General features: G+C 41.6%; 102 protein-coding genes, 3 pseudogenes and 1 riboswitch. Of the genes and pseudogenes, 21 read left to right on the top strand and 84 right to left on the bottom strand.

All coding sequences use genetic code 11. From position 1 onward, the window contains the following. Positions 1 to 77 precede the first annotated feature (77 nt). Positions 78 to 1,064: pseudogene (locus U2P91_RS11990) on the bottom strand (O-acetylhomoserine aminocarboxypropyltransferase/cysteine synthase family protein); the annotation flags it as partial. A 715-nt stretch (positions 1,065 to 1,779) separates the two neighbouring features. Here U2P91_RS11990 and U2P91_RS11985 point away from each other — a divergent pair. The 5 genes and pseudogenes from U2P91_RS11985 to U2P91_RS11965 all read left to right on the top strand — a co-directional run bounded on the left by U2P91_RS11985 (position 1,780) and on the right by U2P91_RS11965 (position 5,922). Next, a pseudogene (locus U2P91_RS11985) lies at positions 1,780 to 2,473 on the top strand (AAA family ATPase). 475 nt (positions 2,474 to 2,948) lie between these two features. Beyond that, the gene (locus U2P91_RS11980; protein ID WP_322519718.1) at positions 2,949 to 3,614 is read left to right on the top strand and encodes an amino acid ABC transporter permease; all 666 of its coding nucleotides are present in this window, start codon (positions 2,949 to 2,951) and stop codon (positions 3,612 to 3,614) included. After that, positions 3,595 to 4,272, top strand: coding sequence for an amino acid ABC transporter permease (locus U2P91_RS11975; RefSeq protein WP_322519717.1), 678 nt, complete (start codon positions 3,595 to 3,597; stop codon positions 4,270 to 4,272). Before U2P91_RS11980 ends, U2P91_RS11975 begins: the two co-directional genes overlap by 20 nt. Before the next feature lie 9 nt (positions 4,273 to 4,281). Continuing rightward, positions 4,282 to 5,031, top strand: a complete 750-nt coding sequence (locus U2P91_RS11970; RefSeq protein WP_322519716.1) for an amino acid ABC transporter ATP-binding protein — start codon at positions 4,282 to 4,284, stop codon at positions 5,029 to 5,031. Between the two features lie 24 nt (positions 5,032 to 5,055). After that, a complete protein-coding gene (locus tag U2P91_RS11965) occupies positions 5,056 to 5,922 on the top strand; it encodes a cysteine ABC transporter substrate-binding protein (RefSeq protein ID WP_322519715.1) in 867 nt (288 codons plus the stop codon). A gap of 185 nt (positions 5,923 to 6,107) precedes the next feature. On the opposite strand, the gene U2P91_RS11960 is transcribed toward U2P91_RS11965, so the two are convergent. The 8 genes from U2P91_RS11960 to cysK form a co-directional block, all read right to left on the bottom strand. Next, the gene (locus tag U2P91_RS11960) at positions 6,108 to 7,799 is read right to left on the bottom strand and encodes an ASKHA domain-containing protein (protein WP_322519714.1); all 1,692 of its coding nucleotides are present in this window, start codon (positions 7,797 to 7,799) and stop codon (positions 6,108 to 6,110) included. 5 nt (positions 7,800 to 7,804) lie between these two features. Continuing rightward, positions 7,805 to 8,827 (bottom strand): uroporphyrinogen decarboxylase family protein, encoded by a 1,023-nt coding sequence (locus U2P91_RS11955; RefSeq protein WP_322519713.1) that lies wholly within the window; start codon positions 8,825 to 8,827, stop codon positions 7,805 to 7,807. A 52-nt stretch (positions 8,828 to 8,879) separates the two neighbouring features. Next, on the bottom strand, positions 8,880 to 9,539 hold the full coding sequence (locus U2P91_RS11950) for a DUF1638 domain-containing protein (protein ID WP_322519712.1): 660 nt from the start codon (positions 9,537 to 9,539) through the stop codon (positions 8,880 to 8,882). 13 nt (positions 9,540 to 9,552) lie between these two features. Continuing rightward, entirely contained in the window at positions 9,553 to 10,503 is a 951-nt protein-coding gene (locus U2P91_RS11945) for a CobW family GTP-binding protein (protein WP_322519711.1), read from the bottom strand. 108 nt (positions 10,504 to 10,611) lie between these two features. After that, a complete protein-coding gene (locus tag U2P91_RS11940) occupies positions 10,612 to 11,691 on the bottom strand; it encodes a uroporphyrinogen decarboxylase family protein (protein ID WP_322519710.1) in 1,080 nt (359 codons plus the stop codon). A gap of 51 nt (positions 11,692 to 11,742) precedes the next feature. After that, entirely contained in the window at positions 11,743 to 12,408 is a 666-nt protein-coding gene (locus U2P91_RS11935; RefSeq protein WP_322519709.1) for a corrinoid protein, read from the bottom strand. A 243-nt stretch (positions 12,409 to 12,651) separates the two neighbouring features. Continuing rightward, entirely contained in the window at positions 12,652 to 13,086 is a 435-nt protein-coding gene (locus U2P91_RS11930; RefSeq protein WP_322519708.1) for an Rrf2 family transcriptional regulator, read from the bottom strand. Continuing rightward, positions 13,086 to 14,015 (bottom strand): cysteine synthase A, encoded by a 930-nt coding sequence (cysK, locus tag U2P91_RS11925; RefSeq protein ID WP_322519719.1) that lies wholly within the window; start codon positions 14,013 to 14,015, stop codon positions 13,086 to 13,088. Before cysK ends, U2P91_RS11930 begins: the two co-directional genes overlap by 1 nt. A 282-nt stretch (positions 14,016 to 14,297) precedes the next feature. Here cysK and U2P91_RS11920 point away from each other — a divergent pair, with 282 nt between their 5' ends. Together U2P91_RS11920 and U2P91_RS11915 are read left to right on the top strand one after the other, a co-directional pair. Continuing rightward, positions 14,298 to 15,422 carry a cysteine desulfurase family protein gene (locus U2P91_RS11920; protein ID WP_322519707.1) on the top strand — a complete coding sequence of 375 codons (1,125 nt, stop codon included), beginning with the start codon at positions 14,298 to 14,300 and terminating at the stop codon, positions 15,420 to 15,422. Positions 15,423 to 15,442: 20 nt separating this feature from the next. Then, positions 15,443 to 16,261: pseudogene (locus U2P91_RS11915) on the top strand (tRNA 2-thiocytidine biosynthesis TtcA family protein); the annotation flags it as partial. 76 nt (positions 16,262 to 16,337) lie between these two features. Here U2P91_RS11915 and U2P91_RS11910 read toward each other — a convergent pair. The 28 genes from U2P91_RS11910 to U2P91_RS11775 all read right to left on the bottom strand — a co-directional run bounded on the left by U2P91_RS11910 (position 16,338) and on the right by U2P91_RS11775 (position 45,124). Further along, positions 16,338 to 17,402, bottom strand: a complete 1,065-nt coding sequence (locus U2P91_RS11910) for an XdhC/CoxI family protein (protein WP_322519706.1) — start codon at positions 17,400 to 17,402, stop codon at positions 16,338 to 16,340. Then, positions 17,395 to 19,389 carry a sigma-54-dependent Fis family transcriptional regulator gene (locus U2P91_RS11905; RefSeq protein WP_322519705.1) on the bottom strand — a complete coding sequence of 665 codons (1,995 nt, stop codon included), beginning with the start codon at positions 19,387 to 19,389 and terminating at the stop codon, positions 17,395 to 17,397. The genes U2P91_RS11910 and U2P91_RS11905 overlap by 8 nt, the downstream gene beginning before the upstream one ends. A 10-nt stretch (positions 19,390 to 19,399) precedes the next feature. Next, positions 19,400 to 19,987 (bottom strand): histidine phosphatase family protein, encoded by a 588-nt coding sequence (locus tag U2P91_RS11900; RefSeq protein ID WP_322519704.1) that lies wholly within the window; start codon positions 19,985 to 19,987, stop codon positions 19,400 to 19,402. A gap of 92 nt (positions 19,988 to 20,079) precedes the next feature. Next, the gene (locus U2P91_RS11895) at positions 20,080 to 21,195 is read right to left on the bottom strand and encodes a DVU_1551 family NTP transferase (protein WP_322519703.1); all 1,116 of its coding nucleotides are present in this window, start codon (positions 21,193 to 21,195) and stop codon (positions 20,080 to 20,082) included. Continuing rightward, positions 21,192 to 22,238 (bottom strand): XdhC family aldehyde oxidoreductase maturation factor, encoded by a 1,047-nt coding sequence (locus U2P91_RS11890; protein ID WP_322519702.1) that lies wholly within the window; start codon positions 22,236 to 22,238, stop codon positions 21,192 to 21,194. The genes U2P91_RS11895 and U2P91_RS11890 overlap by 4 nt, the downstream gene beginning before the upstream one ends. After that, complete coding sequence (locus U2P91_RS11885; protein ID WP_322519701.1) at positions 22,231 to 23,553, bottom strand: DVU_1553 family AMP-dependent CoA ligase; 1,323 nt, start codon at positions 23,551 to 23,553, stop codon at positions 22,231 to 22,233. The genes U2P91_RS11890 and U2P91_RS11885 overlap by 8 nt, the downstream gene beginning before the upstream one ends. Positions 23,554 to 23,559: 6 nt before the next feature. Next, positions 23,560 to 24,927, bottom strand: coding sequence for a radical SAM (seleno)protein TrsS (trsS, locus tag U2P91_RS11880; RefSeq protein ID WP_111886493.1), 1,368 nt, complete (start codon positions 24,925 to 24,927; stop codon positions 23,560 to 23,562). Next, positions 24,927 to 25,376, bottom strand: a complete 450-nt coding sequence (locus tag U2P91_RS11875) for a DVU_1555 family C-GCAxxG-C-C protein (RefSeq protein WP_322519700.1) — start codon at positions 25,374 to 25,376, stop codon at positions 24,927 to 24,929. The genes trsS and U2P91_RS11875 overlap by 1 nt, the downstream gene beginning before the upstream one ends. 12 nt (positions 25,377 to 25,388) lie before the next feature. Further along, positions 25,389 to 26,105, bottom strand: a complete 717-nt coding sequence (gene trsM / locus U2P91_RS11870) for a DVU_1556 family methyltransferase (RefSeq protein ID WP_111886492.1) — start codon at positions 26,103 to 26,105, stop codon at positions 25,389 to 25,391. Between the two features lies 1 nt (position 26,106). After that, a complete protein-coding gene (locus U2P91_RS11865) occupies positions 26,107 to 26,313 on the bottom strand; it encodes a DVU_1557 family redox protein (RefSeq protein WP_111886491.1) in 207 nt (68 codons plus the stop codon). Further along, a complete protein-coding gene (locus tag U2P91_RS11860) occupies positions 26,310 to 28,682 on the bottom strand; it encodes a pyridine nucleotide-disulfide oxidoreductase/dicluster-binding protein (protein WP_322519699.1) in 2,373 nt (790 codons plus the stop codon). The genes U2P91_RS11865 and U2P91_RS11860 overlap by 4 nt, the downstream gene beginning before the upstream one ends. A 267-nt stretch (positions 28,683 to 28,949) precedes the next feature. Then, positions 28,950 to 31,676, bottom strand: coding sequence for a molybdopterin-dependent aldehyde oxidoreductase (locus U2P91_RS11855; RefSeq protein WP_111886489.1), 2,727 nt, complete (start codon positions 31,674 to 31,676; stop codon positions 28,950 to 28,952). A gap of 47 nt (positions 31,677 to 31,723) precedes the next feature. After that, positions 31,724 to 32,746: a molybdopterin-binding protein gene (locus U2P91_RS11850; protein ID WP_111886488.1), complete on the bottom strand. Its 1,023-nt coding sequence runs from the start codon at positions 32,744 to 32,746 to the stop codon at positions 31,724 to 31,726. 287 nt (positions 32,747 to 33,033) lie between these two features. Beyond that, complete coding sequence (locus tag U2P91_RS11845) at positions 33,034 to 34,497, bottom strand: alkaline phosphatase family protein (RefSeq protein ID WP_322519698.1); 1,464 nt, start codon at positions 34,495 to 34,497, stop codon at positions 33,034 to 33,036. 8 nt (positions 34,498 to 34,505) lie between these two features. Further along, entirely contained in the window at positions 34,506 to 35,855 is a 1,350-nt protein-coding gene (locus U2P91_RS11840; protein WP_111886486.1) for an FMN-binding protein, read from the bottom strand. A gap of 38 nt (positions 35,856 to 35,893) precedes the next feature. Further along, the gene (locus tag U2P91_RS11835; protein ID WP_111886485.1) at positions 35,894 to 36,403 is read right to left on the bottom strand and encodes a hypothetical protein; all 510 of its coding nucleotides are present in this window, start codon (positions 36,401 to 36,403) and stop codon (positions 35,894 to 35,896) included. Between the two features lie 53 nt (positions 36,404 to 36,456). Beyond that, positions 36,457 to 37,194: an energy-coupling factor transporter transmembrane component T family protein gene (locus U2P91_RS11830; RefSeq protein WP_162624365.1), complete on the bottom strand. Its 738-nt coding sequence runs from the start codon at positions 37,192 to 37,194 to the stop codon at positions 36,457 to 36,459. After that, complete coding sequence (locus U2P91_RS11825; protein WP_322519697.1) at positions 37,181 to 37,846, bottom strand: ABC transporter ATP-binding protein; 666 nt, start codon at positions 37,844 to 37,846, stop codon at positions 37,181 to 37,183. Before U2P91_RS11825 ends, U2P91_RS11830 begins: the two co-directional genes overlap by 14 nt. Positions 37,847 to 37,902: 56 nt before the next feature. After that, on the bottom strand, positions 37,903 to 38,586 hold the full coding sequence (locus U2P91_RS11820; RefSeq protein WP_111889641.1) for an energy-coupling factor ABC transporter ATP-binding protein: 684 nt from the start codon (positions 38,584 to 38,586) through the stop codon (positions 37,903 to 37,905). A 70-nt stretch (positions 38,587 to 38,656) separates the two neighbouring features. Next, positions 38,657 to 39,289, bottom strand: a complete 633-nt coding sequence (locus tag U2P91_RS11815) for an ECF transporter S component (protein WP_322519696.1) — start codon at positions 39,287 to 39,289, stop codon at positions 38,657 to 38,659. Next, the gene (locus U2P91_RS11810) at positions 39,282 to 39,962 is read right to left on the bottom strand and encodes a hypothetical protein (RefSeq protein WP_322519695.1); all 681 of its coding nucleotides are present in this window, start codon (positions 39,960 to 39,962) and stop codon (positions 39,282 to 39,284) included. The genes U2P91_RS11815 and U2P91_RS11810 overlap by 8 nt, the downstream gene beginning before the upstream one ends. Continuing rightward, entirely contained in the window at positions 39,959 to 40,723 is a 765-nt protein-coding gene (locus U2P91_RS11805) for a molybdopterin-guanine dinucleotide biosynthesis protein MobB (protein ID WP_322519694.1), read from the bottom strand. The genes U2P91_RS11810 and U2P91_RS11805 overlap by 4 nt, the downstream gene beginning before the upstream one ends. Positions 40,724 to 40,746: 23 nt before the next feature. Then, on the bottom strand, positions 40,747 to 41,328 hold the full coding sequence (locus U2P91_RS11800) for a hypothetical protein (protein ID WP_111886479.1): 582 nt from the start codon (positions 41,326 to 41,328) through the stop codon (positions 40,747 to 40,749). Between the two features lie 89 nt (positions 41,329 to 41,417). Further along, positions 41,418 to 41,915, bottom strand: a complete 498-nt coding sequence (locus tag U2P91_RS11795; protein ID WP_162624363.1) for a hypothetical protein — start codon at positions 41,913 to 41,915, stop codon at positions 41,418 to 41,420. Positions 41,916 to 42,041: 126 nt separating this feature from the next. Next, positions 42,042 to 42,164: riboswitch (molybdenum cofactor riboswitch) on the bottom strand. Positions 42,165 to 42,342: 178 nt separating this feature from the next. Next, positions 42,343 to 42,750, bottom strand: coding sequence for a zinc ribbon domain-containing protein (locus tag U2P91_RS11790; protein ID WP_322519693.1), 408 nt, complete (start codon positions 42,748 to 42,750; stop codon positions 42,343 to 42,345). A 12-nt stretch (positions 42,751 to 42,762) separates the two neighbouring features. Continuing rightward, the gene (locus U2P91_RS11785; RefSeq protein ID WP_322519692.1) at positions 42,763 to 43,800 is read right to left on the bottom strand and encodes a DUF4349 domain-containing protein; all 1,038 of its coding nucleotides are present in this window, start codon (positions 43,798 to 43,800) and stop codon (positions 42,763 to 42,765) included. Positions 43,801 to 43,946: 146 nt separating this feature from the next. Next, positions 43,947 to 44,600: a hypothetical protein gene (locus U2P91_RS11780; RefSeq protein WP_322519691.1), complete on the bottom strand. Its 654-nt coding sequence runs from the start codon at positions 44,598 to 44,600 to the stop codon at positions 43,947 to 43,949. Then, positions 44,597 to 45,124 (bottom strand): flavodoxin family protein, encoded by a 528-nt coding sequence (locus U2P91_RS11775; RefSeq protein ID WP_111886474.1) that lies wholly within the window; start codon positions 45,122 to 45,124, stop codon positions 44,597 to 44,599. The genes U2P91_RS11780 and U2P91_RS11775 overlap by 4 nt, the downstream gene beginning before the upstream one ends. A 251-nt stretch (positions 45,125 to 45,375) precedes the next feature. On the opposite strand from U2P91_RS11775, the gene U2P91_RS11770 reads away from it, so the two are divergent. Beyond that, complete coding sequence (locus tag U2P91_RS11770) at positions 45,376 to 46,026, top strand: TetR/AcrR family transcriptional regulator (RefSeq protein WP_111886473.1); 651 nt, start codon at positions 45,376 to 45,378, stop codon at positions 46,024 to 46,026. Between the two features lie 62 nt (positions 46,027 to 46,088). Here the strand turns inward: U2P91_RS11770 and U2P91_RS11765 are convergent, their stop codons facing one another. Then, entirely contained in the window at positions 46,089 to 47,069 is a 981-nt protein-coding gene (locus tag U2P91_RS11765; RefSeq protein WP_322519690.1) for a uroporphyrinogen decarboxylase family protein, read from the bottom strand. Between the two features lie 32 nt (positions 47,070 to 47,101). Further along, on the bottom strand, positions 47,102 to 47,731 hold the full coding sequence (locus U2P91_RS11760; protein ID WP_111886471.1) for a corrinoid protein: 630 nt from the start codon (positions 47,729 to 47,731) through the stop codon (positions 47,102 to 47,104). Positions 47,732 to 48,352: 621 nt separating this feature from the next. Between U2P91_RS11760 and U2P91_RS11755 the strand changes: the two genes are divergently transcribed. Next, positions 48,353 to 48,625 (top strand): zinc ribbon domain-containing protein, encoded by a 273-nt coding sequence (locus U2P91_RS11755; RefSeq protein ID WP_111886470.1) that lies wholly within the window; start codon positions 48,353 to 48,355, stop codon positions 48,623 to 48,625. A gap of 213 nt (positions 48,626 to 48,838) precedes the next feature. Next, entirely contained in the window at positions 48,839 to 50,992 is a 2,154-nt protein-coding gene (locus tag U2P91_RS11750; protein WP_322519689.1) for an HD domain-containing phosphohydrolase, read from the top strand. A 42-nt stretch (positions 50,993 to 51,034) separates the two neighbouring features. Here U2P91_RS11750 and U2P91_RS11745 read toward each other — a convergent pair whose 3' ends face one another. The 7 genes from U2P91_RS11745 to lpdA form a co-directional block, all read right to left on the bottom strand. Next, the gene (locus U2P91_RS11745) at positions 51,035 to 51,556 is read right to left on the bottom strand and encodes a PadR family transcriptional regulator (protein WP_322519688.1); all 522 of its coding nucleotides are present in this window, start codon (positions 51,554 to 51,556) and stop codon (positions 51,035 to 51,037) included. A 305-nt stretch (positions 51,557 to 51,861) separates the two neighbouring features. Beyond that, on the bottom strand, positions 51,862 to 52,878 hold the full coding sequence (locus tag U2P91_RS11740; RefSeq protein ID WP_111886467.1) for a radical SAM protein: 1,017 nt from the start codon (positions 52,876 to 52,878) through the stop codon (positions 51,862 to 51,864). Between the two features lie 103 nt (positions 52,879 to 52,981). After that, a complete protein-coding gene (locus tag U2P91_RS11735) occupies positions 52,982 to 53,341 on the bottom strand; it encodes an ArsR/SmtB family transcription factor (protein ID WP_111886466.1) in 360 nt (119 codons plus the stop codon). A gap of 204 nt (positions 53,342 to 53,545) precedes the next feature. Beyond that, positions 53,546 to 53,911, bottom strand: coding sequence for an arsenite efflux transporter metallochaperone ArsD (gene arsD, locus U2P91_RS11730; RefSeq protein ID WP_111886465.1), 366 nt, complete (start codon positions 53,909 to 53,911; stop codon positions 53,546 to 53,548). Between the two features lie 57 nt (positions 53,912 to 53,968). Then, positions 53,969 to 54,247, bottom strand: coding sequence for a hypothetical protein (locus tag U2P91_RS11725; protein WP_111886464.1), 279 nt, complete (start codon positions 54,245 to 54,247; stop codon positions 53,969 to 53,971). A gap of 69 nt (positions 54,248 to 54,316) precedes the next feature. Continuing rightward, complete coding sequence (arsA, locus tag U2P91_RS11720) at positions 54,317 to 56,032, bottom strand: arsenical pump-driving ATPase (protein WP_322519687.1); 1,716 nt, start codon at positions 56,030 to 56,032, stop codon at positions 54,317 to 54,319. Between the two features lie 108 nt (positions 56,033 to 56,140). Continuing rightward, the gene (gene lpdA / locus U2P91_RS11715; RefSeq protein ID WP_322519686.1) at positions 56,141 to 57,526 is read right to left on the bottom strand and encodes a dihydrolipoyl dehydrogenase; all 1,386 of its coding nucleotides are present in this window, start codon (positions 57,524 to 57,526) and stop codon (positions 56,141 to 56,143) included. 267 nt (positions 57,527 to 57,793) lie between these two features. On the opposite strand from lpdA, the gene U2P91_RS11710 reads away from it, so the two are divergent. Both U2P91_RS11710 and U2P91_RS11705 read left to right on the top strand, forming a co-directional pair. Continuing rightward, positions 57,794 to 58,945 (top strand): aminotransferase class V-fold PLP-dependent enzyme, encoded by a 1,152-nt coding sequence (locus U2P91_RS11710; RefSeq protein WP_322519685.1) that lies wholly within the window; start codon positions 57,794 to 57,796, stop codon positions 58,943 to 58,945. Further along, on the top strand, positions 58,945 to 59,484 hold the full coding sequence (locus tag U2P91_RS11705) for a (Fe-S)-binding protein (protein ID WP_322519684.1): 540 nt from the start codon (positions 58,945 to 58,947) through the stop codon (positions 59,482 to 59,484). The genes U2P91_RS11710 and U2P91_RS11705 overlap by 1 nt, the downstream gene beginning before the upstream one ends. A 202-nt stretch (positions 59,485 to 59,686) precedes the next feature. Here the strand turns inward: U2P91_RS11705 and U2P91_RS11700 are convergent, their stop codons facing one another. The 5 genes from U2P91_RS11700 to U2P91_RS11680 are packed head-to-tail and all read right to left on the bottom strand — an operon-like array spanning position 59,687 to position 62,007. After that, on the bottom strand, positions 59,687 to 60,094 hold the full coding sequence (locus tag U2P91_RS11700; RefSeq protein WP_322519683.1) for a putative zinc-binding protein: 408 nt from the start codon (positions 60,092 to 60,094) through the stop codon (positions 59,687 to 59,689). Between the two features lies 1 nt (position 60,095). After that, positions 60,096 to 60,497, bottom strand: coding sequence for a putative zinc-binding protein (locus tag U2P91_RS11695; RefSeq protein ID WP_111886458.1), 402 nt, complete (start codon positions 60,495 to 60,497; stop codon positions 60,096 to 60,098). After that, entirely contained in the window at positions 60,490 to 61,338 is an 849-nt protein-coding gene (gene gcvH / locus U2P91_RS11690) for a glycine cleavage system protein GcvH (protein WP_322519682.1), read from the bottom strand. Before gcvH ends, U2P91_RS11695 begins: the two co-directional genes overlap by 8 nt. Next, positions 61,331 to 61,633, bottom strand: a complete 303-nt coding sequence (locus U2P91_RS11685; RefSeq protein WP_111886456.1) for a 4Fe-4S dicluster domain-containing protein — start codon at positions 61,631 to 61,633, stop codon at positions 61,331 to 61,333. The genes gcvH and U2P91_RS11685 overlap by 8 nt, the downstream gene beginning before the upstream one ends. Positions 61,634 to 61,635: 2 nt before the next feature. After that, entirely contained in the window at positions 61,636 to 62,007 is a 372-nt protein-coding gene (locus tag U2P91_RS11680) for a hypothetical protein (protein WP_111886455.1), read from the bottom strand. A gap of 184 nt (positions 62,008 to 62,191) precedes the next feature. On the opposite strand from U2P91_RS11680, the gene U2P91_RS11675 reads away from it, so the two are divergent. From U2P91_RS11675 to U2P91_RS11660, 4 genes are all read left to right on the top strand, one after another. Beyond that, on the top strand, positions 62,192 to 62,497 hold the full coding sequence (locus U2P91_RS11675) for an ArsR/SmtB family transcription factor (RefSeq protein WP_111886454.1): 306 nt from the start codon (positions 62,192 to 62,194) through the stop codon (positions 62,495 to 62,497). Positions 62,498 to 62,513: 16 nt separating this feature from the next. Next, the gene (locus U2P91_RS11670; protein WP_322519681.1) at positions 62,514 to 62,879 is read left to right on the top strand and encodes a putative zinc-binding protein; all 366 of its coding nucleotides are present in this window, start codon (positions 62,514 to 62,516) and stop codon (positions 62,877 to 62,879) included. Positions 62,880 to 63,009: 130 nt separating this feature from the next. Then, positions 63,010 to 63,441: an arsenate reductase ArsC gene (locus U2P91_RS11665; protein ID WP_304888902.1), complete on the top strand. Its 432-nt coding sequence runs from the start codon at positions 63,010 to 63,012 to the stop codon at positions 63,439 to 63,441. A 24-nt stretch (positions 63,442 to 63,465) separates the two neighbouring features. Continuing rightward, positions 63,466 to 63,885: an arsenate reductase ArsC gene (locus U2P91_RS11660; RefSeq protein WP_322519680.1), complete on the top strand. Its 420-nt coding sequence runs from the start codon at positions 63,466 to 63,468 to the stop codon at positions 63,883 to 63,885. A gap of 271 nt (positions 63,886 to 64,156) precedes the next feature. Here the strand turns inward: U2P91_RS11660 and U2P91_RS11655 are convergent, their stop codons facing one another. The 16 genes from U2P91_RS11655 to U2P91_RS11580 all read right to left on the bottom strand — a co-directional run bounded on the left by U2P91_RS11655 (position 64,157) and on the right by U2P91_RS11580 (position 80,153). Then, on the bottom strand, positions 64,157 to 64,807 hold the full coding sequence (locus U2P91_RS11655; RefSeq protein ID WP_322519679.1) for a class I SAM-dependent methyltransferase: 651 nt from the start codon (positions 64,805 to 64,807) through the stop codon (positions 64,157 to 64,159). A gap of 289 nt (positions 64,808 to 65,096) precedes the next feature. After that, positions 65,097 to 65,330, bottom strand: a complete 234-nt coding sequence (locus U2P91_RS11650) for a thioredoxin family protein (RefSeq protein ID WP_322519678.1) — start codon at positions 65,328 to 65,330, stop codon at positions 65,097 to 65,099. Positions 65,331 to 65,357: 27 nt separating this feature from the next. Further along, positions 65,358 to 66,230 carry a universal stress protein gene (locus tag U2P91_RS11645; protein ID WP_322519677.1) on the bottom strand — a complete coding sequence of 291 codons (873 nt, stop codon included), beginning with the start codon at positions 66,228 to 66,230 and terminating at the stop codon, positions 65,358 to 65,360. A gap of 91 nt (positions 66,231 to 66,321) precedes the next feature. Next, positions 66,322 to 66,861, bottom strand: coding sequence for a permease (locus U2P91_RS11640; RefSeq protein ID WP_111886447.1), 540 nt, complete (start codon positions 66,859 to 66,861; stop codon positions 66,322 to 66,324). Further along, the gene (locus U2P91_RS11635; RefSeq protein ID WP_242988731.1) at positions 66,858 to 67,340 is read right to left on the bottom strand and encodes a permease; all 483 of its coding nucleotides are present in this window, start codon (positions 67,338 to 67,340) and stop codon (positions 66,858 to 66,860) included. Before U2P91_RS11635 ends, U2P91_RS11640 begins: the two co-directional genes overlap by 4 nt. Before the next feature lie 25 nt (positions 67,341 to 67,365). After that, positions 67,366 to 68,292 (bottom strand): cation diffusion facilitator family transporter, encoded by a 927-nt coding sequence (locus U2P91_RS11630; protein ID WP_322519676.1) that lies wholly within the window; start codon positions 68,290 to 68,292, stop codon positions 67,366 to 67,368. A gap of 57 nt (positions 68,293 to 68,349) precedes the next feature. Beyond that, the gene (locus U2P91_RS11625) at positions 68,350 to 69,354 is read right to left on the bottom strand and encodes a permease (protein ID WP_322519675.1); all 1,005 of its coding nucleotides are present in this window, start codon (positions 69,352 to 69,354) and stop codon (positions 68,350 to 68,352) included. Positions 69,355 to 69,385: 31 nt separating this feature from the next. Further along, on the bottom strand, positions 69,386 to 69,745 hold the full coding sequence (locus tag U2P91_RS11620; RefSeq protein ID WP_111886445.1) for an ArsR/SmtB family transcription factor: 360 nt from the start codon (positions 69,743 to 69,745) through the stop codon (positions 69,386 to 69,388). Positions 69,746 to 70,041: 296 nt separating this feature from the next. Beyond that, positions 70,042 to 70,446 (bottom strand): response regulator, encoded by a 405-nt coding sequence (locus U2P91_RS11615; RefSeq protein ID WP_322519674.1) that lies wholly within the window; start codon positions 70,444 to 70,446, stop codon positions 70,042 to 70,044. A 64-nt stretch (positions 70,447 to 70,510) separates the two neighbouring features. Next, positions 70,511 to 73,567: a PAS domain S-box protein gene (locus U2P91_RS11610; RefSeq protein WP_322519673.1), complete on the bottom strand. Its 3,057-nt coding sequence runs from the start codon at positions 73,565 to 73,567 to the stop codon at positions 70,511 to 70,513. Between the two features lie 59 nt (positions 73,568 to 73,626). Next, positions 73,627 to 74,097, bottom strand: coding sequence for a chemotaxis protein CheD (locus tag U2P91_RS11605; RefSeq protein WP_322519672.1), 471 nt, complete (start codon positions 74,095 to 74,097; stop codon positions 73,627 to 73,629). A gap of 8 nt (positions 74,098 to 74,105) precedes the next feature. After that, positions 74,106 to 75,155, bottom strand: coding sequence for a chemotaxis-specific protein-glutamate methyltransferase CheB (cheB, locus tag U2P91_RS11600; protein WP_322519671.1), 1,050 nt, complete (start codon positions 75,153 to 75,155; stop codon positions 74,106 to 74,108). A gap of 59 nt (positions 75,156 to 75,214) precedes the next feature. Then, entirely contained in the window at positions 75,215 to 76,894 is a 1,680-nt protein-coding gene (locus U2P91_RS11595) for a methyl-accepting chemotaxis protein (RefSeq protein WP_322519670.1), read from the bottom strand. A gap of 48 nt (positions 76,895 to 76,942) precedes the next feature. Then, entirely contained in the window at positions 76,943 to 77,449 is a 507-nt protein-coding gene (locus U2P91_RS11590; RefSeq protein ID WP_322519669.1) for a chemotaxis protein CheW, read from the bottom strand. Between the two features lie 17 nt (positions 77,450 to 77,466). After that, a complete protein-coding gene (locus tag U2P91_RS11585; protein WP_322519668.1) occupies positions 77,467 to 79,545 on the bottom strand; it encodes a chemotaxis protein CheA in 2,079 nt (692 codons plus the stop codon). Between the two features lie 17 nt (positions 79,546 to 79,562). Continuing rightward, positions 79,563 to 80,153, bottom strand: coding sequence for a TetR/AcrR family transcriptional regulator (locus tag U2P91_RS11580; protein ID WP_322519667.1), 591 nt, complete (start codon positions 80,151 to 80,153; stop codon positions 79,563 to 79,565). A 257-nt stretch (positions 80,154 to 80,410) separates the two neighbouring features. Between U2P91_RS11580 and U2P91_RS11575 the strand changes: the two genes are divergently transcribed. Further along, a complete protein-coding gene (locus U2P91_RS11575; protein WP_322519666.1) occupies positions 80,411 to 82,033 on the top strand; it encodes an NAD(P)/FAD-dependent oxidoreductase in 1,623 nt (540 codons plus the stop codon). A 120-nt stretch (positions 82,034 to 82,153) separates the two neighbouring features. Here the strand turns inward: U2P91_RS11575 and U2P91_RS11570 are convergent, their stop codons facing one another. From U2P91_RS11570 to U2P91_RS11540, 7 genes are all read right to left on the bottom strand, one after another. After that, a complete protein-coding gene (locus tag U2P91_RS11570) occupies positions 82,154 to 82,693 on the bottom strand; it encodes a flavodoxin family protein (protein ID WP_322519665.1) in 540 nt (179 codons plus the stop codon). A 323-nt stretch (positions 82,694 to 83,016) separates the two neighbouring features. Further along, on the bottom strand, positions 83,017 to 84,687 hold the full coding sequence (locus U2P91_RS11565) for a formate--tetrahydrofolate ligase (RefSeq protein WP_322519664.1): 1,671 nt from the start codon (positions 84,685 to 84,687) through the stop codon (positions 83,017 to 83,019). Between the two features lie 692 nt (positions 84,688 to 85,379). Beyond that, positions 85,380 to 86,774 (bottom strand): SLC13 family permease, encoded by a 1,395-nt coding sequence (locus U2P91_RS11560; RefSeq protein WP_322519663.1) that lies wholly within the window; start codon positions 86,772 to 86,774, stop codon positions 85,380 to 85,382. Positions 86,775 to 86,913: 139 nt separating this feature from the next. After that, positions 86,914 to 87,894, bottom strand: coding sequence for a uroporphyrinogen decarboxylase family protein (locus U2P91_RS11555; protein ID WP_111889638.1), 981 nt, complete (start codon positions 87,892 to 87,894; stop codon positions 86,914 to 86,916). A gap of 85 nt (positions 87,895 to 87,979) precedes the next feature. Beyond that, positions 87,980 to 89,350 (bottom strand): MFS transporter, encoded by a 1,371-nt coding sequence (locus U2P91_RS11550; protein WP_111886432.1) that lies wholly within the window; start codon positions 89,348 to 89,350, stop codon positions 87,980 to 87,982. A 702-nt stretch (positions 89,351 to 90,052) separates the two neighbouring features. Next, on the bottom strand, positions 90,053 to 90,562 hold the full coding sequence (locus U2P91_RS11545; RefSeq protein WP_242988550.1) for a GNAT family N-acetyltransferase: 510 nt from the start codon (positions 90,560 to 90,562) through the stop codon (positions 90,053 to 90,055). A gap of 903 nt (positions 90,563 to 91,465) precedes the next feature. Beyond that, complete coding sequence (locus U2P91_RS11540; protein WP_111886431.1) at positions 91,466 to 91,858, bottom strand: pyridoxamine 5'-phosphate oxidase family protein; 393 nt, start codon at positions 91,856 to 91,858, stop codon at positions 91,466 to 91,468. 134 nt (positions 91,859 to 91,992) lie between these two features. On the opposite strand from U2P91_RS11540, the gene U2P91_RS11535 reads away from it, so the two are divergent. Together U2P91_RS11535 and U2P91_RS11530 are read left to right on the top strand one after the other, a co-directional pair. Continuing rightward, entirely contained in the window at positions 91,993 to 92,379 is a 387-nt protein-coding gene (locus tag U2P91_RS11535; protein ID WP_322519662.1) for a helix-turn-helix domain-containing protein, read from the top strand. A 58-nt stretch (positions 92,380 to 92,437) separates the two neighbouring features. Next, positions 92,438 to 94,810 carry an ATP-dependent DNA helicase gene (locus tag U2P91_RS11530; protein ID WP_322519661.1) on the top strand — a complete coding sequence of 791 codons (2,373 nt, stop codon included), beginning with the start codon at positions 92,438 to 92,440 and terminating at the stop codon, positions 94,808 to 94,810. 23 nt (positions 94,811 to 94,833) lie between these two features. On the opposite strand, the gene U2P91_RS11525 is transcribed toward U2P91_RS11530, so the two are convergent. From U2P91_RS11525 to U2P91_RS11490, 8 genes are all read right to left on the bottom strand, one after another. Next, the gene (locus tag U2P91_RS11525) at positions 94,834 to 95,127 is read right to left on the bottom strand and encodes a nitrous oxide-stimulated promoter family protein (protein ID WP_322519660.1); all 294 of its coding nucleotides are present in this window, start codon (positions 95,125 to 95,127) and stop codon (positions 94,834 to 94,836) included. A 10-nt stretch (positions 95,128 to 95,137) separates the two neighbouring features. Further along, positions 95,138 to 95,380 (bottom strand): hypothetical protein, encoded by a 243-nt coding sequence (locus tag U2P91_RS11520; protein WP_204355440.1) that lies wholly within the window; start codon positions 95,378 to 95,380, stop codon positions 95,138 to 95,140. A gap of 18 nt (positions 95,381 to 95,398) precedes the next feature. Beyond that, positions 95,399 to 96,652, bottom strand: a complete 1,254-nt coding sequence (gene dinB / locus U2P91_RS11515; RefSeq protein WP_322519659.1) for a DNA polymerase IV — start codon at positions 96,650 to 96,652, stop codon at positions 95,399 to 95,401. A 305-nt stretch (positions 96,653 to 96,957) separates the two neighbouring features. Continuing rightward, a complete protein-coding gene (locus U2P91_RS11510; protein ID WP_322519658.1) occupies positions 96,958 to 97,572 on the bottom strand; it encodes a carboxymuconolactone decarboxylase family protein in 615 nt (204 codons plus the stop codon). A gap of 175 nt (positions 97,573 to 97,747) precedes the next feature. Next, positions 97,748 to 98,755: a uroporphyrinogen decarboxylase family protein gene (locus U2P91_RS11505; RefSeq protein ID WP_111886426.1), complete on the bottom strand. Its 1,008-nt coding sequence runs from the start codon at positions 98,753 to 98,755 to the stop codon at positions 97,748 to 97,750. A 300-nt stretch (positions 98,756 to 99,055) separates the two neighbouring features. Next, positions 99,056 to 101,041: an HD domain-containing phosphohydrolase gene (locus tag U2P91_RS11500; protein WP_322519657.1), complete on the bottom strand. Its 1,986-nt coding sequence runs from the start codon at positions 101,039 to 101,041 to the stop codon at positions 99,056 to 99,058. A gap of 275 nt (positions 101,042 to 101,316) precedes the next feature. Then, positions 101,317 to 101,709: an MmcQ/YjbR family DNA-binding protein gene (locus tag U2P91_RS11495; protein WP_111886424.1), complete on the bottom strand. Its 393-nt coding sequence runs from the start codon at positions 101,707 to 101,709 to the stop codon at positions 101,317 to 101,319. A 46-nt stretch (positions 101,710 to 101,755) separates the two neighbouring features. After that, complete coding sequence (locus U2P91_RS11490) at positions 101,756 to 102,562, bottom strand: MBL fold metallo-hydrolase (protein ID WP_111886423.1); 807 nt, start codon at positions 102,560 to 102,562, stop codon at positions 101,756 to 101,758. A 244-nt stretch (positions 102,563 to 102,806) separates the two neighbouring features. Between U2P91_RS11490 and U2P91_RS11485 the strand changes: the two genes are divergently transcribed. Beyond that, complete coding sequence (locus U2P91_RS11485) at positions 102,807 to 103,169, top strand: BlaI/MecI/CopY family transcriptional regulator (protein WP_111886422.1); 363 nt, start codon at positions 102,807 to 102,809, stop codon at positions 103,167 to 103,169. A 2-nt stretch (positions 103,170 to 103,171) separates the two neighbouring features. After that, a complete protein-coding gene (locus U2P91_RS11480; protein ID WP_111886421.1) occupies positions 103,172 to 104,845 on the top strand; it encodes a M56 family metallopeptidase in 1,674 nt (557 codons plus the stop codon). 194 nt (positions 104,846 to 105,039) lie between these two features. On the opposite strand, the gene U2P91_RS11475 is transcribed toward U2P91_RS11480, so the two are convergent. Together U2P91_RS11475 and U2P91_RS11470 are read right to left on the bottom strand one after the other, a co-directional pair. After that, positions 105,040 to 106,290 (bottom strand): diguanylate cyclase, encoded by a 1,251-nt coding sequence (locus tag U2P91_RS11475; RefSeq protein WP_322519656.1) that lies wholly within the window; start codon positions 106,288 to 106,290, stop codon positions 105,040 to 105,042. Further along, a partial coding sequence (locus U2P91_RS11470; protein WP_322519655.1) for a hypothetical protein occupies positions 106,247 to 106,449 on the bottom strand: 203 nt, incomplete at its 5' end. The genes U2P91_RS11470 and U2P91_RS11475, both read right to left, overlap by 44 nt.

Genomic DNA, 106,449 nt, shown 5'->3' with positions numbered 1-106,449 from the left:
GGTTCGTCGTTTTTTACTCATGTGTATAGTTTATCTTATTTTCTGGATTTTGTGTCCAACTATTTGTGAACATTATACAGCTCATAATACTTATTGGACTTGAGTCCCGGATAATTTACTTTTTTGACTTTGGAATGATTTTCAAGGAATTCTACAATTTTTTTGGTATTGTCAACGTGCTTTTGCACTCTTAATGATAAAGACTCCAGCCCCTGCAAAAACAGGAAGGAATTAAATGGCGATAATGAGGCTCCGGTATCTCTTAATAATTGGGCTCGTATCTTTACCGCATAAGCAATCGGTCCTAAATCAGAAAATTTTATACCATTATAACTTTTGTCCGGGGTGGTGAAATCCGGAAATTTTCCGCTGGTCCAGTCAAAGTTACCGCCATCAACAATAATCCCGCCGATGGATGTTCCGTGACCGCCGATGAACTTGGTGGCAGAATGCACGACGACGTTAGCACCATGCTCCAGTGGCTTGAATAAGTATGGGGTTGCAAAGGTATTATCAACGATTAACGGAATTTTATTTTCAGCCGCGATTTTTCCGACTGCATCAAAATCGATGACGTTGATGCCGGGATTTCCGAGAGTTTCAATAAACAGTGCTTTAGTTTTATCGGTGATAGCTTTTCTGAAATTTTCCGGATCATCAGGATCGACAAAGATTGTATTGATGCCAAACTTAGGCAGAGTTTCGGCAAAAAGATGATAGGTTCCGCCATAAAGGGTACTGGCTGATACAATCTCATCCCCAGCTCGGGCAATGTTTTGAATGGCATAGGTAATGGCAGCGGCGCCGGATGCTGTCGCCAGACCGGCTGAACCACCTTCTAGTGCCGCTACCCGCTGCTCAAATGCATCGGTGGTGGGGTTTGTCAACCGACTGTAGATATTACCAGCATCCGTTAATGCAAATCGACCTTCGGCCTGGGTAGTGTCTTTAAATACATAGGAAGTTGTCTGATAAATAGGAACAGCTCTTGCTCCAGTTACTGGGTCTGGGGTCTGTCCGGCGTGGACCTGTAAAGTATCGAATCCTAATTTTCTTTCACTCACGTTTGTCAACCTCTCATTTCTTTCTGATGTTTTTTGATCTCGATTATTTAATTCTCTTGTTTATTCACTTTTTTCTTCTTTATTTTTGTCGAATATTCTTTTGAAAAAATTCTTCTTTGAAGTACTCAATGATGCAACCCCTTTCTCAAGAAATATTCAATTGTCACTTAGCAAGAATGACAAATGCAATATCTCATCATGCCTAACAATAGTTACGATAGTCCGTTCTACTGCAACACATGCAAAAGTGTCTCTCATCTAAAGTGCATAATTCATTGTTCATCATATTGCTTGCCTCCTAAAAATAAACATTACACATATTTCCTATATGTATGATATGTTTTATATCATAACTGATCACTATTTGTTTGTCAAAACTTTTTTTTTGCATTTTTTTATTATATTCGTTTTTTCTGATTACGTTCTCAGTTTTTCTATATTAAAATTTGCAACTTATTAAAAATAAATGTTGACAAACGGGCAAAACTAGTATGGATTAATAGAATATATTTCATGTATGAATTATGTGTTTAAACTAAACAAACTTTATGTTTCTGACTGGAAAACCAAAGGACACTTCTTAATGAACGATTTTTTTGTTCGTTAGAAAGTGTTCTTTTTTTGTTTAGTACAACTAAACTCAATGGTAAAACAATTCTAGTTTCTTCGCATATGAAGAAGATAAAGTTAACATTACTAAAGGAGATACTCGAGTATGGCAAAAAAAGAACTACGTCAAATTGCAATCTATGGAAAAGGTGGTATTGGAAAATCAACAACCCTCAAAATTTACCGGCCGGTTTAGCACAGCATGGTAAACAAGTCATGGCTGTAGGCTGTGACCCGAAAGCCTATTCTACTCGTCTTTTATTAGGTGGTCTGGTACAAAAAACAATTTTTGATACCCTCCGGGAAAAGGGCCAGGGCGTCCAACTGGACTCAATTATGAAAGAAGGTTATGGTGGCATCCGATGTGTCGAGTCTGACGGTCCAGACTTGGTGTCGATTGTGCGATGCCTATTCGTGAAGGCAAAGCAAAGGAGATTTATATCGTTGCAAGCGGTGAAATGATAGCTTTATATGCAGCTAACAACATCGCAAAGGGAATCGAAAAATATGCCAAGAAAGGCGTAGTTCGTCTCGGTGGAATCATCTGCAACAGTCGAAATGTCGACCGTGAGCTGGAATTACTCAGAGTATTAGCTGAAGAACTGGGAACAAATCTAATTCATTTTATTCCCCGCGATAACGTTGTCCAGCGTGCCGAAATTCGCAAACGAACTGTTCTTGAATACAACCCCGATATCCCCCAAGCCCAAGAATATTGTCAACTGGCTAATAATATTGTAACTAATCAATCTTATTTAATACCAAAGCCTATGACTCAGGATTATCTTGAAGAAATTTAAACGGATTTTGGTTTGATGGATACCTTAAGTGATGATTATCGTATCTAGTCCTACTTCTACACTATAATATATGTTAGGTATTTTTGTGCTAAGCGAAAAAGAAGCTTCTTTTCGTTTAGCACTTTTTTATTTTTTTACTCTTTTTATTTTTTTAGCTCTATGGATGGTTTTAAATTGAGTAATTTAGCTTGAACTCTTTTTTATACGTTTTCTATCGTTCTACTCGCCAAGTTACCTGGTAATCTCCTTGGCATGAGACATCAGCTATTATCTAATACTTAAATTATTTAACCCATATCTGCATTTTACTATAATATTTTGATTTGTTCGAGATTAATCACCATATTATTTGACAAACCCCAAAAATATAGATATAATACTTTTCACATATGTTTTATATGTTATGAGCATCGCTATTCAAACAGCGATGCCTATTGTTTTTATCAACGATTTTAAAATGTAAAGGTAGTAAGAAATGAATATTGACTGGGATTTTATCATACGCAGCCTGCCCTTGTACGCAGACGCTGTCTGGATCACGTTGCATCTTGCTTTTTGGGGGATTCTTATATCTCTGGCGATCGGATTAGTTGGCAGCGCTATTTTGTATTTTAAAGTAAAAGGTTTGTCAAAAGTTGTTAAAGTGTATGTTGAAATCTCAAGAAACACACCGCTGCTTATCCAAATCTTCTTTCTTTACTTTGGCTTTCCGAAGCTGGGAATAACCCTGAGTGCATCAGCCTGTGCGATTATTGGACTTTCTTTTTTAGGCGGTAGTTATATGTGCGAAGCATTTAGAAGTGGTATTGAATCGGTTAGCAAAAGCCAAATTGAATCAGGGCTCAGTATCGGTCTATCAAACACTCAACTGGCACGTTATGTTGTTATCCCCCAGGCATTTTCTGTCAGTCTTCCCTCTTTGGGGGCAAATTGTATCTTCTTGCTAAAGGAAACTTCAATTCTCGGTGCGATTTCAATCCTGGACGTTATGAATGTTACCAAAGATTTAATTGGGATGTACTATAAAACATTCGAGTCGCTGCTGATGCTCGTGGTTGTTTATATCATCATGCTGCTGCCACTTTCGATTTTATTAACCTGGCTGGAAAAGAGGGTCCGTTATGCAGAATTTGGGAATTAATGTTATCTTTCAAGGGCGAAACCTTCAACGCCTTTTTGAAGGTTTATTGATTACAATGGAAATTTCATTCATTTCCATCGTAATCGCCACATTTTTAGGCGTTTTGATCGGTCTCAGCCGCACCACAAAATACAAACCCCTGCTGCTGATTAACCGACTCTATCTCGAGTTTTTCCGAATCATCCCGACACTCGTTTGGCTGTTCATCTTTTATTTCGGCGTAACGACAGCTTTAAATGTCGATCTTAGTGGTTTATCCGTAGCCATAATTGTTTTCAGTCTCTGGGGTGCAGCTGAAATGGGTGATATTGTTCGCGGGGCATTGCAGTCTTTGCCAAAGCACCAAACCGAATCTGGAATGGCTTTAGGTTTAAGCCATTGGCAGCTCTACCTTTATGTTCTTATTCCCCAGGCGGTCAGAAGAACCTTACCCGGGACCATCAACCTGGCCACGAGAATGATCAAGACAACGTCGCTGGTTGTTTTAATTGGCGTAATCGACGTTGTAAAAATAGGACAACAAATTATTGAGAGTTCGCGTTTCGAATTCCCCACCGCTTCATTCTGGGTTTACGGATTTATTTTTGTGCTGTATTTTATAGTCTGCTATCCGTTGTCGGTCCTGTCAAATAAATTAGAAATGAAATGGAATAATTAGGTTAACATGATGAAAACTAAAAGCGAGATTACCTTACTTAAAATTAATGATATCCATAAGGAATTTGATAACAAAGAAATCTTAACGGGTGTCAGTTTCGAACTCCATCGCGGCGAAGTGCTGGTGATTCTAGGACCTTCGGGGTGTGGCAAAAGCACGCTGCTGAGATGCATTAACGGACTAGAAAAAATCCAGTCTGGAGATATTATTTTTGATGAAACCAGCCTTATCCAAGATAATACCAACTGGCCAGTCATTCGGGAAAAAATTGGAATGGTATTTCAAAATTATGATTTATTCCCTCACATGACTGTTATTGATAACATCCTACTCGGACCTTTAAAGGTTCAAAAAAGAGATAAAAAAGAAGCTTTAGAACAAGCTGAAGATCTACTAGCACGGGTGGGATTACTGGATCGAAAAGACGCGTTTCCCCGACAACTTTCTGGTGGTCAAAAGCAGCGAATCGCGATTGTGCGGGCTTTATGTATGAATCCGGAAATCATTCTGTTTGATGAGGTAACGGCCTCGCTAGATCCAGAAGTAGTTAGAGAAGTTCTGGATGTGATTCTCGGTTTAGCAAAACAAGGTATGACGATGGTCATTGTCACCCACGAAATGGGCTTTGCCCGGTCTGTTGCTGATCGGATTATTTTTATGGATGAAGGTAATATCTGCGAAATTGCCGAACCTGATGTGTTTTTTACCAATCCACAGACAGAACGTGCTCAGCACTTTCTAAATATATTCCAATATTAATTTTCAACGAAAGGAAAAAGTATTATGGGAAAGTATAAAAAATTTATTGCTGTTTTAATGGTTACCGCTGTTGTGGTTGGAGGACTTGCCGGTTGCAGCAGCTCGTCTTCTGAGAAAAAAGATTCGACTGCTTCAACGACAGGTACGATTGATGCAATCAAGGAACGAGGAACAATCCGAATTGGCGTATTTAGTGATAAATCACCATTTGGTTATGTCGATTCAAACGGAGAAAACCAAGGTTTTGATGTTTACATTGCCAAACGATTTGCCAAAGATCTTTTGGGTGACGAGTCAAAGGTAGAATTTGTCTTAGTTGATGCCGCCAGCCGGGTCGCTTATTTAGAATCAAATAAGGTCGACATCATCATGGCAAACTTCACGGTTACCGATGAACGAAAACAAAAGGTTGATTTTGCAAATCCTTATATGAAGGTATCTCTGGGAATTGTCTCACCTGATAGTGCCCTCATTACCTCTGTTGATCAATTAAAAGGAAAAAAAGCCATCGTTGCAAAAGGAACTACAGCCCAGACCTATCTTACCGAGAATTACCCAGATATCGAATTAGTGAAATATGAGCAATATTCAGAAATATTCCAGGCCCTAAAAGATGGTCGTGGTGATGCAATTGTCAATGACAATACTGAAGTTATTGCATGGGCAAAAGAAAACCCCGGGTTCACCGTTGGTGTTGCTTCACTTGGCGGTCAGGATACCATCGCCCCAGCTGTTGCCAAAGGAAATACCGAGCTGCTTACGTGGATCAATGAAGAACTAACAACACTAGGAAAAGAAAACTTCATCCACAAAGCATATGAAGAAACCTTATTATCGGTATACGGTGCTGATTATGAAGAAAGTCTTGTTATTGAAGGCGGCGTTGTTTAAGTAAGTGAAAACCTGATCCAAATAAATTCGGGCATGCCTTACACTGTAATTCTAAAAAATTAAAACCTCATCAAAATCCTAAATGATTTCGATGAGGTTTTTTATTATGTTTTACTTTTTAAGTGATTCAAAGTATTTATATCAGATCATTGTCTATTTGAAGTTTTGTAATGGCGTAAACTTCGCTACGCCGTTTTCTTATGTTTATCAAAAGACAGACAATCCACAAAAATCCGATCAAAATTCTCACCATTGGACAATTCAATGACATCAATCTCGGTAACCAGGCTTTCCATCTCATCGCGATATTTCTGATTGAGTAAAAATGCCAGTCCGCCGGATTTTGACGTATTGCCGACAAAGTCAATTTTGCCTTCAAATTCTTTTGGTAGCAGCCCGATATTTATCAGGCTCTTGGCCCGCAGATGAAAGCCAAATGAGCCAGCAATTTGAATCTCGTCAACATCCTCAGGCCGCAGTTCTTTGGCATCCATTAAAAACTCAATGCCTGCCCGTACCGCTCCCTTTGCCAACTGTACCTGCCGGATATCTTTTTGCGAGAGGTATACCCCACTGGCAACCTCAAAGGCTATTTTCCCATCGATTTTCACCAGTCTGTTTCTGAGGCTCTGTTTCAAGTCTGCGTTATCCGGAGCTGCCAGTCGGCCCCGTTTGTCGATAACCTTATGGACCACCAATTCCCCCACAATGTCCAACAGACCGCTACCACAGATCCCAATGGCTTCACCATCTTCGATAGTCCGGATGTCAATCTCGCCATGATCATCAATTTCGAAATACTCGATCGCTCCTTTTTCGGCCCGCATTCCATAAGAAATATTCATCCCCTCAAATGCCGGTCCGGCGGCGGTGGAAGTCGCCGTTAATGCGCCATGATCAGACAAGACCATTTCACCATTGGTTCCGATATCGACAAATAAAGTAACCTGTTCTTTATCCTGAAGCCGGGTTGCCAAAACACCGGATGTGATATCTGGCCCCACAAAGGAAGAAATAATCGGCGGCAGATAAATTGATCCCAGTGTGGAAATATCCAGAAGATGTTCTTTGTAACTTAAGCTACTTCCCCCGGTAATGGCTGGCGTATAGGGGTATTTACCCAGTGAATAAGGATTCACGTTGGCAGCCAGATGAATCATGCAGGTATTACCGCTAAAAATCACTTCATAGATATGCTTTTGTAAAACACCGGTATGGCTGGCCGCTTTTTCAATCAATTTATTCAGTTCTTTAATAATCATTGAATACATCGTGTCCAGCCCTTTGTCATCAGAGGCAAATTTAATCCGCGATAAAACATCCTGGGCATGCAGGCTTTGGGGGTTTAGTGCTGAGACGGAGTGCAGTTCTTCGCCGGAGTTGATATTGACTAGCGTAGCCACCAGCGTGGTGGTTCCGATGTCGACGACAACACCATAGTTCTGGGCGGCAGTATCCCCTTCTTCTTCGCCTAAAATCTGGCCGCCGGCTATTACAATGGTTTTTCCATTGCCAGTATATTCTTTTTTAATAAAGCTATTCACATCAATATCAAAACTCTGGCCATGGTTTAATATTTGTAGTGTTTTGTTTTGGTTTTTAGCAACGGCCTTAACATCGACATGACCGGTCACCTTAGTCTGACATGAAAGCACAAATCCCTGTTCTTTTTCCTCTTCAGGTAGTTGGTGTTTTCCGTATTCTTCGACATTTTTCAGACTTGCTGCGGAAATCTTAACCTTGCATTTACCGCAAACCCCTTCAGAATTACAGGGTGATTCAATAACAATCCCCAACTCTTGGGCCGCTGCTAAAATCGTCGTGCCTTTTTTCACCAGAATGGCTTTGTTTTCGCCGATAAAATTTACTTTTACCATAATCGTTACGCCCCCTTTACCCGATTCGTCATTGCGGTAATGTTTACCAGCGGTGTGGAGGTACTCAAGCCACAAGCTGGTGCAATAATATCAATGCCATCCAATTTAAGTTTTTCGGTTTGTTTCGCAACTTTTTCGGCTTCACCAAATTCCAACAGATAGGTACTCAGGTTCCCCATGGTGGTTAATTCAGGATAGTCTTCTTTTAATTTTCGCAAGCTAATCGAAGAATCGGTACTGATCGCATCGGACTTAATTGCTGGCACAAATTTTCTAACGGCATTCATTTTTCCGCAAATGTGAACAATAACCGGGGTATTGGTTTCATGAATCGCATCGATGATTTTGTTGAGATAACGCACCGCATATTCATCAAACATCGCAGGTCCCAAGATTTCTCCGGTGGCAGTGGGATCAGCAATGGTAATCACACTGGCGCCGCTTTCCACCATCAGCTTAGCCAATTCAATGATATGATTGGTGGCATAATCAACCACCCGATGGGCTTCGGCAGGATTCTTCCGGAGTTCTTTTAAAAATGGAATCGGGTCAACCAGTGATGCGGCGGTACTGAGCGGCCCGGTGATACTGCCAAACACCGGTATGTCTGAATATTCTTTTGACAACTGATAAGTTGCTTCAATAATCGCATTAACCCGCTTATTTTTTGCCATCGCGCCTAAGTCCTGATAAATGACTTCTTTAACCGATGGAAACACTTCTTTTTGTATTTTTGGTTCACAGGCCAGGGTGCCATAATTAATTTCACTACCCAGTACCTCTGCTTCTACGGTCATGCAAAAGGGAATACCGAAGTTTTCAAAGCCGGTGTTCTCCTGAACATCATTGGCAATCTCTGCCATTAATTGACTATCGTGATGGCCATCCGGTAAGGTGTGGCCAGTTTTATTCATTACATCAACGATGGCTGAATTCATCATCCCACCGGGACAGATAACCGGTGCCCGATCAACGGATTCTTTATTTAAGGAACGGAGGATCCGTTCTTTTGGGGTTAAATCATTCATCTAAAATTCCTCATTTCTTTTTATTTGCAGGCTTCTATAATCTTTTGAAATGTCATGCTCTTCTAGCATTTTTTGAAAAATACGCTTCGCTAATTTCCTGCCTTGGGAGTAGGGTTATAAAGTTGTCTTCATCCCAGGGCCCGGTTATAATTTTTTCAATAAAGCCGATTTCACCTTTAACCGTCTGATATTCGGCTTCAAATAGCTTTGCAATTTCTCGGGATTGCTCAATTACCTCATCCTTGGGTTCTGCCGAGGTTTCAATAAATAAAACTTTCTTATAACCATCATACATTTTTTCCAGCATCCGCTTGGCTTTTTTTTCGCCCAAACGATCATAGATTCGGCGATAGTCTGCGAGAATGCTTTTTTTGGTAATCATCCAACCGTTACTGAGATAAAAGGTTCCGATTTCGCTCTGAAAGTCGCAGGCTCTACAGGTGTCTGAGCACATAAAGATCGAAATACAGTCATGTACTCTGGGAATAATCAGTTCACTGGCTTTAGAAATCAAACCATTAGATGCCCCACCGCACAAACCAAAAGCCAGGATGATTTTCTGATAATTCTGGGAAGCATCAATAAGCCGTTGGAGCTCGACCTTAAGTTTTTGCGGGTATAAATGAAAGTCCATCGATACAAATTCAAAATCCCGCTCCGGAATGGGCATCAGTTTCTCAATTTCTTCCTGCATGACCTCACAAGCAATCACTTTGACGTTCATATCAGAAAACGGTGTTCAGAATGGTTTGATTCAGATCATGGCCAATTACGGTAATACGCCCGATTTCATCAGGTTCAGATGCCCTTATTTCCAGGGCATTGGGGACAAAATCAAACTCCACCCAATTGACCCCATCAATCTGTACCTTGCCCTTTGACCGCACTACTTTTCCAAAAACCGCCTCATCCTTCAAACTTTCAAAGATACTTTTTAACTTAATTATCGGAAATATCTTTGGCGTTTCGATGCCCCAGCTTGTAAACATATCATGATTATGATCGTCATCATCGTGATCGTGGTCATCAAACTCCAGATCAAACGCACTTAAATCCTCGTCCCGGGAAATTTGCTGCCCATCCGCTTCAGAAAGCCCAATCAGTTCAATGCCACTCAAATCATCCCAGGGCGTGGTCACAATCGATGCCGTTTCATTGATTTCACGTATTTTTGCCACGACCTTGCCTAACTCCTCATCATCGACGTTCTGGGTACGACTTAAGAGAATGGTACTGGCGTGAATGATCTGGTCACCATAAAATTCACTGAACAGCTCGGTGAATTCCTCATACATGGTCACATCGACGGCGGCAATCACCAGATTGAGATGTATGTCATTATCTTCCTCAAGTTTCTTGACAATCTTGACGATTTCTGACAGTTTTCCGACTCCCGACGGTTCAATGATGATTCTTTCTGTTTCTTTCGATTTAATGATTTCTCGCAAAGTATTGGTAAAATCAATCACGGTAGAACAGCATATACACCCGGCCTTGATTTCCTTTATTTCAATGTTGTATTTTTTTAGAAATGCCCCATCGATTGGAATTTCGCCAAACTCATTTTCAATCAGCGTTATTTTTTTTGAATACACCTTTTCATCGATCAGCTTCTTTATTAATGTGGTTTTACCGGCACCAAAAAAACCAGAAAAAATATCAATTTGTATTGTCATACGATCACTTTCCTATCTGTTAATCATTGAACTAGTCATTGATCATCTGGACTTATTTTATTTTTGTTGTTCTTTGAACTTATTTTACTTCGACCTATTGTTTGGAAATTACTTTATCGACCAACGCCCGTATCGTCTGGAAGCTTCCACCATTGCTGCTGCATTTAGTAAATTACCATTGGGCGGGAACTCACAGCCCGAAGAAAGGATAAAACCGGCCTTGTGTTTATTAAACAAATCCAGTTGTCTTTTGACATCTTCGAGCACCTCATCTGCTGTAAAAACGAGACCTGTCTCGGCAGGATCGGAATATCCGATGGTAATAATTTTATCACCCCAGGTTTTGGCATGTTCTTCCCAATCTTTAGCACCATGAGCCGGATAGGCAACTGAGATCGCCACCGGATCAGACCACTTGATAACTTCTTCAAAATAAACACCGCCACCGCAATTGTGGATGGCCACCGCTGAACCGGCCGCCCGGATTGCATCGGCAAGACGTTTTAGATATGGGCCTTCAAATTTCTCCCAGGTTGTATTTCTCAAAACAGTTCCCGAAGAATAGAGGGGATCAATAACAATGGAATGGGCTCCCGCTTCAATCTGAGCAACTGCGTACTCAATAAGAACATCGGTGATGACATCAACTGCTCCCAGAACTTCTTCCGGGTGCTTGATCAGATCCACAAATAACTCTTTGTGACCTCTAATCTGCGACAAAACCCCCAGTGGACCATAGACAAATCCGAAGATGGCAACTTCATTCCCTTTTGCTTCTGATAAACCTCTGACCGTATCGACAACCTGCTTCATACGCTTGGTCTCTCTCGGATTTATCTTTTTTATCTTATCATATTCGCCAGCAGTTTTTATATACTGGTTGTTGAAATCAGGATAAGCGGTACTGAACTTTGGAAAAATTAGTTCCTGGCCGAAGTCAGCCGCTTCAATTGAAAGGTCAACCAACAGTAAAAAAGCATCCTGACCAATTAATTCCTGGGCTGCCAGGAGACTTTGGGTCGCAATTTCGGCATCCTGAGACCATTTATCATAACGGGAACCGGTTACCCGATAGGAAGCACCGCAGACCAGGGGAATCGCCGGGATCCGGTCGACTTCTTTTCGTTGCAAGGTTAAAACAACGCGTTCCAGGGATGTTATTTCTTCATTTCTTTGTATCAATGACATCGATGATTTCCTCCAATTTAATCGTCTTTGCGTATTTTTGCGAATTTTTTCTTAGAGCTCATTTCCATATGCGGCAACAATGTTGTTCGCCAATTTTACCGCTTCGGCAGCATTTTCCGCGTAGCCATCGGCACCAATCTTGTCGGCATAAGATTGGGAAACCGGACCACCACCGATTAAGACCTTATAGTCTTCTCTTATTTTTTCTTCGACTAAAATTTCGACGACTTCGTTCATACCTTCCATTGTCGTTGTCATTAGTGTTGAAATGAAAATAAATTCAGCGTTTTCTGCTTTGGCTCGTTCCACAAAAGTAGCTGGAGAAACATCACGTCCTAAGTCGACAATATCATAGCCGCCAGTTTCTAACATAATCTTCACCAGGTTTTTCCCAATATCGTGGGTATCCCCTTCAATTACACCAATGACGGCTTTTCGTTTGGTTTCGTGAGAGTTAATCTTTATATGGGGTTTTAGGATATTGAGACCCGAATACATGGCGTCCGAGCACATTAATAATTCGGGCACAAAATATTCCTCTTCATCAAATAATTTCCCTGCCTGATTCATCCCAACGGTCAGTCCATTGACGATAGCTTCATAGGCATCAATTCCTTCAGCGATCACCTGATTACTGAGTTCAATGGTTAAATCCTCATCCATGTCTACAATTGACGCTGCCAGTTTGTCGAATAATTCCTGTTTGTTTAAAGACATTTAATAATTTCCTCCTTGATTAACATACATCTCCTATATGTTTGGTATGATTATTATATTAGATGACTTTTCATTTGTCAATATTTTTTTACACTAAACTGATATGACTTCTTCTTTATACAAAAAGACATGATTTGAAGCCGCGGCTTCAAATCATGTCTTTATTAAAATTTATTCCTGATTATTAAACACTATAGCGCACCGCTCTTGAATTTACAAAATAACAAACCAAAATAAGCCGAATCAGATAAAATACTCGCAATTACCCTTATCGTGATAACGTCTTACCAGTTCGGCCAGGGTAATATTATCCACCACCTGATCAATGGCATCTTTGATTTCCTGCCAGACATCTGCGGTGACGTGACGGTCTGCTTGTTCGTATACGCCCGCTTCATCGCTCAAAATAACTGGTGATAACTCACCTTCCAACAACCGCACAATCATCCCCACGGTATACTCTTCTGGGGGACTGGCCAGTTGATAACCGCCCTGAGACCCACGAACGCTACGAACAAAACCAGCTCGTGAAATCTGGGTAATGATTTGTTCCAAATATTTTTCTGAAATCTCCTGGCGCTCAGCAATCCGTTTAATGGGAATGTACTCCCCGGTGTTGTTAATCGCCAGGTCTAGCATTAAACGCAAGGCATACCTGCCCTTAGTGGAACTTTTCATTACTGAAACAGGCCTGTTGATAGGTAACGTTCACCGGTATCCGGCAACAAAACCACAATGGTTTTGCCCTTATTCTCAGGCCGTTTTGCTAATTCGGTAGCGGCGTAGATAGCTGCCCCGGAAGAAATTCCCACCAGCAGTCCTTCTTGTCGTCCAATGTCTTTGGCTGTCTGAAAAGCATTTTCATTGCTGACCTGAAGAACTTCATCATAGATCTCAGTATTAAGTATCTTCGGAACGAACCCAGCACCAATTCCCTGAATTTTATGCGGACCGGGATTTCCTCCTGATAATACTGGCGAGGCTTCCGGCTCCACCGCGACAATTTTTACCCCAGGTTTCTTTTCCTTTAAAACTTCACCAACCCCGGTAATTGTTCCGCCGGTCCCGATTCCTGAGACAAAGATGTCCACCTCGCCGTCGGTATCATTCCAGATTTCCACCGCCGTAGTTGTTCGATGAATCTCCGGATTGGCGGGATTCTCAAATTGTTGGGGTACAAAGGCATTGGGTGTGCTCTCAGCCAATTCCTGAGCCTTAGCAATGGCACCCTTCATTCCCAATGAGCCAGGTGTAAGAACCAGTTCAGCCCCGAGTGCTGAAACCAGGTTACGGCGCTCAACACTCATGGTTTCGGGCATGGTAAGGATTAAGCGGTATCCTTTTGCAGCGGCGACAAAAGCCAGGCCTACCCCTGTATTACCACTGGTGGGTTCAATGATCACTGAATCTTTATTGATTAGTCCAGCTTTTTCTGCTGCATCAATCATAGCAAAGCCTATTCGATCTTTAACAGAGGATAGGGGATTAAAATATTCAAGTTTTGCGATTACTTTCGCTTCCAGTTTCAAACTTTCTTCGTAGTTCGTCAGTTCCAGAAGGGGTGTGTTTCCGATTAAATCGGTTAAGTTTCTAGCAATTTTTGACATCATGATACCTCATTTCTTATAACATTTCATATTATTTCTATATGATTTATTATATTGCCCTTTCTTTTTCTTGTCAACTCTTTTTTAATCTTTTTCAACGCATTGACTACTTGTCTAATACCCGAATTAATCCTTAAAACTCAAAATCTTCGTTTGATTACAAGTAATTCTATAGTATAATTAGGATATTAACCTGGCGACTTCGATATGATCTCCTGGGTATTTTTTATGAACAGCTGCAGACATTACCAACACTATTTCAGTTTAGAACGGAGTTTACACGTGATATATTTGGATTACGCCGCCGATACCCCAGTGGATGCCCAGGTCCTGGATCTGTTTTGCCGAATCAGCCAGGATGCTTTCGGCAATGCCAACGGTGCACATCGTTTGGGCCGAAAGGCAAAACAGCTCATTGATAATGCCACCATTAACATAAAGAATCAGTTAAGCTGTCTAAATATGGAGATTATCTATACCTCTGGAGCTACTGAAGCCAATAATCTCGCCATCAAGGGTGTTGCCAGAAATTATCGTGAAAATGGCCGACACCTCATTTCCACCTGTCTGGAGCATGCTTCAGTCAGCGGTAGCCTAAAATACCTCCAGTCAATTGGTTATGAAATCGATCTGGTGTCCATCAAAAAAGACGGAACCGTCGACCTTGACCATTTAAGAGAGTTAATCCGGGAAGATACGATTCTGGTTTCGATCAACTATGTAGATAGCGAATTGGGGGTCTGTCAGCCGATTAAGTCAATTGCTTCGCTCATTGCCGCTTATCCCAATTGCTTTTTTCATGTCGATGCCACCCAAGCATTGGGGAAAATACCCGTCTGTTTTGAGCAGATCGATTTGGTGACCTTTTCGCCTCACAAATTTTTTGGACTTAACGGCATGGGCGTTTTGCAAAAAAATGACAACCTGATCCTTGAACCACAGATCCATGGCGGCACCAGCACCAGTTATTATCGCAGCGGCACCCCTTTTACGGCTGGCGCCGCGGCAACAGCACTGGCACTTGAGCTGTGCTTAGATCAACTAGAAGAACGCCTGACCCAGGTCGCCTTGAAAAGCGACTGGCTCAAAAAGCAGTTGTCAAATTATCCGCTAGTTTCTTTTAACAGTACTGAGCATTCTGTTGCGCATATTCTAAACCTTAGTATTAAAGGTGTTAGGGCACAAGCCTTTCAGGCCGCACTGAGTGATCAAGGAGTCTGCGTTTCAACCAAATCAGCCTGCTCCACCGACAACACCCCCTCCCGATCGGTTCTCACGGTCACCGGAAGCCGGGAGCTGGCCAGATCTTCCTGGCGGATCAGTCTTTGTCATTTAACCACTGATCGCGAATTGCAGGAGTTTATGGAAGTATTTGATTATTGTTATAAAAGTTTAACTAAAAAGTAGGAGTTATCATGGAACGTTATGAAGAAATAGAAAAAAGTTTAAAAAAGAAGTATCGCAGTAGTATCTGGTGCCGCTTTACCAGCGGTATCAATGAATATAAACTGGTTAATGAAGGGGATAAGATTGCGGTGTGTATCTCTGGAGGGAAAGACTCCATGCTGATGGCGAAGCTATTCCAGGAACTGAAGAAACATAATAAATTCGAATTTGAATTGGTTTTTCTGGTAATGGATCCGGGCTATAACCCGATGAACCGGGAAATGATCAAAAAAAATCTGAAGCTACTAAATGTTGAAGCCACAATTTTCGAGTCTCAGATTTTTGATTCGGTGGCCGATATTGAAAAATCACCCTGCTATCTCTGCGCCCGGATGCGTCGGGGCCATTTGTATCATCATGCCAAAGAATTGGGATGCAATAAAATCGCGCTGGGGCATCATTATGACGATGTCATCGAGACCATCCTGATGGGGATGCTTTACGGCGGACAGATTCAGACGATGATGCCCAAGCTTAAAAGCAGCAATTTTGAGAATATGGAGTTGATCCGGCCGATGTACTTGATCCGGGAAGAAGCGATCATCAGCTGGAAGCTACACAACGACCTGCAGTTTATTCAATGCGCCTGCCGCTTTACCGAAAATTGTATGATCTCAGACAATGAAGGCGGAGCCTCCAAGCGCCAGGAAATGAAAACGCTGCTAAAAAAATTCCGTCAAACCAGCCCTTACATCGAAAGCAATATTTTCAAAAGCGTGGAGAACGTCAATCTGAATACCATAATTTCATATAAGCAAGATGGGGTTAAACATCATTTTTTAGATGAATATGATAACTAAGTAGCCTACACTTGCAAAATATTCTAAATAATAAGGGCACCTGGTGGATCCATCAGGTACCCTTACTAATTGATCACTAAAATATTTCAATAACCACATCCATAATCCCACCACAGGCCATGCCCTCATCTTCGGCGACGGAACCGGTCATATCGACTTTCATCATCAAAAATCCGCCATCTTCACGGATTAGATCCCGAGCCGCTACAATTACTTCCCCTTCACTACATCCGCCACCAATACTCCCCAGACTGCGTCCATCAGCCCAGATGATCATCTTGGCACCTGGTCCGCGGGGAACTGAACCTTTTTTCGAAATCACTGTTACAATGGCCCGTTTTTCAGACTCGTTTTTTGCCAGATTTTTAATCACATCAAAATCAAAATCAGAATGATTGGTTTTATTTTTCAGATCAGCTTTTTCATGCTGATGACTTACACGCTTGACGCTGATAATTTCAGCGATGATCGAAATAGCAATTTCTTCTGGCGTCACGGCCCCAATTCGCAAGCCGATGGGCGAATACACCCCACTTAGTTGTTCCTGACGAAACCCGTCTTCAAGAAACTGTGCCATCAAACCTTTAACCCGGCGCCGGGAACCGATCATCCCTAAGTACTCCGGATTGACTGATAGTGCCTGCCGCAGGCAAAGGGCATCATGTCGATGACCCCGGGTAACAATCACCACGAAATCCGACCGCTTAACCTTTAGTTTTTCAAAACAGGTATCAAAACTTTCGCAGAGTACCTGATTGGCTTGGGGAAATCGCTGGGTGTTGGCAAAGGATGGCCGGTCATCAACCACCGTCACCTTAAAGCCAATGTCGGCACCATATTGGGCCAGAGGTTTAGCAATGTGCCCGCCGCCGAGAATAATCAAACGACCTTCAGAATAAAAAGGTTCATAAAGCTCCTCAATACCGTCTTCTGAGGCTAAAAATTCTGGCAGTCCTCTATTAATAACCACTTCCAGAATCTCATCCGTTTTCTCCTTACCGTTACCCCGGTCTTCTTTGCTGAGGAGTTTTTTTTCAATCACTTTTTTCCCCGTTTCTCCCAGGGTTTTAAATTGGGTGACCATAACTACCTGATCTTTTTGATCGAGCTCTGTAATTAGCTTCTCGTATTGATTAACCATGTTTATGTCCCTTTCCATATCGATCTTCAAACCAGAATTCTCGTGGTTTATTACCGATTTCAAGTTTAATTTCATATTTACTGATTTTACTGTACAACGTATTTCTCTGAATCCCCAGGGCTTGCGCCGCTTGACTAATGTTTCCCTTGTAAATCTTCAAAACCCGTTTAATATGTTCCTTTTCAATATAGTTCATATCGAGTAGCGCGGGATCCAGATCTTCCAGGCGCTCTTCCCGCAATTCTAGCGGTGTTATATCAACATACCCGGTGAACTTTTTCGATAAGTCTGTTTGTTCCGAATTTTTTAAAAAATAGTAATCCGGAAAAGATTCGGTATTGATCATTAGTTCAACAACATTTTCCACTTCTCTTACATTTCCCGGCCAATTATAGGTTTCTAGCATCCGCATATTTTTTTCAGTAATCTGAACTTCTTTTTTCTCATATTTCGATGACAGGTTTTTCATAAAATAATGAAAAAGGATGGCGATGTCACTTCTTCGTTCCCGTAGTGGCGGCAGATAGAGGGGCAGAACATTAAGCCGGTAAAAGAGATCTTTTCTGAAACGTCCCAGCTCCACTTCCTTTTTTAGATCTTTGTTGGTAGCAGCGATAATCCGTACATCGATGGGAATGGATTGTTGACTACCAATTTTCGTGATGACGTTTTCCTGAAGTACCCGCAACAATCGGGTTTGCATATCCAGGGGCATTTCACCGATTTCGTCCAACATAATAGTGCCATTATTGGCCTGCTCAAATTTTCCAATGTTTCCCCCTTTTTTTGCACCCGTATAGGCACCGTCTTCATAGCCAAAGAGCTCTGATTCAATCAACTGGTTGGGAATCGCTCCGCAATTAAGGGCCACAAAGGGTTCATCCATTCGTTTACTATGATTATGAATGGACTGGGCAAAAACTTCCTTACCACAGCCGCTCTCACCCAAAATAAGAATCGTTGAACGGTTATTAGAGATTTTCTTGGCATATTCAATCGTACTGACAAACTGAGGGTCCTGCCCCATGATTTTATCAAAGGTGTAATAGGGTTGCTCACACTTCTGGATTTTCCGGGACTGATCTTCTTTTAATACAAAGACAATTTCAATGCTGTCGTCCTGGGGATTATAAATGGGGCTGGCCGTCATTTGACAATGAAAATGATTGCGCAGCGCCTTGATATTAATAATCCGATTGACATGCTTTTCAGAGTGGATCGCGTCCTTAATGTTTTCCCAATCTTCAATGATTTCAGAAACATTGGTCGCCGACAATTGTTTATATTTATTACCAAAAAGATCCATGGCTTTTTGATTATAGATTTTAATCATCCCATCCAAATTGGAGGTAAGAATCGCTACCGGCATCGAATTAAAGATCGTTTTAATATGTTTGTTGGTCATATTCTGAAGTCTGTTATATTCTTTGGCCTTAAGCATCTCCTCAATCGCATTCGATGCTGCAATCACCATTCCCAGGGTATGGGGATGTACCGAATCAGAATAACCAGTAAGATCCAGCGCTGCAATCAAATTGCCATTAGGATCCCGAATGGGTGCACCCGAACAGGTCCAGCGATGATAAGCTTTTACCAGATGGTCTGTTCCTGACATTTGAATTGGCTGCCCCGATTTGATTACCAATGACATGGCGTTCGTTCCAATGTATTCTTCACTCATATAGGCACCAGCCACCATTTTTAGTTCAAAGGCTTCTGTTAGAATTTTCTCATCACCAATAGCGTTGAGAATACAGCCATCCCTATCGGTTAACAAAACGAAAAAATTGTTACCCCGGACAATGCTCATCAGATGCTCCATGTAGGGAGCCGCTGTCAGGATTAGATCACGATTCTCTGAAAACTTAGTCTGCAGCTCACCGTGGTCAATCATTTTTTTACTGAAAACCTGATCCTCAGTAATCCCATATCCGATACAGCGCTGCTTTGATTCTTTGATGATTGCTCCATAGATATTCTTATTCATGTTTCCCCTTTCATCGATTAACAACGACCCATTTATCGTTTCTGTCATCATAGTCCAGTTCAAAGACTGTCCCATAGAGAAGCTTCCATTTAAACAGTTCGTTAATGGATAGTCCCATAACCTCACCAAGTATGACCCGTATGACACCAGCATGGGTTGAAATTAGAATAGCACCTTGGTAATTTTCTTTTATCATTTTATTAAACTCGGGCATCACCCGCTTCGTCAATGCTTCAAAACTCTCCCCTCCCGGGGGAACAAAGGTATTAATCAGCCGACCTCTTTTTTGATAGTCTTCAGGGTGATTTATTTTTATCTCATCAATGGTCCTACCATCCCAGTCACCCATATTAATCTCTTTAAGCGCATCCACTAAAACCGTTGGCACATTTCGTTTAGCAAGGAGAATGTCCAGAGTCTGCACACAACGTTTAAGAGGGCTGGTATACACCTTAGTAAGTGAAATTTCTGCAAAGGCCTCCCGTAATTCTTGAGACTGGATTATTCCCTCCTGCGATAGCGGGAGATCAATCTGCCCGATATAGGCCTTTCCCTTAAGCCACTTTATTTTACCATGTCTGACCAAATAAATCTTCATTACCTACCTTGAATCTTTCAAAAACTTTTTTTATTTAATTAAAATGATCTTCTGATTATTAACTGCTGCCATCGTACCTTTTTAAGTTTCTACTAATCTTTATTTTTATCTTTGTTCTCTAAATTCTCTATTTTATTAATAATTGTTTCAGCGTTTATAAAACGCTGTTCAATTTTTTCCTGAACTTCGGGATTGTCTTTATGCCGCTCCAGCATTTTCTTTTTTCGGTGGCTTAAGTCAATCTGGTGATCATTTTCTACCAGCTTATCGGCCAGATATAGAATTTCATTCTCACGAATGGCCACCTCCGGTTCTACTTCAATATCCATATGAGTAGCGATCAAACTTCCCACCTGATCATACCCCATTTGTTTTAATAGCGTTCCCGCCGCCTGAGCATGATCTTTTTGCGTTTTCAGAAGATCGTGAAGGAGCGCAGCCGCCCGAAGCACGCCGCTATTAAGCTTTATGCCCTTGTCAGCCAATCGGTTTTCTAGGTTCCTAACAACGCGGTAAACCATTTCACAATGCTTTCTGATTTCTAGCGGCAGATGATAAAGATCCATTAAGGCATAACACTCGCAGAGATTTGGAGCCATTAAGCCATCATAGTCAAGTAATCTCTGATAATCAGCTTGGGTATCCATATCCATAAGGATGGCTTCATCGGCCAATGCAAAACTTGTCGCATCTGTTTCATGACATTCAAGAAAACGTCTTAGTCCCCCATCCTGTTTATTTCTCAAAATGGCCTCGCGATATTTTTCATGAATAAGCGGTGGATGTCCCCGTTCTCCCATAAAACAAGGATAAAGGATTCCTTGACTAAGTGGCCGAAAAGCCATCATTAATGCTTTAATGGTTGCGACTCCGATCAAGGGAATATCCACTGGATGGACAAAAAAAGCCACCACGTCATCATCCAATTGATCAATTCCTTTTTGAATCGATGTGTACATCCCTTCATCATAACGTTCATTGATGACGCCATTAATGGCCTGTTCCTTAAAATAAGGTTTGATTTCAGCAGCCCGATGACCCGCAACCAGAATGATCTGATCCACCCCTGCCTTTTGATGTGTCATCAACACGCGTTCAACCGCCGTTTGGTCGCCAAATTTCAGTAACGGTTTGAACGCCTGCATCCGCGATGAGTACCCCGCTGCAATCACAATGGTTGCGATCTTCATCTTTTTTATCTCATTCATTCTTGACTCCGTCTAATCTCAATCATCTCAGCAACGATACTAACGGCAATTTCTTCTGGGGTATCCGCCGAAATATTAATGCCAATAGGACAATGCACCCGTTCCCAATCATTAATGTTAAACCCCTGGTTTAAAAGACTCTGGTAAATATAATTGCATTTATTATGGCTCCCGATCATGCCAATGTATTTTGCATCCGTTTCAAGCATCTGGGCCAACACCTCTTTATCATCAGAATGACCCCTGGTGACAATCACGACAAAGGAGTATTGATTAATAATTACGTTGTTTTCAATGTTTTTTAATCCCGGAACAACCAAAACATCATCTACTTTTTTGAAGCGGCTCCAATTTGCAAACTCCTCCCGATCATCCACCATTGTCACATAAAATCCGACTAGCTTAGATAACTCGGCCAGAATCCCACCAATTTTCCCACATCCGATAATGACGACATTTTCATTACAGAAAAAAGGTTCCACATAGAATCCGGATGGCTCCAGAAACGCGGCACGATACTTATACTGCTCAAAATTAGTACAGACCTCTTCAACCAGGTTTTGACTCGCCTCGCTTTCAGGACCATAAAAGCCCGTTTCCGTACAAACCCATTTCTCCGGCAAGCTTATGTTATTTAAGTGATGATTAATTCTTGTTATTGTAATAAAATCTTGCTTAGCTTCCTGTAGTCGGAAGATTTCCTCATAGAAGCTTTGATTTTGATTTTTCCACCAATCAATATATTCAAAAATAATTTTTAAAGTCCCCCCACATATCAAGCCCTGGGATTTTTTATCCTTACTTTTTAAATCAAATGATTCAATGTGATCTGCGTGATTTCTATAGACCCTGGCTGCCGTCTGAATGACCATGGCCTCGATAAGTCCTCCGCCAATAGTGCCAAAGGTGGTGAGATCTGGTCGAATCAGCATTTTTGTTCCACCACTGCAAGGCGCTGAACCGGATTTTTCCAGGATGGTTGCCAGAACCAGATTCTCTTTTTGGGCATAGGACTCAGCAATCATTTTAAAAAAATCAACCATTACACTCTTCCTTTCGCAGGTCAAGAATTTTACGCTTGACCATGCTATTGACCATCTGGTCTGGTTTACACAAGTTTCCCTGCTCAACTTCAATTCTCACATTATCTTTTTTATTTACCGATAGATGAGCGACCAGTATTTCTTTGACTCGACTGATTTTCTGATCCAGCCGGTTTTGATTGTAGAAATTCACCATGATGCTCAAAACGCTATTATTTTTTATCAAAACCTGATAATCTAAAATATTTTCATCACCCAGCAGGCTTTCTTCAAACGTACTAAGATCAATATAGTTATCATGATCCAGACGAATCCGATTTGCATACCGTCCCGCTACCTTTTTAAGGGTTCTTAAAAAGGTGCCACAGGGGCAGAGATCAGTGGAAAAAGCGCCAATATCGCCGGTTCGATAACGAATCAAGGGCATCGCAATTCGATTAAGACTGGTAAAGACAATCTCCCCATATTTTCCATCTTCTATGGGCGAGCCGGAATCAGGATCGATGATTTCAAAATAGAGATCCCCTTCCCTTAAGTGATAGCCATTTAAAGCCTCACATTCAACACCGCCACCATAGCCCATTTCAGTCATGCCATAATGATTAAACACCCGACACCTAAATTTATGACTTAGTTCCGCAACCATGGATTTAGGAACATAGTCGGTACTTAAGAGTACTTTCTCAATTTGCTTAAAGCACTCTGCCTTGCTGCGACTTAAATATAACACCTGAATCGGAATTCCCACAATACAGTTAATCTGATTCCTTAAAATTACTTGCGCCACAGCATCTAAATCTGTCAGCAGACCAAACACGATACAGGTTGTGTTGGACCGGGCCAGGGCTTTCTTTAAAAGATCGCCAATCGTCCCATAAGCCTGCCCCGGTAACAAAACCAAAACCCGGTCGGACGAATCAGTTAGGGATCGCATCCCATAATCGAAAAAATCTACCGTTTTTAGTAAATCCTCCTCGGTAAAAAACAGCCGTTTTTTCTTGCCACTGGTACCCGATGTATTCAGGGTTACAATTCGATCCACCTGCTGTTGAGGAATACATAAAAAAGAAAAGGGATTTTTTTTTATATCGGCGCCAGTCGTAAACGGCAGCAGTTTAAAATCATCCCAGGATTTAATCTCCCGCAAATCCTGATCAACGAATTGTTTTTGATAGAAGGCACCATTGGCTTTAGCGTATTCAAATACTTCCACCAGTTTTTTAAATTGATAGGTGCTAAGCGATCTCTGATTGGCTGATGTCAAACCGGTTCTTTTTACTATCCAGTCTTCCATTGGTGTTTTGTTTTTTTTCATTTTCCCTCACTGGTTTCGATAAATGGATTGACCGCTTATACTGGTCAAATTATATAGACAAAAGGGAATCAACTGCCCCTTTTTATTGACAACGTGGATACAGCAATCCTTCACCCGATTGAGATCCACATTCCAGACATCCTGAAAGGCCATCGCCGATAGGCTGAAAGTTTTCGTGTTGATGGCATCAAGTATTTCATCCCAACTGTCTTTAGCCTGATTCGTTTGATCGTCACCAGGCTGTTTATTTAGCAATCGATCCCGATTATTTCCAGACCATTTCCTGGCGACCTGGGCCTTGGTTTTATTTGCTCCCGCCTCTGCCGTTTCAACGCCACAGCAAGAGGACGGCTTATTTAATGCCCGAATCACTCCATCCGTTTCCACCATAAAATTGCCGTGAAACGAACACTTGGCGTTTTCACATCCTGGTGGACTAAAGCTACTTGCTAAAATACGCCGGTTCGTCTGAAATTCAATTTTATCCATGAGATCTCCCAGTGTCAATCGTTTTTCTTCCACCGGCAGATTGGGGATCCGCCCAAAATAGCTGGCTGGCTGCAGGTGAATACCCTTGACGGTAGGTAACCATGAAAGGGCAAAGTCGATGATGTTCCCAAGATCATTTTCATTAACCCCATCAACCAGGGTAGGCACCAACACCACCCCAATATGGTATTTCTGACAGTTCTCAAGAGCCTTTGTTTTGATGTCCAACAGTTTTTTGCCCCGCATTTTTTTATAAATATCGTCATTGGTTCCATCAAACTGCAAAAATACAGAGTTTAGTCCAGCGTCTTTTAAGGCTTTTACATAAGCCTCGTCTTCACCCAATCGAATACCGTTGGTATTGATCTGAATAAACGAAAAACCCATTTCATGACCAACCCTGACAATCTCAGGCAGATCATCCCGGAGGGTGGGCTCGCCGCCGGAAAGCTGGATGTTACAATTTCCGGATGCCTTCATAACACATTGGTACATCCATCTGATGGTTTCCATCGACAGGTCTTCCTGGCTTTTATTGGCGTCAGCAAAGCAGAAAGAACAGCTAAGATTGCAGCGGCTTGTTACTTCGATCAAGGCGGTGCAGGTGTGCTGACGATGGTCTGAGCAAAGACCGCAATCAAAGGGGCAACCTTTTTCCACCAGGGTACTCGGATTCTTAATATGAGCTGGTATTTTATTGCGCACCCACTTTTCCATGGGTATACGCCCGCGCCAGATCAGTGACTTAAAACGACCATGTTCCTGGCAGGATTTTTCCAGATAGGTTTTATCTCGCGCTGTCCAGATTATCGCCTTCACTTTTCTGAGACAAACTGGACACAGGCTTTCAGTTGTTGAAATAATTCGTTTACTCCCGCTTCCCATTACTCCCGGTCACCAAAGAGATAACCATTTTCCTGCAAGATCTCGACAACTTTTCCAAAACTCTCTGACAAGGTATCACCGCACTTGACGGGATAAGGTTGATTGTTATCATCTAAAAACTGATAAACCCCAATCAGATCAAGGCATTCGGTGCTCTCAAATCGTTCTTCAAACCAGTCCATGTAAGTTCTGACCATGGTACCAAAATTATCTTTTGTCCATTCTTCAGCATTCCCTTTCCCGGCATACAAGCCAATGATCCCGATGCCGCCAGTTAACACCCCACACGTTTTTTGATTCCCGCCAATGCCATTACAAAGACCATTCATAACCCGGATCAGATCGGGATTGTTTTTTTCTTCTATATCCAAAGCCAATTTGAGCATAATCTGGCTGCAACAATATCCTTCCGCTGCCAGCTTAAACAGTTCAAATTTTAATTCTTCCATTTTAAAACTCACCTATTTCACCTTTCTGGCAACCATTAAATAGTAACCCGGTTTACAAGCTCTCAGTTGATCCTGAAATCCTGCCGCACAACGCCCAGCTGCTTTTTTCCAGAAGACATTCATCGAACCGTATTCAAATACCGTCTTGACCAGCAGCGTTTTTAAGAAGTGGCTATGATCTTCCATCCGTTCGATCATAAAACCCGTCTCTAGGATTTGATTCTCAAGCTGATTTAACGCATATAAACCGCGCATACAGCTGTCAAAGTCACCGCTAATGAGTCCTTTTAAAGCATCTGGATTTCTGGCATATACATCTGTGATAAATAAATGACCACCCTTTTTTAGCACCCGGTGTAGTTCTTTTAGTGCCGCTTCCCGGTTTGTCATAAGTGAAAGGGTACATTCTGAAAGGGCACCTTCAAAACTATCATTTTCAAAAGGAATTTGCTCGCCTCTTCCCTGATAGAATAATCCATTGGGATTATTTTTCTTAGCGATGGCCAGCAGCTTTTGAGAGGGGTCCAACCCAACGGCTCTGATATTGTATACCCTTTTTAGATAATCTACGGTAGCACCCCGCCCGCAGCCCAAATCCAACAATCGATCCGTTTCTTTCCACTGACAAAACGCAACACCCTTGTCAGTGAGAAGCGTTCCGCCGGGTCGCAACGTTTCTCCCAAGAGGGCTTTCATCTCTGGCGTTTCATAAGCACATTTAGCCACCATGTTATTTATCCTCCAGACCTTCTTCCACTTCCTTCATCTTTCCCAGGGCCAAAGCTTCATCAATAAATACCTGATTACACGTCGGACATTTCATCAGATCCACTTCAAAATTACCTTCCAGATAGCGTACCTTAACCTTAGACAGCACCAGTTCTCGTTGGCATTTATCACATAACCATTTGACTTTATCATCACTTACATGTTTCATTTTTGCTCTCCACTATTTCCATCCTCCTCCACTATTTCCATACGATGGCTGTAAATACTTTTAATCAGATAGTTTTTTTCATCCTTTTGATATTTCACCCAAAAGGTGACACTATCCCGTCTTAACTTAGCCAAATATTCATGGGTTTCCGGGTTGCAAAAACGTTCATTTTTCGCCTCGGCATTCTTAAGCACTGCCTGGATATCTTCCATCAAGATATACCGATCCTCAATGTTCTTTTTTACCTCTTCGGGGATGATTAGGGTAAGATTATCTTCCATTATGTCTTCTATAGGTTCCTCTCTCCAGATTTCTTTTAAAAGAATTTGTTTGACCCGACTTCTGTTCTGATGACGCTCCGACAAGGTTGGCATTTTGCGGGTAGCAGCGTTGCCATCGTCTTTAGGATAAATCAAATCCAGCAAATGATAAGTTCGTTTGCCACCAGAAACAAAAAGATCCTTGCACATGGCACAATAAACCAGCAGGTCATTCTCGCTTTCGCCGATGCGCTCATGAACAAAAGCGTCGGACTGCTCCCGGTTGGCGTAATAAACTAGTCCGCCATACCCGCAGCATTTTGTTTTTTCTTTGGTGTATTCCAATTCTTTTATCCCGTATCCCAGTTTAGAAGCAATTTTTCGGACACTCTCGTGAAGATCACTGTTTTCGCGGGTACCACAGGCATCGTGAACGCTCAAGGTCTGCGGAATTTTAATGTGATCTTTGTTAGGTAAACCCTCGCGGACATAAATATCCCAGAGTGACGCAACTTTAATTTCCGGTAAATACTTTTTAAAAATACGCATACAACTGGAACAGGCCAAAATAAAGGTTGGTCGTTCCATATCTACCCAGACTTTTTTAATCGCTTCAATATTTTCGCTCATCAAACCCTGTTGTCCAGCCCAATCAGCCGGGGCACCGCAACAGCCCAGATAAATACCGACATCGCCGTTGACATGGCCGACCAGGTACTCATAGATACTTTTAATATCATCCGGATAGGATGCCGGCAACTGACAACCGGGATAAAAGAGATACTCCGTTTTTCCGGTGCCCTTATATAATCCTTTAACATAATCAGAAAAGGAAATCAGCGGATAGTAAAACAGATCTTTGGACTCTTCTTTGCTCGGTTGTTTGCGCACCAGAGAAAAACGAGAGCTATTTGAAAAGGCCATGTCTTTTAAGGCAAAGTCATGGGCCGTGATTGGCATCTTTCCCCGTTCCACCATACTTTCCCGGGTTTCGTGAATCACATCGTTCATGCTAATGTCCAGAAAACACGCTTCTTTGCAGAGACCGCATTCGGCACAGGAATTAATCATTTTATTGGCATAATGCGTTCCTAAAATAATCCGTTCATTGTGATTGATCTGCCGGATATAGGCATCTGGCGAAATGTCAAATTTTCGTAGATGAACACAGCCTTCAATACATTTTCGACACTGACATTTAACACAGCGTTTAGCCTCCTCCATGGCTTCTTCCTGGCTGTAAATTGCAGTAGATTTTGCAATCGGGGAAAGTGGCTCTTTCGAGCTGATATCAAATTGAAGCGGTGTTTCAAAGACGCCTTCCCGGTCTCTGGAATCGGTGAGAGACACCTTTGACAAGTAACGCTCAATGGAAATGGCCGCCCGTCTCCCGGAACTGGCTGAAAAGATCACTGAATCTGTTTGACTCACCAGCTGCCCGCCGACAAAGAGGGAGAAATCGCCGACCTGAAAGGTAATTGGATGATATTTAATTGGTTCTTCCCATTTAGAAGTTCCCAGATAAACTGCGTCATATTCAGTTAGTAGCTGTGTTAGTTTGTTTTGATCGACATTGTTTTCTAAATGGATAGCGATTTTTTTATCAACAACTGCTTTTAATTCTTGGTTTAGTAATGCTTCAGTCAATGAATTGCCCACAAAATCCCACAGCCGTCCACCCAGTCGATTGGTTTTTTCAAAGATTGTGACGATGTAACCTTTTTTGTCCAGATCAACCGCAGCAGTTAAGCCACTTAAACCGCCCCCGACAATGGCAACCTTTCCTTTGTTTTTGGGAAGTGGCCAGACTTTTTTAGGTTTATAGCCACCATATTCCAGCACCGCTTTTTCAAGATCTGATATCCGAATGGAACCGCCAGCCTTGCTTCTTTCACAGGGCGCTTCGCAGGGATGATCGCAGATTCTTCCGATAATTTTGTGAAAAGGCATTTTTTTTTCCATCAACTTATAGGCATTCTGAAAGTTCCCTTTTTCTATTTCCGATAAAAAATCAATGACTTCCAGATGAATCGGACACTGGGCTGTACAGGGTGGGGGTTCTTTATGAATACAGCGATCTCCAGTTTCCAATAATTTATCTAAATTCATAGTTGGTCTCCTCTTTTCATTATTCAAGCGATACATTAATAATTAAACATCATCACCATAACGCGTTCTGATGTCTGTTTCTATATACAATTCACAAAACGCCATAATAATGAACGTTTGACACTTTCGTTAAAGCTAAGCTCGTAATTTAACCCAATTGCATCATAGAAACAAACACCAAAGTTTGGTGTTACTAACCGATTAATTTGAAATAGGAATTGAAAGCTTAGAAGCTTTCAATTCCTTTGGTAATGAGACTTGGACTACTTATTTTAAGGCTTCTAAACCTTCTAGTACTTTTTCTGGATAAGCTGGTAAATGTTTGATGCGAACGCCACAGGCATTAAAAATCGCATTACATATGGATGCATGTGGTGCAGATAATGGCATTTCACCAGCACCAGCAGCTCCGTATGGTCCCAATGGACGATGCGTTTCCTGATGAATCAGAACGATTTCATCTGGAACATCCTTCACTTGAGGAATACCGCAACCGGTCAGGGTAGTATGTTTTTTTAGATCTTCAAAGTCTTCGCTTAAGGCTAAGCCAATCCCCTGAGTTAAACCGCCCCACAACTGACCTTCAAGTACGGTTTTATTGGTAATGGTTCCGCAGTCAGATACAAGGGTCAATTTGTCGACATGCGTTTTTCCGGTTGTGGTATCAACAGAAACTTCTGATAATAATACCCCATACATATAAACTGGGAATGGATTTCCCTGGCTGGTTTCAACCGATGGCGCCGTACAAGGTGCCGTCCAAACGCCTTCATAACGTAATGGCAAACCTTCTGCTACCATTTCATCGTAGGTTCTAAAGCTGCCATCTGCTTTTTTCATGGCTGCCAGTAAGTTTTCACAGCCTACTTTGATAGCATTACCAACCATAACATTTGAACGGCTTCCACCGGCTGGTCCACTGTTTGGTGTCAGTTTCATGTTATTCATGATCAATTTGATTTGTTCTGGTTTGATCCCCAATGGTTTTAACGTTTCGTGAGCAAATGTCAATGTCCCCATGTCAGCACCCTGGCCATGATCTTCCCATGAATCTCCTACTGTTACGCCATTTGGTGTTAACTCTATCCACATTTCAGCAGAGTCAGGACCATCGAGACCACAACCATAGATATTAAGTGAAATTCCCACGCCGTGTTTAGTATCTCCGCCTTTTGCGTTCAGGTCCTCGGCTTTTGCTTTAGCAGCCTGATAAATCGGTCGAATCGTATCAATCGCCTGTGGTAAAGCAATAACGTCTGGTGGACAACCTTGTGGGGTAGTATCACCTTCACGATAAACATTTTTATATCGCAGTTCCAATGGGTCTTCGCCCATTTGATCAGCCAGCATGTCAATTAAGGTTTCAGAAGCGAACAAACTCTGTGGTGAGCCATAGCCTCGGAATGCTGAACCCCATGCATGGTTAGTGGCAACTGTTCGTCCTTCGCCGCGAATATTGGGAATGTTGTAGCCGGCACCGATAAATTGTGAACCACGGGTCGTTACCAGATCTCCAAATTCGCAATATGGACCATGATCACAAGACCAATCGGTTTCCATCGCTTTAAGAATTCCTTTTTCATCAGCCGCCATTTTTACATTCATAAAGAATGGTGAACGTTTTCCGGTATAAGTAATTTGTTGGTACATGTTGAATTCCAGGTAAACCGGTCTTTTAGTAACCAGTGCCGCTACACCCAGCAAGCCTTCAATGGTTGGGCTGAATTTATAACCAAAGGTTCCCCCGGTTGGGTTCTGAACGATGAAATATTTGGTCGGATCAACACCAATCGCTTCGGCAGTCATTAATTGGTGGAAATGAAGGGCAATGCTCTTAGAATGTACCATCAGATTATCTTCTTCATCAAAATAGGCAAACCCAACATCTGGCTCTAATGGTAAATGGGGTTGACGGCCAACATAAAAGTCGTCTTCAATGATATTTGGTAATTTATCCATTAATGGCGCCGTTTCATCACCTTTAACGATATTGGTTTTAAAATAAATGTTTGGTGTGCCCGGATGAATTTCAATGGCATCATCGGCCATCGCTGCCGGCGCACTCATGTATGGTAATAATTCTTCAACTTCAACAACGACTTTTGCTGCTGCTGCTTCTGCCTGTTCCGGGGTATCGGCCAGAACCATCGCGATGGCATCTCCAAACTGGAAGATTTTCTTATCATTTAAAATCGGACGTTCCAGACCATCGCCTAAGTTCGTTGGGAATGCCAGACCGTTAATACGATTGGTTCCAGGAACATCTTTTGCGGTGATGACTTTAAAGACACCTTCCATTTTTTCAGCTTCTGAGGTATCGACAGAAATCAGATTGGCATGAGAAACCTGAGCTTGAACCAATTTTATATGTAAGGTGTTTTCAGGCATTTTTAATCCTAAATCGGCACCAAAGTCCCAGGTTCCGGTAACTTTTGCCAGAGCAGATGGTCGAACCATATTCGACCCCATAATGGATGCACCTTCTTTTAATTGGAACCACAGGTCTTCTTTATTAATTTCGCCACGCATCAGTTTGGCTGCGTCCATAACCGCATCAATAATGGGGATATAACCGGTACAACGGCAAACATTTCGATGTTTTTGGAACCATGCCCGCACTTCTTCACGGGTAGGACTGGCATTTTCTTCCAGCAATGCTTTTGCCGAAACAATAAATCCAGGTGAACAGAAACCACATTGGGCTGCTCCATTTACCATCCATGATAATTGTAGCGGATGCAGATTATCGTGCGTTCCAACGCCCTCAATGGTGATGATTTTAGACTCATCGTCAACCCGCTTCATCTTTGTTACACAAGACCGTACCACTTTGCCATTTAAAATAACTGAGCAGGCGCCGCATTCAGCTTTTCCGCATCCTACCTTTGTTCCGGTTAACCCCTGCTGTTTTCTGATTAAATTTGCCAATGTTGTTTCCGGATCGACAATTACCGTCCTTTGAATCCCGTTAATAAATAATGTCTTTTTTTCCACGTGAAATCCTCCTTAAAATATTAAAAGTTACTATATGGATGCAAAGATCAACCTTTTCCAAATCCACAATTGGGATAATGACAGTCCGGACAGGTGGAACATAGTCCGCCGTGTCCCAACTTTGAGATGTCTTTGGGAGTTAATCTTTCGCCGACCATCAATTTAGGTACCACCAGATCAAACACCGTCCGGCGGCTGTACATAATACATCCGGGTAATCCCAAAACGGGAATATCCCCCAGATATGAAAGCAAAAACATGGCTCCGGGCAAGGTTGGTGCACCATAGGAGACAAACTTGGCTCCTGTTTTCCTAATCCCCTCTGGTGTTACATCATCCGGATCCACTGACATTCCACCGGTTACGGTAACAATGTCTGCCCCTTCTTCGATTAAATCAAGGATACATTGGGCAATCATATCCGAGTCATCCCGGGAAAACACTTGTTTAAATACGTAGGAATCAAGTTCCGCGAACTTTTCTCTGATTACATCTCCAAACTTGTCTTCAATCCGACCATAAAAAATCTCATTACCGGTGGTCACAACGCCCACTTTAAATCTTTTCAGTGGCAGCACTTCTACAATCGGTTTACTACTTGCACATAACTTTTCCATCGTAATCAGTTTTTCATTTTCAATAGAAAGCGGAATGATCCGGGTCGATCCGACCAGGGTTCCCTTTGCCACCATCGTATCGGTATGGAGCGTGGCCATCATCATTTCACCCAGTTCGTTTATTTCCTGAAGTACCGAAACATTGATCTTAAGCAATCCATTTCGAGTTGCTGTCATCGTCACCTTACCTTCAGAAGCACCTACATATTCCACACCGCTACCCGCTGCTGCCTGTCCCAATCGTAGTGCCGCATCATCTTCATGGATTGTTCCATCACCATACTCAATAATGGCAATATGTTCTTTTCCCATGTTCATTAATCGGGGAATGTCTTCTTCTTTGACAATGTGCCCTTTTTTAAATGCTGCGCCTTTAAACTCCCCGGGGATGATCTGGGTCATATCATGAGCCAAAAACATTCCCACTGATTCCCGAACAGGTACTACCTTCATTGTATTTCCTCCATTTGTTTGATATCTGTCTTCGTTGTCAGTCTGACACCAATTAATAACGCAATAATCGTGCCAAATTAAAAAAAGCCCAATTTATGGGCTTTTTAAAAATCATGGATTTGTATTTGTGCTTATTTTGAGCGTTTACTTTTTAACTAACGTTCGTTATTTGATCATTTGTTCGTTTTTAGAGCGATTAAAAGTTGGCTTGTTTGCTCATTCTAACAACACCGAAATCTCTTTTTTCTTATTGCTCAATTATTGATTAGCCTGCTAACCAATCTCTTTTATGATACCGGTTCGGTTTTAATCACGATATAGGGCACTTGCATATCTTCATAACAGATCCTGCCATGGCTTCCCCCTGAACTGGTAGGATGGAGCCCGTGGTCAGCGGTAATAATAACCGTTCCCTTAAATTCTCGGGTCAGTTCCAAAACCATCCTATCCACCTGGAAAATCTGCTCGATTGCCTCCTGAGAATATGGGCCATAGGTGGTCGCATCATCATCAATGCTGTGGAAATGCGTGAAGATCAGTTGGTTTTTCTCTGTAATCGCCTTTTGAGAATTTTTAAAAACCTGGCTATCCTGATCGCCCTCGTTAACCGAAAGGACCGGCTCGATGGAAGTATTGAGCATTTTGATGTCGCCTTCAATGTAGGCCACCGTTTTACCCAGAGTCAGGGCTCTCTCAAAAATATCCATTCCGTTAAAATCCATGACTTCCCGGTCTTTAATCCCATTGCTGCTTGGAAGCGTTCCGGTAATCATCGCCGCCAGTCCGACCGGAGAAATCGGCGGATAGACAGATAAGGCCTGCTGGGCGGTCAAACTGGACAAGTAGGGTGCTTTTCCCTGCTCACCTGCTGTTTTTAGCATCGTCCAGCTCAGACCGTCGAGTTCAATAACCATCACATTATTTCCTTTGTCAAGCTGATGGATGGTATCCGAAGCCACATCTGTAATTGAAACCCGAGGCGGATCAGCTAAAACACCAGCAACATCATCGATGGTTGTAAGATCCGAAGCGGTAAAGCTGATCGTGGTTTCGCTGATTTCAAAATAGTTCTTATCGCTTTTTTTATCAAATTTGATGCTACCATCCCGTCCAAACACTGCAAATTCGGTCTGGTAATTAAGAAGTTGCTCGGGTAAAATCTGCTTGTGGGTCGTATACACGGTAACGGTTCTGCCCTTTAATTCAGACTGACCTTCAAAAATTCGTTTTTCGGTAAAGCCCTCAAGAAAAAGATTCCCGGCACTTGTTTGTCGATATCCCTGCTGGTCATCAATTCCGATCGCCTGTTTATCATCTGCTAAATCAGTGGAAATAACAATAATGGTGCTCAGATTTTTAATCTGACTGGAAATGGGATGGAGGGTATTGATCAGTTCCCAGTCATAACGACTTGAATAACTCAAATGACAACCACTAAGATCAGCGCCACTTATTTTGGAGGACAAACCATCTTCGCCAATTAACAGCAGATCATAGCTCTTTGACCTGGGGACTGCTTCGTCAATCACCTGTTTTAAGGCAATGGCAGTATAATTATTTTCATCTCGGGTAACTCGCATGATGGGATATCCCATCATCGTATTGACAGTCAGCGGGGTCTCCACATCCCCGCTGATTCTAAAGCTTTCAGGGTACTCACCGCCCAATCCCTGATAATCACATCCCGAAAGAATAACCATGAGCAGAATCAAAAAAACGATGATCTGAATTTTTCTTACATGGGTTTTCATCCCGTCACCTACTGAAGTGCTTTAATAAACAGTAGACCTTTTACCGATGCTGCTTCCGGTGTTTCGAAAACGGTGTCAACACCACTCTCAGAAAGGGTGAGCATTCCTGACTTTAAATCTTGCAGAGAAATCTCTGCTTCATAGCCATCCGAACCGATCAGCTTGTACCTGGCTGCTTCTGCTATTTTTAGCTCCTGAAAGATTTTTTCAATGGCGACTCCGGTCCGACCATTGATAGTAATAGTCCCATATTTTTGCTCGGCGTTGGTAACACTTAAAATCAAATCTTCACCCAGTTTATTATAGAGCACGTCCTTCATCCGCATCCCTTCAGGAAGATCCGGGCCGATAAACATCGGTGCATCCTCTCCGGTCGTTTTAAGATACTGATTATTATAGAGATCATAGGTCTCCGTTCTGGCCCATCCATCTATTCCGGCTACCTCCACTGTATCGGTCTTAAGACCGCCAGTTTTTTCAAGCAGTTGACTCGTGGGAACAGCCTGATCGATGGCATCATAATACTTATATTCTTCTGGTGTGCACAAAAGCAGAGCCGTTTCCATCATCGCCAGGTTTTTAGTTTCTATTTGGGTTACCAAACCTTTAAGCTCAATTTTATTGAGGAATTTCACCCAATACATGGCCCGTTCATCTGGCACCACGGTTCGTAGATCAGTGGCGGTACCATTAATTTCATAAGCAATAATCACATCCCGAATGGCCAAAACATCACGGGGGATTTCAATAGCGTAACCATCCGTGGCATTTAATACAATGGCATCAAAGTTCTTTTGCGATGCCCCATATTGGGCCAGAATGTCCTCTAATCTGACGCCTATCCCGGTGGTGGGGGTTTCGGTCCCGCTGGCATCCACAGCCACCGCATCGAAGGACACAGGGGTCATGGCCTTGATCTCATCGCCAGTAATAATCTGTTCTTGTGCCAGACCGGTAATCACTACTTCCTGGCCGTCGGTTTTCTTATCCACGGATGCATAGCCCAACTTTAGCGGGTCAGCTCCGGCGTCGGTCACACATTGAGCCACTGCACCAATAATACCACGGCTGGTCAGAGTCGCCCCTGAAACAGCATCCACATCCAGACGTTGTTTGTTGATAATGATTTCCGGCATCCCGTCTACCGCACTGGTTGCATACTCCGGATCGTCCTTGTGAGAAACGACCTTAATTGCTTCTATCTTGTTTTCTAAAAAGGTTACTTCTACCTTGATGGGACCATCTTTCCCTTGAGCCGACCCCACATAACTACCTGCTTCATAATGAACACCACTGGTACAGCCCGCTAACATAACCACAATCAGACAAGCAAGCACCCCGATATAACCCTTTTTCATTTTTCCCTCTCTTTCTCTTATCAAGCACTCTTCTTATATTAGTTAATTTTTATTTCTTTTAAGAACTTTGTCCAGTTTTGTTTGAAACTTTCATTCCTGGCAACGATAAAAAAACAATCCTGATTCTCAAAGGTCAAATTTTCACCATCCATTGCAAAGGTCAAGAACAGTTTTTCCGGATCTTCCAAATCGGTTTTACTGTAGACCTTTGAAAAACCGTCCAGTGAGGTACAGGTGATCTGATTAACCGAACTTATATCCACACCGGCTTCTGTTAGAATATCCTTTAAAAGGATTCCTACATGGTCATTGGTTGTTGACTCTTCACCACTTTTCCCCTGGGTCGTTTCAAATGCCACCAGTGGCACACTCGACATCAATTGGTCATCAATCAACCATTGCTCACCCGCAGCGGTAAAAACCCGCACCTGGGCAGTTCCCGAAAATGTCGTCTCATCCTGGGATGATTTCTCTCCCGTTCCACTGCATCCCACTGCCAGAAATAGTACCATCATCATAGCGAAAAGCAGACTTATACTCTTTTTCATTGCTTTCTCCTTTATTCTTTTTTATTATTTATTCGTCAATTTCCTTCTTTGCTTTATATAATTAAAGCTACCCATACATAAATGATGCTTAACAGAAAAGCCGCAATCATCACCCCATAATCATAGCCTTTTAGTTTAAGAACCAGATATTCCACCCGATTGGGATAAGCCCCAAAGGCCCTGCTTTCCATGGCAATGGCAATCTCTTCGGCATGTTTTAAGGACGAAAGAATGATGGGAGTAATCAGATAGACATAAATCTGAGTTTTTTTACCAAAGGGAACCTTTGTAAAATCAACGCCCTTTAACTGAAGTGCGACCATCGAATCCTGAAATTCTTCTGTAAAAATGGGGATAAACCGCAATGACAAAGCGGTCATAAAAGCAATCTTATAGGGCACCTTCCACTGAATCAGACCCTGAATGGTCTCCCGATAGTTTGATGTCGACATAATAATCCCTGAAGTCAGAATCACCAGCATCCGGACAAATGTCTTAACCCCCATAGCAATTCCTTTTGCTGTGAGCAGCGGGATTCCCAATATCTCAAACAATACCTCCGTGTCCGGTGTAAATACACTCTGGACAATGGAGAGCGTCAAAATCAGAATCAGAATCCGCCGATACCGTTTGATCAGCATTAATACCTCCACCCCCAGAAGCAGGGCGCAGACAATTGAAATGATACCAATTCCCACAACAAAGGCCAGATTTTCGACAACCAGCACCATCGAGGTCAGACAGAGGACCAGGACTATTTTTGTCCGGGGATCGATTCTAGCAGCCATCATCCACAACCTCTCCATTTTCCAGTTTGATAATGCGATTGGCATGATCCTTGATAAATTGCAGATCATGGGAAATCACAGCCAGACCAATGCCTTCCCCGGCGAATTCTTCCATTAATTGATACAGTGCTTTTTTGCGGTCCCGATCCAGCCCCGTTGCGGGTTCATCTAAAATCAGAAACCCGGGTTCCTGGGCCAGGGTTGCCGCCAGCACCAGACGCTGTTTTTCACCGCGGCTGAGTCGCATCGGCACCCGATCTTTGAGATGATTAAGCTCAAACCGTTTTAGCAGCACAGCGGCCTTTTCTTGGGCGATTTTTTTATCGAGTCCCTTAATTTCAAGGGGAAACGTGATTTCGTCCTGGACACTGGCCGCAAAAAGCTGACGATCCGGATTTTGAAAGGCATAACCAATCTTTCCGCCCCGCTCACACAACTTTAATGCCTTACCGTCCACCCCATCAATCTCAATGCTTCCGGAATCAGGTTTTAGAATGCCCATGATAATTTTCCCCAGGGTCGTTTTACCTGATCCGTTTTCGCCGGTGATCCCCGTAATTTCACCCCGATTCAGCGACAAATCGATGTTTTTTAATGCAAACCGACTGCGGGGATAAGCATAGGTTATTCCCGCAAGTTTGATGTAACTCTCCATACTGGCTCCGTTCATTGTTTATGCTTTACTTATATGTTTTACTTTTATCGATCGATTTACAAGCTGCCCTCGTAAGGAATCAACCGACCATGCTTCAGCACCAGGATGCGATCGGCAATGTCCATATTGTCAAAGTCATGCTCGACCATGATAATCGATTTCCCCGCTTCTCGTAAGCGTAACATCACCGCTTTGATCATCTCCCGGCCGCGGGTATCGATCTGCGACAAGGCCTCATCAAAAAGCAGTACCGACGGCTCCATACTAAGAACTGAAGCCAGAGCAATCAGTTGTTTTTGCCCGCCGGAAAGATTGTTGGGCGTTTCAAACCGGAACTCTTCCATACCGACCAACTGAAGCATCGCCGCGATCCGTTCTCCAATAATCTCCCGTTTGACACAGAGATTTTCGGGTCCAAAGGCAACCTCCGCCTCAATGGTGGGAGAAAATAATTGATTATCCGGTTCCTGAAACACAATTCCCACCTTTTCGGCTAGTCGGGGTGTTTGCATATCAAAAATCGATTCGCCAAACAAGGTCACCTCACCCTGAATTCTTCCCCGGATGGTTTTGGGGATGATCCCAGCTAAGATATGACACAGGGTGCTTTTACCACAGCCGGAATAACCAGCGACTGCTAAAATTTCATTTGTTTTCAGACTCAAATCCAGTCCATGGAGAATATTGGTATCACAGCCAGGATAACGAAAATAAAGATCGTGGACCTCAATCGGATTCATCGCTGCCTCCCATTTTCTTTCTATCTCGTCTCCAACTTTGATCGATTTGATCTTTTTTTGTACCTTCCCCTTATTCACAGTTGGTCTTCTCCTCTTTATCGATTCGTCCCGGATCACCGCTAAGACGAATATCAAGCGATTCCTCCGCCTCGTGCACCTTGAACGAACCGAGACGATTGACTTGATTCGCAATAGCGTAGGCCAGCAGTCCGCCCAGTCCCCCGGACAAGGCTGATAAACTCAGGGTCAAAAGTAACGGAATCAACGGCAGTCGGAAGAAGACAAAATTAACCCCAAAGCTACCGAGCACATTGGCAACCACCCCGGCACTAAAACAGCCACCTTTGGTATATTTATATTTTCCGATAACGAAGTAAAGAATTTCCACCCCCATCCCCGGCATTAAATAGGTCATCATACTCATGATGCCATGAGAACCCATCGTGCCAGTAACGGTTACCAAAATGGCCTGTACCAGACAAACCAAAAAGGCCGCTCCGGTTTTTTTTACCAGCATGGCACCTAAAACAATAAAAAGCATATAGATTCCCCCGGAAATTGAACCCCCCGGGATAAAAAAAGGACCGGTAATAATGTGTACCAGGGGTACCAGAACAACCTTAACCGCGATACCCAGAGCTGACATCATGGCAATGGTGACCAGATCAAAAAGGGTCATCTTTTCAAATTTTTTCTCAAACAAGTTTAGCCCTCCTTTTCTTGATACGCACAAGTTCTTTCTCTTTTTCCAGCCGAATTTCATCTAGATCCGCTTTGATCTGATTCTTTAGATATTCTTCCAGTTCACTGATTAGCGCTTTTTTCCACTGGGTAAAGCTGGGCCTGTAGGTTAGGGTAAAGGCCAGCAGTCTTCCATAATCAACTGCCGCTGTTAATGCCTGGAAATCTTCATAATCAATGGCATAAACTGTGCCATCACGGATAATGAAATTTCTGAGATTAATGTCGTAAAAAGCCAGGCCAGTTTTTTGATGCAGTCGATTAAGCCAATCAATGGTCTTTTTAAAAAGATCAATTATTTCCTTGCCAGGCATAACTGTATCACCACTACGACTTGTTTCTTGCGCTTCTGCAACTTCTAGTTTTTCACAAAGGGTGACACCTTCAAGATATTCATAAAGAAGCACCCGATCAAACCGGCCCCGACACGGCGCTACGCTAAAATCCATATCACTCAGCCGTTTTAGCATCGCCAACTCATTTTCAAGGGATTCTGTTTTTGCAAATTTCTTTTCGATCAGTTCGAGTACCTGTTCACCATCTGAAATCTTAATCAGTCGAACCCGGTTTTTCTTACTTTTAAATTGCCTGATCACCTCATAGGTGCCAGCTTCATAGTTTTTTATTAGTCTCATTCATCCACTTGCGGCCTGCCGATATGTATTTTTATATCGGCTCCTTTTTCATAACCTTCCAATTCTGAAACCACACTGAGCACGACGTTTTGAATGAGTTTTTGAACAAAGGGCACCATTACAATCGCTTGTCCATTAATTTTTAGAGTTACCCCATCATCTTTAAGGGGACAATCCGATCTTTTTACCTCACCTGTAATAATCTGGCGACAAAAACCGGCACAATCTGTGCCACATAAACCACAGCACTTTTCTGTAAAGCCAGGTAACAACTCAAACGCATAGTGCTGAACCAGATCAACCAGACGGTCCGGTTCCTTCAGGCAGTGAACCACTTCTTTTCCTCGATATTCTTTACGTTTGTCGGCAATAACTCCCGAAAATGCAAAAACCGTGTCATCTAAGCGCTCCTCAAGACCTTCGCAATCATGTCCGGTGATAATTTTAGGGATTGTTGGATCGTCAACACCCTCTAATATCACATAATCATAGTCGTAGTGAGCCAGCAGCTTTCGGATCGGCAATTTTTCCTGATAGAGAATATCCGTTTCATACATCCCCAGAGCCGTCACCAGTTGCGCACCGGCTTCTTTATGACGATCGGTGTTGGTGCCCGGTTGATCCATCATAAAGGCTTCGTAGTGGATTTCCTTAACCGATCCCACCGAATAGCCTCTTCTTCTCAGGCCTCTGATAATGGTTTCGATCACTGTTGTTTTTCCCGAATGGGTCAATCCCCTTACCGACATTACTTTCATCATGCACCTCATTTATGGTAATTATTTTACTCGAAATATATTTCACTTAAATACTTGCAATTTCGCAAACTAAAGGTCTCACCGGTAATAACAATTTCCATGGGACCCGTTCCACCCTGAGTTTTATCGGTATTTTGAATCCCGTTTCGTTCATAGACTAGATAGACCCCACCCGCGTCCAATTCAGCCACCGTCCCGGGGGACGCATAACCATCAATGGCTTTATAGGTTACGGTATTATACTGATGGTAGTCAAAGTTAGTGGTGTCGAGCACATCTTTTAACAGCAAACCGCCAAAGACCACCTCTTCTCTGCCGTTACTGGTATTTAGCCCCTCATCAATCAAAACCTTTGGCAGTACTTTGACCTCGTCAAGATTAAACTGGGCAACCATTTCATCACCGACTATTATTTTAACAGTTTCCTGCCCCAGAGCACCCAACCGCTGCTCCGTCTGACTTTTGTTAATCGCAATCAGAAAAACAGAAGAAAGGGTTAAAGAGAGAATCACCAGTGGCAGGATCCATCGTTTGAGCCGCTCTTTGCGTTTAGAATTTTTGTTACTCAAATTAACCAAGGTGTCATCATCACGCGTTTCTCTGCTCATCTTTTTAACCCTCCTTTAATTCTAAAATCCGCACCGCTCCCCAAACAAAACAAAGCAGGCAAAGGTGACTTTGCCCACTTAATCTCTTATTATTTCACAACACTCATTTTACTGATGTTTTGAACCCAGGCGCTGGAACCTAAACTGCCTGCCACTACGCTGACGAGTTCTTCACCGTCAAGTGAGATGGTCAGTAGTGAATCCTCTGCTTCCACCGTCGCCTGATCATAGGGCTTGGAATAACCATCTGATGCTTCCATCGTGATGCTGGTAAAATCGGTGACTCCTAATTTTTCGGCTACGTCTTTTAAGGCATACCCTTTAAAAATCCCACCTGTTTCTGAGCCATCTTTTTTAGTCATTTTTATGGTTTTTTCAACCAAAGGAAGAGCCGCAAGATCTGCCTGGGTCAACTGGGTTTTTCCATCAACCCCTTCCAGGGTAATGCTAAACTCGGCCACCTGCTCCTGGCTTTCCGTTTTGGAAGCGTTTTCTTCTTTTTTTGAATCTGCCGCAGGTGAACTGCAACCAAGCAGACCAACCCCTAAAACCATCACCAATGCCAGTGTTAACAACTTCTTTTTCATTTTTTCCTCCTGAACTTTCTTTTTTACGGAAGCATGCTGAGTCAGAAATCCCAACAGAAAAAACAAAAAAACAATTTTTGCAAAAAAAGAAGGCTCAGCAAAGCTAAACCCACAAAAAATTCGATGCAAACATGAATTCTCTTACTTTTCCAATGTGGGAGGCCCTGTCGTTTCCAACAAAACCCTAACGTCTTAACCTCCATAATATTCTAATATTTTAGGAAGTTAAGATCAGTAAGCAATTTCATTCCGTATTTAATTATTTTTATTATATTTTTTTTGCCTTTAATTGTCAATGTCTATTTGTTAATGGCCCTGATAAATTTACAGTCGCTTCTCACCCATCCTTCACACAACGCACGCGATAACGTGCTAATCACAAAAGAGATGCCAACTCGTAGGCATCTCTTTTGTATGTTATAGCTGCTTAATAGTAATACATAGAACCCATAATGGATGCCATAATTGCCCCCATCACAATGCTGATGAGAATTCCCAGGCCGATGGCAATTGCCATCATTATCAGATATGCCCGGGCAAAATTCTTTTTATTGGGGCCTGTTTCACTGCCAAATCCCCAAATAAAGAGCATCACAATCCCGGCAATGGGAATGGCTGTGATCAAAAACATAATCAGGTACTGTCCCATCGTAATCAGATCCACTCCCGCGGTAGCTCCGACCGGTTGTGGTGGTGGACTTGCTCTGACTGGTTGGGGCTTTGGTACCGTACTTACGGTCTGGGATGGTGCCGAACTTCCTGATTGTTTGGCTCCGCAATGGGTACAAAATGCTGCATCATCTGGAATTTGTTTACCACAGTTTTCACAAAACATTGTCTTTCCTCCTTATTTTTTATCCTCTATTTTTGTATCTTCCGGTTCAATAGTTTCGATTTTTTTGAGACGACGCTTCTTTTCTTTCATTTTCTTTCTGATCATTACACCAATAAAGAATCCTAATCCGGCAATGGCAGCAAATGGAATCAGCCTGAAAATTAAAACGATCAGAAAGGCAAAGATATAAAGAACTAAATTGATCGATGTTACAAACCCTTCCGCTATTTTAGAAAATATTTCAGAAAAGGGGGAACTTACCACTGACGAGGATAATTTCTTTTCATAAAGTGAAATATAAATCGTTGAGTAGGCCATATCGGTATCCCAGTTTTTTATCGTGGTGGTCAGACTGTCAATTTCTGTGCGTACACGGTTTAGTTCACTCTCAATCGCTAACAAGTCGGTGATATTGATGGCCTGTTTTAAATACTCCACCAGTCGTCCCTCTTCAATTTTCAGATTATTAAGACGCGCCTGCACGTCCTGATACTGCTGCGAAATATTGGTGCTGCTGACATTGGCACTAATAGGACTGCCTAATGTCTGGATCTCGGTCATCGCTTCTGAAAATTTCGCCGATGGCACCCGAATGGTAAGATAGCCTGAGTTAGCTTGAACGCCAGCCTGTTCTGATGCATAGTTCGATCCCGCATCCTGAACAAATCCACCCAATTCCTGCGCATAGTTACGAATTTTTTCAAAGGTGCTTTGGTAGTCGTCGGTGTTCAGACTGATGTTTCCGCTATAAATAATCTTTGATGCATCAAAAGGTGCACTGGCATTTGCCGCTGGCTCGACTGTCTCCACCGCACTTGCCATCTCACCGTTTGTCTGATCAGAAACCATGGACTCATCGGTTGCGGTTTTACTGTTTTCCTGGATAGCGCCACCAAAACACCCCCCTGCAACGATCATCACCAGACAACATAAACTAACCGCCACAACCCATAAGTAATTTTTTTTGGTACTAAGTCGTCTGCGTTTTTCCTGGCTCAAACATCCTAATTTTTCTTCTTCCGGATTCTTTTTCGGGTTTTCCTGAATCATGAATCCACCTCCTAAGTAAATTTCTGATATTTTGTCATTTAATCTATTTTTTACTTTTTACCCTTATTTTCGCTAAAAATGCATAAACTATTTTTTATCGTTTCAGTTCGTTAATTCTCCTGCTCTTCTCTTTGTGACTCATTGATTTAAAGATTCTCATAGGGGCTTTTTGCCTGATCCCCAATCCCCTTTTCCCGACGCTGTTTATCAATTCTTCGATTCATCATTTTTGCCATTAAATAATAAACCAGCCCCGGCATCCTTAACTGGGCATGATGATATAGGTTCGGCGGAGAGATTTCTTGCTTTGCCACGTTTTCCAGAAAAAGTCCAAACCCGTGCTCAACTTTTTTACCATTTAATAGTTTGTCTAATGGTTGACCATTTAGCATTGCCCCCATGCCAATCACAAATCCCCCCTTATAACTGAGGTCATAATCACCGGCAAACAGTTCTAGCATGTTCAGACCTGATTCATGGGTATGAACATAGGGCATCCCGCCCTGAATAATCCCATAAAGACCTTGTCCATGGAGGACGTCCTGGTTCTTTTCAAGCTCTTCTAAAAAGTATACTGTATCGGCTGGATAAGTATCAATGTAGCTGGGACCAACCATGATAATCGTCTGGGCGTCATTAATAGCTACCAATAACGGATTTAAATTTTTTAAGTTTGGATATAAATGCAGTATTTCTGCCTGATAATCCCGAGAAGAAAGAAACGTCTGGCAACGATTAGCCAGCATCATACTTGTCCCTGTTTTTCTGGGACTCAGGTTTATTATAACTGCTTTTTTCATTGGTTTAAACCCTCCACTACCGATTCAAGGCAAACGTTAAGGTTGCTGTCATCAACCATATATACACTACCCTTGATGTTCATAATCTTGATGTTTTCCACAACCAGGTTCTTAAAAGCACTTTTTTCGTCATTCTTCCATTGATCCTTAACACCAATCGCTACTAGAGTGTGAACCCGACCAATTTTTCCTTTAACCAGCTCCCCCTTTTTACAATAATAATGCCGATCTCCAATAACAGCACATTTATCGAAAACACGTTTCATTTTAAATGAATAACTTCCCCATTTAACCGGGTTTACCATGACCAACACATCAGTTTTCATCAATTTTGGCAGAATAATATCGGCATCATCCCGATGTATGCACTGTCCATAGGTTTTATCAGTACATCCGCCACAACTGTAACATGGACCCACGTCCAAATCAGTTAAAGAAATAAATTCAGTTTCTATTTTTCCATCCCTCAGTTTTTTATTGAGTCTTTCGCCAACTTCTGTATGATCTGATAAGATTGTAATCATAATCGCCCTCTTTTCTTCATTTTATAACAGCAGATGTTAAAGCACACTTCTCTAAAAGGTAATATATTACATATATTTTAAATTGTCAACCGAAACAATTGTCATCAGTTAAAGGGACGAATTGTTTTATTTCTTTCCACTTAAATTAAAATCATAAAATTTATCTGATTTATAATTTTTTGGATTTAAATCTATACCGAAATATGATAGGATGTAAGCAGATTGAATCCTGAAGACTCGAGGAGTATAAAATGTACGAAAAAGGTATCCAGACAAGAAACCATCTTTATGAAATTTCAAAAAAGTGCTTTTATGAACATGGTTATGAAAAAACAAAGATTAAAGACATCGTAACAACAGCTGATACACCCATTGGTCTTTTTACCTATTATTTTAAAACAAAAGATAAGATTGTCCACGAGATCTATTTGGATTATTACCAGCAAATTGACAAATGTCTAAACGCACTGACAATTGATGGATTTGAAAATCCCATCCTTCATCACGCGGCTTTGAGTTATATCTATTTTGATCTGATTCTCAACAATGAAAACAATCGACGGTTTTACTATGAAATTCTTAGAAAAGCCTCAAACTATCGTGTTGCTGGTGATTTCATCCGCAACACCTACCTTGGTTATATAAAAGAATACAATTTAGTCGTCAGCGAAAGAGAATTCGATAACTTACTTTTTATTGATTTTGGTGGACGCCGCGAGTATTTCCTGAACTATTTTGAAAAACCTTTAAATGACTCGATTGACGAATTGATCTTTTTACTCAATGGAATTCTACCCCGATTGCTTGGCATCGATCAACATGCGGTCACCACCCTTCTTTATAAGGGTATCCAAATCGCTAAAACCATTGACTGCAGGCAAATTAAGTTTCTCTATAAATAATTGTTATCATCTAAAAAGGAGGTTTCAACCCAGATTTAAAATGGGATGAAACCTCCTTTAAATTAAAACATTTCTTTTGTCATTTTATCAATTTCTTCATCCGTTGCTTCGTAAACACCGGGGAATGAACTAACGTTCAGGCCCTGGCTGGCACCAGGTATGAAATATAGTTTTCCGCATCGTCGACACGCTGTTTCCACTTTTTCTGCAATATTTTCCTGGGTCCAGCCCGGGAAATCAATAACGCCGCTATCAATATCACCCATAAACGTAATTTTTTCGCCATACGCTTTAATCAGTTCTGGGACATTGTTGGTGGTCATCACGCCCTGCCAAATATCGATACCCATTTCAATCATGGATGGTACCAGGTTAGCACCATAGCTGTCACTATGATGTATGACTAATTCTACCCCATTGTCTTTGTAATACCCATAGATTTTCTTATAGGCCGGAACAAAGAATTCATCAAACATCTCTGGAGAGATAAATGAATTGATCTGACTGCCCCAGTCATCATGATGGAAAACTGCATCCGGATGAAGATGATCAATAAACTCTTTCGCCAGTTTAAGTTCAAATTCCACAATATAGTCAATGAGCTCATGCATCGCTTCCGGCTCTTCGTAATATGCCATTAACGCTTCTTCCATGCTCATCAGATAATGAACCTGCTCAAAAATTCCTGGTGCCACAAAAACAGTGACATATTGATCATTTCGGTCAACGGCCTCGGCTTCAGCAATGGCAACAGCCCATTTTTCCTCGGGTTGTTCAACCGAAGGTGCTTTTACATAGTCCCGCCATTTGGTAACATCTTTGACCACAATATGTTCTTCATCATGTACCGGAAAGGCACCTAATTGACCTTCTGGCCAGCGAATGGTAACTCCCCATTCATTCACAATCTCTCCACCTACTGGTGGCTTAATTCGTGTAATTGGCGTTTTCATCATCATTGCGAAAGCTTCGTATTGTTTTACAAAGCGATCCGGGTTACCACCCTTCATGACCTCTACCAGATTCTGTCTTCTTGTCAGCATTTTGATTTCTCCTCTTGTAAATATTTATGAAATTAAGCCGTAGCCAGTTCTTTCGCCTTGACAGCTGCACTACCAGCATCCGGCGCATATCCGTCGGCGCCAACTTCAGCAGCATATTCCGGTGTAACCGGGGCCCCCCCAACAATAACTTTTACATCCGGACAAGCCGCTTTAACGGTTGCTACGGCTTCTTTTAAAGCTGGCATGGTGGTAGTCAGCAGGCCAGAGCACGCGACGATTTTCACATTATCATTATCTTTAACTGCCGAAACAAAGGTGTCCGCGGGTACATCAACACCTAAATCAATCATATCAAATCCGGCACTTTCGATCATCATCGAAACCAGATTTTTGCCGATATCATGGAGATCCCCAGCTACGGTACCGATTACACAAGTACCTAAAGAAGCGGAACCGTCGCCAGCCATCAGAGGTTTTAACACTTCCACGCCTTTTGACATGGCCTTAGCCGCGATTAACATTTCCGGTACGAAAATTTCTCCTGATGAGAATTTGTCCCCAACAACACCCATGGAATCGACCATAGCCTGGAGAATTTCTGCTGCTGCATTACCTTCATCCAGGGCTTCCTGAACCAGACCGGGAACCAATTTGGACTTTCCTGCTTCGACCTTTGCTTTAACTTCTTCAAGTTTTGACATATTACTTCTCCTTTAATTTTTATAATTGATAATTACGAATCCGCTGCATTTAAAGCAGTCCGTTTCGTAATTACCTTTATTATACGCTAAATGGAATCTTTTATTTACCGCCATAACGATTATCAATATTGTAATTTATTTTTTATTTCCAACTTTATTGTACTCGTATACAACATGAATGTCAATATTTTTTAGTATATTTTAATTAATATACTGTTTTAACCTTAATTCTAGTCCAAATTACGACATGATTTCTGTTTTTTTATCATTATTTTGTTTTTTCTGCTATTTTGTCTTCTTGCTCTAAATTTACTGTTAAGTTCATTTTATTATAATGTCACCTACTTTTACAATTTAGATCATTCTAAGACGAATCACTTTTTTCCGTACACATTTATTGTTGGTTTGTAAATTTGTTTTCTTAATTTTCTCTGTATTCTAATGCACACCAGCGCGTCACTTGTTTTGAAATGGAAACACCGGGTATAATAAATCCAAGTCAAAGGTCTTGGTGTGGCGATTCTTTGCCTTGAGACAGACAATCACCACGTCATTGTTTCCGGAACCAAATGTGCTGCAAAGCTAAACCGAGATTTCTAAATAATGAATGGAGATACGACAATGAATGAAAAACTATGTCAAAGCTGTGGAAAACCGATGGGCGAAACCAATAAACTGTATGGCACTGAAAAAAACGGTACCAGGAGCCTTGATTATTGTGACGATTGTTATAAAAACGGTGAATTCACGTCGCAAATTACAAAAGAACGAATGATTGAGGTGAGTATTCCCTACCTATTAAAAGAGAAACCAGGGATTAGTGCCGATGAAGCCAGGCAAGAAATGGAAGCCTTCTTCCCAACCTTAAAGCGATGGAAACAATTCAAATCGTAATAAATTTCTCCGACATCGATTAAATGACAACACGATGAAGTATTTCGATTCTTAAAATCGTTCATAATTTATCAATAAATCATTGTATTCTTTATTAAAATTATGCATAATAGGAATATAAATAAATGCGATTCAATTCTGCAAAAATCTGAGCAAAAAATGCGATCGCATCTCAGATAAAACTATGAATTTTGGGATAGGAGGTCGGGGATTATGGCAAATAATTTTTATCATGAAACCATTAAGCATTTGCATGTGGGTTATGCGTATCATCGAATTATTTGTGATACTCAAGGCGTTCCTGTAGATTATGAATTTATTGAGGTTAATAAAGCCTTTGAAACCGCAACTGGACTGCAAAGCCAAATGATCATCGGAAAGACATTAACACAAATATTACCAGAGATCAGGGATTCAGACTTTAACTGGATACGTTTCTACGGTGAGATTGCTCTTAACAACGGAGCGGATGAAATCGAACAGTATTCAGAGCCTTTAAACCGATGGTATCGGATTCAGGTCTATTCTCCCGAAACCAATTATTTCATCACCTTATTTCATGATATCACCAGAGAAAAGCAGGATTTGGCTGAGAAGAATCTGCTTCTTACCACCCTCCATGATATTGTGTTTGAGGTCAGCGACGATTATTATTTCACGAATGTCATCGTCCATGACGAAACCACGCTTTTTATGCCCAAAAATAAGATCATTGGAAGTCATATCACCGCTATTTTTTCAAAGGATATTTCTGATGAAATCTTATCCGTTTTTAAAAAAACTTATACTACTCAAAAAAAACAAAACTATGAATATAAATCTCCGCTGATTTCCGATGAACGCTGGTTTTTAGCCGAATTTTTTTGTATTAAAACCGATCAATCATTCAAATTTGTGGTCAGTATTCAGGATATCACCCAGCGTAAAGTTATTGAGAAATCACTCTTTATCGAAAAGGAACGTTTTCGAACGACTCTGTTGTCCATTGGCGATGGTGTTATTTCTACCGATTCACGGGGATATGTTACCTTAATCAACAAGGTTGCTGAAAAACTTACCGGTTGGTCTTTGCAAGAAGCTTATGGTTTACCCCTTGATCAGGTTCTTTGTCTTCTTGATGAATATACCCGGGAAAGCTGTGAAAACCCAGCCGCCCGGGTTCTTGAAACAGGAGCAATTATTGAACTCAACAATCATACCTTGCTTTTGTCTAAAGATGGCCTGACGATTCCCATCGAGGATAGTGCTGCCCCAATCAAAGATCAGGATGGTCATATTACCGGAGTTGTTATTGTCTTTCGGGACTTTTCTGATAAAAAAGAGAAGCAGGAGCAAATTGAATACTTAAGCTTTCACGATCACCTTACCGGTTTATACAACCGTCGTTTTTTTGATGAAGAACTAAGACGCTTAAATACCCCACGAAATCTGCCTTTATCGCTGCTTATTTTTGATGTCAACGGATTAAAGCTAACCAATGATGCCTTTGGACATCTGGCTGGGGATCGACTACTTCAAAAAGTTTCCCAGATCATGCAAGAAAAAGCGAGAAGCGACGATATTATCGCCCGTGTTGGCGGTGATGAGTTTGTTATCCTACTTCCCCAGACGACTATCAAGGAGGCCAAAGAACTGGCGAAACGGATCAATACAGCGCTAAGCCAAGAAAATCTCGAAGCAGGTCATATCTCTATTTCCAGCGGCTGGGGTGTTAAAAATACTCCGGATGAGGAAATTGACGAGGTCTTTAAAGCTGCTGAAAACAAGATGTATCAATACAAAATTTCCGAACGCAGCAGCACCCGTAACGAAGCTATTCAATTTATTATGAAGACCCTTTATGAAAAGCTTCCCCGTGAACAGGAACATTCAGAGCGGGTGAGTAAAATTAGCGGCCTTATCGGAACCGAGCTGGGAATGACAAATGAAGAGATTAATGAGTTGAAAACGGCAGGTACTCTTCACGATATTGGGAAAATTGCCATTGGTAATGAGATTTTGGATAAGTCTGATAAACTAACTAATTTTGAATGGATGGAAATTCACAGGCATCCGGAAATCAGTTACAGCATCTTAAGTTCGCTCAATGATTACGCTCCGCTCGCCAATATTATTCTCTTTCATCACGAGCGATATGATGGCAAAGGTTATCCCAAAGGCTTATCCGGCAATCAAATCCCTTTGCAAGCCCGGATCATCGCTGTTGCCGATGCTTTTGATGCGATGACTTATGGCCGACCATATAAAGAACCGCTAACACTTGAGGCCGCCATTCAAGAAATCATTAATGGCAAACATACCCAGTTTGATCCAGAAGTCGCTGATGTTTTTTTGCGTATTGTCTCAGAAAATAATAATGAATTATAAAAACCGTACATCGTTAGAAGATGTACGGTTAATTTTACCCATTTATTCCAATGAGGTATTTTTTAAATCATCAATGAGTTTTTCATGCCAGTTCAAAACCATCTCATAATAGGTCCGACCAAACGAAAGACTGGCGTATTCAAAAGGGTCCATCCCATCACCGATTGTTCTTTCAATTTCCGACAGTTTTTCCATAGCATCCTGGACTGTCCCTCTAAAAAGTTCGATATTTAGGATCGCATCATTTTTCTTTAAATGTTTGTAAAAAAACAGTTTTGCCAAAAATTCCTGATTAAAAGGAGAAAATGTACAGGGTGTTTGCAGCCATTCGATAAAATGTTCGCGTCCTTTTTGCGTTATGGTATACATTTTTTTAAACCGGTTACCTTCGACAATTTCAGAAAAAGTAATCAGTCCAATCTTTTCCAATCGTTTAAGCATTGGATAAATACTACCAAAACTGGCATCAATAAAATTTGATGTCCGCAAGACCATCATTTGTTTGATATCATAACCGGTCATATCCCGATCCAACAAGAAACCAAGGATTGCAAATTCTAACATAACACCCTTCTTTCAGCACACTCTTTCTTTTTCAATGCGATCCACCTGATCATACCTTTAGTGCATCATCACTTTCTTTTTAGTTGCTATTACCCTCTTAATAATCCATTATCTCAAAATAATCTGTACACCAGACCAATAATTATTCTGGTTTTTTAAGTATATCGTTTCGATATAAGCAATTGTATAATATTTATTTTATATGTCAATAGTTTTTACACAAATTTTTATTAAATACAGAAAAGTACTGTATCGCGCTCAGTTCGCTTTTACAGTACTTCCTTACTCATTTAGATTTTATACTCCTATGGACAGCGGACGAAATTTCGAACCCATAGACAGTCGGCACAGGATGGCGTATTGAAATTGCAGTCGTATTTGGTGTCTTCTACCAGGCTACATCCACCGCGGAGATCACAGTCAATACAGGATGGATATTGATTATTGTAAACTGTGTTCCAGAAATCCTGATATTCTTTGCCTTCGATAATCGCTTTTAAGGATTTTTCACTTACATTTCCAAATGAATGTTTAATCACTCTTTTTTTGTCCCCAAAGACGTACTCATCATAACTGTTGGCCAGACGGTAGCAGGACATCACTTCGCCCTTGGTGTCAATATAGACATAACCTTTGTCAATGAAGGTACAGCGTCGTTCAGTTTTTAATTCCATATCCGGAATATTTATTTTAATATCGCGATAGGTAAATATTTTTTCTAAATAAGCCTTACCTTCAGCATTTTCATATCGATTATAAAAAATATCATTTGTATCTTTTTCGTTGATCGGTAGCAGATGCGATAGCGACAGCCGATGAAAACCATAGTGCCTCATCATATCCATGATCTCAAACAAGGCTTCTTTATTACTTTTTGTCATCACATAGGCAACACCAACCTTTGGAGTGGATGAATGGGTTTGTTTATGATACTTTGAGATTGTTTCAAAGGTATTGATTAGTTGATCCTTGACGCCCTGGGTATCTTCGTGATACTGGTCTGCTGAAAAATAAACCTCATTAAATTTTTCACAGATCAACTTCGCATTTTCTTCTGTCATAATCCCATTACTGGTCATTAAAAGCTTATAACCATCAAATAACTCAACGGCTTCTTTAAAATGTGGGTACACCGTCGGTTCACCGATCCCGCCAAAAAAAACTTCTTCAAGTGACCCAAACTCTTTTACCTGTTCACGAATGGACTTTAATAGTTCCAAATCCATATCCCCTTCAATGGTGTCCCAGGTATGCCTAAAACACATCTCACAATTCAGATTACATCGATTTGTGAGCTCAATATATAGCCGTTTAAGTTCCATATTATACCTCGCTTTTTGTTAACCACAGTCTCCCCCAAGCACAACACCTGTCACCGGACAGGTCTAACTTTCCTAAACACAATAGTTAGCGTTACCTCATTTTTTATACTATCAACGCTGTTATACTATGGCAGGTTAATTCACTCTTCTGATAATGACTTAATTTATTTATTTCTTCCATTAAAAATTCTTCTTTATTTAATTCCGTCTCAAAAATAGTTGTCAGAAAGGGATGCTCAGAAAAAACGGACGCCTTTATTTTATAATAGGCAAATTTGTTCTGCCGACGACTTTCCAAAAAACCAGCATCACTCATCAATCTGAGATGCTTTGAAAGATTAGATTGAGAGATTCCCAATAAGTATTCCAACTCGCAAACACACAGCTCCTGAACGTATAATAAATTCAGAATTCTTAGGCGATTCGTATCTGATAAAACCTTAAGTATTTCAACAACTGTCATTTTTTCACCTCTTGTATCTATAACTTTTATTAAAGCCACCACTTCAACGATTCATTTATAAAAATCAAAGCAAAGGGTTGTTAGTTAAGTTGCCTGCAGGCAACACCCAAACAACCCTTGCAAAATTTGCACCTTGAATATTATCTCTATGAACGTAAGCTTTTCAGACCTTTTTCATTGGTTTTCTGACCTGGTACGCGCCCGTTAATCATTCTTGATTATCGTAGCTGTTTGAGCCTTCGCAACCAGCTTCACTAATTCTTCTTCAGATAGTCCTGCCCAGGTTGCCAATTCTGTATTGGAAGGGTATCCTTTTTTCCTTTTTACTTCACCATCGACAATAGTGACCGGAAGCACTTCAACCCCTTCGTTAAGAATTAAATCATTTACTGTCTTGCTAGCAACAAAGGCCATTGGGTCTTCAGACAAACCATATCTGAGAATTTTTTTTCCTTCACCTTCTAGCACATTTAATATGGCTGAAACCCGTAACAACTCGGGGTCTACACCTGGTCCACATACCCCTGTTGAGCAGCACATGGCCGGATCATATATTTCTACTTTATTCATTTTCTTCTCCTTCTAAAAGATGAGCCTTTTAAAAAGCTCTGCTCTTAATCATTTAAATTAACAACAACCTGATTTCTGAGCTGAGTCCTCAACAATCAACTTGCCTTCATCATCGGTTTTTAACGTAACTGTGTTCGTTTTAATAACAGCTTCACCTTCCATTAACACATTAATGCCATTTACGACCACTGGTTGATCATCTGCTTTTTTATTGGTAAAAGTAAAATAAAGGGATGTTCCACAACAACCCTGTTGCAGGGATGCCTGGAGTGAATCTTGACCGCCTTCTTTTAACATTTCTTCTAATACCACTTTTGCTTCATCTGTAATAATCATTTTGTTTCTCCTCTTAGTTTTATTTTTAATTAATTCAACTTGTTCGTCGATCTGTCGAAACAGACTTGTTTATTTTTTCCAGGGAATAACCACATAGTTTCCTTTAGTATCTTTTGCAATTCGCTTGATCCATTTTTCTTCATTATTGGCGCGTGCCCGTAAGAATGGGTCCTTGGTGTCGGTGGCCAATAAACTGGCGTTCATAACCCACCACTTATTCATAATACCAGCACGTTTTAAATCTGCTTCTAAGCGCAGTGCTTCAAAAACTGGTGTTGCTTCTGGTAGAGCTACAATCACCACTTCCGTTTCGGCCTGATTTTGCAATCGTGGTAAAAGATTAACAACTGAATCCGGAATATCTGCATTGGATCGTTCCATTTCTTTATGATAGCTCTCAGTCGAGTTAAGGAGCAGCAAGGTATGACCAGTTGGTGCCGTATCAATCACAACTACTCCATCTTCAGCTTTTTTTACCTGTTCTGCAAAAGCTCTAAATACGGCAATTTCCTGGGTACAAGGAGATTCTAAATCTTCAATAATGTAATCAATGTCATCTTGACTCATATTCGCTGCTTTGGCTTTTCCAACGACCTCATCACGATATTTTTGCAATTCTTCGGCTTCATCAATATTACTGACACTAATGTTTTCACCACCCATAGTTGATGCACTGATATGCCCGGCTGGATCGGTGGTGGTTAGATAGACCTTCTTGCCCATTTTTGAGAGTCCCAGTGCTATAGCGGCTGCGATAGTCGTTTTACCAACGCCACCTTTACCCATGGTGAAGATCACTTTTTTATTTGAATCGTACATATCTTTGACCAGTTTTTCCAAACCAGGCAAGTCAATTGTTTCCTGAACTTTTTCAACATCAATCACATCATCTTCGGTGAATAGTCGGCGTATATTATCAACCCCGGCAACGTTATAGGCACGAAGCGGTAAGGTATAAATATCCAGAGTCTTTAAACTATTGGGAATATTTTTGACGGCGTCTTTTTGTTTGCCATAAAAGGCTGTCGCAATTTCATCGGTTTTGTCAAAATTTTCCAGCGCTCCGTTGATAATCAGAATTTGATTCTCAACGCCAATTTCTTTTAATTCCTTAGACGCTCTGGCTGCTTCTGCCAGCGGCGATGGTTCCGGTCGTGAAACTAGAATCAAGGTTGTCATATCACCATCAGAGAGGGTTCGCACGGCTTTTTCATACATTTTCTTTTGTTCGGTTAAACCGGATAGCTGCCCCAGACAGGAAGCACCATGGGTACTGTCATCAATAAAGCTGTCCCAGGCTGATGGTAATTGAAGCATTCTGAGGGTGTGACCGGTGGGGGCGGTATCAAAGATAATATAATCATAGTCTTTGCTCATTTTTTCATCAGTGATGAATCGGGAAAATTCGTTAAATGCGGCAATCTCAACGGTACAAGATCCTGCCAGTTGCTCTTCCATACTGGCAATCGCTACATCTGGTAATTTACCCCGGTATGGTCCGACGACAGATTCCTTATATTCTTCAGCGGCCTCGATGGGATCCAGGTTGGCAGCCATTAAATTAGGAACGTTCTTAATGGGAACCCCTTGGCCGGATAGTTCAGTTTCAAACACATCCTGCAAATTAGAAGCCGGGTCGGTGCTGACAAGAAATACTTTTTTCCCTTGATCGGCAAGACTCACTGCTGTTGCGCAGGCGGTGGAGGTTTTGCCGACACCGCCTTTGCCAGTGTAAAATAAATATTTTGTTAAGTTAACATGATCAGGTGTAAAATTTTTATACATGAAGGGCCTTCTTTCTTATATGAATAAGAATTCATATGTTCTTGTATTCATATGATAACTCTTTCATGTGAACATGTCAAGTGTTCTTTAGTAATTTAAGATCTCCCTTTAAAACCGCATCGAGACCTTATTAATTGATTTTCCATGCACATCATGCAGCGCTTCCATAATGGCTTCGGACAGGGTTGGATGTGGGTGGATCACATCAGCAAGCACTTCTGCCGTTAAACCAAGATGTACGGCCATGGTTAACTCGGCTAAAAGATCGGTCGCCTCAGGTCCAATAATTGAAGCACCAATAATTACATCTTTGTCATCCACTATAATTTTAACCTGTCCCTGGATTTTACCAATGATTTGGGCTTTTCCCAGTGATCTGAAGTCAAAACTACCCGTTTTATAATTGATGCCCTTTATCTGTGCTTCTTTTTCCGTTAAACCGACCGCGGCGACTTGCGGATCGGTATAGACACATCTGGGGATCGCTTTATGAACGCCTGTTTTGTTTTTCCCCAACATATTTTCTGCGGCGATAATGCCTTCCTTAGAAGCGACATGAGCTAAATAAGGTGTATTAATCAGATCCCCTACGGCATAAATTCCTTTTACACTGGTTTCTAGTGACTCATCGACTTCGATCCGACCTCTAGAATCAACTTTAATTCCTAATTCTTCCAGGTTAAGTCCTTTTGAAAAACTGGATCGACCGATCGAAAGCAGCATTATTTCAGCTTCTAAACGTTCACCCTTTTTTAATGTCACTGACACCCCGGAATTCTGAATCTTCACATCCGTAACACCATTGGCGGTCAATACCTTTATTTTTTCCCGTTTAAACTGCCGCAGTAGTTGTTTTGCTACACTCTCGTCCTCGGCACTTAAAATCTGGTCGGCCATTTCGACAATTGTTACTTTCGTCCCCAAGCGACTAAAAAACTGTCCCAGTTCGCACCCGATGACGCCTCCCCCTACGACAATCATCGATTTTGGCAGCGTTTTTAAAGACAGCGCTTCCGTACTGGTAATCACTTTCTCACCATCATAACAAAACATTTCCGGACAGATCGGGACTGACCCCGTTGCTAATAGTATTTTATCACTTACCAGTGTTAGCGCTTCGCCATCACTCCGTGCAACTTCAACCGTTTTAGCATCGATTAGTTTGCCGACCCCGCGAACCAGATTAACACCATTTGATTCAAAAAGAAATTCAATTCCCTTCACTAAACCAGAAACCAGCTTATCTTTTCGTTCAATAATTTGTTCTAAATTAGCAGTCGTATGATCATTAAAGACCCCAAACTTTTCGGCTTCTACTGAAGTTGTCAAAACATCTGCCGAAGCCAACAATGTCTTGGTTGGAATACAACCGATATTAAGGCATGTGCCACCAACCTCCTTTTTCTCAATAACTGTCACTTCTGCACCTAATTTAGCTGCCATAATAGCGGCTTCATAACCACCCGGACCCGCACCAATAACCGTAATTTTCATTGTGTCTCCTCTTTGGTTATCTGATCGTTTTGTTTTCATACAACTCAAACAACCGCACCTTCATATGATGTTTTATTCATACGATATCGTTTTCGTGCCAATTTGTCAACCGTAATTTTTTTGCCCCTTTTCCAAACCGATTCGTAGCGTCAGAATTTTAATCAACCCAAATTCTACCTGTTAATTTTATTGACGAAATTACCATTAGCGTCTATGATAAAAGAAACGACTAAGCATATTATTATTTGATTATAGAAGGAGTGTATTATGGATATTTATTTAGATAACGCTGCAACCACTTTTCCTAAACCGCTGGCAGTTCCCGAAGCAATTTACGATTATATTGTCAATAATGGTGGAACTTCCGGTCGCGGATCTTATGAAAAAGCCATTATCGCCGATGGTCTAGTCTATCAGACCAGAAAAAAACTGGCAAAACTCTTTAACCATAATGATCCTAAGACCGTGGTCTTCACGTCTTCCGTTACTGAATCTTTAAATCTGGCACTTCAAGGCATCTTAAAACCCGGTGATCATGTGGTGACCAGTTCACTGGAACATAATGCCGTCTGGCGATGCCTAAAAACCCTGGAACGGGATTTGGGGATTTATATTTCAATGGTCCCGGCTACAGAGCAGGGTGAAACAGATATCAGCGATGTGGAAGCAGCCATCACTCCCGATACAAAAGTTATCGTCTTCACCCATGCCTCCAATGTGCTGGGGACGATCCAACCAATTGGTGAAATCGGTGCCTTAGCCCGAAAACGTAACATCCTTTTACTAGTCGATGCTGCCCAAACTGCCGGGGTTATTCCGATTGATGTCCAGGCACAAAACATTGATCTTTTGGCCTTTACTGGACATAAAAGCCTTTTAGGACCGATGGGGACCGGCGGATTGGTCGTTAATTGCAATGCTGAAATCGATCCCCTCATCTCTGGCGGCACCGGCGGCGACTCCGCCTACGAATACCAGCCAGACTATTACCCCAACCATCTGGAAGCCGGTACCATGAACGTCAGCGGAATTATCGGTCTGGGTGCTGCCCTGGCATTTCTCGAAGCAGAAGGCCTGGAAACAATCCGACATAAAGAAGATACCCTAATGGACTACGCACTAAACGTTTTAAGTGAGATCCCTGGGCTTGAGATTTACGGTCCCCGGGATTCTTCCAAAACTGTTGGTGTTATTCCGTTTAATATTACAGGTCACGTCCCTGAAGAAATTGCTTTTTATCTGGATCAGGAATGTCATGTGATGATTCGTTCCGGCTTACATTGTGCACCCAGTGCCCATCGTCTGATTGGCACCGTTAGCCGGGGAACCTGCCGCATCGGCATCGGCTATTTTAATGAAACAGCGGATATCGATACCCTGGTCAATGGCTTAAAATCTTATTTAAAGGAGAACAACTAATGTACCTCTCAACTATCAGTCTTATTTACATCAAACCGTGTACCACCGGTGGTGGTCGGATTAAATTTCGTGCTAAACTCAGTAACCCGGTTCCTGAAGTGATGCCTTATCTTAATACTGTCATAAAAACCGGACTTTATCTTCCATCAGCGCAAACCTTCACCTACAAGATTGACAGTCATATTATCAATATCCATGAACGAAATCTCACCTGTACACAGTTAACCAATGAAGCAGAGTGTTATGAGATGATCGATCAACTCTTTAATCTGATTAATGAGACCTGGGAAAACCGAGATAACATCGTCCCTAATGAAGAGACCCGAGAGCGACCCAGTGCCATCCAGCTCTACAAATTGTTACCCAAAAAAGTTGGCTGCAAGGTCTGCGGTCAGGGTTCCTGTATGGCCTTTGCCTCCAAACTGATTTTAGGCACCACTCGGCTAAACCAATGTACCCTCATGAAAGAAGAAGCATATGCTCCCAATTATTTAAGCCTGGAAGCCCATCTCCAACTGCTTGGTTATGAAACCGACTGACTCTAGTTTATGAAAAAATAATCGTTAGTAATAAAAAAGCCAGATCTTCACTTAAAATGATCTGGCTTTTTTATTACTAGATACGTTGGATTAAAGAATTTTGCCAATTGAACTGGCAATTGCGCCGGGCGCCGGCAATTAATAATCGCCCCTACATTAAAGAGTTAATTCTACTTATATCGTTATTAAATTTTTCGCAAATTTATTGTTTTGCTATAATCTCATCAAAAATCTGACAGGTTTTATCGGCTGTTTGCTTCACAAATTCCATCTGTAAATCGGTGAGATGACGTGTTGATAAAGGCTTTTCAAGGGCTATGTCAGCGCCAATAATTTCAGCTACATCGACACTGCCAGCTACTTTATTGCTATATTTTTCGATAGCCCGTTTGGCACAGCATTTTGAACAGCCATCCACAGCAATGGTAGGATATTTTTCAGCAAATTCCCGTTCGCCGCCATCACCGGCAATAAACAAAGGTAAACATAGGGTGGATACCTTCCCCGGTCTTCGTTCTTCCATCATTTTTCTAACCGCCAGACGGGAAATCGTTCCACCCAGGCACTCTTCGCCACTACATGAAATAACGCCAATTTTGTTTCCTAGCATCTTAGTTCACCTCTCCCTTTATCGCTTTGATCTCTTCGACCATAATCTCAGCCAGTTCTTCGGCGTATTTCCAGCCATCATCCGTGAGATAGGTTCCGGTGCCATGTTCTTCACCACGATGGGCTTTCATAAAATCTGGGACCTTATGGCTTTTTGCAACAATCCCACCGGTTTCTTCGATACTCTTCTTGGCGCAATACTTGGCGCAGCCATCCATGGTGATGCAGGTTTCGCCTTTAATCTTCCCCACTACTTCGTCATCTCCAGTGACCACATGAGCCAGACAGAGGGTTTCTGTGTCGTTTGGACATTTCTCCCCGGTGACCATCAGCACTGATTCCCGGGCCAATAGGCCAAATACTTTTCCGATCCCGCTACAGGGTACTACTTTTATTTTAGACATCAATTTCTGCTACCTTTCTCTTCAATATCTCAAAATAGGCCAGGCAATCATGGAGAAGATCCTGATCTTCTTCGAAATCACTAAGACGAACCTCCACCAGCCAGCCTTTTTCATAAGGGCTTTCATTAACCTGCTCGGGGGCATCATTTAAACCGGTATTAACAGCAACCACAGTACCAGACACCGGTGAAATAATTTCAAATACCGCTTTGCTGGATTCGATGCTACCTAAATCGTCAAACTGTTCAAATTGATCGCCGATTTCCGGCGGGTCAACATAGAGAATATCAGAGAGATTCTGTTGCACATAATCACTAACACCGACCCTGGCCATATTCCCTGATACTGATACCCAACAGTCATTTTCATTGAAAAAATAATTTGCTTTTGGCACCTTAAAAATAAACTTACCATGAGAAAAAGAATCATATTCCACTAAGTCCGGTTTAATGAATTCCGATTCGAGCGGTTCTGCAGTGGAACTGTTTACTTTTTCCAGCACCGCCTGAACCACTGCCAGAGTGTCCGCATCTTCGCGGATTTCAACTCCCAGCTTGATCTCCAGAGCCTTGGCAACCTCGCTGACATTGATCTTTTCTTTGATGGCAAGTTGTAAATCTCCGGCTAGTTTGCTGGCACAGCGGGTATTGCAACCATCGATCACCGTTAAGCTGCCAGCTTCCAAAACTTTCTCGTAGCGACTTTTATTCTGATTTAGTAAAACCGGACAGATAAGCTCCACTTCTTCTGATTGAGCCATCTCCAGGGCAACACGTCGGGACAGATCCCCAGCACATTTATCCAAACCATTACAAGGCAATACACAAATCAATTTACTCATCGGTTGCCGCCTCTTTTTCTGCCTTACGAATGGCTTTAATCTTCTTAGTCGTTTCCGGTTTGTCGGGAAATGTAATCGCATCCGGACCACAGGTTTTACTGCAGGCGCGACAAAAGACAACACAGTTATTAGGGTTTTTAACCTTTAGTTTGGGCTTGGCGTTTTCATCGACTTCAAAGACCTGATGAGGGCAAAATTCCACACAATCCATACAATCGTTACATTTTGTAAAATCAATTCGGGGAGACCAATCAATCCGATCCCGTTCGACACCCATAAAAGTTGATTCGCTCATGACTATACCTCGTATCCCATTTCTTCCAATTTATTCTCAACCACTTCAAACGCTTTTTCATTGGTCATATCGCGGATGTCGAGCATCACGGCATCTTCTTCAATACTTAGTCCCGCTTCTTTAAAGGCATCCTTAAACATCTTCTTTTGCATATTGGGCGCACAGGCACCAATAATTACTTTTCGATGGGACTTTAAAAAATCGGCTAAGAAACGATCGCCGTCTTCCTCACATAGTTGCGGATGAATAAAAGCGTATTCAACCGGTAACTCAACCCGCACCTGATTGATAAAATCCCAAATGTCCATGGCCTGAAATCCAGGACATTTTCCGGTACAGACACACATAATAAAACCTGGTAATTCTTGACTCATATCTTCTACCTCGTTTGTAATATAATTATTTCCTTATGGATAGCTACATTATACGCCTCACCTTTATAGGTGTCAAGCGTAAAAGATAAAGATTGCTTTTTAATAAGCAATTGCTTATAATGTTATTGAATCAACAGTTTTTGTTTGCGTTCAGTAACATTACCAAATAGAAAAGAGGCCACTTATGAATGCTGACGATGTTTCTGTAAAAATCTTCAAAGCGCTGGGCCATCCCATTCGTTTACAAATCGTAAAATCACTCCTGGTCGAATCACGTTGTGTGTGTGATCTCAACCTTTCTTTTGATTTTAGCCAGGCTAATCTGTCCCAACATTTAAAAATTCTACGCGAAGCGGGAATATTGGAAAGTAAAAAAATCGGTGTTGAAATGCATTATCGAGTAAAACTAAAAGGCATCGCAAAACTATTAAGTACCATGGATCAAACCGTGGAAGAGTATTTTGAAACACTGGTTTTTAATAGAACTTAAGAAAGAGGTAACTATTATGAAACTTAAAATTTATCCCTGTCCCGGACATTGCAATGTCAGTATGATGACAAAAACCGTTGCCCAGTATTTTGGAATCATTGATGAGGAAAACATCACCATCCTCCCCCATGTCAGCATGAACATTCTTGCGGAGGTTGAAGCGGCCGGTGACAGTGAAAAGTATATTTCGCTCAATGGCTGTCCGTCAACCTGTGCCTCGATGGCTTACGAAGACATGGGCTATGAACACTATGATGAAATTGTTATGACTCCGGATTATGATATCAAACACAACGAAAAATATACCAATCTGGATGATATTGAAAAAGAAATCGCACACGTCCAGAAAGCCCTTGATAAAATTCTAGAAGTTACTCAGTAATTGCAAGTCTCGAAGTTTTGCATGATCCGAAAATTTTTAATTAAACCAAAATTTAACACAACTTATCTCGTTCGTATTTTTTGATTATGATATGCTTATAGCCAAATCTTTGTTATAAGGAGTCAAAAACATGATAAAAGTACTATTTGTCTGTGTCCATAATTCTGCCAGAAGCCAGATGGCCGAAGCTTTTTTAAACGATTTGGGGAAAGACTATTTCATTGCTGAAAGTGCCGGTCTGGAGCCGGGCACCATCAACCCCCTGATTGTCAAGGTCATGGCTGAAGTCGGATATGATCTCAGTCAAAACGATACCAATTCGGTATTCGATTATTATAAAGAGGGTCGTTTATATTCCTATATTATTAAGGTTTGTGATCTGGAAAATGGCCAGCGTTGTCCGGTTTTTCCACTGGCCAGGAATGTGCTTGACTGGAACTTTGAAGATCCGGCTGCTTTTACCGGTACCGAAGAGGAAAAACTTGAAAAGGCTCGACATCTGCGCTATAAAATCCGCGAAAATGTCATTGATCTGATTAATACCTACAAAGATTCCATTTAGATTTTTATAAAACAGGAGAAAATAATGAGCAAACCCAAAGTCGCCTTTATCTGTGTCCATAATTCCTGCCGGAGCCAGATGGCCGAAGCCCTGGGCAAAAAATTTGCCAGCGATGTCTTTGAAAGCTATTCAGCCGGCACCGAAACCAAACCGCAAATCAATCAGGATGCCGTCCGTTTAATCAAAGAACGTTACCATATTGATATGGAAGCTACTCAGCAATCGAAGTTACTGACCGATCTTCCTCCCATAGACATAGTCATCAAAATGGGGTGCAACGTCATCTGCCCCTACCTACCCAGCCGTTATGTTGAAGACTGGGGACTGGAAGACCCATCTGGAAAAAGTGATGAAGAATTTATGGCAATCATTGACCAGATTGAGAACAATGTAAAAAAACTAGCCGATAACATCCAAAATAACATCCTTCTTCTTACTTCTTAAAAGACAAAAGCCGGGAAATTTTTAAATTTCCCGGCTTTTGTCTTTGTTTTTAATTATTTGATGTCTTTATATAATTGGTATTAGCTTCTTATTTTTGTTCGATGTCGTAGCGGATTCGTTTTTCCGCCACGGTCCCGATGTTATTTTCCAGATAGGTTTTGGTCTCCTCCAATCGTTTGACTTCTTCTCTATAGTCTCTATTTTTTTTATTGACATCGATGCTTTCCTTTCGTATTTATCTAAACTTTATTGCGTTATATCCCTAAACTCTTTAGCTTTTTCTGAAGGTAGAATAACGATGATGATTGGTATCAATCAGTTCTAGTCCGGTTTTTTCGGCAATTACTTCAAGTGTTTTAACTGTATAAAAGGATCGATGGGACTGGTCCCGGACATAATGCCAGGTTCTAAAAGCGTTATTATCATTATGATGAAAAAGCGTCATGATTGATAAAATGCCCTCGTCTTTGAGCAAACTTTCAAATAAGCTGAAATACGCCAGCGGATCATCCAGATGTTCCACCACTTCGGTTGATGTCACCAGATCATATTTTTTTCCAACATAAACCTTTTGAGGTGAATAAAAGTGATCATAAATATCCATGGTCAGACCATAATCCCGTTCCAGTAGCGTGGCTAACACCGGTGAGGGACCACTACCAAAATCCAAACCATAACCCGGCTTTGGGTAATGGTTAAAGACCGCCGCGTCAAGAAATTTTTTAAAATAGGCAACATAGCGGGGATCTTCAATGGAATTTTCATGGGTTTCATATATTCCAAGTTCTTCTTCATGACTAAGTTTCAGGTTTTCGTCTTTTGCGATAAACTCACAGGCTTCGCAATAATAATAAGCCGCCCCAAGGGTTTCGATAACAATTTCCCGGGTTTGGCTACCACAGATTTTACAGTGATGGTTCAAAATAACTCCGTTCTATTTACACATAACTAAAAATGACTCCTCCGCACTGGAAAATCATTTTTATCGTATCCTGATCTAAATTGCTATTATAACAATTCTTTACTATAAATACCAGTTTTTATCTTTTTTTTAATAGTCATCGCTTAATATTTATGCTATCTTTAAAATTTACATATCGTTATATTGGAGGAACACATGCACCTAAATCAAAGTAAACGCAAATTAATTATAATTACTAGCAACTTAAAAAGATCAGTTTGCCCATAATTGAGCCACTGATCTTTTTTTATTAGGACTGTAAATATTTCTTGAGTTCTTTAACTGAAGGGATCTTGCCTGCAAATTTCACCTCTTCATCTACCACCAACGCTGGTGTTGACATAATCCCGTAGGCCATAATTTCCTCCATACTTTCCACTTTTTCAATCGATGCTTCAATCTCCAACTCTTTTAGTGCTGCTCTCGTGTTAGCTTCCAATTTTTTACAATTTTTACAACCTGGTCCCAATACTTTAATAATCATATCATTTCTCCTTTAATCTATTTTATACTATTCCCGATTAGCAGGAATTAATAGCATCGAAGCGGACGAATGTCTGGCCACCTGATGGCTGACACTCCCTAAAAATACTTCATTTAAGAAGCCCCGCCCTTGCGAGCCCATAACTACCATAGAAATATTATTTTCCTGAACTGCTTTGATAATCTCTCCCGCGGGCAAACCGATTGGCAGTTGCACATCAACTTCCACATCTCCAATTGACTGTAGTTCCACTTTCATCGCCTGAAGTCTGGTGTTGTCCAAACGGATAAAATCCGAAAGGCTTTCTTTAAGATAGGGTTCTACCACTGCTTTGTCGATGACATGCATCAACGTAACCTTTTTTACTCCATCTGTTACCATTTTTTTGACAACCTCAAATGTTTTTTTGGCGTTTTCAGAGAAATCAGTGGGAAACAGAATATGCTCAATCAGGTTACAGGATTTCATCAATTTCAAACGTGCCTCCGGTTCATTAACAATTCGGATCAAAAGCACCGGTTTTTGGGCATGAAGAATCACTTCGTGGGCTGTACCACCAAAGAAAACCTCCCCGACCATCGAGTGTTCCGGAGCTCCCACGACCATCATGGAATAATCTTCTTGTACGGCAATGCGATTGATTTCGTTTTTTATATGACCCGTCACAACACGGGTGTTAACCAGATACCCCATTTTTTCCAGCAATACTTTCTGTTCATTGAGATTTGCTTCAGCAACAGCCGTATAAAAGGACGAAATTCTTGAATCCAGGTCATAGGAACTCAGACATTGTAACAATAGAGATTCTTTTACCCCTAACTCTTTCACGCTTTCCAGACAATGAAGCATATTAAAAGCAGCTGGTGACATCTCAGACGCAATAACAATTCGACTAAACATGACAATACTTCCTTTCTAAATCGACAAAACACTACTCTTAAATTACCCGATCTATCATGATTATAACGATACGTCCATAAACAACCGTTTTTTAGTCATCAAAATGTTCCGCATTTTCATAGATCACCTTAATTTCATCTCCTTTCATCAATGCAGATAAAATAAATGCAATAATAATAATTCCGGGAATATCAATCAGTAATCGGGTGATTGCAAATTTTGCGCCCATCGATGTCATTTCAAACAAGAACATCGGTATTTTTGTTGTTGACCAGGCTCCGATAAAAATCATAACATTACTGAACTTCACCCCTTTTTTCATAAAAACAGCGGCAATCGGAAATGCCCCATATAGCGGTCCAGCCGCTGCCGAACCGATAAAAAAGGCCAGGATAATTCCTTTTAAACCAGAGCCTTCGCCCATATATTTAATCATCGTTTCCCGGGGAACCCAAATATCCAGAAGCCCCAGCAATACAAAAACCGGCGGAATCACTAAGACCATCTCTTTTAAAGAATAACCAGTAACGCCAAATGCTTTTATCCCCAGGTCGTTATTAAAAAGCGTAATGACCAACATAATCCCTAATACAACCAGAAATGCGCGATAGCGTTTTACTATTTTTTTCATAGATTCATCACCACTCCAATCACCAATGCCACCACAAAAGAAAATAAAAATGCCAGAACATTTCGATAGATCGTTAATTTCTTGCCGAAATATTTTATTTCAACCGGTATGGTCACGATCCCTACCATCATGAGTGCTGAAATAAAGGCACCAATTTGCATATAACCAGCCCCACCGTCTAAAAGCAATGCTGTCATTGGAAAGGCTACAAATCCGGGAATCAAGGTAATCGATCCAATAACAGCCGCCAGAATCACCCCAAACCAACCAGATTTATCACCAATAATACTTGAAATCATTTCCGGATTCATAATGGCTAGCAATAAACCGACCAGTAAGATCACCACCAGAAATTCCGGCAAAATATTTTCAAACGCTTTCCAGGCTTTTTTTAATGCCATTTTTGTTTTTTTCTTATCTTTATAAAACGAGACGAGCAACAGCACACCCGTAACAACATAAAGTGCAATATTCACAATTTCTCACAACCTTTACAAAATTAATTTATTTAAACAACCGTTTATCACAACATTTGTCAACTTCCGCCTGTAATGTCACATGATAAATACCTTCTTTTTCTTTAAGTAAATGCTCAATTTTATCAGTAATGAGACAAACCTCAGATAACAGCATATCTTCCATTTCGACATGCGCTTCAAAGTAAACCGTTTTTTCATCAGACATCCAAGTATGAACATGATGAATATTTTTAACCTTTTCCATTTTTTCAATTTCTGTTTTGATAGCCTCGTAATTCAGAGGCGCCGATGACTGCATCAGAATATTGACCGTTTTTTTGATGATCTGCCAGGTTTCCCGAATAATATAGATCGAAATCAGGGCTGTGATCAGCGGATCAATCCAAATGATGCCCCATAACTGAATCGCAACACCGCCAATCAATACACCAATCGATGAAACCGTATCACTGATTAAGTGCAAATAACTGGATTTGATATTTAAATTATTGTGTGAATCTTTTTCCAATAAAAAAACGGAAATAAAATTGGCGATCAGTCCCACAAAGGCAACAATCATCATCATCAACCCATTAATAGTCTCTGGTGACTGCCACCGTTTGATGGCTTCAATAATCAATAAAGCCGATAAAGCCAATAATACGGTTGCATTCACCAAGGCTGCCAATATTTCAGCGCGTTTATATCCATAAGTTCGCTTTTCATCCCGGGCTTTTTGAGCAAGTCGATTGGCAAAATATGACATTGCAATGGCAATCGTGTCACTTAAGTTGTGTAGTGCATCAGATAGCAATGCTAAACTGCCCGAAAGAATACCGCCGATTATTTCAGTCATCGTAATAATAGCATTTAATACCGTCACCCAAAATATTTTTTTGCCGGACAGATTGGAATGATCATGGGTGTGCCGATGTTTTTCGTAATCATGGTTTTGGGTATGATTATCTTCCACGGTACTTCACTTCTCTTTCACTATTTTTATCTTTACTAAAATGTTTGTTTAAGTTCTTTACAAAAACAGATAACCAAAGGCGTTGAAACTAAAGCCGATTATCAAAATCCCAACCGTAACAATTCCTGCAAAAATCACCAGCAATTTTGTTTTGACCACCTTCTTAAGCATGATCATTGATGGTAAAGACAGTGCCGTTACTGCCATCATAAATGCTAATACGGTACCAAGACCTGCACCTTTAGAAACTAGTGCTTCAGCAATGGGAAGGGTCCCAAATATATCCGCATACATGGGAATGCCAACTAACGTTGCAATTAGCACCGAATACCACTTATCTTGGCCAAGAACTGCTGAGATAATTTCTTCCGGTATCCAATTATGAATAACAGCACCAATTCCAACCCCAATCAAGATATATAACCACACCTTGCCGGCGATCTCCAGAACCTGATCTTTTGCAAAACCGATGCGATCTTTAATTGTCAATGTTTCCTGATCTGTTTCAACCATCTTATTACTGTAAACAAAGGGTTCGACATAGTCTTCAAGCTTTGCTTTGCCAATGATGGTCCCGCCTAACACCGCCAGTATCAAACCAACAATGACATAAGCAATGGCAATTTGCCAGTTAAAAATGCTGGCCAGTAGAATAACCGAAGCCAGATCCACCAGGGGCGATGAAATCAGAAATGAAAAGGTCACACCAATAGGTAATCCCGCACTGGTAAAACCGATGAAAAGTGGGATCGATGAACAGGAACAAAAAGGCGTGATGGTCCCCAGCAATGCCCCTAATATATTGGCTGGAATGCCTTTAAAATTGCCCAGTATTTTGCGGGTTCGTTCCGGTGGGAAAAAACTTTGAATATAAGAAATCAGAAAAATCAGAACAGATAGGAGGATGAATATTTTAATAACATCATAAATAAAAAACTGTAAGCTCCCCCCTAGTTGACTCTGGGTATCCAGTCCAAATACATTTTGCACCAATTGAGCGACTAAATAATTAAGCCACTCCATTTTCAACAATTGATTATTCAACCATTCAAATACAAACATGAGATCATCTCCTAACTTATTTAATAATTTTTTACTGTTTATTCAACCGATGATTACAACATTGGTCGAGCCATTTTAGATTACCATCATTTCTGTTTTGATCAGTGACAAGCTGCGGATAATCCTCAAGATTGTCCAGAATATCGTTCAAGATATGTGTTAAAATCATATTGTCATTTCTTAACTGATAAAAAATATATTTCTCTTTTCGTTGTGAAGTAACGAGGCTTAATTCTTTTAATTTTGCCAGGTTTTTGGAAACATTTGGTTGAGAAACATCTAAAATATAACTAAGTTCACAAACACACAACTCACTTTGGGTAAGCAAAAGAATAATGCGAAGCCTTGTCTCATCTGACAGAACTTTAAAAATATTAATGAGTGATTTCATTGCAGATTCCTTTCATATTTTTGGATAAGTCTGTTTCTATAATCACATGCTTACATAAGCATATGATTATATTACACCTGTTATCAACTCTTGTCAAGCTACATATCAAAATTAGCCAACTAAAAATATATCACGACATAAAAAAGCAGCTGTATCATAAAGTACCCTGATACAGCTGCCACTAAACAGTATTTTTCACATCACTTGCTGCGATTATTTTTTAGTTCACCAACATATTTCGTTCACGCTATTCGATCATATTTTCATTAAAATCACACCGATAAAAAGACTTTGTCTTACTGATCGACTTTGATCACACCTAACTTATTCATGACCTCAACCAGTTTATCCGTATCAACCGGCTTGGCCGCATAAGCTTCACAGCCCAAATCAAAGGCGGTATTCACAAATTCGGTATCGGCCAGTGCGGTAATGATAATGATTTTGACCTTTTCTTCAGGCAGGATTCCACGTTGCACTTCAAAATCGCGGATGGCTTTAAGCACCTTCACCCCATCTACCTTTGGCATCATAATATCCAAACAGATGAGATCATAGGGGTCTTCTTCTTTAATCGCGATGAGATACGCATCCAAGGCTTCCATTCCATCTACAACAATATCGCATTCTCCATACTGAGCTAAAAACTTCCCTAAAAAGCGTCGACTTACCATGTCATCTTCTACAATTAATATTTTCATTTTATTCCTACCTTTCTTACATTGAATCTAATGTCTTTTGTCACTTTTAGATTGTCCGATTCTTTTATACTGTTCTTTTGTATACCGAATAAATATGATTAATCTGATCGACCTTTTCGGCTGCGGCTTCAAAATTCCCCCGTCTAATATCCAATTCTATTTTAAAAGCAACCACCTTTAAGTCTTCAATGTCTAAAGCAATGGAAAGCTTTTTGATCTGATTTGCCATTTTTTCAAATTCCGCTAATTTCCCGGCTGCCACCTGATCATTTAGCTCATTGATCAACTCCGACAGTTGTTCTTCTTTTTCAGCATCAGTTACCTTGCCACTCTGAAGAACTGGGGCCTTCTTTTCCTTAATAACAATTTCCCCATTAGCACCGATATACATTTCAAAATCACCGGTCTTCCTTGTCTCTTCCTTACGGTTGATGCATTTTTCAATTTCCTCAACCAGCTTTTCTACTTTAATCGGTTTTGATATGTAGCCATCCAACCCCTGGGACAAAAATTTTTCCCGATCTCCGTGGAGCGCATAAGCGGTAATAGCCAACACCGGAGTATCCTGATTGATTGCCCTGATCCGCTTAGTGGCTTCAATACCATCCATTTCCGGCATTTGAATATCCATTAGAATAATATCATAGCTGTTTTTTTTAACCATTTCCAGTGCTTCAAAACCATTTCCGGCAATATCTACCCCATAACCACATTCGTTGAGCATCCGGGCAATAACAAGTTGGTTAACCTTGTCGTCTTCAGTCAGAAGGATTTTATACTGCTGATTGATCTTAAAATAATCGGGCTGTTTTTCCGATTGCCGCTCTTTAATGGAACCCGGCTCAAAGGTAAGCTGAAAATAAAACCGACTACCAACGCCCTCTGTACTTTCGATCCAGATTCTTCCGCCCATCAGTTCCACCAATTGCTTGGTTATCGCAAGCCCCAAACCGGTTCCCCCGAAACGGCGGGTAAAGGAGCCATCCACCTGGCTAAAGCTTTCAAAAATCCGTTGCCGGTTTTCTTCCGCAATCCCGATGCCAGTGTCTTCCACCACAAAAAGAAGTTCAACCAAATTATCTTTTGCCGCCAGTCTCTTAACCTTGACCCACACCTCACCGGTATCGGTAAATTTGATGGCATTACTGATCAGGTTATTGAGAATTTGCTGAATCCGATGAAAATCCCCCATCACATATTGGGGTACAGCCGCTGAGAACGCATAACTAATTTCAATACCCTTACCTGTCGCTGCCGGCGACTGAGCTTTGATGGTGTGTTCCACCAGGGCTTTAATGTCACAGTTTTTCTTTTTGATCTCCAGTTTTCCGGCTTCCATTTTTGAAAAATCAAGGATATCATTGATCACATTGAGTAGAGCATTGACGCAAGTTTTGATGATTTTGATGTTCTCCTGTTGTTCCTGATTCAAATTGGATAAACGCATTAAATTGACCATCCCAACAATCCCATTTAATGGCGTTCTGATTTCATGACTCATATTTGCCAAAAATTCACTTTTGGCCTGATTGGCACTTTCTGCTTCTTCCTTAGCCAATTTTAATGCCTGCTCCACAGCCAGTCGCTCGCTGATATCGCGGACAATCGTAATGGCTACCTTTTTCCTATTTAAATAACAGTGGCTACATAATAGCTCCACTGGCAGGGTCGTGTCGTCTTTTCGTTTAGCTAAGGCCTTGATGGCAATCTGACTTTTTTCAAGCACCTCTTTACAATATTTCTCTGCCTCGATGGTTGAGTCAATCAATTTAAAAACGGGATCCGCAAATCTAAAAAACTCCTCGTAGGCGTAATAAAACATATCTCCAGCAGTCTGATTGACTTCAATGAGTCGACCATGGGAGCCATCTTCATTAATATCCTGAACAAAAATTGCGTCAGACGAATTGTGAAAAACCTGACGAAACTTTTCTTCACTGTCAACAAGAGCATTTTCAGCATTTTTCCGTTCAGAAATATCTCGGATAATACAGATAATCACCCGTTTTTCATTCATTTTTGTGGCTTTAGCACTGACCTCAACCGGAATCAGGGTACCATCTCTCCGTTTATGAATGGTTTCAAAAAAGACGCCATCCTTATCCCCATGCTCCATTTCCTCAATCGCTACAGATTTTCCACCTTCAATTAAATCAAAGACTAAAAGGTTTAACAGTTCTCGTCGCTTATAGCCATAGAGCTGGACAGCAGCATTATTGGCATCGATTATTTTGCCGTTTATTTCGACAAAAAGAATGGTGTCTCGAACCTTTTCCGCCAGCATTTTATAACGGATCAGTCCCTCTTCCAGTTTTTTTCGATCAGTAATGTCAATTCCAATGCCAATATAACCACCATAACTTCCATCCTCTTCAAAGGATGGACTGTAAATGCCCTCAAGCCAGCGATAATTACCGCTGGCATGCAGAATACGGTATGAAACGCTGAAAGATCTTTTACTACGAAAGGCCTGATTCTTCATTTCCAGATAAAAATTGCGATCCTCAGGATGAATCAAGTCCATCCATTTTATTCCCAGATAGTCTTCGTTTTGCTTACCGGTAAACAAGAACCAACCGCGGTTAAAGTAAACCACATTTCCTTCCCGGTCCATTTTCCAGATCAAGGTAGGAAAGTTTTCAAACATCCGGTAATAATAATCCCGGGACTGTTCCAGAGATAGCTCTCGATTTTTGCGCTCAGTAATATCTTCGAAGGTTACCACTGCATTTCTTATATGTTCCCGCATTAACGGGGCAACGCTAACTCTGAACCAATAATCATTCTCCTCATCGTCAACAAAAATACTTTTCTTAAATTCTATTTTAATCGGTTCATCTTCGAACTCCAGAATCTTTGTTACCGCATTTCTCAGTTCACAGAACTCACAAGACGGGTCAAAGCCGCAACCGCGTTTGTTTAAGCGGCTGCTTTTGCACTGTATCGCATTGCCAAAGTGTTTTCCAATAAAGTCTTCTCTTTTCCGATTGAAATAGTTAAGCAGTGGCTCATTGACATTGGCAATTTTTGCCTCTTCATCCATCACCACTACTCCAACTGAAATAGCATTAAATTCCTGAACGAAATTATCTTCAGTATTCAACCGCTTCTCTTTCAACATTTTGTCACTTCCTTTATACATGCATCCGGTTATTCACAACCGCCATGATATGACAACCTTTAGATAATCATATTTTGGTGCCAGATGTTAATATCACCACTGGCGACCTCCAGCTCAATAGTACGACTGACCGTAGCACCCGTTTCTTCATAGTGAATACCTAAATCCAACTCATCAAGAATCTTTTTTGTAACTTCCAGGTTATGTCGACCCACGTTAAAGGTATCATTCTTACGCAAGGATTCGGCACCACCAAAAATTCGAATCACCAATTCATTTTTCTGACATCCGTATTCACTGGAAAACTGCTTTATAAAGTAAGGCAACCCCGTGGTGGCATAATAACAATAGCGGTCAACCGCATCCTCCCTTCGGGCTGGTCGAGGCAGGGCAATATGGATGATCCCCCCCACTCTTCGGATCGGAGAATAAGCTGTAATTCCCAGACATGAACCTAACGCAAAGGTCTTAATCTTATCATTTAATTTGTTGGAAATGGCCATTTCACCGATTCCGATAATTTTTGTCATCGTTTCACCTATTCCTTTAGTGCTGTAAAAATGTGCTGATGGATATTTTCCAGCGCGGATTGGACTGCTACAGCGCCCATATTATAGGCGACCTTGTTCATACCATACACAACTGAAGATGCCTCATCCTGACCGATGGTATAACCACCTTTTCGTCGGATCTCCAAAAGACCTCTGGCACCATCACTACCCATTCCCGTCAATAGCACCCCAATAGCCCGATGGCCGGCTTCCCGGGCAACGGAATCAAAGAGCGTATCAACTGACGGACAGTGACCATTAACTTTTTCGCCAGCAAACACTTCAACTCGATACTTTACGCCAATTCGCTTAATGCGCATGTGCTGATCTCCTGGAGCAATATATACCCTTCCCGATTCCAGATAATCCCCGGATTGGGCTTCTTTACACTGTAAAGGGGTCTGGGCATCCATTCGTTCGGCAAACATCTTTGAAAACACCGGAGGAATATGCTGAACAATCAGAATTCCCGGAGAATCCACCCGCAGGTTTTTAAGAATGTGATAAATTGCTTCGGTGCCACCGGTGGACGCACCAATGGCAATGAGCCGGTCTGATGACCGCCCATTGCCAGATATTTGCTGGATATGATTGTTTTCGATTCTTTGGAGAATCGGCTTTTGCACTGGAAGGATCACCCTGCTCTTTACCGCCAAGCGGATCTTCAGGATCAACTCAAGAAGAAAGTCTTCAAAGGTTTTTGAAGATACGCCATTCGGCTTTTCTACAAAATCCATGGCTCCGACTGCTCTGGCCTCAGGGCCAATCTTAGGATTACCACTGACAATCACCACCGGGATAGGATATTGGGGTAACAACCGTTTGATAAATTCGACACCACTCATTTTTGGCATTTCCTGATCACAGACAATAAGATCCAAATCGTATTTAAGAATTTTATCGCGCGCATCAAAGGCATCACATGCGGTGGCAACGACCTGAATCTGCGGATCAACGACCAGTTTTTTAGCCACCATTTCCCGGAATGACTGGCTGTCGTCAACGATGAGTACGCTGATCTGATTTTTCTTTCGCAATTCTTCTCGTCCTCTCTACCCGCTTGAGAAACCGTTGTCCCCATTTCTGGGATCTAATTTCAGTATTTTCCAAACTCATTATCGGTTAAAGCAATTTTATTAGGTTTTGACGTCGCATTATTAACCGGCACTTTCCGATTTGGGCGGCTTTCGATTGCTAACTCTTCATTTTGTCGATAGCCATACCGGCTATTTTTTTTTAAAGCAAATCGTGCTGCCTGTTCTCTTAACAACTCTGCCTGACTCGATAATTCTTCGCTGGCTGAGGCACTTTCTTCTGATGTTGCCGAGTTCATTTGAACAACTTCAGACACCTGCATAATACCCTGGTTGATCTGGGAAATGCCAATCGCCTGTTCGTTGGACGCTGAGGCAATATTTCCCACAATGCCAGAAACTTTCGCCACATCGTCGACAATCATGTTAAGGGATAGCGCTGTGGTTGTGGCGATTTTTGTGCCATCATCAACCTTTTTAATGGACCCTTCAATCATTCGGGTCGTTTCTTTGGCAGCATCTGCCGATCGGGCGGCCAGGTTCCTAACTTCTTCGGCAACTACTGCAAATCCCTTGCCATGCTGCCTAGCCCGGGCGGCTTCTACAGCAGCGTTTAAGGCCAAAATATTTGTTTGGAAAGCAATCTCATCAATGACCTTGATAATCTTAGAAATATTTGCTGAAGATTCATTGATTTCTTCCATCGATTGTAGCATCCGTTTCATTTCATTGTTCCCTTTTACGGCGTTTTCTCTGGTCAGTTCCGCCAGTTCATTCGCCTCACCGGCATTATCAGCGTTGAGACGAGTCTGCGAGGCAATTTCTTCAATCGAAGCAGTTAGTTGTTCAATTGAGCTGGCCTGTTCGGTAGCACCCTGGGATAAACCCATACTGGAATCGGCAATCTGTTTGGAACCAGCAGCCACCTGTTCGGCGGCGGAATCAATGTTGGACATAATGTCATTAATATGATCGGTCATTTTTATAAAAGCCAATCCCAGCTCGCCGACTTCATCACGGCTGTCAACTTTCACATCCACATCCAAATTCCCATTGGCAATTTCCTCAGCTGAATCAACCATCCGTCGTAAGGGCTTGCTGATCCCATTGGCAACGATCAATCCCAATCCCACCGCTAATGCAATTCCGACAATGATGAGAACGATCATCACAGCGCTCTGGGTCGTAAAGTTTGCGGTATTCTGTGTAAGAATCGCTTCGGAAAGTTTTGTGTTGTAATCAATAAGACTTTGAAGATCCTTATCGACGGTTTCTCGTGCCTGGGTTACACCAGCAAGTTCTGCCAGTGCTTGATCATATTTCTGGGCTTTGACCAATTCCAGATTAGCATTGCGCACATCCCGGTAGGTCGCCATATTTTCAATCAGCGTATCATAAAGGGCCTTATTTTGATCATCCTGGATGGTCGCTTCATATTCTTTTATTAGAACATTGTCACTTTCTACTGCCGTAACAATAGCATCTAAACGGGTTTGCAGGGTTCCCGGATTGCGTTCATAAACGGCCAGTAACTGATTGGCCCGGATATCTTCCAGGGCTGATTGAACACTGGCCAATTTTTGAGATGGCACCAAATTGTTATAGTACATGTTTTCCGACTGGGTATTAATGGTATTCATGGTATAGATGCCAAATACCCCCACAATTCCGGTTATTACCGCAAGCAAAATAAAACAGGTGACCAATTTTTGTTTTATTTTAAGGTTCCTAAAAAATTCCATCTCGTGTTTCCTCCATCTGAGTTTTTATTTTGTTCCTATATACACAAATCAGGCTTCTTGAACGTGATTTTCCATTTCATCATCCTCAAGCAATTTCTGGCAGTCCAGAATGAGTTTTACCGCATGACCGACTTTTCCAATTCCTCTCACAAATTGCCTACCGTCGGTTTCATCCAAATCTGGATGGGGAACAATATCTTCCTCAGGAATGGCCACTACCTCAGCAACACCATCGACAATCAGTCCCACCGTGATATCTGAAATCTCGACAACGATCACGCAAGTTCGTTCATCGTATTCCCGTTCCGGTTTCCCAAACCGCAAGCGCACATCCACCACCGGAATGATCTGTCCCCGGAGACTCATAATCCCTTTGACATACTCCGGTAACTCCGGCACTTCGGTTATTTTCTGAATCCCGATTATTTCTGTAACATAAATAATTTCAAGACCATAGGCTTCACTGTCCAGATTAAAGGTTAAATACTTCCCTTCTTCGGTTTCATCATCCTCTTCCAGCTCCAGTTCATCAAATTCATCAAACGCTTCCGTCATCGTTTCGCCTCCTTTACCTAATTTTTAAGCCGTTTCTGGGTAACTAGTCCATTGACATCCAGTATCAGGCTGATATTACCATCTCCCAGCAAGGTACATCCGGCCAGGCCATCAATTTTTTTCATCCGCCGAATATACTTCGGCAGGGTTTTAACCACGACCTGCTGCTCGCCCAATAGTTCATCGGCAAAAAGACAGGTGGTTTTCGTTTCTCCTTCTAGCATAATTAAAATGCCGTCTTCAATCTCGGTTGCTCCAGTTTTAACCTTGTAATGCTCTTTAAGTCGCATAATCGGATAACACTTGCCCCGGATCATAATCATTTCGTTTTGATCGGTATCCCGAAAGATCTCCTGAGCCTTGGGAATAAAAGATTCTTTAATGGACATAATCGGCAGGGTATAACAGGTTTCACCAACCCGGATATTCATGCCTTCGATAATGGCCAGCGTCAGGGGAATTTTCAGGGTAATGACAGTTCCCTGTCCTTCGACACTTTCCACCAGAATGTTTCCGCCCACTGCTTCAATATTCTTAGCTACCACGTCCATACCTACCCCCCGACCGGAAAATTCAGTAACCGCTTCCTTGGTCGAGAAGCCTGGTAAGAAAAGCAGGTTGAACACTTCAGTATCGATCATATTAGCGGCTTCATTTCCGACTAGTCCGTTTTCCATAGCTTTTTGAAGGATTCCGTCGCGGCTCAACCCCTTACCATCATCGCGGATGATAATTAACACCTCGCCGCCGGCATTTTTAGCTTCCAGAGTGATGGTCCCGGTCCGGGGTTTGCCCTGGCGAACCCGATTCTCAGCAGCTTCAATCCCATGATCAGCGGAATTCCTGACAATGTGCATCAGTGGATCACCGATCTGCTCAATAATGTTTTTATCTACCTCGGTTTCTTCGCCCAAAATTTCGAGGTTAATTTCTTTCCCGAGCTTTTTGCTGATATCCCGGACAATCCGGTTCATTTTAAAAAAAGTAGGTCCTAAAGGAACCATCCGAATGGACATGACCATATCCTGAAGTTCATTGGTTATTTTTTTGAGCTGCCTGGCCGATTTGCTAAAATTATCCAGCACCAGGCCTTTAAGGTCCGGATTCTGGGTGACCATCGCTTCAGAAATGACCATCTCACCGACCAGATTCATCAGTTTATCCAGCTTTTCAACGCTAACCGAAATGATACTCTGGCTTTGGCTGCCATTATTTACTGGTGCCTCTTTGTTGATAACACAAGCTGTTATGGTTTCTTTCGGTTGGGGGACACTAATTGTATCCTCTGAAAGAAGACCACAGATCGCTTCCTGGATTTTCTGTGTCTGATCCAGCTCAACCATTTCGAATTGATCGATAAATGCCAAGCTGCGAAAAAAAGTCGCCAGTTTTTCTTCGGACTCCAGGGTATCAATTTGGAGAATGAAGCCATCCCGTCTAATCGTCTCCACGCAATCCGGATCATTAATGACATCTTCTGGAGTGCTTTTAAACGATTCGGTAATCTCCTTTAAATTATGAACCACGGTGAACGCCCGGATATTTTCCATCCCGCAGTCTTCATCGAATCGCAAAATGGCCTGATAGGTTTTTAGCTCACTGATTTTTGCTGCCTTGTTCGAGCTGATATAATATTTTTCTTTTATCGGTTCGTTGTTAATCACCTGGGAATCGGTCAGATTATTACTTTCTTTGAGCTGCTTAAGATGCTCTTTGATCTTATCTGTTAAACTTTTCGGATCGCCGTCGGCTTCTACCCCATTTTTTATTTTTTCCAGCTCCAGTTTCATAAAGTCAATGCCTTCAAGCACCAGATCTGACAGCGTTGATACATCAATAACTGCCGGCTTTTCTTCCCGAATAAAGTAAAACATATCTTCGGTGGTATGCGCCAGCACCGACATGTTATTGATCAGCATCATCGCTGCTGAACTTTTAATGGTATGCATGATTCTGAATATCTCATTGATAATTTCGCTGGGATAGCTGCCCAGGGCTTCGGTCTTAATCACCGACTGTTCCATTTGTTCCAATTGCTGGGATGTTTCAAAAATAAACACTTCCTGCATCGGATCATTCATATATTGATCTGCCAATCGTGTCCCTCCTTTTCTCAGTTTTTCATAAAACCGCTTAAAATTAATTCAACCATTTCCGCTGATTTTTCTTTGATCGAAAAGCTGTACGCGTTCATTCGCCATTTCAGACAAATTTCCTTGCTGCCGCCAGTGAGTATATTTTCAAGTACCGCCGGATCAAGATTTGTTCGGATCAGATTCTGATCGATGGCTGCTTGAATGGTTTTTGTAATAAAGTCGGATCGTTTATAAATGATTGAACTAACTTTTTCGGATAGTTTTGCATCGCACATCAGGCTGTCATAAGCTTGAACCACTACCGTTATTTCCGGGTAGTTCTGATAATATTCGGCATAGGCGTTATAAAAATAACGAATCGTTTCAAGTGGCGAAAAGTTTTTTAAAACACAGGTTTCAATGATGGCATCGTCATACTGGGAAAAATGATCCACCACTGCCAGCATAATATCTGTTTTCGTCTTGAAATGCCGAAATAGAGTCCCTTCTGAAACACCTTCCTGTTTGGCAATCAATTTTGTCGATAAATTTTGAAGGCCAACGGCATTTAAGGTTTGGATGGTTGAGACGATGATGCTTTCATGTCTTTTTATCAAAGATTTTCCCATGTCGCCCCTCCTACCGGAGTGATTACTTACTCCTATATTTGAATTATACACTTTTCTACTTTATTGTCAACTTTTAATGTGAAGTTTCGACGTTTTTTTTGTGATGATTAAAGAAATTTTTATCGGCAACACGCACTCTTTTAGCAGCTCTTCATCATTACTGTTAAACGAGCTTAAAACGACCCCACTATATTTTTTGATTTTGATAAAAGCCATGTTATAATGGTCTCCATTAAATAATACTATAGGAGGATCGGATGATTCGAATTTCCAATCTAAAGCTTGAAATCACGAAGGCTAAAAATAATGATAATGAAGCAGCGGCATTAAAAAATGCCCTTCTGACCAAACTTAAAATTAAACCCCATGACTTAATCACCTTTCAAATATTTAAGAAATCCATTGATGCCCGCAAAAAAAGTGCCATTGCCTATATCTATTCGGTGGATGCCAGCCTCAAAAATGAGGGGGCCATTCTAAAAAAATGCGGTAAATCCGGGGTTATCCCCAGTCCGGATTTATCCTATCAACCAGTGACACCAGGGAATACCACCATGCGACACCGACCGGTGATCATTGGCCTGGGTCCCGCTGGTCTTTTTGCTGGTCTTAACTTGGCTAGAAACGGATACGCCCCGATTATTCTTGAACGGGGGGATGAGGTGGATATCCGATCCGCCAAGATTGACACCTTCTGGCAGACTGGAGAACTGGATCCCAACAGCAATGTCCAATTTGGGGAAGGCGGCGCCGGAACCTTTTCCGATGGTAAACTAACCACCCTGATTAATGATCCCCGCTGTCGAAGTATTCTAGAAGCGTTTATCGCAGCCGGAGCGCCGGAAGAAATCCACTATCTCAGTAAGCCCCATATCGGCACCGATCTGCTCCGCGAAACGGTAAAAACACTCCGCAAGGAGATCATTGCAAATGGTGGTGAGGTACGCTTTCGGTCCCGAGTGACTGATTTTTTGATTGAGGACGACCAGCTCACCGGATTAATTATCAATGAACATGAAACCCTTGACTGCCAGGTCGCTTTGCTGGGAATCGGTCACAGTGCCCGGGATACCTTTTATACCCTTCATCATCGAGGCGTCACCATGACCCCAAAAGCATTTTCTATCGGCGTGCGGATTGAGCATCCCCAGAACCTCATCAATAACGCCCAATATGGTCAAGCCGCCGGCACGATGGGACTGGGGGCTGCGGATTATAAGCTTTCCTATCATTCCCCCAATGGCCGCTCAGCTTACACCTTCTGCATGTGTCCCGGCGGCTATGTGGTAGCTGCTGCTTCTGAAGCAAACGGGGTTGTCACCAACGGCATGAGCGAACACCGACGCGATGGTGAAAATGCCAATGCGGCCTTGCTCGTCGGAGTGCAACCCGAAGACTTCGGCGACAGTCATCCCCTGGCCGGAGTCGCCTTTCAGCGTAAATGGGAAACCCTGGCCTTTACTCTGGGGGGCCAAAATTATTATGCCCCGGCACAGTTGGTGGGCGATTTTCTGGCGGATCGACCCAGCACCCATTGGGGGCAGCTTAAGCCAACCTATGCCCCGGGACTTAAGCTTGCTCAATTGAAAGACTGCCTGCCCGATTATGTGGTCGCCACCATGAAGGAAGCCCTGGTTCATTTTGATCAAAAGATGACTGGCTTTGCCATGGATGACAGTGTCATGACCGGGGTCGAAACCCGCAGTTCTTCGCCAGTTCGTATCAACCGCAACGATGATCATGTCGCCAATATTTCCGGACTCTATCCGATGGGTGAGGGCGCTGGTTACGCCGGTGGAATTATGTCTTCAGCGGTTGACGGAGTTAAAACTGCCGAAAAAATCATCAAACGATATGCCCCATTAAATCCGCCAAAATAGAACTTTGTATTTTCCATCCTCATCGCTCACATAAAAAAGCTCCTGAAGATTTTTTTCTCCAGGAGCACTTTTTTAACAAATTACATTATCTCAAATTTTTAAGCCTAATCCTGATGACCCTTAAACGGCTTTTAAAATTTCTGCAATTAAGCCCTCAATCTCTTGCTCTCTTTTTTTATTTTTCCAGCTGACAATAAAGGACTTTTCCACCGTGCCATCTTTTACTGCCACTGCAGATTTGATCTGTCGATTGGCCTTGTTTCCACCAGTAATTTTAGAAGCTAGCTGCTTAGTAACAAAACTAAAGACCCGTTTGCCTTGAAGAGATGAAATTTGTTCAAGATATTCCGCCATTACTCCCGCCAATGAGAAGGCCCATACCGGACTGGCAAAGATCACCACATCATAGGGCGAAACATCCGGCTTATTGGTAAATACAATCGGTGGCTTAACACCAGGAGCATCATCTTCCGGAATAACCTGTTCAATTTCTACCTCCAGCCCTTTATCTGCCAGAGCATCCCTCAGCCTTTTGGCAACTGAAAACGTATTGTTGGTTTTGGAAAATACAATAATGCCAATCTTCATTCTACTCTCTCCATTCTCTTGAAAATTTGAACCTGTCCAGAATACAAATAAAGTCCCCATACTTTTAATCATTAATAATTCTCTTATTGACACTAAGGTACCTCATTTTATTATTTTTTACAAGTCTTTTCTTTGATTCAGATAAGCGTTTTTTGGTTTATTCCCAAAATTCCTGACTAATAAGCTAACAGACTGAAACTATTTTATAACCTGTTTCGCAAAAAAAAACACAGACTCACAAGCACGTGATCTGTGTTTTTTATGTTTACTACTACACCAAAAAACCGGCAGAAAAACCGTTTGATCGGATAAATTGCTGATTTGCGCATTGTTTTATCACCGGCTCAATCTTTGTGCAAACGCCGCGTGAACGCTTCATCACGCATTCAATATAATTAGGATAGTCCGATTATTTCACCATCTTCGGTAATATCCATACCATTTGCAGCAGGCACTTTAGGCAGACCTGGCATGGTCATTATGGTTCCGGTGATCGCCACTACAAATCCGGCTCCAGCAGATAGTCGCACTTCTTTAACATGGATATTGAAGTCTTGAGGTGCGCCTAATAAGGTTTGATCATCTGAGAAGGAATATTGGGTTTTCGCCATACACACTGGTAGGTGGTCAAATCCCAGGGCCACAATCTCGTCCAGTTGTTTTTTAGCTTCTGGCTCGTATTCTACCCCATCCGCCCGGTAAATTTCTTTGGCAATGGTTTCGATTTTCTTTTCAAGCGGAAGTTCAAGCGAATAAAGGGGTTGATATTGAGATTCACCCAGGTCACAGAGTTGCACTACTTCTCTGGCCAGTTCCTCGCCACCTTTTCCGCCCTGCGAAAACACATCAGAAAGGATCACCTTGACATCTTTATGTTCGCAGGCTTTCTTTACCGCATCAAATTCTGCCTCCGTATCGGTCGGGAATTTATTGAGTGCGACAACAACCGGCACCTTGAATTTTTGGAGATTTTCCAAATGTTGGATCAGGTTAGCACTTCCTGAGGTGACGGCTTCTACATTTTCTTTGGAAAGTTCTGTTTTAACAACCCCACCGTTCATTTTCAGCGCCCGGACAGTGGCAACGATGACCACCGCATTAGGTTTAAGCTCGGCGTAACGGCATTTAATGTCAAAGAACTTTTCTGCTCCCAGATCCGCTCCAAATCCTGCTTCGGTGACCACATAATCCGCCAGCTTCAAGGCCGTTCTGGTGGCCAGAACGGAGTTGCAACCATGGGCAATATTAGCAAAGGGACCACCATGGATAAACGCCGGAGTGTTTTCCAGCGTCTGAACGAGATTGGGTTTAATGGCATCTTTAAGTAGCAATGCCATGGCACCGGTGGCTTCCAGATCAGCCGCTGTCACTGCTTTACCCTCGGTATTATAAGCCACAATCATTCGGCCCAACCGATCTTTAAGATCTGTGAGACTGGAAGCCAGACAGAGGATCGCCATAATTTCTGATGCTACGGTAATGTCATACCCGGTCTCACGCTCGACTCCATTGGCCCGACTTCCCTGAGCAACGGTGATCATTCGTAGAGCCCGATCGTTCATATCCACAACGCGCCGCCAAACAATCCGGTCCATATCAATATTTAGTGCATTTCCCTGGTGGATATGATTATCCAAAAGTGCTGCCAGCAAACTGTGAGCCGAGGTTATCGCATGGAAATCACCGGTAAAATGCAAGTTGATATCATCCATCGGGACAACCTGGGCGTATCCACCACCAGCTGCTCCGCCTTTGACTCCAAAACAGGGTCCCAATGATGGTTCTCTCAAGGTGGTTATGGTTTTTTTGCCAATATAATTCAAGGCCATTGAAAGACCTACATTAGTTGTTGTTTTTCCTTCTCCCGCCGGGGTCGGATTAATGGCCGTCACTAGGATAAGCTTCCCATCTGGCTGATCCTGGTTGTCTTTTAATACCGACAAAGATACCTTGGCTTTATGATTGCCATAAAGTTCCAGTTCATCTCCAGTGATCCCCAATTTTTCGGCCACCTGTGCAATCGGTTGCATTTTAGCTTCCTGTGCGATCTGTACATCTGTTTTCATCCTGTCATTCTCCTTTTTAAAATAATTTCCTGATTCTCTGAATCCCTTTTCAAATTGGCTATTCAACAATCGGCTACCGACTGTCGATTCTACGGGCATTGCATTTAAACATTTGTGGATTACTCATAATCTGCTTGGTTTTTTCAACCTCCTTTTACCAAAGCTCTGTTTATTACATCTTACATTTTTCTCTGCGATTAATTATGCACATGTATATACAGATTTTTCCATAGGTTACCATCTTTTATACTATCTGTCAATATTTTTCTATATCGAGACAATTTATTATCTTTACTTGTTTGTTATTTCTCAAACAAACTTTAGTAAGTGAAATATCTTGTTATTATTTTAACGTTTCCAAGCGATCAACCCACTATTTACTACTATTTTTTATACTTTCCTTTTTTTACAAATTCTATTCATAATTCTGTAAACGGTTAAAAAAAAACGCCCTGAACAGTGTCTTTGTTCGGAGCGTTTTAGATTTCATTCGTAAAAATAGTTATTTTTCCATTCTTATTGTGTCACTTATTTAACTAGTACATTATGTAATTCTAATATACTTTTTATATTCTCTCTATTTTTTCTGTCTCGTTATCAAAATTAGCCGCCATTTTTTTTATATATTAAGAAAATATTTTTAATTTCACGCTTTTCTTAACTAAAAATGATCCGATCAAGAAGCGATCATTTTACGCAAGCCCGACAATCTTACCGCCAATGGGCAACCAAAGTGTACAGAGTATGATAAAGGCCAGTTGCATCCAAATCGTTGCCTTTGGCATATCCGTCATCTTGTAATAACCAGCCGTATAGGTTATCAGCGGAATGGTATCAATGGGGAACAGATAACAATTACCGGCACACAATCCCAGAGTAATAATTAGCAATGCCGGATGAATACCCGTTGTTGCCGCCAAGCTGATAATTACCGGTGTCAACACCCCAATCAAAGCAGGAGCTACCGGTACAACCAACATAATGATAAAACACATTGCCGCGACAAAGAATACCCCTTCCATTGTTGAAATAGTCAGACTGGTGGGTAAGACATGAATGACAAACCATTCACTGACGCCATTGGTCACAATGGTGTTGGCAATACATAAAACCGTCCCAATCAAAACAAAAGAAGTCCAACTTACCGCTTTGATGTAGCGATCCCAGGTTAAAATATCGATCCCTGGCAGGAAAAATAGCGAACATCCTATCAGAGCAACCACGGTAACATCAATTCCTGATACAAAGGAACTGAGAATCCAGAAAAACATCATCCCTGAAGCGATGGTAATAACTTTCCATTCGATTTTTGAAATCTTTTCTTTTACGGCAATGGTTTTTAAATATCCCTGTATTTCTGACTGATCAATTTCAGCCGGCGGATATATTTTCATCAACACAAACCAGGAAAATGGCACCATTAACACAACAATGGGAATGGCACAAATCATCCATTGAATAAAGGTAATCTGAATACCGGCAATGTTTTGCAATAAACCGATAGTTAGGATATTAATCCCACTACCAGCAGGGGTCATGACTCCGCCGAGCATGATGGCGACCGGGATCCCGATCATTAGTGGTCTTGCTGTTTTTTTACGGTCCGCTTCATTTTTGAATAGTTTTAAAAAGCCTGCTCCAATTCCCATAAAAACAACCACCGTCGGCACATCCGTAACCACCGATGAGATCAGCCCTCCAGCAACCATGATTGCTAAAATACATGTTTTTACGTTTTTACCAAACTTCTCCAGTAAAAGATGGAGGACGCGTTGCACAATTGGCGTTGATGTCACTGCTTCAGCCAAACCAAACGAAGCCAGTACAAAAAACAACATCGTATTGCTAAATCCAACCAAGCCGGTTGCAAGATTTTTAGTTACGCTCAGAATTGGCAGCAAAGCCAGACTTAAGAAACAGATAACCCCTACTGGTAGTGCTTCTGTTATCAGCATGATCAAAAAGAAAATTAAAAGTCCTATGGTAATAAATCCAATATCCGTCAAACCTTCTGGAATTGGCAGAAGGAAAACTGCAATCAGTACCCCTATGCTCATGATCATTCCGAATAGCTGTTTTTTGTTCATAATCCACCTCAAGATATTTATCTCTAAAATAATACAGACAAGAAGTCGATTCAGATCTTGAAAAGACTTCCTGTCTGTAATCATAAACCTTCATCAAATCATAAATAAAAATTAGATTTGATTAGCGTATTTCCCTAAATCAAAACATTTCCTTTGACATTTTGTCTATTTCAGTATTAATTGTTTCGTATACACCGGGGAACGAGTCAATTGGCAAGCCGGAGGTCTGAGATGGAATAAAATACAGTTTTCCATTTTCTTGACAGGTTTTTTTAACATATTCAGCGACAATTTCCGGTGTCCAGCCCGGGAAATCAACAAGACCGCTATGGATACCACCCATAAAGGTAATCTTGTCGCCATATTTTTTGATCAATTCAGGAATATTATTGGTATTCATGACTCCCTGCCAGATATCAATGCCCATTTCAATCATGGATGGCACCAGGTTAGCTGCATAGCTATCGCTGTGGTGAACAATTAGTTCAACACCATTATCTTTATAATAGCCATAGATCTTCTTGTAAGCGGGCTCAAAAAATTCTTCAAACATTGCCGGTGAAATAAAAGAGTTAATCTGGCTGCCCCAGTCATCATGATGGAAAACAGCATCCGGATGAAGATGATCGACAAACTCTTTAGCCAACCGAAGTTCAAAATCCACCAGGTAGTCAATCAGTTCATGCATCGCTTCAGGTTCTTCATAATAAGCCATTAAGGCTTCTTCCATACTCATCAGATAATGAACATGTTCAAAAAGGCCCGGAGCAACAAAAACAGTAACATACTTGTCATTCCGATCAACAGCATTGGCATCAGCAATGGCAGTCGCCCAAGCTTCCTCGGGATATTCAAGTTTTGGTGCTTTCACGTAATCCCGCCACTTCGTAATATCTTTAATCACAATATGTTCTTTGTCATGAACCGGGAATGAACCTAACTGCCCTTCCGGCCAGCTCAAAGTAACACCCCATTCATTAACAATTTGCCCCCCTACTGGCGGTTTTAAACGGCTAATCGGAGTTTTCATCATTAACGCAAACGCTTCATATTGTTTGACAAAGCGGTCTGGATTTCCACCTTTTAATACTTCCGCAAGGTTTTGTCTTTTTGTTAGCATCATATTTTCTCCTTTTATGGTTTTTAAATGGATTTATCATTTCGAACCGAAGCGAGTATAACGCGCTTCGGTCGAAAAATAAGATTTATCCCTGTTGTTTTCGTTCAGCAACTTCTTTGTTCATTTCAGCCATTCTTGTTGGTGTTAATGTATATAGTCCAAACATTAACACTAATCCGATAACCATAATGATTGCTGGATATAATGCAAAGCCATTTTTAATTGCCTGTACCAGTTCTGGTGTTACCGCCATATCAGCTACGTAACCAACAGAACCTAAAACTGCTGCAATGATTACCGAACGGATAAAGATCGATATTTTTATTGGGAAACTGATCAGTGACATAATGAAACCGCGAGCATTTTTCCCTGTTTTCCATTCACCATAATCTACCGTTGCAGAGTACATGGCAACACCCAGTGAATCAGGCAAGCCATAGCCAATATAGGCAACAAACATAATAATCTTAAATGCGGTTGCTTCAAGCGGCATAAACCACACCAGTAATAAGCCGATAACTAAAAGACTCAGTGCGATCATGTAGGTTGTTTTTTCGCCTAGACGCTTGGCAATCGGTGCCGCAATCATGGCTGCAAAGAAGCTTGAAATGGTTAATCCTGTCATAAACAAAGCTAATCCCGGCAGATCTTCGATAACATATTTAAAGTAGTAGAATGCCATTCCAAAAATTACAAACCGACCTAAATATCTACCCAGTTCTACTAACATTAATCCCAACAAAGGCGGATTAACAACAATTTGTTTGAGCATTTCTCCAATAGACATCTTTTCAGCTGGTTTTCCAGCTTTAACTTCTGTACCGTTTTGAGCATATTCTTTTGTGATAACATAATAAATGATGTTACAAGTAATCATGATCGCACCAGTAATCGCTGCCATATAAGTATAGCCTAAAACTGGGTTGCCAACACCAGCGCCGATGGCAGTGATTGCTTTTACGCCAAAGTAAGAAAACGCCAGAGCACCAGCAGCATTAAACATCCCCCGGTTGCTGGCCATGGAGATTCGCTCTTCACGAATGGTGGTCAGTGAATTGTTCATCGAAATATGGGCTGCATAGAATGTATTCCAGACCAGATGACTGATGGCAAATCCTAAAAAGATAATAATGGCATTAATCTCTGCTGTGCCACCAATTTGTGAAAACTGCAAAATATAAAAGAGTGCCGCGACGGGTGGTCCAACCAGCAGCCATGAACGGTATTTACCCCATTTCATGTTGCTTTTTTCTAAAATAACCCCCGCGGTTGGTACTGCAACAATATCTACGATACTGGTTACCAATAAGATAGTACTTACCAAAGCCAACGGTATTTTTGCAAAATCTGTAAGAAATGCTGCAAAAAACATAACTTCAATATTGACCATGGTCTGAAATCCGAACGACGGCAATCCATAAAGATTAATGGCCGACTTTTTTAATGGTTTGTTCATCATTTTTTCTCCTTTTTAGTATAAACTTAAATATCAATTCCTTTTTTAATGGCTGTTTGCATCACATGCATGAACAGTCAGTCCTCATCTTCCAACAATCAAACACTTAATTTATCCATTCGTTCCTTCACCCGATATTTATTTTGCACCATCCCTTCCATATATGATGCAATTCTTTTACTACTCCTTTCTTAATATTATTCAAAATTTGACGGGGAAGCACTAAAGATTTTCAGAATTTTGTGATCTTTTTCGCAAACCGTAAATAAAATTGTAATTACTATTGCATTTTCAACATCATTGTACTCGTATTCAATGAGACTGTCAATGGTTTTTTTAGTAAAATATATCAGTTAATCTATTTTTGACGCCATTGTACTCGTTTACTTTTCGTATTTTTCTGAATAATCTATATTTTCTCGTTATCTGTCTCATTCTACATAGCAGCTTTTTATCACAGGTCAATCATCACCATATTATTTTTGTTTTTGATTTGCAATTTATTTCCGATCACATTTGTAAATTTTATTATTCCTCTTTTAGCTTGATTAGCCCTTTTTGTTTGTTGTTCTATTTCATTCCCTTTTTAGCATTCATTTAATCACACCCAAATAAAAAGAACCTCTTTCGAAGTTCTTTTTTTAAAATTACCCATTTTTTCAGTAATTTTACTTGTGGTCTGTTTATTAAAACTGTCTGAGTTTATTTTGTCAATGCGTACATACAAGAGTCTTGAATTACTCCATTTTTACAAATACTCTTTCGAAAAACACCTTCCAGTTCAAACCCAGCTTTTTCAAGCGTTCTTCGAGCCTTCTGGTTTTCTGAAAAAGGACGGGCATAAATTCTTACAACATCCGACTCTGCAAAGGCATTTTCACAGACTTGTTTAATCGCCTGGGTCATGATCCCCTTCCCCCAGAAGGGTTCGCCTAACCAAAAACCCAGCTCTCCGCTTTTACTGCTAACATCCTCCTGCATAAGTAAACTGATCGACCCGGATGCTAAATCATCAATAACAACCGCTCTGTTTAACAGTTTCCGTTTATTCTTATGAATACTTTTTGAAATAAAAAGATGTGCATCATCTAACGTATAGGGATAGGGAAATGTATTTCTCAGATTTCTCGCTATCTTTTCATTATTGGCCAGGGGTACGATACTTTCAGCATCACTCAGTTTCCACTCTCTTAGTCCAAATTCCATTTTCATAAACCTCCTATTATAATTCAATTCTTGCGTTTTTGTTAAAACCCAATTTGTGCACGTCTGCTTTATAATTTTCATAAGGTTAACACCTCTCACTATTTATGTCAATATTTTTCCTTTTTGCGACAATATATTGCATTTACTTGTTTGTTATTTCTCAAACAATTTTCAAAACAGAAATATATTGTTCGTTATTTAACAAATCAAGTTTGTCGGAATTACTAAGTTTGGGCGTTTATTATTCGGGTAACTTTAATATTTGTTTGCACTATATAATAATGGTTTCACATACTATTTTTCAAAATTTATATTTTAAGGTGAAACACTTTTTGATTTTTCTAGTATATTAAAAGGAAAATAATTGATATTTATTGGAGCAACTGTTTAGTTTGTTTTTTTGCTCGCTTTATTTTATATTTAACCGATGCTTGGCAAAATTATTTCTTGCTAGAAATTTCATATGATGTGATAACTTTAACAAATAACAAAACGAACAAAATTGCAAACTATTGCTTTTTTATTGCTTTCCTTCCTTTTTAACGTCTTTATTTTTATGTAATTTCTGATCACTTTCCATCGAAAATCAACGTGAAAACGATGCATAATTAAGCATTACTTAAGGAACGATTTCCTCCCGCTATCGTTTCTTCTTAATTAAATGGAACTAAATTAATTGGCATCTGCTCAATTGCAATCATTACAATTCATTATAAAAAAAGTGTTTCCTGTTATAACAGCAAACACTTTTTTTATAATGAATCAAAAGACTATAATTTTACGAACTACTTGTCTTTTACCTGATCGCAGTTAATTACACTATAAATTAAACCTGCTTAAATTATTAACTCATCCAGAATTCCAGATCCACTGGGTTTTGCCTGAATTCCGATTCTTAGAAATTAGTCTCTAGAATTCAATGACCTTTGGTTCGGCCGTAAAAGACGAAATAGTTGCTACTGCATCTTTTAAATATAATACTTGTGTATTGTCGTCATTGGCTGAGTACATATCTTGTAAGCTTGGGTAAGCATCCAACATACTTTGTTTTGCTTCAAGTCGATCATCTTCAACGGCAACTGCTTGAAGTCGGATCCATGTTTCACCATTAAAAGCTGAAATTTCAACCTTCGGATTTGTCATCATCTGTTTTGAAACAGCTTTTATTTTCCCTGTTTGAATATAAAGTTTGTCCTCAAAGATGTTGATTGTTCCGAAAGGACGAACGCGTGGTTGATCGCCTTCTTCCGTTGCTAAAAAATACGTACCGCAATTTTTCAAATAATCATACACTGCTTCCATTTTTTCTCCTTCGCTCATTATTGATTTGACATCTCTGCCAGTTATATTATAATTTTATATCATATAACAAATAATACAAGTACGATGTTTTAGTATTGTTACTACCTTATTAGATAGTATCCTCAGGAGGTATCATGGAAAACGATTTATTTGGCATCTGTCCATTTGTGACAACACAAAAAATTCTGACCGGAAAGTGGACGTTGCTTATTATGCACTGTTTAAGTGAACGCACCCTTCGATTTAATGAATTACAAAGAACACTCCCCTCTCTAACTTCCACCACGCTGACTAAGCAGCTACGAATGTTGGAAGATCACGGATTGATTATCAGAACCGTATATAATCAAATACCACCCCGGGTCGAATACTCGCTGAGCGACCTCGGAAAAAATTTCAAGCCAGTGTTGGATGAATTAGAAATTTGGGGGAACCAGTATATTGAATTTTTAAAAAATAAAAATCAGATCTCTGACCAAACTAACGATGATACCAATAAAAATGAAATGATGAGTTTTTAACAAATTTTTAAATCAAGACATTTTATAAAATAAAACAAGTAAAACAACAGGTGAAACGATGACCAATCAACCCGAAATAAAACTATCCGTCCGGAATCTGGTGGAATTTATGCTCCGTTCCGGAAATATTGATTCTAAATTTATCAGCAATGCCAGTGCTCTGGAAGGAACCCGAGCCCACCAGAAGGTACAAAAAGACAATCAGGACAAGGGCTATACCGCAGAGGTATCACTAAAATACAACCTCGCATATGAAGGCTTCTACTTCCTTATCGAAGGCCGTGCCGACGGCATCATCACCACTGACACGGGGGTTGTCGTGGACGAGATCAAGTCCACCAGCCAGTCCCTTTCGGACATCGACGAAGATTATAGTCAAACCCATTGGGCTCAGGCTAAATGCTATGCGTTTATTTATACTATCCAAAATGAGCTGCCAGAAATTGGCGTCCAGCTGACCTATTTTCAACGTGAGAGTGATGAGATCAAGCAATTTCTAAAAGTCTTTACCCAAACCGAACTGACCACTTTCTTTTATGATCTGATTAATCAATACCTGGTCTGGGCCAGCCTGACTAGCGACTGGGTAACCAAACGAAATGCCGCCATCAGGGCCCTGGATTTTCCCTTTGAGAGCTATCGCCGGGGTCAACGAGAGCTGGCGGTGGCGGTTTATAAAACCATTACCGAACATAAAAAGCTGTTTGTTCAGGCTCCCACCGGGATCGGAAAAACCATGTCCACCCTGTTTCCCGCGATCAAATCGATGGCTGAAGGGCATACCGCTAAAATTTTTTATCTGACCGCCAAAACCATTGTCCGGGAGGTGGCCGAGGAAGCCTTTGCTAAAATGGCGGACCAGGGGCTGGCTTTTAAAAGCGTCACCCTTACCGCCAAGGATAAAATCTGTTTTCAGGAAGAAACCATCTGTGATCCCGATCACTGCGACTACGCCCGGGGTCATTTCGACCGGGTTAATCCAGCTATTCTTGACCTGCTGGAGCAGGAAAACCGCTTGACCCGGCCGATCATTGAAGACTATGCTCACAAGCATCAAGTCTGCCCCTTTGAATTTTCCCTGGATTTAACCCTCTGGTGTGATTGCGTGATCTGTGATTACAACTATGTTTTTGATCCCCGGGTTTATCTCAAACGCTTTTTTACCGATAATGGCGGCGACTATACCTTTCTGATTGACGAGGCTCACAATCTGGTGGATCGGGCCCGGTCGATGTTTTCGGCCGAACTTTATAAAAAACCGTTTCTGGAACTGAAACGCCTGTTTAAGGATACCGATCCCGGTATCGCTAAAGCCCTGGGGAAAATCAACAGCCACATGATCGGGCTGCGGAAACTGGCTGAGATCAGCCAGCATTATCGCCAGCCGGAGGCCCCCAAAGATTTCTTGCCGCTACTGCTGAAGTTTATTAATCTGGCCGAAGCGTGGCTGGTAAAAAATGAGGGCAACGAATCCCACAAACAGCTGCTGGAACTGTATTTTAACGTCCTGACCTTTATGCGCACCGCCGAGTTTTACGATGACCGCTATCTGACCTACGTCGAAAACGCCAATGGTGACACCAAAATAAAGCTCTTTTGTCTGGACCCTTCCTACCTGCTGGGCGAAGCCATTAAGCGCGGCCGGGCTGCGATCTTTTTTTCTGCCACCCTGTCTCCCCTTAACTATTTTGCAGAAATTCTGGGTGGCGATCCTGACAGCTATAAAATCAGCCTGCCCTCTCCCTTCAATATCAAAAACCGGGAACTGCTGATTGCCGATACCATCTCAACCACCTTTCGAAACCGGGAAAAGACCTATCCCACCATTGCCACGTGTATCAAAGCCGTACTGGAGCAGCAGTCAGGCAACTATCTGGCCTATTTTCCTTCCTATAAATATATGAACGCGGTATTTGAGATTTTTACCGAAACCTACCCGGAGATCATCACCATCCGGCAATCCCCTGAAATGAACGAGGCCGACCGCGAGCTATTCCTGAATCAGTTCCGACCGAAACCCGGCACTGCCCAGGTCGGCATGCTGGGCTTCGGGGTGCTGGGCGGGATCTTTTCCGAAGGGGTGGATTTAAAGCACGAGGGACTCATCGGCGCCATTATTGTAGGTGTGGGTCTGCCTCAAATCTGTTTTGAGCGCGATATCATCCGCGATTATTTTAATGAAAAGAACAACGCCGGCTATGAATATTCCTACCTCTACCCCGGGATGAACAAAGTGCTTCAGGCCGCTGGACGGGTGATCCGAACCGAAACTGACCGGGGGGTGATCGTCCTCATCGATGAGCGGTTTGGCAGCCTCAGCTATCGCCAACTGTTTCCCCGTGAGTGGTTTCCCCACCGCCGGATTCGGACTGAGGCCGAGCTAAAAAAGGGTTTGCAGGATTTCTGGGCCATGCCTGAACCCCAAATTTGACGTAAAAAACATCTGCTGTCGTACTACGACAGCAGATGTCTGATGACCATGACAGGATGATAAAAAATCATCCGCGGTCCGCTAAAACCCATCACTTCTCGAATTTTCACCTGATTCTCTTTATTATAGCAGTGGCTTGGACACTGACTGCAAAAACCCTTGTTTTCGCCATAGCGGCAATGATCCAGGCGGTTCAAGGCATAGCTTAACAGAGCCTGGCACTCATCACACAGATGCTGCGAACGATGTTTTTTACGGCAATAGATTCTTATCATCAAGGTGAGGATTCTTCTTTCCTTGTCTATTTTTCGTATCATGCTTTATTCCCTATCTTTCCTTGCCCTCCACAAACCATTTGGGTGCTTCATAATAGAGACAGACCTCTTTATTCTGAATCCGGCAGGTATAGCGAATGCCCTGTCCGCCGACCTTCAGGGAAACACCCGGGCGCATATCCAAAACCCGGTCGATTATAAAAACCCGACCATCCTCCCATAAAACCTTTAAAGGAATAATTTTTCCATCTTCTTCAAATTTTGCAATCACCTGGACAAACTTTTTAATTGCCATTCTTCTCTAACACCTCCTTTAAAAGTAACCAATCGGATGGATAATGTGGTCTTTTTTGGGGTCCAGGCAGCTCATCTGATCCCCGATGGTGACCGCCCGCCGCACCGCCAGATTACCAAAACGCTTGCGCAAGTCATCGACGGTCTCATCAAGCCGAGCCTGCCGCACCCGGAGTTCTTCATTGCCAAACAGATCGAGCTGAATCGGGGTTGAGTCCGGTACCAGATCGGTGACCCGCACCCCCATGGAGCGGATATCCGAGCTAAAATCATAATTGTTTTCAAACAGTGCGATGGCCGCTTCCGCTATTTCCCGGGTCAGATCCGAGGGCTTGACCAGTTTCAACTGCCGGGTGAAGCTGTGTAATTCTTTGTTTCTTACATGGATCGCCACGGTCAGGCAATAGCAGCCGGTTTCCCGTAACCGCATGGCGACACTTTCGGTAAGCATGTAGATGATAAATTTCACATCCTTCAGGTCTTTTAAGTCCCGGGGAGTGGTGATGCTATTGCCAATGCTTTTAAGGATCCGTTCATTGCCGTTATAATGCTCGTCAAAGGATTTGACCGGGCTATCGTCCAACCCATTGGCAAACCGCCATAACACGGCACCCATTTTGCCAAATTGAAGCACCAGAAAATCCAGGGACGTTTTTGCCAATTGTCCGATTGTATAGATGCCATATTTCATCAATTTTTTCTTGGTTGAGCGACCCACATAGAGGAGATCTCCGACCTCCTGCTGCCAGACAATTTTTTTATAATTATCCCGGGTAATCACGGTGATGGCATTGGGTTTCTGGTAGTCCGAACCAAACTTGGCAAAGATCTTATTCCAGGAAACCCCAATGGACACCGTGATTCCCAACTCTTCCTGAATATCCCGGTTGATTTTTTCGGCGATCACTGGGCCGCTGCCGTAAATCCGGGCACTGTTAGTGACATCCAGCCAGGCTTCATCCAGGCCGAAAGGCTCCACCTGATCGGAATAGCGATTGTAAATCTTGCGAGCCAGCCGAGAGAAGCGCAGATACAATTCATAGTTAGGGGCCCGGACCACCAACTCGGGACATTTTGCCCGGGCCTGCCATAGCACTTCCCCGGTTTTGACGCCAGCTTCCTTGGCTTTCTGGTTCTTGGCCAAAATAATCCCATGGCGCTTCTCCGGATTTCCCCCTACCGCCACCGGGAGATTTCTGATTTCGGGATGATATAAACATTCCACATTGGCATAAAAACTGTTTATATCCGAGTGTAAAATAATCCGTTCCATGGCTCACCTTTTTTAATCTACCTCATTCAAATTAGTACATATGTTCTATTGGTATTCTATACCCACTGGCACTCTTTGTCAATGCCTAAATTCTTAACCTCACCAAATCCCTCTTAGCGTCATTTTTATTTCATGTCCAAATTGTAACATCGCTGTTTGTATACCATTTTCAACTTATCTGAAGATTAGGTGAAGGCTTACTGTTTTCGGGACAAAAGAAAAAACAGAGGGTATGATCCTCTGTTTTAAGAAATTTGTACGCTTACTCGTTTGCAGTTTTCAATCAATCGGAGCACCACTGCCAGCTAACATTTGTAATCGAGTAAACAGCGGTCGCTAAACCCTGCTGGCGGTATTCCCAGCCCCTGATTCAGTCTGGCCCAATAATTGACACTGGCAATGGTACTTGCCAACATAACGATTTCAGCTTCGGTAAATTCACAGGTCAGATTTTTAATGAATTGACCAGATAGATCGGGCGGGGTACGTGACAGACTGATGGCGTACTCCAGTGCCAGCAGCTCACGCAGGCTAAATGTATCAACAGACTGCACCTTCCGACGCCCCTGTAAGACTGCCAACTCGTCATCCGTTATCCCATTTTTAAGGATCCCGACGGCGTTCATGTCAATACAAAATGAGCAGGAGCAGATTAACGAGGCCTGGAGCCTAACTAGATTGAGTAGCCGCATCTCCTGATTATTCTTCCCTTTTGCAGTCATCATCTCCAAAACACCGGAACCAATGGCCGCTCTGGGATACCAGGTTAACATCCGGGCCGGCATCAGGTCTTTACCGGTTTCTTTTTTGGCGATGTACAATCCGATCCGAAGTAACAACGGTATTCTTTTCGGTGCTTTTATAAATGCTTTTGGTATTCCATTATTGCTATTTTTTTCTTTTTTACCCGTATTTTTCATTTTCCCCTCCGTTTATCTTTATATCGACTGTATACCATCATTATAACCAATTAAACACCGATCATAATCCGACTCCCAGAAACGACAACAGCCGGAGAAAAGTCTCCGGCTGTAGCTAAGTTTTATTTTATGATGGATTGGTTTAATCAGGGTGTAAATTATTCTCCAGCACTAACTATTTTCCGGCATTGATCAGATCAATTTCCGTAGTAATCGCTTCATAAACGCCGGGGTAAACACTACCGGGACCACCTTGGGTAATACAAGGGATGTAATAGTGTTTACCGCATCGGGCGACGGCTTTGCGCACTTCGGCGCCAACACTTTCCTGGGTCCAGTTTTCATCATCAATCAGGGAGTTGTCGATATCGCCCATGAACGAGATCTGGCCGCCGTACTTTTTAATGAGGTCGGGAACATTATTATTAGAAATACAGCCCTGCCAGATATCGATACCCATTTCGATCATCAGTGGTACCAGATTGGCGGCATAGGAATCGCTGTGATGGACCACCAGCTCAACACCGTTAGCCTTATAAAAGCCGTAGATTTTTTTGTAAGCCGGTACGATAAACTCGGCAAACATTTCCGGTGCCATAAACGAGTTCAGAGAACTGCCCCAATCGTCATGATGGAACAGACAATCTGGTTTGTAATATTTGATCAATTCCGCGGCATAGCGAAGTTCATATTCAACAATGTAATCAATTAAGGCATGCATTTCTTCCGGTTCCTCATAAAAACCCATCAGACAATCTTCCATCCCCATTAAATGATGGCATTGTTCAAAGACTCCCGGAGCCACAAAGACGGTGGCGAATACCTCGTTACGGTCAATTGCTTCAATGGCTGGTAAAAACGGGGCCCAGGCTTCGGCTGGTAAATCTGTTTTAGGGGCCTTAACAACGTCCCGCCATTTTGTAATATCCTGGAGCACCTTGTGTTCCTTATCGTGTAAGGGAAATGCTCCGGGGGTTCCCGCTGGCCAGGCAAAGGTAATGCCCCAGGCATTCTTTGCCGGTTCGCCACCAGGCATGGGAAAAGCGCCTTGTCCGGTAATCGGATCACCCATTATCATTCCGTAAATGGCATCGGTACACACAAAGGCCTCATACTGATTGACAAAGCGGTCCGGATTGCCACCTTTAATCGTTTCCAATAGGTTCTGTCGTTTCGTTAGCATAAATCATTTCCTCCTAAAAATAGTAGCGTTACACAATTTAAATGCGTATATATTTGTAAAATGAATTATATCACTAGTTTCAAAGAATTACAAGCATTACTTAACCGGTTAAATCTATATTTCTGATGACGTTATCATTGGCCTGTTGATAAGCTTTTTTAAAAATCCCATCAAGTTCGGGAGTTTCCTGATCCAAAGGGGATTTATTCCGCCTTTCTACTGTTTTAAATATAATTAAGAATTTGAAACCGTCTTGTATTGTGCATTCAATCTTTGGTCAGGATCTGCCTTATCGAGCTCCTATTCAATCACATTTTCTTCGATTACATCCTTAATGAACACCCCCACCAGAACCGGATCAAACTGAGTGCCGGCATTACGCTTTAACTCATCAATGGCGTCCTTTTTTGTCATTGCTTTGCGATAGGGTCGGTCCCGGGTCATTGCATCATAGGCGTCCACAATAGCTAGAATCCGGGCCAACAGGGGAATTTCATCGGTTTTTAGACCTTGGGGGTAACCGGCGCCATCCCAGCGCTCATGGTGACAAAGAATATATTCAGAGATCTTGCGCAATTCCGGCACTGTCTGAGCAATTCGATAGCCTACCTCAGGATGCTTTCTGACTTCCAGCCACTCATCATCAGTCAATTGACCGTTTTTTTGAAGTAGCTTGCTGTCGATGCTAATTTTTCCGATATCATGAAGGGTTGTCGCCAATTCCAAAGCTACCAGTTCCTCCTGATCCAGCCCCAAGACCTGCCCCAATTGCTTAGCCATACTGGCCATCCGCTCTGCGTGTTCTTCGGTTTCGTTACTTTTTTCAAAGAGGGTGGTTTTAATGGAATTCAGGACGGTAGAATGAAAACTTTTATAGTCCAGTAGTTTTTTTCGGTACATCGACTCCTCGGCTAACCTGAATACTTTTTCAAAAGGTTCCTGCTCCCGGGTTTTGGTGGCAAATCCCAACGAAATACTTGTAATAATCCGTTCATTATCCAGCTCGTATCCAGCTTTGCAGGCTTTTTTAATTTTTTCAACCAGAGCTCCGGTTTCCCGATAAGAAGTCTGGGGTAGCAACATAACAAACTCATCCCCGCCGGTTCTCACCAAGACATCTTTTTCTCTGGCGCAAGAAGCCAAAATCCTGGCGATGCTAATTAACAGTTTGTCCCCTGCGCCATGGCCAAAGGCATCATTAATCAATTTGAGTCCATTAATGTCTCCAATGATTAGAGATAACGGTAAATAATCGTGATGATCCAGCCGCTGCCGTTCTTTTTCATAATAGCCCCGGTTATGGAGGCCGGTAAGGGCATCGTGCTGGCTCAGAAAGAGCATCTCAGCTTCTGTTTTCTTACGTTCGGTGATATCCCGGCTGACCCCGATTAATCCCAGAATCTGAGCATTGTGATCATAGTAGGGCGTTTTCAGGGTTTCCAAAATAACTTCTTGTCCATCCGGATAGGTCACGAATTCTTCATTCCGACGGGATTTTTTTTCCTTCATCATCAGTTGATCCATATCGCGAAATAAGGTTGCCATTTTTTCGTCAAAGAGATCAAAGTCAGTGAGCCCCACCAATTCGTCCTTGGGTTTACCGGCAAAACCTTCGAAGGCTTTGTTGCAACCGAGATATACACCCGCCTTATCTTTATAAAAAACCAGGTCTGGCAGCGAATCCAGTAGTGAACGCAGCAGCGATTCTTTTTTCTGGTATTCATAATAGAGGTGTTTATAACTTTCCCGGCTTTCCCGCAGATTTTTCTCTGCTTCCCGATTTTTGAATGCCTGAAGCATCACCAGGCATAGCAGTAAAGTTCCCAGAGGATAGATAATCAGCACTGGCAGAGTAATGACCTGCAGAACATCAAACCCTTGTTGATTGGGCAAGGTCAGCATACAAGCCAACATGGCGAGATGGACAATCACGCCAAACAGGTACAGCTCCGGCCAGACTTTTTTAGGCTTTTGGCGTATTTTCTTCAACCGATATCGATACCAGCACAGCCCAATTAGAGCGGAGGTCACTGTCACTAACACCCCGGTGAGAGCCCCACCACCGCCTAAATAAATCCGATAAAGCGAGATTATCAGGGTGGCCATGATGGTGGGCAAGTAACCGAGAAATAGTCCCGTTACACTAATCAGAATCGATCGGGTATCGAAGATGATCCCATTTGAAAAACTAACGGTATTCATCATTAGCAGAATCCCCACCCCACCCAAAAAAACACCGAAAGCAACCTCCAACCATTTTTTGCGATAGGTGTTTGCAAAACTCAATAAATCCCTTGGATAAGTCATTTCTTGTATAGTATATTTATACAGCTCCTCACCAAATCAGCTTATATTTATCCAAAATTGGTTTGGAATAGCTTATTTACGTCAGTTTTTATAATTAGTTTCGCAATTACCTATTTTTTGCGACGCTCGTCAAAGTGGATAAAAAAGAGATTGTAAACAATGCTGATGGAGAGCAGCAGGGCAGTATTAAATAATAGATCCTTAATCAGTTCGGCTGACATGGTTTCTCCTCTTTTCCGATTGAGCTGTTTTACTTATGCTTCGGAAACTTTCGTACTTTCCTCAATCTCCCGCTGTTTCTTTTTTGTCAATTTCTTTAGTACCGTCTGATAAGCCAATTGAATACAATCAACTAAAACTGCCTCTGGCACATTTTTATCAAGCATGATTGAATTCCAATGCTGTTTGTTCATATAATACCCAGGAATAATATCGGGGTAACGGGAGCGGAGGATTTCTCCATCACCGGGTGGCAATTTGACTGTCAATAATGAATCGCCAACCTTATTTTCTCCACGCATGGCAAACATCACATCGCCGACAAAATATCGAACCGCATCCCATTCGTGTTGATAATCCCGGGACGTGCCCGGTAAAGGTTCTATTGTATTTTCGATCAGTTCATCCCATTTTTCACAAGGTTTCATCATAATCTCCTTTCCTATTCGCAGGGTCTTCGTATTCATTAGCATTTTAGAGTTCAAATTCCTCCAGATCATCCGGCACCAGCAGGTTTCCCGCAAAAAATGGTTGCCCTTCGGCAATGTACAGGGCCTTTCGGTTGGCCAAATTGCGATCTTCGGTATGATAGAGTATCAAGTTGACCACTTCCAGCCGGGCCCCGATTTCACAGGCATCCTTAACGGTGGTATGAAACTTTTCATAAGGCTTAAACCGCTCTCGTTCAGCATAAAGGCAAAAGGCCTCATGCAACAGCCAGTCGGATTGGAAAGCATACCGATATTCATGATCTTTATAGGGTTCATCTCCTAGAAAAGTTAATTTTCTTCCCGACTCCAGCTTTATTGTAAAGCCAAATTGTTTGGCTTTTTGAGATTGAATATCAAAAAAAGTTACCTTATTACCTAAAATTTTTTTGGCCTTCCCATCTTTCACAATTCTAAAGAAAATCCGTTCACCAATAAGTTTAACAAACTTTTCAGGAAGTGTTAGTTTCACTATTATCATGGCTGTTTTATTTAACTGCGGATGGCAATAGATATTTAAATTACCTTCGTATTTTCCGCTGCGGATTTTAGCAGCAATCATCCGGATCAACCAGATTAGTCCGAGCAAATGATCTGTGTGCTCATGGCTGATAAAAATATCATGAATCTGTTCTAATCCAATTTCAGCCTTTTCCAACTGGGTCAGTATTCCGTTTCCCCCGCCGGCATCAACCAGAAAATAATTGTTTCCCTTTTGTATTGCAAAACAAGTATTATAACACCGCGTGACAGCTGCATTGCCAGTGCCCAGGATAATTAAACGTTCCTTCACTCTTATTCCTCCACTAATTGCATCATTTGCTGCTTTTTAATTGATTATACTCGAAAATCCTGGATTTATCCAGTGGTCCTATCGCAACCCCAGCGCCAAACGTTAAACTTTTCACGATTCTGCTATTTCTAAAAACTATTTGCAGCAATTTTCACTAACAGCAAATCGTTTAAACACAATTTGACTTATCTGTCTAATGATGTTAGACTAAACTTGTCTAGTGTTATTAGACAAGGAGGCTTTGATGAAAAAATATAAACTGGGGGAAATGGAGCAACGATTAACCGAACTCATTTGGGAAAATGCACCGGTCTCCACCCGGGACTTAATAGCGCTGTGCGCGGAAGCCTTTAACTGGAAGCGAACGACGACCTATACCATGCTTAAACGCCTCTGTGACCGGGAGCTGTTTGTCAATGACAGCGGCATCGTTAGGATTATTGTATCAAAAGATGATTTTTTAAGTAAGAAGGGCGAAGCCTTTCTCGCCGAAACCTTTGACGGCTCGCTACCGCGATTTATCGCGGCATTTACCCGTCGCCGGAAATTAAATGAGCAAGAAGTCCACGAGCTGCAGCAGCTAATTGACGAATACCGGGAGGAATAAACATGTTTGAAGCGATTTTTATCGAAGTTCTTAATCTGAGTTATATCGGGAGCATTGTAATTCTGGCTGTTCTCATGGCCCGATTACTACTAAAAAAAGCACCAAAGCGCTACACTTATATCCTCTGGTCAGTAGTGTTACTAAGACTGCTGCTTCCCTTTTCTTTTGCTAGTGCACTTAGTCTCCTGCCGGTTAATCCAAAGCCGATCCCTACTGACCTTTCAGTGGCAGAAACACCACAGATCATCACTGGCATTGCTGCGGTTGATGTCCCCATCAACAACGCACTGCCGACACCGGAAGTCGTCACCAGTGTTAATCCGTTGCAGATTTTTTTCATGATCGCTTCCGTTATTTGGGTCATTGGTATGTCAGCTCTTCTACTTTACGGTGTAATCTCTTATATCAAACTAAAGCATCGTTTGAAAAAAGTAACTATTGATAAAGACAATCTCTTCATTTCCGACAAAGTCCTAACGCCCTTTGTGCTGGGGTTTATCAAACCTAAAATCTATTTACCGGTTAATCTGGATGAAATAGAGAAAAAACATATCCTCTTGCATGAACAAACTCATATCCGAAGATTTGATCATGTGATCCGCTTTGTCAGCTATCTGATTTTATCTATCCACTGGTTTAATCCACTGGTTTGGGTTGCTTTTTATGTCAGTGGCAAAGATATGGAAATGGCCTGTGATGAAGCCGTGATCAATCAGTTGGGTTATGAAATAAAAAAAGATTATTCCCAATCCTTATTAAATCTGGCAACAGGTAAACGAAACCCGCGACTATCGCCCTTGGCTTTTGGTGAAGGCGATATAAAAGGAAGAATCCGAAACATCCTTACTTTAAAGCAACCAAAATTCTATGTCGTTGCCGCTGCGGTGATTATTCTCGTCGGCACGATGATCGGACTGATAACGAATCCTTCCGACACGAGTGCCTGGTTAACGGAAAAAGAGATTATCAATACCTTTAACGCCCATAATCTGGCAATGGAAAAAGACCGCAACAAAAACCCTGCGGATTATGCCATTGGCGGTATTGAACCGGGAATTTTCCGGTTGAAAGCATATGATGGCACCATCTATATTTATATTTTTGATAACATGGATAAACGATATGATAACTTTGTTCGTTGGGACTTTGGCTATAATAACATTGTCTTCGATGGGTCGGTTAATGCCTATCATTCAAAAAATGCCTCCGTTGTTTTAGAGGCACCGTTTGGAAATGGCGATCTTCTGGAAGCCAATGAGTCCAGCGAATTTCACAAGTTGGCAACCATCATTTTCGACACCGTTTTTCTATATTTAAACGACGGAAAAACCGTTGTCTATCATGGTGAAAGCCAACACTGGCGTGGTACCTATACCTCAAAATATTATAATAATCCGATTGAGGATGAGGATGGCCGACTGCATATGGATGCCTATGGTTGGGAGACATCTCAGTTAGTTTATCGTGGTGATGATCCGGAGCGGGTTGGAAGTATCTCATATAAATATGATCGCACTGGCGGTGGCGGTGGCGGAACTGGCTTGCGGGTGTATGACGACGGAATTGTTAATTTAGGGGGCGGTTCCGGTAATGGGCCGATGTCAACTCCTCCTCAGGAAGTTACCATCACCGTGATGTGGAATGATCAGGAAGAAAGTCTTGTCTTGCAACCTTGAACAAATTTGACCGACTAAGTTCTTAGTGTCTGGAATGGCATCAGAATTCGTGTCACTCGTCTCTGATGCCAATGGGTTCACTCTAAAATACCCGGCAAGATCAATCAGATCCGGCTCTTTCAAACCATATCTGATTGGCATTATTTGGGGAATCCCGGTTGTAATACCCTAAAGAATTCCAGTTAGCACCTTTGCTACTTTGGGTTAATCATTTTTTGCATCTTATTTTGATACATTTTTTTATCTGCCGCATTTATCACCGCATTGATACTTAATTTGTTATCAACACATAATTCAAGTATTCCGTAGCTAAACCCATGCTGGTATGGTTTTTCATTTTTCTTATCATAGTCTTCTAATTTGTAGTTAATCCGCTGGATTACTTTTTCAGCATCCGATTCAAAACAACCAGGAAAAATAATTAGAAATTCATCTCCACCTATTCGGCTAATTGTATCGATCTCACGCACTGATTCTTTTAAATTCTCAATAATAAGATTAATCAAAATATCCCCCTCTTCATGTCCATAGGTATCATTTATTTTCTTGAGACCATCAATATCAAGAAAACATATTGATAAAGGTGCATCTATCCTATGTTTAAACAACAGCTCCTGTTCTAAAATCATAAGACCGGTTCTCCGATTTGAAACACCTGTCATTGGATCAGTAAATGCATAGTATTCCAGCTTTTCCTGTTGTTTTTTTAATATTTGATCCATTTCTTTTCTTTCGGTTATGTCATTGAATAAAATAACGGTTCCTCTGTATTTTTCACTGACATCCAACATTTTTCTGAATTTTATCATAAATGTTTTTTGACCCTTTTTTGTTTCCATTGTTTTTTCGATTATAACTTCTTTTTCATTTAAATCCATAAATTTATCAAGTTCTCTATTTAACCAGTCGAACTCCTTTTCCGTATTAATATTTCCATAATATTTCATGCCGGAAACAGCAAAGTCAAAAAAAACTTCAGCTGCTTTATAATTAATGTTTTCAATATTGTTATTTTTATCAACGAGAATAATCGGATCATAAATACTTTCGAAAACTGTGAGATATTTATTTTTTTCATTTGTGATAACTCTGTTTGATTTCTGAAGTTCCTCCAACTTTTGTTTTTCAGATAATCCCGACCACTCTAACGCAAAACCCAATTCAAGTTGATCAAAATACCGTTTGATATATAATGAGCAATATCTTTTTTCTTCTACTGAAAAGTTACTTTCATAAATGAGATCTTCATATGCTTGTTGATAATATTTCATAAAACTAAGAAACATGCCTAGGGTAACACCTCGTGAGCGATGTTTTTGGGCTTCAATTATCCCAAATTCAGCAACTTCACTTGTAGTGAAATCATCATCTGGTCCCATTTCAGGGATAGCATCGTTCTTTTCAATGACTTTTACTAACGCCTTCGAAAGGCCTGCTATTGACATCCGCCAAGCCTCTTTTAAGGTTGATGTATATTTTGTATAATTTCTTTCTTTCCCATAATTTAGTGCTTTTTCCATAAGAACATGGATAGGCTATACTTAACTGGACAGATTTACTAAGGTCATATAAACTAAATCCATAAAATGAAGGAGAACCAATAT

The organism is Acetobacterium sp. K1/6, from assembly GCF_034438075.1.
Lineage (GTDB): Bacteria > Bacillota > Clostridia > Eubacteriales > Eubacteriaceae > Acetobacterium > Acetobacterium carbinolicum.
This window is presented reverse-complemented; position numbering and strand designations above follow the sequence as displayed.

What these genes read in the sequence shown, in the direction of transcription:
- U2P91_RS11605 (WP_322519672.1), bottom strand. Translation starts at nt 74,097, where the DNA reads ATGACAAAAATTATCGGAATCGGTGAAATGGCCATTTCCAACAAATTA.
- U2P91_RS11810 (WP_322519695.1), bottom strand. Translation starts at nt 39,962, where the DNA reads ATGAGACTAATAAAAAACTATGAAGCTGGCACCTATGAGGTGATCAGG.
- U2P91_RS11905 (WP_322519705.1), bottom strand. Translation starts at nt 19,389, where the DNA reads ATGAATAAGAATATCTATGGAGCAATCATCAAAGAATCAAAGCAGCGC.
- trsM (WP_111886492.1), bottom strand. Translation starts at nt 26,105, where the DNA reads ATGGTGGCTAAATGTGCTTATGAAACGCCAGAGATGAAAGCCCTCTTG.
- U2P91_RS11940 (WP_322519710.1), bottom strand. Translation starts at nt 11,691, where the DNA reads ATGTCATTGATACAAAGAAATGAAGAAATAACATCCCTGGAACGCGTT.
- U2P91_RS11955 (WP_322519713.1), bottom strand. Translation starts at nt 8,827, where the DNA reads ATGAATGATTTAACCCCAAAAGAACGGATCCTCCGTTCCTTAAATAAA.
- U2P91_RS11615 (WP_322519674.1), bottom strand. Translation starts at nt 70,446, where the DNA reads ATGAAAATATTAATTGTAGAAGATGACATGGTAAGTCGACGCTTTTTA.
- U2P91_RS11835 (WP_111886485.1), bottom strand. Translation starts at nt 36,403, where the DNA reads ATGAAAAAGAGTATAAGTCTGCTTTTCGCTATGATGATGGTACTATTT.
- U2P91_RS11750 (WP_322519689.1), top strand. Translation starts at nt 48,839, where the DNA reads ATGGCAAATAATTTTTATCATGAAACCATTAAGCATTTGCATGTGGGT.
- gcvH (WP_322519682.1), bottom strand. Translation starts at nt 61,338, where the DNA reads ATGAGTAAATTGATTTGTGTATTGCCTTGTAATGGTTTGGATAAATGT.
- U2P91_RS11525 (WP_322519660.1), bottom strand. Translation starts at nt 95,127, where the DNA reads ATGATACGAAAAATAGACAAGGAAAGAAGAATCCTCACCTTGATGATA.
- U2P91_RS11965 (WP_322519715.1), top strand. Translation starts at nt 5,056, where the DNA reads ATGGGAAAGTATAAAAAATTTATTGCTGTTTTAATGGTTACCGCTGTT.
- U2P91_RS11700 (WP_322519683.1), bottom strand. Translation starts at nt 60,094, where the DNA reads ATGCTAGGAAACAAAATTGGCGTTATTTCATGTAGTGGCGAAGAGTGC.
- U2P91_RS11970 (WP_322519716.1), top strand. Translation starts at nt 4,282, where the DNA reads ATGAAAACTAAAAGCGAGATTACCTTACTTAAAATTAATGATATCCAT.
- U2P91_RS11960 (WP_322519714.1), bottom strand. Translation starts at nt 7,799, where the DNA reads ATGGTAAAAGTAAATTTTATCGGCGAAAACAAAGCCATTCTGGTGAAA.
- trsS (WP_111886493.1), bottom strand. Translation starts at nt 24,927, where the DNA reads ATGGGAAGCGGGAGTAAACGAATTATTTCAACAACTGAAAGCCTGTGT.
- U2P91_RS11780 (WP_322519691.1), bottom strand. Translation starts at nt 44,600, where the DNA reads ATGAAAAAAGCAGTTATAATAAACCTGAGTCCCAGAAAAACAGGGACA.
- U2P91_RS11735 (WP_111886466.1), bottom strand. Translation starts at nt 53,341, where the DNA reads ATGACAGTTGTTGAAATACTTAAGGTTTTATCAGATACGAATCGCCTA.
- arsD (WP_111886465.1), bottom strand. Translation starts at nt 53,911, where the DNA reads ATGAATAAAGTAGAAATATATGATCCGGCCATGTGCTGCTCAACAGGG.
- U2P91_RS11530 (WP_322519661.1), top strand. Translation starts at nt 92,438, where the DNA reads ATGACCAATCAACCCGAAATAAAACTATCCGTCCGGAATCTGGTGGAA.
- U2P91_RS11650 (WP_322519678.1), bottom strand. Translation starts at nt 65,330, where the DNA reads ATGATTATTAAAGTATTGGGACCAGGTTGTAAAAATTGTAAAAAATTG.
- U2P91_RS11865 (WP_111886491.1), bottom strand. Translation starts at nt 26,313, where the DNA reads ATGAAACATGTAAGTGATGATAAAGTCAAATGGTTATGTGATAAATGC.
- U2P91_RS11840 (WP_111886486.1), bottom strand. Translation starts at nt 35,855, where the DNA reads ATGAAAAAGGGTTATATCGGGGTGCTTGCTTGTCTGATTGTGGTTATG.
- U2P91_RS11910 (WP_322519706.1), bottom strand. Translation starts at nt 17,402, where the DNA reads ATGGTTAATCAATACGAGAAGCTAATTACAGAGCTCGATCAAAAAGAT.
- U2P91_RS11790 (WP_322519693.1), bottom strand. Translation starts at nt 42,750, where the DNA reads ATGTTTTGTGAAAACTGTGGTAAACAAATTCCAGATGATGCAGCATTT.
- U2P91_RS11740 (WP_111886467.1), bottom strand. Translation starts at nt 52,878, where the DNA reads ATGGAACTTAAACGGCTATATATTGAGCTCACAAATCGATGTAATCTG.
- U2P91_RS11705 (WP_322519684.1), top strand. Translation starts at nt 58,945, where the DNA reads ATGTACCTCTCAACTATCAGTCTTATTTACATCAAACCGTGTACCACC.
- U2P91_RS11580 (WP_322519667.1), bottom strand. Translation starts at nt 80,153, where the DNA reads ATGGGAAAATCTTTGATAAAAAGACATGAAAGCATCATCGTCTCAACC.
- U2P91_RS11830 (WP_162624365.1), bottom strand. Translation starts at nt 37,194, where the DNA reads ATGATGGCTGCTAGAATCGATCCCCGGACAAAAATAGTCCTGGTCCTC.
- U2P91_RS11665 (WP_304888902.1), top strand. Translation starts at nt 63,010, where the DNA reads ATGATAAAAGTACTATTTGTCTGTGTCCATAATTCTGCCAGAAGCCAG.
- U2P91_RS11695 (WP_111886458.1), bottom strand. Translation starts at nt 60,497, where the DNA reads ATGTCTAAAATAAAAGTAGTACCCTGTAGCGGGATCGGAAAAGTATTT.
- U2P91_RS11545 (WP_242988550.1), bottom strand. Translation starts at nt 90,562, where the DNA reads ATGAAAATGGAATTTGGACTAAGAGAGTGGAAACTGAGTGATGCTGAA.
- U2P91_RS11675 (WP_111886454.1), top strand. Translation starts at nt 62,192, where the DNA reads ATGAATGCTGACGATGTTTCTGTAAAAATCTTCAAAGCGCTGGGCCAT.
- U2P91_RS11765 (WP_322519690.1), bottom strand. Translation starts at nt 47,069, where the DNA reads ATGCTGACAAGAAGACAGAATCTGGTAGAGGTCATGAAGGGTGGTAAC.
- U2P91_RS11805 (WP_322519694.1), bottom strand. Translation starts at nt 40,723, where the DNA reads ATGATGAAAGTAATGTCGGTAAGGGGATTGACCCATTCGGGAAAAACA.
- U2P91_RS11975 (WP_322519717.1), top strand. Translation starts at nt 3,595, where the DNA reads ATGCAGAATTTGGGAATTAATGTTATCTTTCAAGGGCGAAACCTTCAA.
- U2P91_RS11820 (WP_111889641.1), bottom strand. Translation starts at nt 38,586, where the DNA reads ATGAATCCGATTGAGGTCCACGATCTTTATTTTCGTTATCCTGGCTGT.
- U2P91_RS11575 (WP_322519666.1), top strand. Translation starts at nt 80,411, where the DNA reads ATGATTCGAATTTCCAATCTAAAGCTTGAAATCACGAAGGCTAAAAAT.
- U2P91_RS11540 (WP_111886431.1), bottom strand. Translation starts at nt 91,858, where the DNA reads ATGGAAGCAGTGTATGATTATTTGAAAAATTGCGGTACGTATTTTTTA.
- U2P91_RS11770 (WP_111886473.1), top strand. Translation starts at nt 45,376, where the DNA reads ATGTACGAAAAAGGTATCCAGACAAGAAACCATCTTTATGAAATTTCA.
- U2P91_RS11590 (WP_322519669.1), bottom strand. Translation starts at nt 77,449, where the DNA reads ATGACGGAAGCGTTTGATGAATTTGATGAACTGGAGCTGGAAGAGGAT.
- U2P91_RS11485 (WP_111886422.1), top strand. Translation starts at nt 102,807, where the DNA reads ATGAAAAAATATAAACTGGGGGAAATGGAGCAACGATTAACCGAACTC.
- U2P91_RS11825 (WP_322519697.1), bottom strand. Translation starts at nt 37,846, where the DNA reads ATGGAGAGTTACATCAAACTTGCGGGAATAACCTATGCTTATCCCCGC.
- U2P91_RS11550 (WP_111886432.1), bottom strand. Translation starts at nt 89,350, where the DNA reads ATGAACAAACCATTAAAAAAGTCGGCCATTAATCTTTATGGATTGCCG.
- arsA (WP_322519687.1), bottom strand. Translation starts at nt 56,032, where the DNA reads ATGTATAAAAATTTTACACCTGATCATGTTAACTTAACAAAATATTTA.
- cysK (WP_322519719.1), bottom strand. Translation starts at nt 14,015, where the DNA reads ATGTCAAAAATTGCTAGAAACTTAACCGATTTAATCGGAAACACACCC.
- U2P91_RS11845 (WP_322519698.1), bottom strand. Translation starts at nt 34,497, where the DNA reads ATGAAAACCCATGTAAGAAAAATTCAGATCATCGTTTTTTTGATTCTG.
- U2P91_RS11890 (WP_322519702.1), bottom strand. Translation starts at nt 22,238, where the DNA reads ATGGTTGATTTTTTTAAAATGATTGCTGAGTCCTATGCCCAAAAAGAG.
- U2P91_RS11670 (WP_322519681.1), top strand. Translation starts at nt 62,514, where the DNA reads ATGAAACTTAAAATTTATCCCTGTCCCGGACATTGCAATGTCAGTATG.
- U2P91_RS11625 (WP_322519675.1), bottom strand. Translation starts at nt 69,354, where the DNA reads ATGTTTGTATTTGAATGGTTGAATAATCAATTGTTGAAAATGGAGTGG.
- U2P91_RS11535 (WP_322519662.1), top strand. Translation starts at nt 91,993, where the DNA reads ATGGAAAACGATTTATTTGGCATCTGTCCATTTGTGACAACACAAAAA.
- U2P91_RS11885 (WP_322519701.1), bottom strand. Translation starts at nt 23,553, where the DNA reads ATGAAAAAAAACAAAACACCAATGGAAGACTGGATAGTAAAAAGAACC.
- U2P91_RS11570 (WP_322519665.1), bottom strand. Translation starts at nt 82,693, where the DNA reads ATGATTAAAAGTATGGGGACTTTATTTGTATTCTGGACAGGTTCAAAT.
- U2P91_RS11505 (WP_111886426.1), bottom strand. Translation starts at nt 98,755, where the DNA reads ATGCTAACGAAACGACAGAACCTATTGGAAACGATTAAAGGTGGCAAT.
- U2P91_RS11725 (WP_111886464.1), bottom strand. Translation starts at nt 54,247, where the DNA reads ATGATTATTACAGATGAAGCAAAAGTGGTATTAGAAGAAATGTTAAAA.
- U2P91_RS11645 (WP_322519677.1), bottom strand. Translation starts at nt 66,230, where the DNA reads ATGTTTAGTCGAATTGTTATTGCGTCTGAGATGTCACCAGCTGCTTTT.
- U2P91_RS11555 (WP_111889638.1), bottom strand. Translation starts at nt 87,894, where the DNA reads ATGCTAACAAAAAGACAAAACCTTGCGGAAGTATTAAAAGGTGGAAAT.
- U2P91_RS11875 (WP_322519700.1), bottom strand. Translation starts at nt 25,376, where the DNA reads ATGGAAGAATTAAAATTTGAACTGTTTAAGCTGGCAGCGGAAGGATAT.
- U2P91_RS11900 (WP_322519704.1), bottom strand. Translation starts at nt 19,987, where the DNA reads ATGAAGATTTATTTGGTCAGACATGGTAAAATAAAGTGGCTTAAGGGA.
- U2P91_RS11520 (WP_204355440.1), bottom strand. Translation starts at nt 95,380, where the DNA reads ATGGCAATTAAAAAGTTTGTCCAGGTGATTGCAAAATTTGAAGAAGAT.
- U2P91_RS11620 (WP_111886445.1), bottom strand. Translation starts at nt 69,745, where the DNA reads ATGAAATCACTCATTAATATTTTTAAAGTTCTGTCAGATGAGACAAGG.
- U2P91_RS11795 (WP_162624363.1), bottom strand. Translation starts at nt 41,915, where the DNA reads ATGAAAAAGAAGTTGTTAACACTGGCATTGGTGATGGTTTTAGGGGTT.
- U2P91_RS11745 (WP_322519688.1), bottom strand. Translation starts at nt 51,556, where the DNA reads ATGTTAGAATTTGCAATCCTTGGTTTCTTGTTGGATCGGGATATGACC.
- U2P91_RS11775 (WP_111886474.1), bottom strand. Translation starts at nt 45,124, where the DNA reads ATGATTACAATCTTATCAGATCATACAGAAGTTGGCGAAAGACTCAAT.
- U2P91_RS11980 (WP_322519718.1), top strand. Translation starts at nt 2,949, where the DNA reads ATGAATATTGACTGGGATTTTATCATACGCAGCCTGCCCTTGTACGCA.
- U2P91_RS11710 (WP_322519685.1), top strand. Translation starts at nt 57,794, where the DNA reads ATGGATATTTATTTAGATAACGCTGCAACCACTTTTCCTAAACCGCTG.
- U2P91_RS11475 (WP_322519656.1), bottom strand. Translation starts at nt 106,290, where the DNA reads ATGTCAATAGCAGGCCTTTCGAAGGCGTTAGTAAAAGTCATTGAAAAG.
- dinB (WP_322519659.1), bottom strand. Translation starts at nt 96,652, where the DNA reads ATGGAACGGATTATTTTACACTCGGATATAAACAGTTTTTATGCCAAT.
- U2P91_RS11930 (WP_322519708.1), bottom strand. Translation starts at nt 13,086, where the DNA reads ATGAAAAGTTCCACTAAGGGCAGGTATGCCTTGCGTTTAATGCTAGAC.
- U2P91_RS11760 (WP_111886471.1), bottom strand. Translation starts at nt 47,731, where the DNA reads ATGTCAAAACTTGAAGAAGTTAAAGCAAAGGTCGAAGCAGGAAAGTCC.
- U2P91_RS11660 (WP_322519680.1), top strand. Translation starts at nt 63,466, where the DNA reads ATGAGCAAACCCAAAGTCGCCTTTATCTGTGTCCATAATTCCTGCCGG.
- U2P91_RS11945 (WP_322519711.1), bottom strand. Translation starts at nt 10,503, where the DNA reads ATGACAATACAAATTGATATTTTTTCTGGTTTTTTTGGTGCCGGTAAA.
- U2P91_RS11595 (WP_322519670.1), bottom strand. Translation starts at nt 76,894, where the DNA reads ATGGAATTTTTTAGGAACCTTAAAATAAAACAAAAATTGGTCACCTGT.
- U2P91_RS11565 (WP_322519664.1), bottom strand. Translation starts at nt 84,687, where the DNA reads ATGAAAACAGATGTACAGATCGCACAGGAAGCTAAAATGCAACCGATT.
- U2P91_RS11935 (WP_322519709.1), bottom strand. Translation starts at nt 12,408, where the DNA reads ATGTCTTTAAACAAACAGGAATTATTCGACAAACTGGCAGCGTCAATT.
- U2P91_RS11895 (WP_322519703.1), bottom strand. Translation starts at nt 21,195, where the DNA reads ATGAATGAGATAAAAAAGATGAAGATCGCAACCATTGTGATTGCAGCG.
- lpdA (WP_322519686.1), bottom strand. Translation starts at nt 57,526, where the DNA reads ATGAAAATTACGGTTATTGGTGCGGGTCCGGGTGGTTATGAAGCCGCT.
- U2P91_RS11680 (WP_111886455.1), bottom strand. Translation starts at nt 62,007, where the DNA reads ATGAGTCAAGAATTACCAGGTTTTATTATGTGTGTCTGTACCGGAAAA.
- U2P91_RS11850 (WP_111886488.1), bottom strand. Translation starts at nt 32,746, where the DNA reads ATGAAGGTAGTACCTGTTCGGGAATCAGTGGGAATGTTTTTGGCTCAT.
- U2P91_RS11480 (WP_111886421.1), top strand. Translation starts at nt 103,172, where the DNA reads ATGTTTGAAGCGATTTTTATCGAAGTTCTTAATCTGAGTTATATCGGG.
- U2P91_RS11755 (WP_111886470.1), top strand. Translation starts at nt 48,353, where the DNA reads ATGAATGAAAAACTATGTCAAAGCTGTGGAAAACCGATGGGCGAAACC.
- U2P91_RS11640 (WP_111886447.1), bottom strand. Translation starts at nt 66,861, where the DNA reads ATGAAAAAAATAGTAAAACGCTATCGCGCATTTCTGGTTGTATTAGGG.
- U2P91_RS11860 (WP_322519699.1), bottom strand. Translation starts at nt 28,682, where the DNA reads ATGAATTTAGATAAATTATTGGAAACTGGAGATCGCTGTATTCATAAA.
- U2P91_RS11610 (WP_322519673.1), bottom strand. Translation starts at nt 73,567, where the DNA reads ATGTTGAAAGAGAAGCGGTTGAATACTGAAGATAATTTCGTTCAGGAA.
- U2P91_RS11495 (WP_111886424.1), bottom strand. Translation starts at nt 101,709, where the DNA reads ATGAAACCTTGTGAAAAATGGGATGAACTGATCGAAAATACAATAGAA.
- U2P91_RS11800 (WP_111886479.1), bottom strand. Translation starts at nt 41,328, where the DNA reads ATGAGCAGAGAAACGCGTGATGATGACACCTTGGTTAATTTGAGTAAC.
- U2P91_RS11510 (WP_322519658.1), bottom strand. Translation starts at nt 97,572, where the DNA reads ATGAAAAATACGGGTAAAAAAGAAAAAAATAGCAATAATGGAATACCA.
- U2P91_RS11785 (WP_322519692.1), bottom strand. Translation starts at nt 43,800, where the DNA reads ATGATTCAGGAAAACCCGAAAAAGAATCCGGAAGAAGAAAAATTAGGA.
- U2P91_RS11685 (WP_111886456.1), bottom strand. Translation starts at nt 61,633, where the DNA reads ATGAGCGAATCAACTTTTATGGGTGTCGAACGGGATCGGATTGATTGG.
- U2P91_RS11560 (WP_322519663.1), bottom strand. Translation starts at nt 86,774, where the DNA reads ATGAACAAAAAACAGCTATTCGGAATGATCATGAGCATAGGGGTACTG.